The sequence below is a fragment of the Tabrizicola sp. TH137 genome (assembly GCF_002855575.1).
In the GTDB taxonomy this organism is placed as follows: Bacteria; Pseudomonadota; Alphaproteobacteria; order Rhodobacterales; family Rhodobacteraceae; genus Paragemmobacter.
Window position 1 is genome coordinate 1 of record NZ_PKRQ01000001.1, and the last position, 109,995, is coordinate 109,995.

The 109,995-nt window shown below is 63.9% G+C and carries 116 protein-coding genes, 1 tRNA gene and 2 pseudogenes (1 of these 119 only partly in view); 34 read left to right on the forward strand and 85 right to left on the reverse strand.

Annotation, left to right across the window (positions count from 1 at the left end; all coding sequences use genetic code 11):
• Together C0V75_RS00005 and C0V75_RS00010 are read right to left on the reverse strand one after the other, a co-directional pair.
• Positions 1-337 (reverse strand): hypothetical protein (locus C0V75_RS00005; RefSeq protein WP_101918862.1); only part of this gene is annotated, 337 nt, incomplete at its 3' end.
• Between the two features lie 2 nt (positions 338-339).
• Positions 340-1,284, reverse strand: coding sequence for a phage tail tube protein (locus tag C0V75_RS00010; RefSeq protein ID WP_101918863.1), 945 nt, complete (start codon positions 1,282-1,284; stop codon positions 340-342).
• 74 nt (positions 1,285-1,358) lie between these two features.
• Here C0V75_RS00010 and C0V75_RS00015 point away from each other — a divergent pair, with 74 nt between their 5' ends.
• Together C0V75_RS00015 and C0V75_RS00020 are read left to right on the forward strand one after the other, a co-directional pair.
• Positions 1,359-1,799: a thermonuclease family protein gene (locus C0V75_RS00015; protein ID WP_101918864.1), complete on the forward strand. Its 441-nt coding sequence runs from the start codon at positions 1,359-1,361 to the stop codon at positions 1,797-1,799.
• A gap of 44 nt (positions 1,800-1,843) precedes the next feature.
• Positions 1,844-2,047 carry a hypothetical protein gene (locus tag C0V75_RS00020; RefSeq protein WP_101918865.1) on the forward strand — a complete coding sequence of 68 codons (204 nt, stop codon included), beginning with the start codon at positions 1,844-1,846 and terminating at the stop codon, positions 2,045-2,047.
• A gap of 58 nt (positions 2,048-2,105) precedes the next feature.
• Here the strand turns inward: C0V75_RS00020 and C0V75_RS00025 are convergent, their stop codons facing one another.
• From C0V75_RS00025 to C0V75_RS00040, 4 genes are all read right to left on the reverse strand, one after another.
• Entirely contained in the window at positions 2,106-2,525 is a 420-nt protein-coding gene (locus C0V75_RS00025; protein WP_101918866.1) for an acyl-CoA transferase, read from the reverse strand.
• Between the two features lie 13 nt (positions 2,526-2,538).
• Positions 2,539-3,630, reverse strand: a complete 1,092-nt coding sequence (locus tag C0V75_RS00030) for a GTP pyrophosphokinase family protein (protein WP_101918867.1) — start codon at positions 3,628-3,630, stop codon at positions 2,539-2,541.
• Between the two features lie 174 nt (positions 3,631-3,804).
• Complete coding sequence (locus tag C0V75_RS00035; RefSeq protein ID WP_101918868.1) at positions 3,805-4,425, reverse strand: DUF6441 family protein; 621 nt, start codon at positions 4,423-4,425, stop codon at positions 3,805-3,807.
• 5 nt (positions 4,426-4,430) lie between these two features.
• Positions 4,431-4,745 carry a hypothetical protein gene (locus C0V75_RS00040; RefSeq protein ID WP_101918869.1) on the reverse strand — a complete coding sequence of 105 codons (315 nt, stop codon included), beginning with the start codon at positions 4,743-4,745 and terminating at the stop codon, positions 4,431-4,433.
• Between the two features lie 58 nt (positions 4,746-4,803).
• Here C0V75_RS00040 and C0V75_RS00045 point away from each other — a divergent pair, with 58 nt between their 5' ends.
• Both C0V75_RS00045 and C0V75_RS00050 read left to right on the forward strand, forming a co-directional pair.
• Positions 4,804-5,184, forward strand: a complete 381-nt coding sequence (locus tag C0V75_RS00045; protein WP_101918870.1) for an antitoxin Xre/MbcA/ParS toxin-binding domain-containing protein — start codon at positions 4,804-4,806, stop codon at positions 5,182-5,184.
• A complete protein-coding gene (locus tag C0V75_RS00050) occupies positions 5,144-5,920 on the forward strand; it encodes an RES family NAD+ phosphorylase (protein WP_101918871.1) in 777 nt (258 codons plus the stop codon). The genes C0V75_RS00045 and C0V75_RS00050 overlap by 41 nt, the downstream gene beginning before the upstream one ends.
• A gap of 7 nt (positions 5,921-5,927) precedes the next feature.
• On the opposite strand, the gene C0V75_RS00055 is transcribed toward C0V75_RS00050, so the two are convergent.
• From C0V75_RS00055 to C0V75_RS00075, 5 genes are read right to left on the reverse strand one after another with little or no spacing between them, the layout of a single operon-like run.
• A complete protein-coding gene (locus tag C0V75_RS00055) occupies positions 5,928-6,941 on the reverse strand; it encodes a major capsid protein (RefSeq protein ID WP_101918872.1) in 1,014 nt (337 codons plus the stop codon).
• 24 nt (positions 6,942-6,965) lie between these two features.
• Entirely contained in the window at positions 6,966-7,337 is a 372-nt protein-coding gene (locus tag C0V75_RS00060; RefSeq protein WP_101918873.1) for a head decoration protein, read from the reverse strand.
• A 6-nt stretch (positions 7,338-7,343) separates the two neighbouring features.
• Positions 7,344-8,348 (reverse strand): head maturation protease, ClpP-related, encoded by a 1,005-nt coding sequence (locus tag C0V75_RS00065; protein WP_158241750.1) that lies wholly within the window; start codon positions 8,346-8,348, stop codon positions 7,344-7,346.
• Between the two features lie 4 nt (positions 8,349-8,352).
• The gene (locus tag C0V75_RS00070; RefSeq protein WP_101918875.1) at positions 8,353-9,879 is read right to left on the reverse strand and encodes a phage portal protein; all 1,527 of its coding nucleotides are present in this window, start codon (positions 9,877-9,879) and stop codon (positions 8,353-8,355) included.
• A gap of 2 nt (positions 9,880-9,881) precedes the next feature.
• A complete protein-coding gene (locus tag C0V75_RS00075) occupies positions 9,882-10,097 on the reverse strand; it encodes a phage head-tail joining protein (RefSeq protein ID WP_101918876.1) in 216 nt (71 codons plus the stop codon).
• Between the two features lie 48 nt (positions 10,098-10,145).
• On the opposite strand from C0V75_RS00075, the gene C0V75_RS00080 reads away from it, so the two are divergent.
• On the forward strand, positions 10,146-10,760 hold the full coding sequence (locus C0V75_RS00080; RefSeq protein ID WP_101918877.1) for a plasmid pRiA4b ORF-3 family protein: 615 nt from the start codon (positions 10,146-10,148) through the stop codon (positions 10,758-10,760).
• A gap of 9 nt (positions 10,761-10,769) precedes the next feature.
• Here C0V75_RS00080 and C0V75_RS00085 read toward each other — a convergent pair whose 3' ends face one another.
• Positions 10,770-12,770 (reverse strand): phage terminase large subunit family protein, encoded by a 2,001-nt coding sequence (locus C0V75_RS00085; RefSeq protein WP_101918878.1) that lies wholly within the window; start codon positions 12,768-12,770, stop codon positions 10,770-10,772.
• Positions 12,718-13,278, reverse strand: a complete 561-nt coding sequence (locus tag C0V75_RS00090; protein ID WP_101918879.1) for a hypothetical protein — start codon at positions 13,276-13,278, stop codon at positions 12,718-12,720. Before C0V75_RS00090 ends, C0V75_RS00085 begins: the two co-directional genes overlap by 53 nt.
• 111 nt (positions 13,279-13,389) lie before the next feature.
• Here C0V75_RS00090 and C0V75_RS00095 point away from each other — a divergent pair, with 111 nt between their 5' ends.
• The 3 genes from C0V75_RS00095 to C0V75_RS00105 all read left to right on the forward strand — a co-directional run bounded on the left by C0V75_RS00095 (position 13,390) and on the right by C0V75_RS00105 (position 15,059).
• Positions 13,390-13,614 (forward strand): hypothetical protein, encoded by a 225-nt coding sequence (locus C0V75_RS00095; protein ID WP_101918880.1) that lies wholly within the window; start codon positions 13,390-13,392, stop codon positions 13,612-13,614.
• 90 nt (positions 13,615-13,704) lie between these two features.
• Positions 13,705-14,277 (forward strand): DUF3489 domain-containing protein, encoded by a 573-nt coding sequence (locus tag C0V75_RS00100; protein ID WP_101918881.1) that lies wholly within the window; start codon positions 13,705-13,707, stop codon positions 14,275-14,277.
• A 179-nt stretch (positions 14,278-14,456) separates the two neighbouring features.
• Positions 14,457-15,059, forward strand: coding sequence for a hypothetical protein (locus C0V75_RS00105; RefSeq protein WP_101918882.1), 603 nt, complete (start codon positions 14,457-14,459; stop codon positions 15,057-15,059).
• 6 nt (positions 15,060-15,065) lie between these two features.
• Here the strand turns inward: C0V75_RS00105 and C0V75_RS00110 are convergent, their stop codons facing one another.
• From C0V75_RS00110 to C0V75_RS00145, 9 genes and pseudogenes are all read right to left on the reverse strand, one after another.
• Complete coding sequence (locus tag C0V75_RS00110) at positions 15,066-15,287, reverse strand: hypothetical protein (RefSeq protein WP_101918883.1); 222 nt, start codon at positions 15,285-15,287, stop codon at positions 15,066-15,068.
• A complete protein-coding gene (locus tag C0V75_RS23405; protein ID WP_254216389.1) occupies positions 15,284-15,856 on the reverse strand; it encodes a hypothetical protein in 573 nt (190 codons plus the stop codon). Before C0V75_RS23405 ends, C0V75_RS00110 begins: the two co-directional genes overlap by 4 nt.
• 112 nt (positions 15,857-15,968) lie before the next feature.
• Positions 15,969-16,544, reverse strand: a pseudogene (locus C0V75_RS23410) (DNA cytosine methyltransferase); the annotation flags it as partial.
• A complete protein-coding gene (locus C0V75_RS00120) occupies positions 16,480-17,844 on the reverse strand; it encodes a site-specific DNA-methyltransferase (protein ID WP_101918885.1) in 1,365 nt (454 codons plus the stop codon). The pseudogene C0V75_RS23410 and the gene C0V75_RS00120, both read right to left, overlap by 65 nt.
• Before the next feature lie 462 nt (positions 17,845-18,306).
• On the reverse strand, positions 18,307-19,386 hold the full coding sequence (locus C0V75_RS00125) for a macro domain-containing protein (RefSeq protein ID WP_101918886.1): 1,080 nt from the start codon (positions 19,384-19,386) through the stop codon (positions 18,307-18,309).
• Entirely contained in the window at positions 19,386-20,027 is a 642-nt protein-coding gene (locus C0V75_RS00130) for a DUF4433 domain-containing protein (RefSeq protein ID WP_101918887.1), read from the reverse strand. Before C0V75_RS00130 ends, C0V75_RS00125 begins: the two co-directional genes overlap by 1 nt.
• Positions 20,028-20,061: 34 nt before the next feature.
• Entirely contained in the window at positions 20,062-20,499 is a 438-nt protein-coding gene (locus C0V75_RS00135) for a DUF6362 family protein (RefSeq protein ID WP_101918888.1), read from the reverse strand.
• Positions 20,492-20,692, reverse strand: a complete 201-nt coding sequence (locus C0V75_RS00140; RefSeq protein ID WP_101918889.1) for a hypothetical protein — start codon at positions 20,690-20,692, stop codon at positions 20,492-20,494. The genes C0V75_RS00135 and C0V75_RS00140 overlap by 8 nt, the downstream gene beginning before the upstream one ends.
• On the reverse strand, positions 20,689-21,210 hold the full coding sequence (locus tag C0V75_RS00145; protein ID WP_101918890.1) for a crossover junction endodeoxyribonuclease RuvC: 522 nt from the start codon (positions 21,208-21,210) through the stop codon (positions 20,689-20,691). The genes C0V75_RS00140 and C0V75_RS00145 overlap by 4 nt, the downstream gene beginning before the upstream one ends.
• A gap of 515 nt (positions 21,211-21,725) precedes the next feature.
• Between C0V75_RS00145 and C0V75_RS00150 the strand changes: the two genes are divergently transcribed.
• Positions 21,726-22,712, forward strand: a complete 987-nt coding sequence (locus C0V75_RS00150) for a glyoxalase superfamily protein (RefSeq protein WP_143710357.1) — start codon at positions 21,726-21,728, stop codon at positions 22,710-22,712.
• Positions 22,713-22,781: 69 nt separating this feature from the next.
• Here C0V75_RS00150 and C0V75_RS00155 read toward each other — a convergent pair whose 3' ends face one another.
• The 14 genes from C0V75_RS00155 to C0V75_RS00220 all read right to left on the reverse strand — a co-directional run bounded on the left by C0V75_RS00155 (position 22,782) and on the right by C0V75_RS00220 (position 34,239).
• Complete coding sequence (locus C0V75_RS00155) at positions 22,782-25,334, reverse strand: VapE domain-containing protein (protein ID WP_101918892.1); 2,553 nt, start codon at positions 25,332-25,334, stop codon at positions 22,782-22,784.
• Between the two features lie 9 nt (positions 25,335-25,343).
• Positions 25,344-26,663 carry an ATP-dependent RecD-like DNA helicase gene (locus tag C0V75_RS00160; RefSeq protein ID WP_101918893.1) on the reverse strand — a complete coding sequence of 440 codons (1,320 nt, stop codon included), beginning with the start codon at positions 26,661-26,663 and terminating at the stop codon, positions 25,344-25,346.
• A complete protein-coding gene (locus C0V75_RS00165; RefSeq protein ID WP_101918894.1) occupies positions 26,656-27,456 on the reverse strand; it encodes a hypothetical protein in 801 nt (266 codons plus the stop codon). Before C0V75_RS00165 ends, C0V75_RS00160 begins: the two co-directional genes overlap by 8 nt.
• Positions 27,453-27,662 carry a hypothetical protein gene (locus C0V75_RS00170; protein ID WP_101918895.1) on the reverse strand — a complete coding sequence of 70 codons (210 nt, stop codon included), beginning with the start codon at positions 27,660-27,662 and terminating at the stop codon, positions 27,453-27,455. The genes C0V75_RS00165 and C0V75_RS00170 overlap by 4 nt, the downstream gene beginning before the upstream one ends.
• Before the next feature lie 10 nt (positions 27,663-27,672).
• A complete protein-coding gene (locus tag C0V75_RS23215) occupies positions 27,673-27,900 on the reverse strand; it encodes a DUF6511 domain-containing protein (protein ID WP_062563528.1) in 228 nt (75 codons plus the stop codon).
• A gap of 140 nt (positions 27,901-28,040) precedes the next feature.
• Positions 28,041-28,361, reverse strand: coding sequence for a hypothetical protein (locus C0V75_RS00180; RefSeq protein WP_254216329.1), 321 nt, complete (start codon positions 28,359-28,361; stop codon positions 28,041-28,043).
• On the reverse strand, positions 28,354-29,139 hold the full coding sequence (locus C0V75_RS00185) for a hypothetical protein (RefSeq protein WP_101918897.1): 786 nt from the start codon (positions 29,137-29,139) through the stop codon (positions 28,354-28,356). Before C0V75_RS00185 ends, C0V75_RS00180 begins: the two co-directional genes overlap by 8 nt.
• A gap of 19 nt (positions 29,140-29,158) precedes the next feature.
• Positions 29,159-30,016 (reverse strand): ATP-binding protein, encoded by an 858-nt coding sequence (locus C0V75_RS00190; protein ID WP_101918898.1) that lies wholly within the window; start codon positions 30,014-30,016, stop codon positions 29,159-29,161.
• Between the two features lie 100 nt (positions 30,017-30,116).
• Positions 30,117-30,623, reverse strand: a complete 507-nt coding sequence (locus C0V75_RS00195; RefSeq protein ID WP_101918899.1) for a hypothetical protein — start codon at positions 30,621-30,623, stop codon at positions 30,117-30,119.
• Positions 30,623-31,015 carry a hypothetical protein gene (locus C0V75_RS00200; protein ID WP_101918900.1) on the reverse strand — a complete coding sequence of 131 codons (393 nt, stop codon included), beginning with the start codon at positions 31,013-31,015 and terminating at the stop codon, positions 30,623-30,625. The genes C0V75_RS00195 and C0V75_RS00200 overlap by 1 nt, the downstream gene beginning before the upstream one ends.
• Positions 31,015-31,371 (reverse strand): hypothetical protein, encoded by a 357-nt coding sequence (locus tag C0V75_RS00205; RefSeq protein WP_101918901.1) that lies wholly within the window; start codon positions 31,369-31,371, stop codon positions 31,015-31,017. Before C0V75_RS00205 ends, C0V75_RS00200 begins: the two co-directional genes overlap by 1 nt.
• Positions 31,372-31,384: 13 nt before the next feature.
• Entirely contained in the window at positions 31,385-31,978 is a 594-nt protein-coding gene (locus tag C0V75_RS00210) for a sigma factor (RefSeq protein ID WP_101918902.1), read from the reverse strand.
• A gap of 106 nt (positions 31,979-32,084) precedes the next feature.
• Positions 32,085-33,038, reverse strand: a complete 954-nt coding sequence (locus C0V75_RS00215; protein ID WP_143710358.1) for a hypothetical protein — start codon at positions 33,036-33,038, stop codon at positions 32,085-32,087.
• Positions 32,998-34,239: a hypothetical protein gene (locus C0V75_RS00220; protein WP_101918904.1), complete on the reverse strand. Its 1,242-nt coding sequence runs from the start codon at positions 34,237-34,239 to the stop codon at positions 32,998-33,000. The genes C0V75_RS00215 and C0V75_RS00220 overlap by 41 nt, the downstream gene beginning before the upstream one ends.
• 337 nt (positions 34,240-34,576) lie before the next feature.
• Between C0V75_RS00220 and C0V75_RS00230 the strand changes: the two genes are divergently transcribed.
• From C0V75_RS00230 to C0V75_RS00255, 7 genes are all read left to right on the forward strand, one after another.
• Positions 34,577-35,032, forward strand: coding sequence for a DUF2924 domain-containing protein (locus C0V75_RS00230; protein WP_101918906.1), 456 nt, complete (start codon positions 34,577-34,579; stop codon positions 35,030-35,032).
• Positions 35,029-36,339, forward strand: coding sequence for a recombinase family protein (locus C0V75_RS00235; RefSeq protein ID WP_101918907.1), 1,311 nt, complete (start codon positions 35,029-35,031; stop codon positions 36,337-36,339). Before C0V75_RS00230 ends, C0V75_RS00235 begins: the two co-directional genes overlap by 4 nt.
• Complete coding sequence (locus C0V75_RS00240; protein WP_101918908.1) at positions 36,336-36,731, forward strand: hypothetical protein; 396 nt, start codon at positions 36,336-36,338, stop codon at positions 36,729-36,731. The genes C0V75_RS00235 and C0V75_RS00240 overlap by 4 nt, the downstream gene beginning before the upstream one ends.
• A 141-nt stretch (positions 36,732-36,872) precedes the next feature.
• Entirely contained in the window at positions 36,873-38,507 is a 1,635-nt protein-coding gene (locus C0V75_RS00245; protein WP_101918909.1) for a DUF262 domain-containing protein, read from the forward strand.
• 96 nt (positions 38,508-38,603) lie between these two features.
• The gene (locus C0V75_RS00250) at positions 38,604-41,015 is read left to right on the forward strand and encodes a DEAD/DEAH box helicase family protein (protein WP_101919831.1); all 2,412 of its coding nucleotides are present in this window, start codon (positions 38,604-38,606) and stop codon (positions 41,013-41,015) included.
• A complete protein-coding gene (locus tag C0V75_RS22670) occupies positions 41,012-41,575 on the forward strand; it encodes a hypothetical protein (RefSeq protein WP_143710359.1) in 564 nt (187 codons plus the stop codon). The genes C0V75_RS00250 and C0V75_RS22670 overlap by 4 nt, the downstream gene beginning before the upstream one ends.
• The gene (locus tag C0V75_RS00255; RefSeq protein ID WP_101918910.1) at positions 41,572-43,524 is read left to right on the forward strand and encodes an N-6 DNA methylase; all 1,953 of its coding nucleotides are present in this window, start codon (positions 41,572-41,574) and stop codon (positions 43,522-43,524) included. Before C0V75_RS22670 ends, C0V75_RS00255 begins: the two co-directional genes overlap by 4 nt.
• A gap of 39 nt (positions 43,525-43,563) precedes the next feature.
• On the opposite strand, the gene tcmP is transcribed toward C0V75_RS00255, so the two are convergent.
• The 4 genes from tcmP to C0V75_RS00270 all read right to left on the reverse strand — a co-directional run bounded on the left by tcmP (position 43,564) and on the right by C0V75_RS00270 (position 48,154).
• A complete protein-coding gene (gene tcmP, locus C0V75_RS00260; protein WP_101918911.1) occupies positions 43,564-44,715 on the reverse strand; it encodes a three-Cys-motif partner protein TcmP in 1,152 nt (383 codons plus the stop codon).
• Positions 44,715-45,473 (reverse strand): DUF5131 family protein, encoded by a 759-nt coding sequence (locus C0V75_RS00265; protein WP_254216330.1) that lies wholly within the window; start codon positions 45,471-45,473, stop codon positions 44,715-44,717. Before C0V75_RS00265 ends, tcmP begins: the two co-directional genes overlap by 1 nt.
• A gap of 489 nt (positions 45,474-45,962) precedes the next feature.
• Entirely contained in the window at positions 45,963-46,502 is a 540-nt protein-coding gene (locus C0V75_RS22675; RefSeq protein ID WP_143710360.1) for a hypothetical protein, read from the reverse strand.
• A gap of 2 nt (positions 46,503-46,504) precedes the next feature.
• Positions 46,505-48,154 carry an anti-phage dCTP deaminase gene (locus C0V75_RS00270; RefSeq protein ID WP_216821381.1) on the reverse strand — a complete coding sequence of 550 codons (1,650 nt, stop codon included), beginning with the start codon at positions 48,152-48,154 and terminating at the stop codon, positions 46,505-46,507.
• 359 nt (positions 48,155-48,513) lie between these two features.
• Here C0V75_RS00270 and C0V75_RS00275 point away from each other — a divergent pair, with 359 nt between their 5' ends.
• Genes C0V75_RS00275 through C0V75_RS00300 form a run of 6 tightly spaced genes read left to right on the forward strand, consistent with a single transcriptional unit; the run spans position 48,514 to position 63,245 of the window.
• Positions 48,514-49,389 (forward strand): WYL domain-containing protein, encoded by an 876-nt coding sequence (locus C0V75_RS00275; protein ID WP_101918914.1) that lies wholly within the window; start codon positions 48,514-48,516, stop codon positions 49,387-49,389.
• A gap of 8 nt (positions 49,390-49,397) precedes the next feature.
• The gene (locus tag C0V75_RS00280; protein ID WP_101918915.1) at positions 49,398-54,569 is read left to right on the forward strand and encodes a DEAD/DEAH box helicase; all 5,172 of its coding nucleotides are present in this window, start codon (positions 49,398-49,400) and stop codon (positions 54,567-54,569) included.
• A gap of 4 nt (positions 54,570-54,573) precedes the next feature.
• The gene (locus C0V75_RS00285; RefSeq protein ID WP_101918916.1) at positions 54,574-57,339 is read left to right on the forward strand and encodes a DEAD/DEAH box helicase; all 2,766 of its coding nucleotides are present in this window, start codon (positions 54,574-54,576) and stop codon (positions 57,337-57,339) included.
• Between the two features lie 2 nt (positions 57,340-57,341).
• On the forward strand, positions 57,342-61,238 hold the full coding sequence (locus C0V75_RS00290) for an Eco57I restriction-modification methylase domain-containing protein (protein ID WP_101918917.1): 3,897 nt from the start codon (positions 57,342-57,344) through the stop codon (positions 61,236-61,238).
• On the forward strand, positions 61,238-62,473 hold the full coding sequence (locus tag C0V75_RS00295) for an ImmA/IrrE family metallo-endopeptidase (protein ID WP_101918918.1): 1,236 nt from the start codon (positions 61,238-61,240) through the stop codon (positions 62,471-62,473). Before C0V75_RS00290 ends, C0V75_RS00295 begins: the two co-directional genes overlap by 1 nt.
• Before the next feature lie 10 nt (positions 62,474-62,483).
• Positions 62,484-63,245 carry an HNH endonuclease gene (locus tag C0V75_RS00300; protein ID WP_101918919.1) on the forward strand — a complete coding sequence of 254 codons (762 nt, stop codon included), beginning with the start codon at positions 62,484-62,486 and terminating at the stop codon, positions 63,243-63,245.
• A 150-nt stretch (positions 63,246-63,395) separates the two neighbouring features.
• Here C0V75_RS00300 and C0V75_RS23895 read toward each other — a convergent pair whose 3' ends face one another.
• The 14 genes from C0V75_RS23895 to C0V75_RS00365 form a co-directional block, all read right to left on the reverse strand.
• Positions 63,396-63,530, reverse strand: coding sequence for a hypothetical protein (locus C0V75_RS23895; RefSeq protein WP_256377147.1), 135 nt, complete (start codon positions 63,528-63,530; stop codon positions 63,396-63,398).
• Between the two features lie 22 nt (positions 63,531-63,552).
• The gene (locus C0V75_RS00310) at positions 63,553-63,798 is read right to left on the reverse strand and encodes a hypothetical protein (RefSeq protein WP_101918921.1); all 246 of its coding nucleotides are present in this window, start codon (positions 63,796-63,798) and stop codon (positions 63,553-63,555) included.
• Positions 63,795-64,469 (reverse strand): D-Ala-D-Ala carboxypeptidase family metallohydrolase, encoded by a 675-nt coding sequence (locus tag C0V75_RS00315; RefSeq protein WP_101918922.1) that lies wholly within the window; start codon positions 64,467-64,469, stop codon positions 63,795-63,797. Before C0V75_RS00315 ends, C0V75_RS00310 begins: the two co-directional genes overlap by 4 nt.
• 72 nt (positions 64,470-64,541) lie before the next feature.
• The gene (locus tag C0V75_RS00320; protein ID WP_101918923.1) at positions 64,542-64,850 is read right to left on the reverse strand and encodes a hypothetical protein; all 309 of its coding nucleotides are present in this window, start codon (positions 64,848-64,850) and stop codon (positions 64,542-64,544) included.
• A 39-nt stretch (positions 64,851-64,889) separates the two neighbouring features.
• Entirely contained in the window at positions 64,890-65,351 is a 462-nt protein-coding gene (locus C0V75_RS00325) for a hypothetical protein (protein WP_101918924.1), read from the reverse strand.
• A 3-nt stretch (positions 65,352-65,354) separates the two neighbouring features.
• Complete coding sequence (locus C0V75_RS23220; RefSeq protein ID WP_216821382.1) at positions 65,355-66,230, reverse strand: hypothetical protein; 876 nt, start codon at positions 66,228-66,230, stop codon at positions 65,355-65,357.
• Entirely contained in the window at positions 66,230-68,770 is a 2,541-nt protein-coding gene (locus tag C0V75_RS00335; protein ID WP_101918925.1) for a phage tail protein, read from the reverse strand. Before C0V75_RS00335 ends, C0V75_RS23220 begins: the two co-directional genes overlap by 1 nt.
• A gap of 57 nt (positions 68,771-68,827) precedes the next feature.
• Positions 68,828-69,289 (reverse strand): hypothetical protein, encoded by a 462-nt coding sequence (locus C0V75_RS00340; protein WP_254216333.1) that lies wholly within the window; start codon positions 69,287-69,289, stop codon positions 68,828-68,830.
• Positions 69,286-69,846 carry a hypothetical protein gene (locus C0V75_RS00345; RefSeq protein WP_101918926.1) on the reverse strand — a complete coding sequence of 187 codons (561 nt, stop codon included), beginning with the start codon at positions 69,844-69,846 and terminating at the stop codon, positions 69,286-69,288. The genes C0V75_RS00340 and C0V75_RS00345 overlap by 4 nt, the downstream gene beginning before the upstream one ends.
• Positions 69,843-70,445, reverse strand: a complete 603-nt coding sequence (locus C0V75_RS00350) for a hypothetical protein (RefSeq protein ID WP_254216334.1) — start codon at positions 70,443-70,445, stop codon at positions 69,843-69,845. Before C0V75_RS00350 ends, C0V75_RS00345 begins: the two co-directional genes overlap by 4 nt.
• A gap of 15 nt (positions 70,446-70,460) precedes the next feature.
• Positions 70,461-72,911 (reverse strand): phage tail tape measure C-terminal domain-containing protein, encoded by a 2,451-nt coding sequence (locus tag C0V75_RS00355; RefSeq protein ID WP_101918927.1) that lies wholly within the window; start codon positions 72,909-72,911, stop codon positions 70,461-70,463.
• Between the two features lie 27 nt (positions 72,912-72,938).
• Positions 72,939-73,115 (reverse strand): hypothetical protein, encoded by a 177-nt coding sequence (locus C0V75_RS23120; RefSeq protein WP_173861022.1) that lies wholly within the window; start codon positions 73,113-73,115, stop codon positions 72,939-72,941.
• Positions 73,116-73,165: 50 nt separating this feature from the next.
• Positions 73,166-73,603, reverse strand: a complete 438-nt coding sequence (locus tag C0V75_RS00360; RefSeq protein ID WP_101918928.1) for a hypothetical protein — start codon at positions 73,601-73,603, stop codon at positions 73,166-73,168.
• A gap of 2 nt (positions 73,604-73,605) precedes the next feature.
• Entirely contained in the window at positions 73,606-74,550 is a 945-nt protein-coding gene (locus tag C0V75_RS00365; protein WP_101918929.1) for a phage tail tube protein, read from the reverse strand.
• 97 nt (positions 74,551-74,647) lie between these two features.
• On the opposite strand from C0V75_RS00365, the gene C0V75_RS00370 reads away from it, so the two are divergent.
• Entirely contained in the window at positions 74,648-75,535 is an 888-nt protein-coding gene (locus tag C0V75_RS00370) for a GIY-YIG nuclease family protein (RefSeq protein ID WP_158241751.1), read from the forward strand.
• On the opposite strand, the gene C0V75_RS00375 is transcribed toward C0V75_RS00370, so the two are convergent.
• Complete coding sequence (locus C0V75_RS00375; protein WP_101918931.1) at positions 75,536-75,955, reverse strand: acyl-CoA transferase; 420 nt, start codon at positions 75,953-75,955, stop codon at positions 75,536-75,538.
• 138 nt (positions 75,956-76,093) lie between these two features.
• On the opposite strand from C0V75_RS00375, the gene C0V75_RS00380 reads away from it, so the two are divergent.
• Positions 76,094-76,711: a DUF2971 domain-containing protein gene (locus C0V75_RS00380; RefSeq protein WP_143710362.1), complete on the forward strand. Its 618-nt coding sequence runs from the start codon at positions 76,094-76,096 to the stop codon at positions 76,709-76,711.
• Positions 76,712-76,723: 12 nt separating this feature from the next.
• On the opposite strand, the gene C0V75_RS00385 is transcribed toward C0V75_RS00380, so the two are convergent.
• From C0V75_RS00385 to C0V75_RS00420, 8 genes are all read right to left on the reverse strand, one after another.
• Complete coding sequence (locus C0V75_RS00385; RefSeq protein ID WP_101918933.1) at positions 76,724-77,359, reverse strand: DUF6441 family protein; 636 nt, start codon at positions 77,357-77,359, stop codon at positions 76,724-76,726.
• Positions 77,360-77,364: 5 nt separating this feature from the next.
• Complete coding sequence (locus tag C0V75_RS00390) at positions 77,365-77,676, reverse strand: hypothetical protein (RefSeq protein ID WP_101918934.1); 312 nt, start codon at positions 77,674-77,676, stop codon at positions 77,365-77,367.
• Positions 77,676-78,011 carry a DUF2190 family protein gene (locus C0V75_RS00395; protein WP_101918935.1) on the reverse strand — a complete coding sequence of 112 codons (336 nt, stop codon included), beginning with the start codon at positions 78,009-78,011 and terminating at the stop codon, positions 77,676-77,678. Before C0V75_RS00395 ends, C0V75_RS00390 begins: the two co-directional genes overlap by 1 nt.
• An 80-nt stretch (positions 78,012-78,091) precedes the next feature.
• Entirely contained in the window at positions 78,092-80,125 is a 2,034-nt protein-coding gene (locus C0V75_RS00400) for a prohead protease/major capsid protein fusion protein (protein WP_254216335.1), read from the reverse strand.
• A gap of 4 nt (positions 80,126-80,129) precedes the next feature.
• Positions 80,130-81,641 (reverse strand): phage portal protein, encoded by a 1,512-nt coding sequence (locus C0V75_RS00405; protein WP_101918936.1) that lies wholly within the window; start codon positions 81,639-81,641, stop codon positions 80,130-80,132.
• Positions 81,641-81,850, reverse strand: coding sequence for a phage head-tail joining protein (locus C0V75_RS00410; RefSeq protein ID WP_071167294.1), 210 nt, complete (start codon positions 81,848-81,850; stop codon positions 81,641-81,643). The genes C0V75_RS00405 and C0V75_RS00410 overlap by 1 nt, the downstream gene beginning before the upstream one ends.
• Position 81,851: 1 nt before the next feature.
• Positions 81,852-83,855, reverse strand: a complete 2,004-nt coding sequence (locus C0V75_RS00415) for a phage terminase large subunit family protein (protein ID WP_101918937.1) — start codon at positions 83,853-83,855, stop codon at positions 81,852-81,854.
• Entirely contained in the window at positions 83,803-84,363 is a 561-nt protein-coding gene (locus C0V75_RS00420; RefSeq protein ID WP_101918938.1) for a hypothetical protein, read from the reverse strand. The genes C0V75_RS00415 and C0V75_RS00420 overlap by 53 nt, the downstream gene beginning before the upstream one ends.
• 111 nt (positions 84,364-84,474) lie before the next feature.
• On the opposite strand from C0V75_RS00420, the gene C0V75_RS00425 reads away from it, so the two are divergent.
• Positions 84,475-84,699, forward strand: a complete 225-nt coding sequence (locus C0V75_RS00425) for a hypothetical protein (protein ID WP_101918939.1) — start codon at positions 84,475-84,477, stop codon at positions 84,697-84,699.
• A gap of 89 nt (positions 84,700-84,788) precedes the next feature.
• Positions 84,789-85,361 (forward strand): DUF3489 domain-containing protein, encoded by a 573-nt coding sequence (locus C0V75_RS00430; protein WP_101918940.1) that lies wholly within the window; start codon positions 84,789-84,791, stop codon positions 85,359-85,361.
• Positions 85,362-85,419: 58 nt separating this feature from the next.
• Here the strand turns inward: C0V75_RS00430 and C0V75_RS00435 are convergent, their stop codons facing one another.
• The 20 genes and pseudogenes from C0V75_RS00435 to C0V75_RS00515 form a co-directional block, all read right to left on the reverse strand.
• A complete protein-coding gene (locus C0V75_RS00435; protein WP_232489238.1) occupies positions 85,420-86,196 on the reverse strand; it encodes a hypothetical protein in 777 nt (258 codons plus the stop codon).
• Positions 86,197-86,315: 119 nt separating this feature from the next.
• Positions 86,316-86,552, reverse strand: a complete 237-nt coding sequence (locus C0V75_RS00440) for a hypothetical protein (RefSeq protein WP_101918941.1) — start codon at positions 86,550-86,552, stop codon at positions 86,316-86,318.
• Positions 86,549-87,034: a hypothetical protein gene (locus C0V75_RS23415; protein WP_254216390.1), complete on the reverse strand. Its 486-nt coding sequence runs from the start codon at positions 87,032-87,034 to the stop codon at positions 86,549-86,551. The genes C0V75_RS00440 and C0V75_RS23415 overlap by 4 nt, the downstream gene beginning before the upstream one ends.
• A 205-nt stretch (positions 87,035-87,239) precedes the next feature.
• A pseudogene (locus C0V75_RS23420) lies at positions 87,240-87,746 on the reverse strand (DNA cytosine methyltransferase); the annotation flags it as partial.
• 1 nt (position 87,747) lies between these two features.
• Positions 87,748-89,091 (reverse strand): site-specific DNA-methyltransferase, encoded by a 1,344-nt coding sequence (locus C0V75_RS00450; RefSeq protein ID WP_101918943.1) that lies wholly within the window; start codon positions 89,089-89,091, stop codon positions 87,748-87,750.
• A gap of 414 nt (positions 89,092-89,505) precedes the next feature.
• Positions 89,506-89,886 (reverse strand): DUF6362 family protein, encoded by a 381-nt coding sequence (locus tag C0V75_RS00455; protein ID WP_101918944.1) that lies wholly within the window; start codon positions 89,884-89,886, stop codon positions 89,506-89,508.
• Entirely contained in the window at positions 89,879-90,079 is a 201-nt protein-coding gene (locus tag C0V75_RS00460; RefSeq protein ID WP_101918945.1) for a hypothetical protein, read from the reverse strand. Before C0V75_RS00460 ends, C0V75_RS00455 begins: the two co-directional genes overlap by 8 nt.
• Positions 90,076-90,564: a crossover junction endodeoxyribonuclease RuvC gene (locus C0V75_RS00465; protein ID WP_101918946.1), complete on the reverse strand. Its 489-nt coding sequence runs from the start codon at positions 90,562-90,564 to the stop codon at positions 90,076-90,078. The genes C0V75_RS00460 and C0V75_RS00465 overlap by 4 nt, the downstream gene beginning before the upstream one ends.
• Before the next feature lie 390 nt (positions 90,565-90,954).
• The gene (locus C0V75_RS00470; protein ID WP_158241752.1) at positions 90,955-93,234 is read right to left on the reverse strand and encodes a PriCT-2 domain-containing protein; all 2,280 of its coding nucleotides are present in this window, start codon (positions 93,232-93,234) and stop codon (positions 90,955-90,957) included.
• Positions 93,234-93,458 (reverse strand): DUF6511 domain-containing protein, encoded by a 225-nt coding sequence (locus C0V75_RS22680; RefSeq protein WP_143710363.1) that lies wholly within the window; start codon positions 93,456-93,458, stop codon positions 93,234-93,236. Before C0V75_RS22680 ends, C0V75_RS00470 begins: the two co-directional genes overlap by 1 nt.
• Positions 93,455-95,191 (reverse strand): DEAD/DEAH box helicase, encoded by a 1,737-nt coding sequence (locus C0V75_RS00475; RefSeq protein ID WP_101918948.1) that lies wholly within the window; start codon positions 95,189-95,191, stop codon positions 93,455-93,457. The genes C0V75_RS22680 and C0V75_RS00475 overlap by 4 nt, the downstream gene beginning before the upstream one ends.
• The gene (locus C0V75_RS00480) at positions 95,185-96,129 is read right to left on the reverse strand and encodes an oxidoreductase (RefSeq protein WP_101918949.1); all 945 of its coding nucleotides are present in this window, start codon (positions 96,127-96,129) and stop codon (positions 95,185-95,187) included. Before C0V75_RS00480 ends, C0V75_RS00475 begins: the two co-directional genes overlap by 7 nt.
• Complete coding sequence (locus C0V75_RS00485) at positions 96,129-96,491, reverse strand: hypothetical protein (RefSeq protein ID WP_216821383.1); 363 nt, start codon at positions 96,489-96,491, stop codon at positions 96,129-96,131. Before C0V75_RS00485 ends, C0V75_RS00480 begins: the two co-directional genes overlap by 1 nt.
• A gap of 65 nt (positions 96,492-96,556) precedes the next feature.
• Positions 96,557-97,054 (reverse strand): DUF669 domain-containing protein, encoded by a 498-nt coding sequence (locus C0V75_RS00490; protein ID WP_101918950.1) that lies wholly within the window; start codon positions 97,052-97,054, stop codon positions 96,557-96,559.
• 21 nt (positions 97,055-97,075) lie between these two features.
• Positions 97,076-97,822 (reverse strand): ATP-binding protein, encoded by a 747-nt coding sequence (locus C0V75_RS00495; RefSeq protein WP_101918951.1) that lies wholly within the window; start codon positions 97,820-97,822, stop codon positions 97,076-97,078.
• Positions 97,822-98,307 carry a hypothetical protein gene (locus tag C0V75_RS00500; protein WP_101918952.1) on the reverse strand — a complete coding sequence of 162 codons (486 nt, stop codon included), beginning with the start codon at positions 98,305-98,307 and terminating at the stop codon, positions 97,822-97,824. Before C0V75_RS00500 ends, C0V75_RS00495 begins: the two co-directional genes overlap by 1 nt.
• A 9-nt stretch (positions 98,308-98,316) precedes the next feature.
• Positions 98,317-98,526, reverse strand: coding sequence for an AlpA family transcriptional regulator (locus C0V75_RS00505; RefSeq protein WP_101918953.1), 210 nt, complete (start codon positions 98,524-98,526; stop codon positions 98,317-98,319).
• Between the two features lie 216 nt (positions 98,527-98,742).
• A complete protein-coding gene (locus C0V75_RS22685; RefSeq protein ID WP_143710364.1) occupies positions 98,743-99,645 on the reverse strand; it encodes a YkgJ family cysteine cluster protein in 903 nt (300 codons plus the stop codon).
• Between the two features lie 92 nt (positions 99,646-99,737).
• Positions 99,738-100,715, reverse strand: coding sequence for a hypothetical protein (locus C0V75_RS00510; RefSeq protein WP_101918954.1), 978 nt, complete (start codon positions 100,713-100,715; stop codon positions 99,738-99,740).
• Complete coding sequence (locus C0V75_RS00515) at positions 100,690-101,916, reverse strand: hypothetical protein (protein WP_101918955.1); 1,227 nt, start codon at positions 101,914-101,916, stop codon at positions 100,690-100,692. Before C0V75_RS00515 ends, C0V75_RS00510 begins: the two co-directional genes overlap by 26 nt.
• A gap of 161 nt (positions 101,917-102,077) precedes the next feature.
• Here C0V75_RS00515 and C0V75_RS00520 point away from each other — a divergent pair, with 161 nt between their 5' ends.
• The 8 genes from C0V75_RS00520 (at position 102,078) to C0V75_RS22690 (ending at position 108,657) form a co-directional block, all read left to right on the forward strand.
• Positions 102,078-102,398: a helix-turn-helix domain-containing protein gene (locus C0V75_RS00520; protein ID WP_101919837.1), complete on the forward strand. Its 321-nt coding sequence runs from the start codon at positions 102,078-102,080 to the stop codon at positions 102,396-102,398.
• Positions 102,395-103,312 (forward strand): ImmA/IrrE family metallo-endopeptidase, encoded by a 918-nt coding sequence (locus C0V75_RS00525; protein ID WP_101918956.1) that lies wholly within the window; start codon positions 102,395-102,397, stop codon positions 103,310-103,312. Before C0V75_RS00520 ends, C0V75_RS00525 begins: the two co-directional genes overlap by 4 nt.
• Before the next feature lie 397 nt (positions 103,313-103,709).
• A complete protein-coding gene (locus C0V75_RS00530; protein ID WP_101919838.1) occupies positions 103,710-104,210 on the forward strand; it encodes a DUF2924 domain-containing protein in 501 nt (166 codons plus the stop codon).
• Positions 104,207-105,535 carry a recombinase family protein gene (locus C0V75_RS00535; protein ID WP_371410646.1) on the forward strand — a complete coding sequence of 443 codons (1,329 nt, stop codon included), beginning with the start codon at positions 104,207-104,209 and terminating at the stop codon, positions 105,533-105,535. Before C0V75_RS00530 ends, C0V75_RS00535 begins: the two co-directional genes overlap by 4 nt.
• The gene (locus C0V75_RS23425; protein ID WP_254216336.1) at positions 105,532-106,050 is read left to right on the forward strand and encodes a hypothetical protein; all 519 of its coding nucleotides are present in this window, start codon (positions 105,532-105,534) and stop codon (positions 106,048-106,050) included. The genes C0V75_RS00535 and C0V75_RS23425 overlap by 4 nt, the downstream gene beginning before the upstream one ends.
• 23 nt (positions 106,051-106,073) lie before the next feature.
• Positions 106,074-106,601 (forward strand): TIR domain-containing protein, encoded by a 528-nt coding sequence (locus C0V75_RS00545; protein WP_101918958.1) that lies wholly within the window; start codon positions 106,074-106,076, stop codon positions 106,599-106,601.
• Positions 106,598-107,779, forward strand: coding sequence for a toll/interleukin-1 receptor domain-containing protein (locus C0V75_RS00550; RefSeq protein ID WP_101918959.1), 1,182 nt, complete (start codon positions 106,598-106,600; stop codon positions 107,777-107,779). The genes C0V75_RS00545 and C0V75_RS00550 overlap by 4 nt, the downstream gene beginning before the upstream one ends.
• A complete protein-coding gene (locus tag C0V75_RS22690) occupies positions 107,776-108,657 on the forward strand; it encodes a hypothetical protein (RefSeq protein ID WP_143710365.1) in 882 nt (293 codons plus the stop codon). The genes C0V75_RS00550 and C0V75_RS22690 overlap by 4 nt, the downstream gene beginning before the upstream one ends.
• A 493-nt stretch (positions 108,658-109,150) precedes the next feature.
• Here the strand turns inward: C0V75_RS22690 and C0V75_RS00560 are convergent.
• A tRNA-Ser gene (locus C0V75_RS00560) sits at positions 109,151-109,240 on the reverse strand.
• 76 nt (positions 109,241-109,316) lie between these two features.
• Positions 109,317-109,995, reverse strand: the 3' portion of a protein-coding gene (gene ychF, locus C0V75_RS00565; protein WP_101918961.1) for a redox-regulated ATPase YchF. It continues 419 nt past the right edge of the window; 679 of the gene's 1,098 nt are visible here — the last part of the coding sequence; the start codon falls outside the window, past its right edge; it ends in the stop codon at positions 109,317-109,319.

Sequence of the window (109,995 nt, forward strand, 5' to 3'; positions counted from 1 at the left end):
CCACCTCGAGCTCCAAACCCTTGGCGACATAGGCGGTCTGGAACTTCTCGAAGATCGGCCAGAGGTCGAGAAGCGCGTCGATGGCCTCGGGGCTGACCGGTATCGGGGCGCCGTCCTCATCACCAACACCCTCCCAATCGACGATGGCACGCGAGGCAATCGCCTTGGCGAAGAAGACCGCGATGCTGTCGTCGGGCGTGCCAGGCGCGATGGCGCGCACGGCCGGATCGGTGCGGGCTGCGACCATGATGGCCGTGGTCAGGGGCTCGACCTTCACGCGCACGCCCAGCGCAAGGTCGAGCCATTCAGCTTCACGGGCAAGGTTCAGACGCAACAAAATCAATACTCCTCGATGTCGTTGACGAGCGTGGCAGTGCACATCCGACCCAAGGTGGCATCGCGTGCGGCCTGCCAGTCGAAGGTGGCCTGGATGCCCTGCGGGCCCGGGATCTCGATCCGGGGGCGCGGCAGATAGACGGCATGCGCGGTGAAGGTGAAACTCTCCCCCGAGGGCAGGACATAGGCAAAAGTCAGCGCGCAGGGATCGCCTGCGATGGCCTGGTTCACCAGAACCTGATCGGCGAAGCGCACCTCGATCTTGCCGGTCAGCGCCGCGATGGACGGGTCTGCCCCGTCGATGCGCCCGTCCGACCGGATCGTCTCCACCCGGTCGAGGTTGTTGGCATAGGTAATCTCGGCCGAGATGATGTTGCCCAGCGGCTGGCCGTTGCGCGTGATCGCCCCGTTGAAATGCCCGAAGCGCTGGAGCTCAAGGTCCGCCAGTGAGCCTGCGGCAGAGGTGCTGGCGATGGCCTCGCCCTGCGCCACGAGGCTGGCCGTCGCGGTAAGCAGCCCTGAGCGCTGCATCTGCCAGCTCAGGCTGTCGAGGACGCAGCCTGAGTACATCGCATAGCGCGGCACCTCGGGCATGCCGGTCTCAATGGACATGGATGGCAAGGACCAGGCGCCGGAGCGGAACTCGTGTGTGAACGGCCCCGGTGCAGCGCCGGTGGTCACCGGCGCCCCGAAGGCGGCCTTCAGCCAGAAGCCAAAGGCCGCAGCATCGATCGGGACGACCACGTTGCCGTCCGCAGTCACCGCATCCTTGATCGGCGCCAGCGGATCGCGGCCGTAGCCGAGCAGCTCGCTGTTCAGGAGCGGTTGTTCCGATCCCAGCGTGGTGCTGGCGAACGGCATCTTCGTGAACCCGCCCGTGGGCGGGGTGCCGTAACTGGTCTCGAACGCAAGCGCCATCTGCGCCCGCGCGCCTTGCGCACGTGACATGGAGGGGTTCCTTACTTCTTTGAATACTTGGTGGATGTCTTGCGGCGGGGTCGCTGATCGGGTCATCTGTCCAGATGATTGGTCGATTTCTCATTCACCGCTTCACGCGTCTGTTGCGTCGCGCGGCAATTCTCTTGATGGCGCTCGCGATTGCAGCGGCATTCATGACCAAGACTGAGGCACAAGCGCAGCAGTCAAGCGCACTGGAGGCGCGGGTCAGCAAGATCCTCGACGGCGACACCTTCACACTGAGTGGCGAGTCGCGTCGGATTCGTGTCTGGGGGCTCGATGCGCCGGAATGGGACCAGCAAGGTGGTTCCAACGCAACTGCCACGCTGCGCAGCCTGATCTCCGGCCAGACGCTGCGGTGCAACGTTCTGGACATTGATCGGTACGGACGTCTCGTCGGGCAGTGTTTCCTGCCGGATGGGCGCGACATCGCGGCCGAGATGATCCGCTCCGGCGCTGCCACCGAGTACTGCCGCTATTCGCGCGGGTTCTACGGCACCTGTTGAGCGGGCATGGCAGAGAACCTACCATCGCGAGGAGCTGCCGGAGCATGATCGAAGGGATCTTCTTTCTGATCTTCGGGCTGGCGGCTTTCTACATCACCCTTTGGCTTTTCATCCTGCTGCCCGCCAGGATGGCGGAAGCGAGAGGGCGCAGTGCCATCGGCTGGGTTCTTGTGAGCCTTTTCTTCTCGCCCATTCTGGCCGTCTTTCTGCTGTGGGTGCTGGGCGACGCTCCCGATCGCAATGCCTGACTGTTTTGGTGGTTCACGCTCCTGTCCTAACGACGCATGGTTTTCCGCTAAATGGGCATCAAGCCAACTGGTCGGCCATCGAGTAGTGCAGGACAACGGGGATCACCGCTGCCTTCAGGCTGGCAGCACCCTCGACCGGCAGATCGACCGGCCGTGGCGCTTCCGCCTCGACCCAGTCGCAGAGGCCGCCCAGCGTGTGGTCGGCGGCAATCGCGGCTCCGACGCTGGCGCAAAGGGTGTCGAAGGCGGCGTCACGAGCGGCACCTTGAACGACCGCCTCAATCTCGGCCCGGTGCTGGTAGTGGTATCGCAGGGGCGAAAGAGTGACCTCCGGCTCCCCCGGCTCTCCATCGCGCAGGATCAGGAGACCAGCGGCAGGCACACGTTCGGGAAGCACGTGACCGCGCAGGGTGGTGGCGGGCAGCGCCGAGAGCCGCGTGTGCAGCGCGGTGAGGATGGTTTCGCGAGTGGTGGGCATATCTCGGTCAGCTTCACTTCTTCTGATCGTTTAGCCATTTGTCGAACCGGTCTCGCGCTGTATCGGTCAAGATTGCGGAGAATACTTCCTTGTCACCGGCATAAAGACAGTGTCGCATCATGGTGAACGGGTTCATTCGCTCCCCAGATTTCTCAAACTCCTCTTGATACTGCTTTATCGTTGAAAATTTCTCTCGCAGATAGAAGTTGAACTTTCCTCGACTTATGTTCGGTTTCAAAGAAATAATCTCTTGAGTGAACCCATCTACCTTGTGTGATTCAAATTCAAATTTTGGGAAGAAATGCTGCGCGATCCTCAGGAAGAAGAAGGCGTTAAGTGGAGCATAGCGGCCTGGCTGCACCGCTTGCTCAGGGTCGCCTCCGTCTGACGCGCTCACCTCAGCATCTTTCGTTTCGGCTTCGATCTGAGGATAAATCTCTTCGGTTTGCTCAAGCTCAATGCGAGTCGCATCACGGATCGCACGAAATTCCCTGTCGGCCAACTCAAAAAGCGCTGCCAAAGTATTGATGCGCCTTTTCAAGCTATTCGGTATGGATTTCTTATACTTAATCTTATGATCCAGAATGCTCCAAGAATCTTGTATTACGGTGCGGATCTGAAGCTCAAAAGGGTATTCCGCATAGAGTCGGTATTCCGCCATCCCTTTTCGAGTTTCATTTAGCTTCAAGTCAATGTGTAATCCCTTGTATCCGAAGGAGCCTTCAGTGCCTTCAACTTGAGATATCTTATCAGTGATCTCGATCACCTCAAATTCCTCAAGTATTGCAGCCTTTATTCTCTCGACCTCATCTTCATAGAGGCAGACGATCCTAATCCCAATAAGATCAGTAATCTTGTCCCGGATAGTGTAAGGTGTTTTTGATGCTTCAAGGGCTGTCCGATATTTCCGTGTGAACTTACTTATACATTCCTCTCGATCCTTTATTCGACCCTCCACACTTGAGACGGCGACATCGGATTTTGCTTGAACCAAAGACTCGATCAACGTTCTGAATGAACTCAAGGCTGCCTGAAGGCTTTCAAAATTTTCGTTGTAAAACTCTCGAAAGGAGCTCTTTTCCGCATCGAAATCCAACGAACCCATGTCTCATGCCCCTTGAGCAAGTAAACCTACAATCATCAAGCCTGCATGCCTGCACTGATGCTCTGTCATGTTTAAATCAACTGCTGGGTTCGATGTAAACGGGGATGCTTCATACTTGCTCATCTGTGGGAGATGGTTTCGGCTGCCGTTGTGAGACGATTCACTCGGGCCTGGCTAACTCACCCAGTTCGCCACGATCAGCCCCACGATCGAGTCATGCGCCCGCTCAGCATCCCGCGCCAGGTCCAGCCTCTTCGGCAGCTTGACCTGCGGCACCAGCAGGAAGATGGGCGCGGTCACGAGGCCCCGGCCAGTCTTCGACCGTGACGCCACGGCCCGGCCTTTCGAGTTCAGCCGCCCCTCCGTCACCAGCAGGCTCGGGCCCCGGCGGCGATAGATGAACCGCAGGCTCAGACCAGTCCGGCGTTCCCATTCACCGGGGGTGATCCGGCCCCCACGCAGCGACTTACCTGCGGCGGGCGTGGGGATTGACAGCCAGAAGCCCTTCTTCGAGCGGATCAGCGGGCCGGTGTCATGCGCGCCAACAATGACCGGGGCGTTGGACCAGACCACGGCGGCCGCGTTGAGGCTCGGCGTGGCCTTGGGGAACTGCTCCGATCGGATGGTGCGAGCGAGCCGAGGTCCGAGCCCCGCACCGGTGATCTGCAACCGCCACGCGGCCTTCAGCCCGGTCCCCGCCTCGCGGATCGCGGCCGACACCGCCCGCTCCCCTGCCGCGACCTCGGCCGTCATCATCGCGACGATGTCGGGATCGATGTCGAGCTTCAGTTTCATTGCGGTCATGCCGGGCGCAGGTCGACGGTCCAGACCAGCCGCTCGCGGTCGCGGATGGGCTCGCCTTGGATGAGGAAGGCCTCGCCCTCGATCTCGATCCGGTCACCGGGGCGCGGCGCTGGCACCTCAGCCATGCGCACATCGATCCGGGTGGTCTCGGACCAGAGCCGTGCGTCGCCGAAGTCGGTGACCGCATCGGCACGTCGGGCGACGACACGCACCAGGGCCGGCGCACCGCCATCGGCGATGTAGACCGCATCCCGCCCGATGTTCGGATCGGCGAAGAGCGCGCCGACGGCAGCGGCGAAGGCGTCCGGCATGTTTCCTCTTTCCTCAGAAAGGAAGTGATACTATGCTTGCAGCAGACAGGAGAAAGCCATGCCCCTTTCCCAGCAGATCGCCCAAAACCCTGCGGCCGGTGCCGTGCTGACCAAGGCCGCGCTGCGGGCGGCAGACCGGCTCGGCCTTTCGGGCCGACAACTGGCCGACATCGTCGGCGTCTCCGAGGCGACCGTCTCGCGCTGGAAACGGGGCGAGAGCCTGCTCGAGCCTGGCTCGAAGCCCTTCGAGCTTGCGGCCCTTCTTGTGCGGACCTTCCGTTCGCTCGACGCGATCACCGGGGGCGACGAGGCGGTGGCGCGACGGTGGCTGGCCGCTCCCAACACGGCGCTGGCGGCACGACCCGTGGAGCTGATGACGCAGGTGCAGGGGCTTGTCGATGTCACGACCTATCTGGACGCAAGACGCGCTCCGCTCTGAGACGCGGCCCTACACGGGCCCGGCATGGCGGTTCGTAGAGGCCCAGCATCGGGTCTCGACCCTGAAGCTTGTCGACAGCCTCGCCGAACAGGCGGCCCTCGAGGAGATCCTCGAGGCCACGAAGCCGCCCCTGCCGGAGGACTGCCGCGCGCTCGATTATCTGCTGGCCACGCCTTTCCGCTATCGCCCCTATCCGGCGGGATCGCGGTTTCGCCGGGCGGGACTGACGCCGGGCGTCTGGTACGGGGCCGAGGCGCCCGAGACGGCGGCGGCAGAAATGGTCTTCTATCGCTTCCTGTTCTACACCGAGAGCCCGGAGACGCCCTTTCCCGACGATGCGGCCGAATACACCGCCTTCTCGGCGGAAGTCGCAACGCCCGTGGCGGTCGACCTGACGGCCGGGGCACTGGCCGCCGATCATGCTGTGTGGACCCACCTCACCGACTACGCGGCCTGCCAGGATCTGGCCGAGGTGGCCCGCGCGATCGGTGCCGAGGTGATCCGCTACGCCTCTGTCCGCGATCCTTCACGGGGCGCGAACCTTGCCGTGCTGACCTGCCGGGCCTTTGCCGCCCCGCAGCCGGTGGAACGTCAGACCTGGCGCATCCGGATCGGCCCCACCGGCGCGCAGGCGCTGCGCGAGCATCCGCGCCTCGGGATCGAGTTCCCGAAGGATAGCTTCGCCCCGGACCCACGCCTTGCCGGCATGCTCTGGGACCGCCCCCGCGCCCGATAGGCCGTCATCACGTCCGCCGCGCCGAACGCAGCACCTGCGGCCGGGTGCAGATCGGCAGCGGGTTGCTCTCGATCTCCAGCCGCACCCATTCGTCGCGGTCACGATCCGGGATCATGCGCGCATAGAGCGGCAGGCCCAGCGTGTTCACCGTCTCGAAGGTGTCGGCCGGGGCGAAGTAGATCTCGAAGAGGCCCTCGACCCCCTCTGGATAGAAGTAAGCCCTGTCCGTCGGCACGCCAAAGCCGAGGCCTCCCCGGTAGCGGCGGAAGGTGATGCCGCCGAAGCTGACCTCCTCGCCCACGCGGCCGCGAAGGTCGGCAGCGGCGGCGGTGTTGAGATAGGTCTCGCGCACCTCCTTGTGGGCGACCAGATCGGCGAAGAAGGCCGAGCCGCATTCGGCGCGCAGCTGGACCTGACCGGCCGCCAGCCCGCCAAGGCTGTCCTCGACGTTTTCGATCAGCGCCTGGCAACGCTTGCGCAGCGCACCCGAAGCTGGGCTCGCGTTATCAAGGTCGAAGTCGACCTCGGTGGCGGGCGTGATGCCGAACTCTGTGAAGTAGTTGACCACCGTCACCCCGTCCTTCGGATCCTTCACCACGCCCTGGATGCCGTTGAAGAGGTGGAACTCGAAGGTGGCCTCGGCGTCGTTCCGGAGCCGCCCGAGCTTGCGGGCCACCTCGGTTTGCACCTGCTGGGTCGCGGTTTCCGACCCGTGGTCGCGGATGCCCTGGATTTCCGAGGCCCAGAGCACATCCTGTTTCTTGAACTGGCGCACGACGAAGGCGCGCATCTCGCGGCGCTCCGGCACCTGGCTCTCGTAGGCCGAGCCGCGTTCGGAGAACGGGATCAGCTGCAGCGTACCGTCTCGACTCTCGATCACGACGGTGCGCGCGCGGACACCGCGGGGCCCGAAGAGGTTCGCACCCGAGAGGATCGCGGGCTTGAAGGGGATGTTCTCCAGCGCGCGGGTCAGTTCGATGATCGAGAAGGCATCGCCTTCGAAGATGTCCATGGTCGCCATGGGGATGTCCTTTCGATGGAGGGATCAACGCAGCAGGATGCCGAGCGCGGCCAGCGCCGCGGTGGCGGCGGCGATCTGCGGTTCCGTCGCGCCCGTGGGCCAGATAAGGTCATTGCGGTTGACGATGGCCGGGCCGCGCAGGACCACGACGGCAGCGGCATCGGCGGCCGTCGCGTCAGCGGGCCCCCAGAGGATCCCGGCGGCGTTCTGGCTGCCGTTCGATGCGGCGGGTGCAAGCTGGGTGAACTTCCCGCCCGTGGTGATCTTGCCCAGCACCGTGCCGGGCTCGAGCTTGCCAGCGCCGGAGGCGAGGGTGACGGTGTCACGGGTGTAGTCGCGCGAGGCTTCCCAGACGAGGAAGCCACCCGCATGTCTGCCTTCGGTCAGCGTGGTCATTGAGGATCATCCTTTCAGCTTGAAGGTGCGGGCGATCACGTCGCCCCATGGACGGGCGGTGGGTGTGGGCCCTGGTTGCGGGTGATGGGGGCTGATCTGCGCCTCCGCCTCGGCCCTCGCGGCAAGAAGGCTGCTGCGCACCGCATCCAGGCTGGCGTCCTCTTCGAGGAAACGCCCGGCCCTCTGCGGCTGTCCTGCGAGGCGACAGAGGTCGATCACGGCACGGGCATGGGCGATGACGTCACGCCGGATGGCGGTTGGATCGATGCCTGTCACCACAGGGTCGGGACTTGGCTGTGTGCCCGGCTCAGGCTCGGGTTCACCTTGGATCGCGAGAGCCTCGTCGCGGATCTCGTCACCTGTGACGTCTCCGGCGGCTTCATTGACGTCCTGATCGCTCTCGGAAGCCGGATCGGCGATGGCTTCCGCCAGTGCGGGTGGCGCGTTGCGGAACCGCGCGATGTCAAAGCTGGCTGCAATCCGCACCGGCTCGATCATGCGGGTGGCAAGCCCCGCCTCGAGGGCCGCTTCCGCATCGAACCAGGTCTCGGCCGCCATCAGCGCCGCGATCTCCTCTTCGGTGCGTCCGGACCGGGTCGCATAGCCGCGGATCATGCCGCCCGCGATCTTGTCCATGGTGTCTGCCATCTCGCGCATGTCGGTGGCGGTGCCCATGACCAGCCCCGAAGGGTCGTGGATCATCAGAAAGGCATTCTCGGGCATGACGATCTCGTCTCCCGCCATGGCCACATAGGAGGCGGCCGAGGCGGCCACGCCGTCGATCCAGGCAGTGATCGTGCCGTCATGCCGCTGGAGGGCATTGTAGATCGCCACCGCGTCGAAGACCGAGCCGCCCGGACTGTTGAGGCGCAGATCGATGGGCACCCCGTCCGGCAGTGCGCCGAGTTCCGCGAGAAACCCCTTGGCGCTGACGCCATAGGCGCCGATCTCGTCATAGATCAGCACTTCCGCTCCCGTGCCCCGGGCGCGGATCGTGTACCAGTTCTTCATCCTGTCACTCCTGTTCGGATTGCGCGCTCGCGTCGGATCCATCGGTTTCCGGGTCGGGCAGCCTTGTGGGCGTTGCCCGCGCGCCTTGCGTCTCGCCGGGGCTGGTCCGGTATCGGAGGCCCAGATCGGCCGACCGCTTGGCGTCAGCCGCGTTCTCGCGGTCGACCTCCTCGACGTCGTAGCCGGTGGCCTCGACCACCTTGCGCCGCGAGGTGATGCCCGCCTCCATGGCGAGGACCTGTGCCTGGATATCCTTCAGCGGATCGACCCAGTCCCAGCGCGGTGGGATCCATTGTGCTGCACGGAATCGGCCGGGTTCGGCACCGAACCCGGGCAGATCGAATGCCCCCGCAAGCATTGCGGTTTCCATCCAGCGCGCCCAGATCGGACGGCAGAACTGGTGGACAATCACGCCATGCTGCAATTGGCCGATGCGGCGCCGAAACTCGACCAGTTCGGCCCGAAGGCTCGAGTAGTTCGCTTGCCGCACATCGCCGGTGACGAGGTGATAGGGCAGACCGAGCGAGGCTGAGACCGCCAGCAACGTGCGATACTGGAACGCCTCGTAGCCCCCGCCCACATCGGCCGGGCTCGAGAACTTCACGTCCTCTCCCGGCAGCAGGACCTGCATGGTGCCGGGCTCGAGGCTGGTGATCGCGGCACCTTCGGTATCGGCCGCGCCTTCACCCATCATCGGCTCTTCCGGCGCGGTCTTGGTGATGAAGCCCGCGAACATCGCCGCAGTCTTCTTCCGGTCGAGTTCAGCGTCATCGTACTGGTCGAGCAGGAACAGCCGCACCATGGCGGGTGCTACATGCGGCAGGCCCCGGATCTGGCCCGCATCGATGGGCCGGTAGATGTGCAGAACGTCCCCGGCGAGGACCCGGACAGTATCCGGCACCGCCACCCGCTGGTCCGTGCTGTCGCCCGGATGGCGGCGGCGGAAGTGATAGGCCACCCGCCGCCCGATCCCGTCGAACTCGATCCCGCAGCGGATGCGGTTGCCGTTGGCGGCTGTCTCGGTCTTCTCGAAGGGCAGCATCTCGGACTGCAGGAGCTGCAATTGCAGCGGCACCATCAGACCGTCTTCGGCGCGTCGGGGACGCAGCCGGACAAAACACTCGCCTGCCACGAACATTTCGCGCGCGACCATGGCCTGCAGCCCGTAGAAGTCGGCCAGCCCGTCCGCGTCGGCCTCGTCCGTCCATGCCAACCAGAGCTTTTGGACCCGATCGCGAATGCCCGCATCCTCGATCAACGAAGACGGCTTGATCCCGTCGCCGACCAGGTTTGCTGCAAAGGCCTCGCAGGCGTTTGCCGCATAACCGTTGGTGACAACCAGTTCGCGAGCACGGGCCAGAAGGCGCGGACCGCCGGAGGCCACCAGCGCGTTGATGTTCTCGAGCGGTGGATTCCAACCCTTGAGCCGTCGCCGCGCCATGGCCCCTTCGAGCCGAGCGCGCACGGCTGCAGGGCTGCCGCTCGCCCGGCCGGGAATGGACCCGCCGCGGAACCTGTCGAACAGCCCCATGCTCAGAGCCCCTTTTCCGTGATGACGCGCACTTGCCGCACGATCCGCCGCCCTTCGGCCGCCGCGATCTCGCGATCCAGCGCCTCGAGGGCTCGGTCGATCTCAGCCACAGTGCGGTAATCCACCGTCTTTCCGTCATAGCTTACCCGGGCCACGCCCGAGGCACGCTGTGCGGCCAACGCCTCGCGGCGGGCGCGGAGGTCCGTGATTGTCGCCATCTCGGCCCGCCTCTATCCTGCCCGTGACCCATCCCGACCAGGCCTGCCATGACCGACCGGATTGCCCGCCTTCGCATCGAACTGCTGCATCTCGAGCCCTGCATCTGGCGTGAGCTCGAGGTTAGCCTGACCACCAACCTCCGCGCCCTGCATGAGGTCATCCAGGCGGTGATGCCGTGGGAAAACACCCACCTTTTTGATTTCCGCGTCGGCGACCGGATCTATGGCGAACCCGATCCCGAGGACGCGGTCTGGGGCCGCAAGATCTATCAGGCCAAGGGCATGCGCCTCGGCACGCTGATCGATCGCGGCGCCACCGAGTTCCTCTACACTTACGACTTCGGGGACGACTGGCAGCACCGTGTGTTGATCGAACATGTCGGCGCGGCCGATCCTGACACCGATTATCCGCTGTTCATCGCGGGCGAGCGCACAGCGCCGCCCGAGGACATGGGTGGTCCACCCGGCTTCATGGAGTTCGTCGAGGCCATCGCAAACCGCCGCCATCCGCAGCACAAGGACATGGTCCGCTGGTATGGCGGCCCCTTCAACCCGGTGGACTTTGGCGAACCCGAGATCGCGGCGCGCGTGCGCGATCTTGCCACCCGGCGCAAGGTTTCCCTGGAGGCCTTCGCCCGCAGCCGCGCGCTGCGACAGCAGTAGTTCCAAAGGTCAGCCCATATAGGTCGAGCGCACCGTCCGGCGCCGAGGCCCCTGTGGAGTGCCTGGACTACGCGCGGGCGTTGGTCCGCTCTCGGCCCGAATTGCGTCCCAGTCCGGGAACTGCCGTTCCAGATCCTGCCACCGGGCCTCCGGCCAGCGATCCGCGCCCGCGATCCAGGCGGCGGCGCGGGCGTAGACCCGGCAGTCCAGCGCCTCGTTGCGCTCGCGCAGCTTCTGCCATTCCAGCCGGGCAAAGCCGCGCTTCGTGCGCACCGTCACCAGCTGTTCGGCCACAACCTGCTTCAGCCACTCGCTTTCCACCCATGTCGGCAGGTGGATCGTGCCGGGCGGGCAGGCCGCGCCCGCGGCGCGTTCCTCGGTCGTCGGTCGCTCCAGTCGCAGGAAGCGGTAGGTTTCGGCCTTGAAGGTCGACACCGCCACGGTCCAAAGCCGCGCGCCGCGCCGCAGACGTTTGCCGCCCTCGGTCGCGTCGACGAAGGTCGGGCCCGAGACGGGGCTCGAACGATTGAACCCCTCGACGCCCTTCACCGGCGACACCTGCGCAAACCCGGCGTTGCGCGACCATGCATAGACCGCCGGGGCCTCGTAGCCGGTGTCGATGGCAAGCCGCGCGATCCTGAGATGCGCGCCGCGTTCGTGGAGCCAGCTTCGGTCCAGCAGTGCCGTCAGCTCCGACCACGCGTCGTGCCGGTCGGGTCCGCCCTCGATGACGACGTGATCGACGAGCCAGCTTTCCAACCCTCGGCCCCAGGCCCAGACGTCGACCTCGATCCGGTCCTTCTGGACGTCAGCCCCGGCGGTCAGGAACAACCCGCCCGCAGGAACGGTGCCCGGCTTCCATGCCTCGCGCCGGTCGTAGAGCCGCTGCCAGTCCGGGGCTTCGCCGCTTTCGACCCAGGTCTCTCCGAGGATGGTGTTGCGGAACGCCTTGATCGCCTCATCCGACCCTTGGGCCGTCTCCCAGCCGCGGGCGATGCGGGACCAGCTGAGCCAGCCCACCGGCGAATAGAGCGCCGAGAGGTGGTAGCCGGCCGTGGTCGGATCGGCAGCCGTGGCGGTCGCCCGCCATTCGCCGCCCTCCAGCATCGCCGTCTTGTGGTGTTCCGCAATTTCCGCGTCGCAGCCCTCGCAGTGATACTCTGCCGTCTCCGGGCGGCCCTTTTGCCAGCGCAGCCGGTCGAACTTCAGCCATTGCGCGTGGCCGCAATGCGGACACGGCACGAAGAACCGGCGCTGGTCACTCGCCTCATATTCCCGTTCGATGCGGCTCAGCCCCCGGATGGTGGGCGTCGAGACCAGGAACACCTTGCGCCGGTGGGCGAAGGTCAGCGACCGGGCTTCGGCCAGCGTCACCGGGTCGCCTTCCTCGTCGGCCGAGGCCGGATAGGCATCGACCTCGTCGAGGAAGATGTAGCGCGCCGGGGTCGAGCGCAGCCCGACCGCCGAGTTCGCCCCGGTCATGATCAGGATGCCGCCCGCGAATTCCTTCGACAGCATCGTGTTGCCCGCGTCGCGCGAACGCGCGGGCTTCACCCGCTCCCGCAGCTCGGGGCTTTCATCGATCAGCGGATCGATTCGCTGGCGCGAGTTGCGCTTGGCCAGTTCCACGGTCGGCTGGACCGCCAGCATCGGACCCGGCGCCTGGTGGATGGCAAAGCCGATCCAGTTGTTGCCCGCCTCGGTCGCGCCGACCTGTGCCGCCTTCATGAACACGATCCGCTGCGTGGGATCGCCCGGCGACAGCCGGTCCATGATCTCGCGCATGTAGGGCGTGCGCGCGGTGCGATAGCGCCCCGGTTCGGCGGAAGCCCGGCCCGACAGCATCCGGTGCTTGTCCGCCCATTGCGACACGGTCAGATCCGGGTCCGGCGTCAGCCCCGCGCCCCAGGTGCGCAGGATTTCTGCTGCGCCGTCGAAATCCGTCAGGCCATCATCGTCACCGGAAGTCGGGCCGGACCTCGGCAAGCTCGTCGAGGTGGGCGCGTACATGTTTCTCAAGGACCTTCTGCATCGCGGCTGGCTCGACGCCCAGATCGGCCGCCATCAGCGCCGCCGCACGCGCGGGCCAGTTCACCCATGCGTCCCGTTCCTCGCGTGCCAGGCGGAACACCAGCGCCAGCGCGCGGGCCCGCTCGATCAACTCTCCCTTCAGCTTCTGGAGCCGGATGCGCCGCTCCTGCGCCTTGAGCACCTCGTTCGCGGTCTTGGCCTGCAGGAAGGTCGTGCCGCCGCCGACCGCCGGTACCGCCAGACCCTGCTCCCGCAGCGTGTCGCCGACAGCGGCCACCGCCGCCTCGGGGACGGGCTTCAGCTTCCGTTCGGGCGGCTTGCGGGTCTTCGCGGGGTCAGTGGTTTCCGCCCGGCGTGCGTCGCTGGCGGCCGCGTTGATGCTGCCGTCGGGATAGAGGACCAGCCGCTCGGCGGCCTTCGCCTTCTGGATCGCGCCCCGCGACAGCCCGACATGGGCGGCGTACTGGCGCTCACTCATGCCCTGCATCGATAGCTCCGATTATCATTCAAGATCATGCGCTTATCTCGTTGATAAGCGTCGCGGACAGAGGGAACGTGTCGTCAGAAGGACGATGCAACTCACCACGGAGCCACCAGAATGACCCGCCGCGCCACCACCAACGAGAAAGCCCTCGACGCCTTCATCGCCGCCAAGACCGAGATCGACGCGATGCTCGCCCGCCTGCAGGCGCTCAGCGACGACCATTTCGAGACCAGCCCCGACGAGATCAACTGGGGCCATGTCGGCACCCTGAACCACTACCGCGCCAAGCTGCGCGAGATCACCGACATGGCCTTCAGCGAAGGCGAACACGACGAGTGAGACGACCCGCTCCCGGTCCCGCCCGCCGACTGGCGGGCTCGACCTTCTAGAAGGGCCCGCATTCCGCGCGCCCCGATACGGGAGACGACGATGACCAAGCTTTCCGACACTCAAGCAATCATTCTCAGTGCCGCCGCACAGCGCGAGGACCGCATCGCCCTGCCGCTACCCGACAGCTTGCGCGGCGGGGCCGCCACCAAGGTGGTCGGCGCGATGCTCGCCAAGGGCCTGCTGCAGGAAGTCGATGCCGACCTGCGCAAGGGTGAGCCCATGTGGCGCGAAACCGGCGATGGCCACGGCACCACGCTCGTCGCCACCGACGCAGGCCTCGCTGCCATCGGCATCGAGCCCGAAGACGCGAACAGCGCGCCCACGGGCGCGACGGACGCGCCGAGCGACGCGCCCGCAACGGACACCCCCACCGAGACCGAAACCGCGCCCAAGGCGCGCACGCCGCGCGAGGGGACGAAGCAGGCCACGCTGATTGCCATGCTGCGCGCGCCGGAGGGCGCGACCATCGAGGAGATCATGGCCGCGACCGGCTGGCAGTCGCACACCGTGCGCGGCGCGATGGCCGGGGCGCTGAAGAAGAAGCTCGGACTCGAGGTGACCTCGGAGAAGGTCGAAGGACGCGGACGGGTCTACAGGCTTGCCGCCGCCTGACGCAGCAATGAAATCGCTACGCCGCCGCCCCGAGCGGGCGGCGGTTTTTATTGCCACGACAGCAGATCGCGGGCGGCGGCCTGTGGAGTGTCGTGTGCCTTTCCCATGCGAAGTGAGGCTCGTGACGAGCATCATATGCCGTGACATGTTGCGGGAGAAACTGTGAATGGCGGCACAACATGATCGAAGACGAAGATGTCAATCGAGCGATTATTGATCGCGACAACCTGCCTCCAAAGTGGCCCACCCACCGCCATTCGCCCGAATTCTGGGAACAGCTGGGTAGAACTGTCGCAACCTACGGCTTTCTAGAGGAAGTTTTGGGTAAAGCGATCTTCGCATTTACCGCGACTCGTCCGTTTGAAACGTCCGCAGAGGCGCAGGAGGCTTACGCTTCATGGCTTCCAACCCTTGAGCGAGCCTTGACCGACACATTGAAGCCGCTTGCTGAAGCCTATGGTAAGGCGGTTCGCGACAATGCCAAAAGCACCACCGAGAACGTTGACGAACTCGTCGCCGCGATCAAGGAGGCGTCTGAGATCAGGAACGTGATCTGTCATGGTTCGTGGCGGATGCCGGACCGTGGAGGGCGCTCGCTACCGCTATTCGTCAACAAACGAAAAGAGATCTTCGGCACACCGATTGATGTTGCTTACCTCCATCAAGTTCAAAGCCACATTGCCGAACTCGCGGCCACGGTAATCGATACCGTTACCCATATGGGGTTTCAGTTCCCGGGCGGTGCTGGACCAGGCAAACGAATTTGGCCAGATAATCTATAAGTGCGATCAAGGCTGTCCCTTTTTCGATCGCTCGAACAGCCGCCGCAGGACGTAGGACCGCGCGATGCTCACGACGGTGAACACCGCACCCATCTTGAGGTTCTGCGCCAGCGTCGTGTGCAGCCCGAAGACCGGGAAGATCAGGATCTGCGTCACGACCGCGACGCTGTAGCCGACGATCACGTTGGCGACGGACTCGACGAGCGACATGAGGCGGGATTGCTTCATGCCGCCACCTCATCCATCGGCCAGCAATTCAGCCGCGAGAGTTCGCAGCGCATGCGCCGCAACCAAGGGGACCACGCCGTTGCCACAGAGGCGAAGCCGGTCCACCCGGTGGGCCAGCCCATCAGCGCCTCGACGAACAGCGGGTTCAAGGTCCGGCGCGCATCGGAGGTATCGCGCCCAGCCATCGGCATCACCAGGACCTGGCGGCCAAGCAGGCCGTTCACCGGTGTGTTCGCAAGTGTTGTGGCCCCGTCCTTGTGATCCCGGGCCGTCGGCGTCATCCACATCCCCGCCGCATGGGTCAGATCGGCCGTACGCCGGTTGCCCGCGCTCGGCTTGCAGCCGTCGTTCGCCATCGGCGCCGGCCAGTCCCGCGCCATGCGGTCCAGACCCTTCTCGTCGCGCCTGTCGCCACCCCGGCTGCGGAAACTGTCGATCTGCGGCGTCGGCCACATCGCGGCCGTGGTCGCGAGGTTCGTTCCATGCTGGCCCGCTGCCTGCGATGGCGTCGGTTTGGTCTGCCGGTTTTCGTTGGCGCTGGCCCGGGGCGTCGGCCACAGCCGCAGCATTTCCGTCCGGTTCCCGCCACTCGACCGGGTGCCAGAGCAGGCGCGCGGGGTCGGCCAGCTCGTCCCCCTCGCGGATCGCAAGGATGAACAGTCGCTCTCGCCTGTGGGGCGCGCCGACTTCCGCCGCCGTGAAGAGGCCTGCCGCAAGCTTGTAGCCCATGCCGACCAGTCCGCTGGCGACTTCGGGGAAGCCGAGGCGGAGATGATGGGCGACATTCTCGAGGAAGACGAAAGGGGGCTCGACCTCACCGATGATGCGCGCGACATGCGGCCAGAGGTGGCGTGGGTCGTCCGCGCCCCGGCGCTTGCCCGCGACGGAGAACGGCTGGCACGGATAGCCCGCAGTGACGATGTCCACCGCGCCGCGCCACGGTTGGCCGTCGAAGGTGGCAACATCGTCCCAGATAGGCGCGCGATCCAGGGACGCGTCTTCCATCCGCGCCACGAGAGTGGCTGCGGCGAAGGTTTCCCGTTCGACATGGCCCACAGCACGATATCCGGGGATGGCGATGGCGAGCCCGAGATCGAGCCCGCCCGCGCCGGAGCAGAGGGAGAGGCCGAAGAGGCATGCGTCTCCGGACCCGGAAGCGCGTCCGGAGGAAGGTAAAGCCAGGTCATGCATGTCACGCAGCGGACTTGCGCTTTCGCGCGGGTTCGGGTTCGGCGTCCGTGTCCAGCGTCTCGGCATCGTTGCCCACCCGCTCGGTTCTTACCTGCGCGAAAGTCCGGCCATCACCGTCGAGGATCGCGTCGCGCCCTGTGTCCGACTGCCAGCGTTCGACAGCCACGTCGACATAGGCGGGGCTGATTTCCATCGCGAAGACGCGGCGACCGTTGGCCTCGCCTGCCATGATCTGCGACCCAGACCCCGAGAACGGCTCGTAGCAGAGGCCACCCCGCGCCACATGCTGGCGCATCGGGATGCCGAAGGCGTCGAGCGGTTTCGGCGTCGGATGGTCGGGCCGCTCGTCCTTGGCGAAGGACGGCATCTCCCACGTCGAGGGCAGCGTCTGCTCGGCCACCTTCGGCGGCCGGTTAGGTCGGCGCCAGCCCATGAAGCAGGGCTCGTGCTTCCAGAGGTAATGCGACCGGGTCAGGACACCGCGGTCCTTTATCCAGATGATCTGCTGGTGGACGAAGGCGCCCGCCTTTTCCCAGCAGGCTTCCAGCATCGCCTGGCGGCGCGACGCGTGCCAGCAATACCACGCGGCATCCTCGGTGATTGCCTCGGCTACGGCCGCCGCGATGAACCCGTCGTAAAGTTCCGCCCCTTGGCTGCTGTCATCCCAGGTCACGCCGTAAGACTGGGACCAGTCCTTGTTTCGCGTCGGGTGGTTCGAGCCGTCGTAGTCGACGAGATACGGCGGGTCGGTCGCGAACAGGATCGCGCGCTCACCATTCATCAAGCGGCGCACATCGGCCGCGCTGGTGCTGTCACCGCAGAGCAGCCGGTGATCACCGAGGATCCAGAGATCGCCGGTCCGTGATGCCGGATTGCGCGGGGGTTCGGGGATGGTCACCGGCGGCACTGAGCCCCCGGCGCCACCGTCTTCACCGTCCCCCTCCGGCACGAAGGCCAGAAGCTTGTCCAACTCGCCGTCCGAGAAGCCGACCAGCGACAGGTCGAAATCTTCTGCCAACAGGTCGTTCAGTTCCGCCGACAGCAGGGCCTCGTCCCAGGTGCCGAGTTCGGTCAGCTTGTTGTCCGCGATCCGGTAGGCCCGCCGCTGCGCCTCGGTCAGATGCCCGAGCACGATGACCGGCGCATCGGTCAGCCCCAGTTGCGTAGCGGCCAGCACACGGCCATGGCCCGCGATCAATTCGCCGTCTTCGCCGACGAGGCAGGGTACGGTCCAGCCGAACTCGGCCATGCTGGCGGCGATCTTCGCAACTTGGTCCGGTCCATGCGCCTTGGCATTGCGGGCATAGGGCTGAAGCTTGGCCAGCGGCCACATCTCGATCCGCTCTGGGGCGAAGCTCAGCTTCATGGTCGGGACATTCCTCGGATCAGGATGGATACCCCCTGGCTTCCGGACGCCGGGGTCCGGACTGGACTCCACGCAGGGTCCAGTGGCCACCAAGGGTGTCCAGCTTCAAGGGTTTGATTTTGCGGTGTTTCAGGTTGGTTCAGGCGGCGCTGGCTTCCGGGTGGCTTCCCAAGAATCCGGCCCTGTCGCTGGCGATGTGCCGCGCTTCGCCCGCCAGCATACGAATATCGCCAGGAAGGAACCGGAAACTGGCCGGGGCTGGACGCTGGCTGGACCCCGGAAACCAGCCGCGGTGTCCACCTCGGGATCAGCCCCGCTTCGCTCGAGCGCACGACCCCGAGCATATCGCCATGGATACCGTCAGAAGGGCGCTTCGTCTCGCCGTCCGGTGTCTCGCCGGAAATTGTCTCGCGAGACTGATCAGGCTTGACAGCCGTGGTTAGCCTTGCTCTGCGACGTCCCTCATGCGGGCAACTGGTTCGATACCCGAAGTTGCTCCAACGCAATGGCAACCAGCCGTTGATCGAAGATCTTCAGCTTGCGCAGCCCTGCCGCTTCTCCGCCCGCCCAGCCCTTGAGACCTTGCATGACACCTTCCACGGTCGGATCGATATCGTCGTGCTGCATCATCCAATCAACGGTCGCCAGAAGTTCCATGCCGAGGGGCGACTCGAAGCCATCAATGGTCGCCGAAGCCCACTCCAATACGCGCGAGAACTGCTTACCTTCCCCGGAGTTCAGGTATGCTTGCACTCGGTCGTACTTGGCGTCGTCAAACCAAATGAGGTCCAGCGGATCGGCGTCCGAGAGCCGCTTGTCGCAGCGAAGATAACTGCCATCGAGGCTATCGAGCAGCTTCGTCAGGTTGTGCGAATAGGGCCCGTACTTGTGGGCTTGGAACCTGAAATTGAGTGCCTCCGTCAATCCAAACCGCGTTACACCACGCTCGAGGAACCACCCCAACTTCTGCACTTCGAGAATCGAGCACTCGATCCCCAATAGAGCATAACGACGTACCATCTCCGCCACCAAAGCACGGGCCGGGGTCAGCTTCTCGACTCCGGTACGTTTGGCGACGTTCTGGTACTTCACAGTCGGCTCGTAGACTATGACGTTGACACCATCGAGTTTGCCCAATGCCGCCTCGATCAGTGGACGAACGTCCTGCCAAATGAGTCCACCATTCCCACAGCCAAGTGGAGGGATCGCAATTGAACGAATGTTCTTGTCGCGAATTACGCGGACAAGATCTCTCAATCCTTCCTCAACCCATTCTATTTGGGTCTTCACACGCCAATGGGTCTTCGTCGGAAAATTGATGATCCAGTGCGGCCCGAAGAGTTCTTTGTTCTCGGTAACGAACATCTTGCCAATTTTAACTTCGCCGGCGTCGCAAGCGCGCGCATAGGCTTCGAAGTTGCGGGGGAACTGCTCCTTGAACATCAGAGCAATCCCCTTGCCCATGATTCCGACTGTGTTGACAGTGTTCACCACTGCGTCAACGTCGGCCTCCAGCAGATTTCCTTGCGTGTAAGTTACCATCAAAAATACCAGCCAGGTTGTGCTACGACCTTGAGTTCGAGCCCAACCTCCTCCCGTTGACGTTCGAGTGTTCTTTTTTCGTTCTCACCCAGGCAGACTATGCCTGCAAGGTGCTCCACTGGCAAGTGCCTGTGTACGAGCGCCTCAGCCTGGTAGCGATCGGTCTTCTCAGGATCATCGACGTCACGCTTGAAGTCCCTGCGTTGAAGGATTCCCCAGTCGATCTTGTCCAGATCGTCGAGCGAGGTGAAGAACTGCGCGGTCTGAAGATAAGCGTGCCGATCCGAGAACACGGTTGCAAGGCCGCGGTCTGCCAACCCTCGGAGCGACGACACCATGATCACAATCTCAGCATTCGGGAACTGCCGTATCCCCCCGTAACCCGTCTTGATATTGTACATCATCATTGAAAAGGGCGTGAAGTAGAACGGGATATAATCCGCTAGCGTCCCGCCCGGCTGCACGGGCACATTCCTTGCCGTCCGGCGCTGAATCAGTTCTAGGTTCCCAATTCGCACAAAACCGGGATCCTGAACGTCGGAATTCTTGCAATGCAGCCCATGTCTAAGGATCCACGGCACATTGTTGATGTGCGTGATCCTGAAGATCAGGGCTTTCTCGGCGGTCAGGTTGTTGGCCATGTCATGTTGTCAATACAGTTCGAGCAGTGTCCCCTCAAGATGGTCTATGACGCCCAGCTGCGTCCATCACGAATTCCATCGACCGCTTCGTCGGCACGCGTTTGCCGTTCAACCGCCAGACGATGACCGCGATGCCATACTGCCAGCGCCGGTTGGCGGTGGCGCGGCTGATGCCCAATTCCCAGCATATCGGCTTCCAAGGCTTGCGGTTTGCGCGCAGCCACACAAGGCGCGCGTCGGCCGGGTCCAGCCAGCGCAACCACAGCAGCGCGTCGTCCGCTTGTGTGATGTCGCGCGGGCCCGGCTTCGGGCGTCGCATCCGAGACTCCTGGCCGACCTGATCAGCGAAGCTGTGGAAATACTCGGGCCAGGCGTTGAAATAGCCCTGAGGCTTCACCTCGGGCAGCGACCGGAACACGTCGGCCGCACTCTCGAGCCGGTCCTCGACCATGGTGGGCGTCCAGTCAGCCATTCGCGGCCTCCCGTTCGGCCACGCGCGGCCCATAGAGCTTTTCGCCCAGCTGACGCACCAGTTCGCGCTCAGGCCAGGTGAGACGCGGGTCGTCGATGGACACGGCCAGTAGCCCATGGTCATGCCAGCCGTCCTGCTTGACGCGATCTGGATCACGGCGGGTGCCACCGTAGCCTCGGGGATACCACCTCACGCGACACCCCCGTTCGTTTCGATCGCCCAATGCAGGATGGCGATGGCATCCGCCTCGTTGTCATCGGCGGGGCTGAACCCGCGCGCCCGCGCGGCTGCGATCATCGCCACCTTGTCGGCGTTTCCCTTCCCGGTGGCATGGCGCTTAATCGTGCCGACCGGAACGCCCTGATAAGGAATGCCGCGCAGTTCGGCCCATGCAGTGAGGGTGGCCATCAGACCGCCATACACATGGGCAGCGTCTGTACCGACATGGCGGCGAACTTCCTCGAACCAGATCGCGGCGATTGGTCCGGACAGTCGGTCGATCTCGGTCAGCCAGTTGGTAAAGCGCAGGTATCTCATGCCACCGCCGTCGAAGCGGCCCGGACGCAGCGAGACGGTGCCGCTGGTGATCAGGGCGTCATGACCGCGGATCGTCCATCCGGTCGATGTGCCGAGATCGAGAGCGAGGATGCATGATACGGGAAGGCGCCCTTGTTCAAGGCGCGGGTCCGGCACTTCGGAGTTCAGGGTCATAATGAAGGCTCACCTCGATCGTGGGCCTTCGGCTTTGGTCATGGGCAGGAAATCATGTCAGGTGTGCCGGGTCAAGGAAAACGCGCTCTGCAGACGGGCGACCCAACCTGGTCCTACTTCTGGTCAAGGTAGGGCCACAAATCATCGTTTGAAATCAAAGCTGTCCCTACCGGTCCTACTCGTCCCAACCTTTTTTCCTACGACGCATAAGGAGGGATGAAGCCGGTTAGGGACATACATGTCTATGGGAAGGGAAAGGAAGTTAGTGCACCAAGTAGGGCCAGTAGGGACACGATTGAAATCTTTGTGTTTTCCCTGACCCTACCTAGCCGTCAGGTAGGGTCAGGGAAAGAGGTAGGGCCAACCCGAAACGTGAACACGGCCGCCAGGGGCGGTTGTTGCGACGCTCTTCGACAACTCCGCACGATCACCCCCTTGTGTGCGGCATCGCCAACGCCCATGTTACTTGGGGTGCTGCGCATGGCCGTTCCGGTCCGGGTTTCCCCATGAAGAACATGCGTATCGAATATCGCAACAAGGCAACCTTTCCCAAGGGTCTTCGTGGCGGCAATGGACCGAGCCCTCGACTTCGACGACCCTCAGGCAGAGGTTTTGCCATGAATGAACAGCTCACCGGCCTTCCGGCCACCTCCGACATTGCCAAGGCCCAGGCGAAGCGCCTGAGGTCGGCTCTCGCTCCCGATCTCACGATCGGACACAGCCAAGCCCTCGAACTGATCGCCCGCGTCCATGGCGAACAGAGTTGGGGGCGGCTGAACTCGCTGATCGGCGCGCCAACCAGCGATACTTCTCTCACGGGCAACCCCAATGGGAATGCTCCTGCGATGCCAATCCCGTCTGGCACACCTGCAGAGGCCAGAAAGTCGGCTGCCCCGCCGAAGAACCAGGTGGAGCAACGTGTCCTTCAGGCACTCTGGCACGGGCTTGAGCGAGCGCGGGACACACAAGTCTCGTCGAAGACCCGTGCCCAAACCAGCGCACTTCTGAAGGACGAGGTTATTGCAACCGTTTCGGTCGAAGGATGGCTTGACACGCTCGATACCAGTCTCGGTGGGATGGTCTTCGACATGGGAACAGAGAACCTGCTGAAGATCTCAGGGGTTGCGGCGGTCTCGCGGTTCAGGCGCCCGAAAGTACGGGATACCTCCGTTTACGGATTCACGGGCCTGAGACCGGCATCATTTGCCGCAATCCTGATCTGGCTCGAGCGTATTGGTTTCGATACTCATCCTGAAGCGTTCTACGAGCCCTTCATCGAGGACATCAAGCAGGCCAAGTATGTCGATGAGGATGAGCTGACTTGTCTTTGGCATTCCAAGGAAAAGAAGAAATTCCAGACACGGGAATACTTCGTGGATGCCGAATCCAAGATCGCGAACGTCAAACGCGATGTCATGAAGGGACGTAGCGGGCTGACGATCGAGATTGCTCGCAGCACCGATCCGCTTGGCCTGATCGAGAGCCTTCGCATCTATCGATGAGGTCTTCGGCGCGATGTCACGAGAAAAGTGGGTGGCCGAAACCGGCCGCCCTACATCATTCTTGTTTCGTCATTCGGTCGACGGTTTTCTATAGCGCCATTCACGCGCGCTGTCTGACCGACGCCGGTATTTCTCCCAGTCCCGCGACTTCAGCCAGGCCCCCACGCGCATCTGATCGCCCTTCGTCCATTTCGCGGGCTCGATGCCGAGCGCGCCTTCGAGGATTTCACCCACCGACACATCGCGGATCGGCTCAGGGCGCTCGAACTCTTCATCCTGCCAATCCTCATAGCCCGCGTGGCCGCGATTGACGCTGCGGGTGTCGTGGGTAAGCCACCGGTCGATGCGGGCATCCCAAGCATCCGCCTGGTAGCGACGGTCCTGTTCCTCGCGGGCTTCGGCCAGCAGCGCCGGATCGTCGATCCACCAGATTGCGCCGGCGCGGAAGCGATGGACGGCTTCGGCCCAGAGCTGGTCCCGGTCGCGAGCCAGCGCCGGGATGTCGATGGTCCCGCAGTGCAGCGGCCAGAAGCGGCGGTTGCCGGTCTCGTCGCGCAGATAGGTGTCGGGGTTCACGGTGCCCGCGAAGACGCATTGGCGCGGCACCTCGACGGTGTACCGGCCGTAGGGAGGACGGAAGCGGTCTGTGGTGCGGGTGAGGAATGCCTTGATGCGCGAGACCTCGGCCCGGCCGATGGCGTCGAGTTCGGCGATCTCCACGATCCAGACGCCCTGCATGTGGATGGCGGCATCCTTGGACCCAAGCTCGGGCAGTTCGTCGGTGAACCATGCTTCGCCCGCCAGCACCTTGATGGCTGTCGATTTGCGCGCGCCTTGCGGGCCTTCGAGGATCAGCATGTGATCGGCCTTCACACCGGGGCGGAAGATGCGTGCCACGGCCGAGATGAGCCAGAGCGCGCCGACGGTATGGTGGAACGCGGTCGGGGCAGCGCCGAGATAGGTGCTGGTCCAAGTCTCGATCCGGGGCGTGCCGTCCCAGCGGAGGTGTTCCAGCCAGTCGCGGACGGGATGGATGCGGTGTTCGCGGGCGACTGCGCCGACGGCACGACCGACCACAAGCGGCGCGACATTGACCCCGCGCAGCTGCAGCCATTCCGCGGTCCGGACATCGTCGGCATCCTCCCAGGGGCGGGGAAACGGGCAGGTCGCGGCATCCCACGGCAGCGGTTGGCACACTACGATCTCCCGGGAGAAGTCATCGAAGGCCAGCACGCCCGCGAAAGCGATATCGGACGTCAGTGCGATGATGACATTGGCCTCGTTGCGCTCGGGCGTCCCGACCAGATCCTGTCGCAGGCGGTTGAACCAGGCCGGTTTGGCGATCCGCGCATGCGGATCGCCGGAGACGTTCACACGCTTCACCAGTTCGATCAGCTGCTTGTCGAGGATCGACATGGCGATGCCGGTCGTGGTCTTGATGCGGGCAAGGATCTGGCGCGCGGGCAGCGGGTCAAGCTGCGCGAGGGCAATGCGTCCTAGAAGCTCTCCGAGGGCGGAGATATCGGGCGGGTTGGTGAGTGCATCTGCTGCGGCCACCAGGTCAGCGATGGTGTCGCCAGCAGATGGCAAGCGATCCATCGCGGCGGGCAGGTCTTCGGCCGGAAGCTCCTGACGCGGGCCATAGTCCTCGGCGCGCGCGCCACGCAGGAGGTCATCGTTGAAATCGTCGCCATGCAGCGGGACCACGATCTCGTTCGGAAGATCGGCCCGGTTCAGCCTGTCCGAGAGCGAGGCGGCCGCCTGACGACCGGCATCGCCAGCATCAGCATAGATCGTGACACGTGTCGTGCCCTCGGGCCAGCGAAAGCGCGCGAGGCCATCCGCGGACAGCGCCGCCCAGACGGCGGTGCCGAACAGGGCATGCGCTGCGAGGGCGGTCTCGATACCCTCGGCAATACCAAGGTGCCCGTCCGCAGGCATGGCGAACAGGCGCACGGCCGCATCGGCCACCGAACCCAACATCTTCTTGCCGCTGGGGCCTTTGGCGCTGCCATCATCGAGCAGGAAAGTCCGGTGGATGCCAGGGGCGCGTTCACCGGTCACGACGCGCGGCAGCGCGATCAGCCCCGGCCACCCGCGCCGCGTGTCGAAATCTGGCAGGTCGGGATGGAACAGCAGATCCGGGCATCCTGGATCGCCAAGGCCCCGCGCGCGAAGGTAGGCTTCACCCACGGTTCCGGCGAGCGGCTGGGCGCCATCGACCAGACGCGCAACCTCGGTTGAATGGTCGGGCTTCGGGCGCGGTGCGGATCGGGGCATGGGGCGATCCATGCCTGCAATCCGCGCCGCTTCGTCGAAGAGCGCGCTGTCGCTCAGCCCCGTCGCCTGTGCGATCAGATCGATGGGCCCGGCGCTTTCGCCGGTCGCATAGTCGAAGCCCCAGCCGGCATACGGCCCGTCGAGGTGGATGGTGCACGACCCTTCCTTGCGCGGCGGGCGGCCGGACAGGTCGGCACAGCGCAAGGAGCGACAGTCGCGCGCCAGCCGCGCCTCCGGAAATATGCCGGGGAGCCAGTCGCCTGCGGTGGCGGCAAGCCGATCCTTCACGGCGGCCAGATCGTGGCGTGCCTTCGGCGTGGCGACTTCGTTTAGATCGATCATCCCGTCCCCTCACGCCAGCAGAACGAGACCGCGCTCGGCGCGGGTGATGGCGGTATAGAGCCAGCGACGGCGGTCGATCTCGCTGCGGCCCAGCCCATCGTCCCAGACGATCACGTTCTCCCACTGCGACCCTTGCGCCTTGTGTGCGGTAATCGCCCAGCCGAAGGTCGCCTCGGTCAGCTTGCGCTTTTCTCGCCAGTCACGGTCATGGCGCTTGGCATCGTAGGCGACGTGATCCTCGAAATGCCCCTTGTAGATGCGCAACCGGCCCGGGCGGCCGTCGCTGTTGAATGGCGTCACGCGTCGCCCGTCCTCGTCATGCACCACGGCTGAGAAGTAGAGGCTTCCCTCGTCGACGATATCCTCGAGGGTCAGGAACATGCCGTTGATCAAGCCAAGCGAGTTGTCGTTCTTCAAACAGATGATCTTTTCCGCCCCGCCGGTGGGAAGATATGTCCCGCCCAGCCCGGCCGCCGCCCGCATCGCATTGTTCAGCTGGAAGCGCGTCGCGTTCAGGCCGCAGATCAACTGCCCGCCGCGCAGCGCCTGATCCGGCGTGACGTCGCCCTTGCGCAGTTTGGCGACATGGGCGTCGTAAACCCCGAAGCCGATGGGTTCGCCCATCCGCGCCATGGTGGCGAGGCGGATGATCGCGCTCTCGGCCGCCTGGCGGTGAATCTCGGTCAGCATTACGTCGGGCGCATCACGGGTGAAGGCCCCTTCGCCCTTGATCGGCGGCAACTGACCGGGATCGCCCAGCACGAGGATCGGCTTGCCGAAACTCATCAGGTCGCGGGCCATCTCCTCGCCCACCATCGACACCTCGTCCAGCACGATCAGCTGCGCATCCGCGGCATCGCTTTGCGGGTTCAGGGCGAAGCGGGGATGCTTCATCGCGGACAGCACCTGGCGCATCGCCTCGATCCCGGCTTCGGCGGCGGTCCTGTCGAAACCGGTCAGCTTGCGCGCGGCGGTCTCGGCGTCCTGAACCTTGGCGGCAGCGGCGGCGATTTCCTCCTCGGTAGACTCGATCACCGAATAGATCAGGCTGTGGATGGTGCGGGCGGGCGTGCCCTTGCGGCTCAGGACCAGCGCTGCCTTGCCGGTGAAGGTTGCGGTGACGACGCCCGGCACGCAATGGCCGTCCTTCGCGCTACGGTGGGGTGACAGTGCAAGGTCGTCGAGGGCAAATTTCAGGACCGTGCTCTTGCCCGACCCGGCATAGCCGAAGAGCCGGAACACCTGGCTCGATCCGGTGCGGTTCTCGAACCAGTCGCGGACTTCGGCGATGGCGGCGGCCTGCGCGGCCGAGGGGACGAAGTCAGACACCGACGCCCCTCCAGCACCGCTCTGCCCATGCGCAGGGCGCGTGCCACTTGCCGCCAGCCATGCCACCCCGACAGACGACCGCCGACGGCTCGTTGACCATCCGGGGCAGCCATTCGCCTGCCGCCGAGGCCTGCACAACCGTGACGGCCCGATCCGACATCTCCTGTCCAAGGCGAGCATCGAACGGGACGAGTTCCGCATGCAACTCCATTGTGTCGCGATTCAGCGCGGTGAAGAGTGCCGGGTTGGGCAGGTCCATGTAGGCCTGATAGAGCGCGATCTGGGCGGCGTAGACGGGGCGCGCGATGCTGACGCCTCGCTTGACCACATCCTTCCAGCTGGAGGCCCCGAGCGCCTTGTTCTCCCAGAGGGCGGGGTAATCCATCGCGATGGGGCCCGAGACGAAGCAGCCGTCGATATGGCCTTTGAACCGGCCCGCCATGGCCTCGAAGCCGAACTGGCGACCATCGGGGCGTTCGGTGCGCAGGTCGAACCCGGCGATCCTGAACCAGCCCGCGACGATGTCCTCGGCCCGGTGGCCAGCCTCGAAGATCCGCAGGATGCGCGGTTCAAACTCCTGGCCCTCGTCCTTGGGCACCGCGAGAAAGTCGTACTGGATCTGGCGCAGGCAGTCGCGCCCCAGCCCCGAGGAGCTGACATAGGTGCGGGGGCGTTCCGCGCGATTGCGCGCTGAGAGGGCGGTGTCGATGGCGGCGGAGACGGCGGTGGCGATCGGCGGACGCGGCGTAGCCTGGCCATAGTTGCAGCCGGAGCCGTGGTTCAGGTCGATCATTGGTCGCGCTCCCAGAAGCCGCCTGCCTGCGCGATGCAGGTCAGCTTGTGGTGCTGGGCTTCGGTCAGCCGGGCACGCGCGCCGAGTTTCTCGAGCTTCTGGCGCAGGCTCTCGCAGAACTCGACCTCGAAGTCGGTGATGGCATTAGCTGTCGCGGCGGCAAGAAGTCCGGTCCAGGGGGCCGCCTCATTTTTCAGATCGATCATGACGGCCCACTCAGAACGGAATCGGATCGTCATGGGCCGTGCCGGTCCGTTCCTTGCGAGCGCCTTGCGCCAGCATGCTGTCCACGTAGCCGGTGACGGCCGCCTCGATCAGCCGGTCGATGTCGGCGGCGGTGCGGTTAAAGAAGGGCGCCATCAGGCCGAGGTCGGTCAGCGCTTCGGCGAACAGCACCCGGGCGTCGCGGATGGCCTGTGCCTCGCGGGCGGTCTTGTCGATCATGCCATTGTTCCTTTGGGCGATTGCGCTGCCCACGTCCTGACAGCGGAGCGAGCAGAAGAGATGATAGGGATAGCGGTCGTGCTGGAGCCGGTGGACGTAGCCGAAGCCGCGGGCCTCCCGGGCGCAGACGGCGCAGATCGTCACCCGAGCAAGAGCGTCGCGATCGGGTCGTCCCGTGGCCAGTCCTGCCGGTGAAGACGTTCCGACTGCATCACGATCCAGCGCGAGATGGCGTTCACCGCCATGGCGTCGAGGTCGCCGAGGGTAAGGCTTGCGATGGGTTGGTGCAGTCTTCCTCGGGCCTCGAGCCATCTTCCGATCTCCAGCGCGGCGGCGCGCGTCACTTGCGCCTGCCATTCGTCGGGGGTCATGGGCCGGTCGCCCGGCCCAGCCCCATCGGGCTCGGCGGTGGTGGATCGCACCGACCCACCCGACCGCCGCTTCCGCCGCGCTTCAGCCATTGAGCCACGCGGGCATGGCGGGGGTGCCCGGCGCGGCGGGTGCGGGGGCCTGCGGTGTGGGCGGAGCGGCCGGGGCGTTCTGCGACCCCCACGCGGGCGCCGGTGCCGACGCGGGCTGCGGTGTCGCGCCCCAGTTCGGCGCTGCGGGCGACGGTTGCGCCGCGCCCCAGGCCGGTGCCGGGGCCTGCCAGCCCGGCGCCGCGACGCTCGCGGCCTTGCGCGGCGGGGCGTTGACCGGATCGGGCGGGACGGTTTCGCCACGCATGATGGCAGCATGCTGCGGCTCGTCGGGCAGAACGACGTTGGCGATGCGGTTCTGGTCGCGGTACTGCGGGTTGGACGCGGGCTCCACCATGATGCGCGCGGCAAAGACAATGCCCTCCAGATGCCGCAGGCCGGGCAGAACCCGCTTGGCCTTGGCGGCGGGGCTTTCGTCCCTGGGATCAAGGCCAAGGGCGCTGTCCACGATGGCGCGAAAGGTGGACTTCGAGATCTTCCAGCCGATGGACTGGCCCTTCTCGTCCAGCTTGCCGCCCGCCACGGTGAAGCTCTGCCAGAACTTGCGGCGGGCGTGGGGGCCGTCGACCACGGTGAATTCGCAGTCGAGCATGCGGGCATCGCTGGACTGCGACGCCTTCAGAAGCCCCGCATCCGCCGGGGTCGCGCCGTTCACGCCACCGGGGCGAATGGTCAGCCGCACCTTGGCGAAGGTGCCATCCGGGATCAGTTCGCCAATGGGGGCCATCTGCGGCTGGGCATCGTTCAGATCGTAGCTCATGGTCATGTCCTTTCAGGGATCAGGAGGCGAAAGCGGATTGATGGGGGGCGCGGCCGTCGATCCGCGCGAGCAGTGCGCCGAGGTCGGGCGGTTCGGTCAGGTCGAGGCGGCCGGACCGGTCCTTGGCGGGAAGGCCCCAGGGGTTGCCCGACTTGCAGACAAGGCGGCGGTCAGTGGCGGTCTCGTCCAGCACCCAGCCACCCTCGGCATCGCGGGCGAAGAGGTGCATCGAGACGACCTGGTCCACGATGCCCGGCAACTCCCGCCCGGCCTTGCTGCCTTCCATCTGCGGTTGCCAGGTGACGGTGCCGAAGTCGTCGGTCACCTTTTCCAGAACGCCGACGAAGATCACGGTCTTGCCGCGCGCATGCTGGAGGTGCTTCAGCGCCTGAATCACCTCGCGCCCCAGAAGACCGTAAGCACCTCGGACATCAGGCTTGCCGGTCCGATCCGAGAAGGCTTCGGGCTGCTGTCGGGCATAGGCCATCGCCTGTCGGGTCAGATCGGTGATCGAGTCGACGAAGACGATGCGGCGCGCGGCGAGGAAGGCTTCGATGCCGCTGTCGCGGAGCTGGGCCTGCAGCCACGCGTGCCGTTCGGTCCCGTACCAGGACTGCGGATGCTGCGCCGGATCCGGCCCGCCGATCAGCACCGCAAGGTCGCGGAAATCGGTGAAGCTGCGCACCGGGATCGACGCGCCGCGCCAGTCTTGCACCGATTTCATCCCGGCCTCGAGGTCGAGGCAGACGGTTTCCTCGGCAGGCAGGGACTTCAGAAGCGTGGTCTTGCCCACGCCCGGCGGGCCAAAGATGGCGAGCGAGGTCTTGTTCTCGGCGGCCGAGAGGCGTTCGTCGGCGGTGATGATACGGAAGGCCATGGGGTTCTCCGAAGGATGGAAAGGGCGCGGCGGCGGGGGTGACCGGGTGCCGAAGGGGAACCTGCCCGGCGTTGCCGCTTGGGCGTCCCGCCGCCGCGCGTCACCGGTCTCGGGTCTCGAGCCGGAACACGGGTTTGCCGGTGGTCTCGGACCGGGCGGCGGCGAAGCCCTCGCGCATGGCGTCGGGCCAGGCCCCAAACCGGCGTTCCGGCACGCGATAGGCGATCTCGAGGTACTGGGTCGGGTCGTCGCCCGCCTCGCGGATCCGGGTCGTCATCGCGGCCAGCCGGTCCTGATCCCAGGTGACCTTCTTCGGCAGATCGGCGATGACCACCACGCCCGCATCCTCGATCCGGACCGTGCCCGAGGTCTTGCCTTGGGCGGAACGCGCGGCCTCGGTCGCCGCGCCATAGCGCTGCGCCAGTGCCGCCTCGAAACGGTCCCTCAGGCACTTGACCCGGGCGGTCTCGGCCACTGCTTCGTCCTGCAGCGCGAGAAGCAGCGCAGGCGGCATGTCAGCGATCTCGCCGATGGACAGCCGGTCAAGGTCGTCGAACTTCGGCACGTTGTCGAAGCGTGCCTCGGTGCTGGGGAACGGCATGGCCATCAGCGCCCCTCCCGCTTCAGGGCCGCGTCAACGGCGCGGTCCGTTCCGAGTGCCCCGGCCTCGCGGGCCAGGCGGTGGAGCCGTTCGAGCGCCGAGGAGCGGCGGATTGCGGCCGACACGTCGGCATTCGCCGCCACGACGGCGAAGGCGATGTCGTCGATGGTCGCCATCTCGATCAGCAGCGGCTCGGTCTCGTTCCCCTCGCGCCAGGGCGCAGGGATCGCATCCGGCAGGTCGTCCAGGCTGTGGAAGGCACGGCGCAACCGGGTCATCAGATTCGGCAGCCGGGCGGGCTGCGCCTCTGTTGTCGCGGTCGCGTCCGGCTTTCCGGCGATGTCGAAGTAGAGGGACGGCGGGAGCCAATCCCCAATCCAGGCAAGCACGGCGCGCATCAGGCGGCCTCCTCTGTCGCGATGAGTTGGGAAAGCGGGATTGGCGCATGGCGCGGTTTGGTGCGCGCGATGGCCAGATAGGCGAAGCGGTCGGGGCCGACCCGCACCTGCACCAGATGCACCAGCGCAGCCTCGAAGGCGCGGTGGGCGGCACTGGCCAGCGCGCCCAGCCTGCGGCGATCCGGTTCCGGAAGGGTCGAGATCACCGCCGTGGCATCAATGCCGAGGAACCCGCGATGATACTCGAGGCGGTCGCCCGGCATGGCCTGACCGATCCACGCGCAGAACTCGATGTCGGTGAGCGGCCGGGGCTTGGCCGGGATGAAGGAGGTGGGGTGCATGACGAACATCTCCATGTCGGTCCTCTACTCACGCCGCCTTGGAACCGTCCCACTCCGCCCCGAACCCGCGCATCGCGAGGTCGAGCCGAAGGCGGGCGATGTGGCGGTAGAGGGCGGAACGGGAGATGCCGGTGCGGCTGACGATCTCGGGAACAGCGCAGGTGCCAAGTGCCGCGCAGAGGCCACGCATGTCATCAGGCAGACCGCCCATTGCCCGTGCGAGATCGTGGTGGGTCTCGGCGTCGTCCTCGGCAGAGCGGTCCTGACCATGCCAGGCGGCCAGACCGTCTGCCTCCGCCAGCATGCAGCCCAGCGGCTCGGTGCCGTCGGCGATGGGAGCGTCCAGCGAAATCACGGTGCCACCCTGTGCTCGGCGCTGGCGGCGATGACGGATGGCGATGCGCGAGGACTGGTTGCGCAAGACGATGTTGGCGAAAGCGCCGATGGTGCCACGCGCGGGATCATGGGCGGGCAAGCGGCGCAGGAGATCGACCAGAAGGTCCTGGCCCAGATCCTCACGGTCGCAGTGGGGCAGGTTTAGCTTGCGCCGCAACCGGCGCGCCGCAGCGTCTGCCTCGTGGATGATGGTTTCAATGTCGTCGGGGGAAAGTTCGATCCGCATCGCTGCATGCCTCGGTCATCGTTTCTGATGAGCCCAAGGTGCCGGATGCGGTCGCCGCGCAGGTGGGAACGTGGTGGGAATTTGGTGGGGGTTTGGTGGGCGGCGGTCAGCCGTCGATCTGGATGCCCGATGCAGGAACGCCGAGCCGGTAGCCCCGACCGCGCGCTGTCGCGATCAGGGTCTCCGCTTCGGCCTTCGTAAAGCCTGCCGCCACAAGGGCGGCACGAAGCTCCCGGATCAGATCCTTTGCCTCACGCCCCGTTGTGCCCTCGACTTCGGGACCCGAAGCGACCTGGTCGCGCGTTTTCGCCTTCGCCAGCAGCCGCTGGAACACCGGGAACAGCTGATGCGACAGGACGACCGACCGGCCCAGCCATTCCACTTCGGCCGATGCGCTCCGAACCCGAAGCGAACCGGGACCGGGAGGCGGCTTCAAGGTTGCAGGATCGATGGCTACGCCGAGGCCGCCTGCGACGGGCACCATGACGGACACGGTTTCGACCATATGGAGTCCGGCATTGCGCAGTCGCTTCGCCGCGGCGGGAGGGATCGCAGGCACGAGGATGGTGACATCTTGGCCCTGTGCGGCCTGACGCAGCGTCGCGACTATGGCCTCGCTGGTAAGAGCCGCAGCCTCGAATGAAAGGAAAACGACACTGCCCGATGGGAATGCCCCAAGCTGCCAGAGTCCCTCGACCAGCTGCGAAGGGGCATCCTTGAACCCCGCCGCCGCGCCGATCACTGACGCCAGACCGGCGGCTTCAACGCGATAGACGAGCAGATCATCCTCGGTCAGGTTGACATCCTGGGCCTGGTCCAGGGGGCATTCGGCCCTGAACTGTTCACCACCCACGGACCGGATGGGCCGCGAAGCAAGCCCGCAGTCGCATCGATCGCAGACATCCCACTCCGTCAGTCGTGCATCCTCGACGAGGACACGCCGCGACAGCAGTCGTTCGAAGAGAGGCCCCTGAAAGGGCCTTGCCACCGCACCCGTCAGGATCGCGTCGTCGCCAGCTTCACTCAGCCGCGTCAACAACCTCAAAATCGTCTCGGTCATTCATCAGCCCGTTGCGCCGGATCAGGGTCAGCACGCGCGCCTCATGCTGCGTGCGCCGGAACTGCAGGACGCCGGGCGGGCGCAGCTTCACCGTCACCTGTGGTTGCCGCTTGCCTTCGCCCATGAAGAGCACCCGAAACACCAGTTCCCCAAGCCGCCAGGAGCCGCCGAACGCCACCGGCGTCCCGCCGAAGTGACGCAGCGCCTCGCCGCTGAGGTCTCGCGACCGCAAGCTGCGCGCAACACGCGCATAGCCATTCTTGCCGGGCACCATCAGGTCGGCGGCAGCATCGATGATCTGCACCTTGTCGATCCCCGGATCGTGGCGATGATCGAAGGCGAAGCCCGGTCCGGCCAGTTCCACCGGGCGCAAGGTGTAGAGATCCTGTGCATCGTCGCCGTCGAAGAAACCCGGACGCTCGAGGATGATCGATGCGAACAGCTTCGCGATCTCAGGTTGGTGCGCCTTCCTGATCCGCGCCAGTCTCAGCATGCCGGTGTTCTCAGAATAGCGCAGCACCGCGTGGGAGATCTGCCGAACGCTGATCACCCGTTCCTGCTGCCCTTCAACCACCGGCATCGTCGACACCGTCGATCCGTGGCTGACCACGAGGTTGATCTCGTCGGCATCGGCGTAGTCACCGACCCGGCAATAGTCGCCGAGGAATGCCTTCTTGAAAAGATCGGCGACAGCGAGCCGGAACGCCTCGACCTTCTCTTCCGTCAGGTCGATAGTGACGCCCCGTTCCCGACCTGCGAACTCATGCAGGCGATCCGGTGCCAGCAAAGCCATGTGATCGGCAGCAGCTTCGAATAGGTCAGGGTGTTCGAGGAAGACCCGCAAGGCGATATGCTTGGGGTCATGCGCCTTGTTCGGCGCTTCCTGATCGCCAGTCTTCATTTCAGGAAAGAGATCGATCCCGTCTCGGTCCGCCTGGACCTGGATGATTTCCAAACCGCGTGCGTCGCCGAGTTCCGCGATCCGATGCAGATCGCCGCGCAAACCCTCGGGGTAATTCTCTTCGGCGCCAGCAAGGAATTCCTGCAGCGCCTTGCGGACCTCCGCCTCTTCGCCCTCCAGCTGATCCAGGGAGAAACCCTTGAACTTGCCGTCATGCCGGGCAAGCAGAGACTTCATCAAGGGCAAGTCGACGGTCTTGATGAACCTCGGGTTCACGAACTTCTTGAGGTTGCCCGCCATACTGATTCCCCTTTCCCATTAACTGAAAGTTCATCATATGTTCTCTTGCGTTGTCGCGCAACTTGAGCGGGAGCACGTGGGACGGTTTTCGGGTCGGATGAGTAGAGGCCGAGGGAGACGAACGCCCCGAGGCCCGCATGAAACGCCCCAATCCCCTGCCACCCGACCAGATGACTGCTGCCGAGCGTCGCACCGAACTGTGCGCCTTGCTTGCTCTCGGGCTGGTCAGGCTGATGCAGCGCGAGCGGGGTGAACCTCCTGACGAAACTGGAGAAATTCGCCTACACTATCCGGCTGACCGATGCCGTTATGCAACCCCGAACCCATCGGAGACCGCATGACGACGCACGACCCCATCCCCGCGCGCCTCGCCGCGCTCAACACCACGCCGACGCCTGACCTGAAGAAGCAGTGGCGCGAGTTGTTCGACAGCGAGCCGCCGCCGTTCAAACGGCGCTACCTTGAATCCCGCCTGGCCTATCGCATCCAGGAACTCGCCTATGGCGGGCTGAAACCGGAGACAATCCGGCGCCTGGAGAGGTTGGGCGAGGACCTGGATGGCGGCGACAAGAAGAAGCGCGGAATTCGCCTCGACCGCGACCGTCCCATCACCGGCACCCGGCTACTGCGCGAATGGCAGGGCGTCGAGTACATCGTGACCGTCACCGCCGAAGGCTTCGAGTGGCAGGGGCGGCCATACAAGTCGCTGTCTGCCATCGCGCGCGCCATCACCGGCACCCGCTGGAACGGTTGGGTGTTCTTCGGCCTCAAGAACCACAGGGGGAGGACATGACGAAGTCCGTCGTCCGCAAGCTCCGCTGCGCGGTCTACACCCGGAAATCCTCCGAGGAAGGGCTGGAACAGGAGTTCAACAGCCTCCACGCCCAACGCGAGGCCTGCGAGGCTTACATCGCCAGCCAACGGTCCGAGGGCTGGGTGCTGGTCCGGGATCAGTATGACGACGGCGGCATATCGGGCGGCACGCTGGAACGGCCCGGACTGAAGAGGCTGATCGCCGACATAGAGGATGGGCTGGTCGATGTGGTGGTGGTCTACAAGATCGACCGCCTCAGCCGCTCGCTGGCCGACTTCGCCAAGCTGGTCGAGGTGTTCGACCGCAACGGCGTGACCTTCGTGTCGGTCACACAGAGCTTCAACACGACCACCTCCATGGGGCGGCTGACGCTGAACATCCTGCTGTCCTTCGCCCAGTTCGAGCGGGAGGTGACGGCTGAGCGCATCCGCGACAAGGTCGCCGCCAGTCGGAAGAAGGGCATGTGGATGGGCGGCGTGCCGCCCTACGGCTACCGCGTCGAGAACCGGAAGCTGGTCATCGACGACGAGAGCGCCGCGCATGTGCGCTGGATCTTCACGCGCTTCCTCAAGATCGGGTCCTGCACGGAACTGGCGCGGGAGGTCGGCGCGCGCGGCATCCGGACGCCGCGCGGCAACCGGATCGACAAGAAATACATATACCGCATGCTCAGCAACCGCGCCTACATCGGCGAGGCGGTCCACAAGGGCGACAGCTATCCAGGCGAGCACGACGCCATCCTCGATCCCGAGATTTGGGACCGCGTCCACGCCATCCTGCAGGAGAGTCCGCGCAAGCGCGCCGCGCGCACCCGCGCCGACACGCCCGCGCTGCTGAAGGGGCTGCTGTTCGGGCCGGATGGCGCGGCCTTCTCGCCGACCCACACCCGCAAGGGCGACAGGCTCTACCGCTACTATGTCAGCCAGACCGTGTTGAAGCACGGCGCCGGGGCTTGCTCCGTGGGACGCGTGCCCGCGGGCGAGATTGAGGCCGCCGTGCTCGACCAGTTGCGCGCCGTGTTCCGCCAGCCCGAGATCGTTGCGGGGACGTGGAAGGCGGCGCGGGCCCACGCCGACGACATCTCCGAGGCAGACGCCCGCGCGGCCCTGCAGCAGCTCGACGCGCTATGGGAGGAACTCTTCCCCGCCGAGCAGACGCGCATCGTCACGTTGCTTGTCGAGCGTGTCGATATCGGCACAGACGGCCTGAAGGTGCGGCTCCGGGTCGACGGCCTCGGGAGCCTCTCTCGCGAAATGCGGGCTGCCAGCATCGAAGAGGCAGCATGACCCGCAGCACGCCGATCCCCGACACTGTGACGTTGCACCTCCCGTTTCGTATCGTGAGGCGCGGCGGACGAAAGGAGATGCAACTGCCGGAGGGCGCCGCACAATCGCGGCGGATCGACAACACGCTGGTCAAGGCGCTGGCGCGCGCCTTCCGCTGGAAGCGCATGCTGGAGACGGGCGAGTTCGCCACCATCGCCGATCTGGCCGAGCGCGAGGGGATCGCCGCACCATACCTGACGAGAACCATGCGCCTCACTCAACTGGCGCCTGACTTGGTGGAGAGTATCCTTGACGGCCGTCAGCCGTCCGGTCTCAAGCTGGAGGCGCTGCGCAGCACCCTGCCAATGGCATGGTCCGAGCAGCGAACTGTCCTGAGCGCTCCTCTAGATTGAAGATGCCATCGGCGAGCAGCTGGCTTCATGCTTGCGTCGCTCTGGCGCGACAGCTTAGTCTGGCGCTGTAAACGGCGGTAATGTCAGCTCAAAATCGGGGCGCCCGGCAATCCCGTCGCCGTCCGATAGTTGAGAGCGACCATGGAAGCGGCCGAGCGCACGATAAGTCAGATTCTGACGGAACAGATTAGATACGAAATACCCGCGTATCAGCGCCCATATTCTTGGGAGAAGGGTAACGTTGAGCAATTACTCGATGATGTTTGGGAGGCGTTTGCGGCTAACGATGAGGAGTATTTCATCGGCTCGCTGATCACGATCGAGCGTGAGAAGGGTCGTCTTTACGATGTCGTGGACGGTCAGCAGCGTCTCACAACGCTTAACTTGATCTTTTCGCGCCTGCGCGATGGCGTCGATGAACCAGCGAAATCCGAGCTCGGTCGGCGCGTTTTGCCACGCAATGCCCTGACCGGTGAAGAGGAGACGCCACGCCTGACCCTGCGCCAGCGAGATCAGAACTTCTTCCGCCGATATGTGCTGGCTGGGGAAATGGTGCCCGAGGCGGTACGAAAAGAAGTCGCCAAGGAGCAGGACGCCCCGAAGCAGCGCATCATCGAGAACCTGGAGGCCATCGACACCTTCATCGCGCAGCATGACCAGAAGACGCTGAAGCTGTTCGCGAACTACCTGCTCAGCAGGGTCTATGTAGTGTTTGTCACCACTGCTTCATGGCAGTCGGCATATCGGTTGTTTAATGTTCTGAATGCCCGCGGCATGGCGCTGTCAAATGCTGACCTGATCAAGAACATGCTGTTCGCGCGGCTTGGCGGCAACACAGCTCGTAGCAGTGATCTGGACGAGGCCTGGCTCGAACTGGAGGAGCAGATCGGTATCGAACGGCTTGACCAGTTCATGGCGCATCATCGCAGCTCAATTGTCGCGACAAAAGCTCGGAAGGCACTGCACGAGGAGTTTGAACCCCTTATCGAGACTGCAGCGTCGCCGTTCACTTTCCTCGACGAGTTGAATACCTCCGCTCGCAATTATCTGCGCGTTCTCAGGAATGAGTTCGAGGCGCCTGCAGCTCGTCGCGCGATCAGATCGCTCAAGCGGGTAGCGTTCGAGGAGTGGATCCCGCCGCTGCTTGCCTTCTTGAACAGGCCGGTTGCTGACATGCCAGAGGGGGAGTTCATCGATCTACTCGAACGGATCACCTATCAGAACTGGATCCGGCGGCTCGCGTTCACTGCGCGGTTAACAGCGTACTTTCAGCTCATCACCGCGATCCGTGCCGGGAAACACGCGGATGACATCCGCGCGATCTTCCGAGCCAATGCCAACGACGATGAGTTCCGTTCTCTGCTTGACGGCGAGGTTTATGGGCGGCCCTTTGCGCAGGCCGTCCTGCTGCGGCTTGAAGAGGCCGATCAGGACGAGTCGGTCACCAAGGACTTCGGCGGAAAAATCACCATCGAGCATGTTCTGCCTCAGGCGCTCAAGGAGGCCTACTGGCGTGAGCGTTTCACCGATGACGAACACCGCCTCTGGCTACACCGCCTTGGCAATCTTGCGCTGCTTGCTGGCATCAAGAATTACAAGGCGCAGTACTTCCCATTCGACCGCAAGAAGAAGATCTACGCAGAGCGGAACAACCGGGTTTCCTTCGACACCACAAAGCCGATCCTGTCGGCCGATCATTGGACGAAGGACCTGCTGACTGCACGTCAGGCTGATCTGGTCGGCAGAGCGCAACTGATATGGTCAGTCAATGCATAGTGGTTTGTCGCCTCGGGGCATTATCGGCGCTGGATGCCGACCCGATTCATGCTTCCGTTCTCCGATAATGTTTTCCAGCTGGGCGGGAGGGTGACGATGAGCATGAATGAAGCCGACACGCGGTATCACCTCATCGACCCAGTCCTCCGGGCAAAAGGCTATGTAAGCCGGGACCAGGTTACGCTCGAAACCGTTCTGACGCCGCCGCCGGTAGAGCCCACAGGGCCAAAGGGGCGCAGGCGGAAAGGTCCGGGGCGCACGGACTATCTCCTGTGCGTCCAGATCGCGGAAATGCCAAAGTCGATGCCCATCGCTGTGCTGGAAGCAAAGAAAGAGGGGGACGATCCGCTCAAGGGCATGCAGCAAGCCAAGGCGTACGCCGATTGCGAACGATACGAGGTCAAGTATGTCTTCTCGACCAATGGCCACCGCTATGGGGAGTACGACTGCTTCACTAGCCTGCAGGCTGGGCCATTTCAGTTTCCCGATTTCCCCACGCACCCAGACCTGACGGCACGGTATGCCAAGGACAGCGGGATCAACCTCCACGCCCCCGACACAGCCATGCTGTTCCAGGCGGACAGCCCGGCATGGGCTCAAAGCCGCTACTATCAGGATGCGGCGATCCGCGCCGCCTTCGAGAAGATCATTCTGGACCGCAAGGCAGGCACGGCACCCCGGGTGTTGCTGACGCTCGCCACAGGCGCAGGCAAGACGATTATCGCCACGAACCTGCTCTGGCGGCTGTCGCAGGCCGGCCAGCTCCCCAAACCGGCGCTCTTCCTGTGTGACCGGGATGAACTCCGCGAGCAGGCCTACAACAAGCTCAAGGCGGCCTTCGGTGACAACGCCCGCATCGTGAAGACGGAGCGGGGCGGCAACGCCGCGCAAAACGCACGGATCCATATCGCCACCTACCAGACGCTCGGTCTGGACGACGACGACGGGTTCGCCAGCTTCCTGTCCGAGCACTATAGTGAGGACGCGTTCAGTGTCATCATCATCGACGAGTGCCACCGCTCCGCCTGGGGTCGTTGGTCCGAGGTGCTTCGCCGCAACCCGAACGCTATCCACATCGGCCTGACCGCGACGCCGCGGAAGCTCGAGGAATCGAAGCAGGCCAGCGCCGAGGACCAGGAGATCACTGCCAACAACAGAAAGTACTTCGGCGAACCGGTCTACGAGTACACCCTTATCGAGGCGCAGGAGGACGGCTATCTGGCCGCCTGCGAGATCGTGAAGCGCAAGGCCAGCATCGACAACATGGTCTTCACCCAAGAGGAAATCCTCGAGGCGGGTGTTCGAGACATCAAGACGGGCTTGCCGCTGACCGAGGACGACCTGCCCAAGGCGCAGTACACCGGCAAGGACTTCGACGACGAGCTGTTCGTCGAATTGCGCACGCCGAAGATGTGCGAGGACCTGTTCCAGCTCCTTTGCGCGAATGGCGGGCCGGAGCAGAAGGTCATCATCTTCTGCACGCGCGAGATCCATGCCGACCGGGTCGCGCAGCACATGAACAACCTCTACGTCCGCTGGTGCCGTGAGAACGGTCAGACGCCGAAGGACCACTACGCCTTCAAATGCATGGGAGGGGCGAACAACGGCGCCGACATGATCGAGCCGATGCGCGGGTCCGGCGAACGCGCCTTCATCGCCTGCACGGTCGATCTGCTGGAAGCGGGCGTCGACATCGAACGCCTGAACGCCGTCGTATTCTTCCGCTACCTCCAGTCGCCGATCAAGTTCTACCAGATGGTTGGCCGGGGCACACGCATCCACGAAGAGACGGCCAAGTACAAGTTCTGGCTCTACGACTACACCGGCGTCACCGATCTCTTCGGCACCGAGTTCATCACCAAGCCCCCACGTCCGCGAGGCGATGGAGGCACGGGCAGCGGTGGCGAGGGCGGCGAAGACGAGGGAGGAGGCGACGGCCCGCCTGTCGCTGAGATCGGCGGAAAGCAGGTCCTCATCAATCCGCAGGGCCGGTTCATACTGGTCAGCCGTGACGGGCGCGACACCCCGATCCCGGTTGACGAGTACCGCAAGGAGGTGATGGCCCGCGTCCTGGCGGAAGCGCACACACTCGACGAGTTCCGTGCGCTGTGGATAGAGACGACCAAGCGGCGCGACCTGATCGATCACCTTCTCGGCGACAACTTCAGCCCGGAAGTGATCCGTGAAATCGACAGGATGGGCGATTTCGACCTCTACGATTTCTTCGGTCACCACGGCTACCACGCGCGTGCGCTCAAACGCGCCGAGCGGAGCGAGCAGTATATCGACTTGAACACGGTCTGGTTTGACGGCATGGACCCTAAGGCCGCGACCGTGCTGAAGAGCTTCGGGCACCAGTTTGCGCAGGGCGGCACGGATGCGCTGGAGACACCGGCGCTGTGGGATGTCCCGGAAATCCGGATGGCAGGAGGGCTCGCCGCGCTTCGCGGGCTCGGGAAACCGTCCGATGTGGTACGGGAGGCGAAGGGAAGGTTGTTCGGGACGTGACAGCAAGGACCAAACTCGGAGATGTCCTCACCGAAATCAAAGGGGGTATCGGAAGCGATTGGGCACGCTTCCCCGTCTATGGCGCGACCGTCGATGGGCTTGCTCCGGCGAAAGAACCGCCCGGGAAAAACCCGCAGAAATACAAGCCGGTAACGCCAGGCACTATCTTCTACAACCCGATGCGTATTCTTATCGGATCAGTCGCGTTTGTAGATGTTGGCGATACCGCTGGCATTACGAGTCCCGACTACGTCGTATTCCGAGGAAACGAAGGCAGCGTGGATTCATATTACTTCTATCATTGGTTGCGTTCGCCGCTCGGTCATGGATGCATTTTGTCGCTTGCCCGAGGGGCAGTCCGGGAGCGAATGCTATTCAACAGGCTCGCTGAAGCCACAGTAATTCTTCCAAGCTATGATGTTCAGGTCGATTTTGCAGATAGACTCAGATTGGCAAGAAACGAAATTGTTCGGATCAGATCCGCAATAGATGTTCAGCTTGCAGATATCAAAAGTCTTCCGCATCGGATAGTCGCAGCATCTTTTGAGGACAAAACATGAAGCGCAGAAAAAGTAAGGCGCCTGCGCAAAAGGCCATCAACAATACCGGGTCGCTTTCAAAATTCGTCAAGGGCATCTGTGACATCATGCGCCGGTCGAACTGCGCCAGCGCCCTGCAGTACGTCCCCGAGCTGACTTGGATCCTGTTCCTGCGCCTTCTGGACGCGCAGGAAACGCGGGACCGTGAAGAAGCGGAGGCGTTGGGGCGAACGGACTTCGTTCCCGCCTTGCGCTCGCCCTACAGGTGGCAGGACTGGGCCGCGCCATATTCGGACAAGCCGAGCCATCCGAAAACACCGGAAGGCAAGCCTGTTGGCTGGAAACGTCAGGAGCTGTTCGCAGCGGGCGATGGCAAACTTTTCGACTTCATCAACAAGGAACTGCTTCCTGCCCTTCATGGGCTGGACCTCGATGCAGCGACGGGATTGCCGCGCGCTGGCGCGACACCCAAACAGCGCATCATCGGCAGGATCATGACAGCGGTGGAGCGTGTACGTGTAGATTCCGAAGCGAACCTGCGGGATATCTTTGATCGGGTCGACGAAATCAGCGTCGACAACATCGACGATACCCACTTTTTCACGCTTAGTCAGGTCTACGAGGATCTGCTGCTGAAGATGGGAGAGAAGAACTCCGACGGCGGTCAGTTCTTCACGCCGCGCGAAGTGATCCGGGCCATGGTTCACACGGTTGAACCGAAGCTTGGCCAGACGATCTACGACCCTTGCTGCGGGACCGGTGGTTTCCTCGCGGTTGCTTACGAACACATCGCGCAGAAGCTTGGCGCGGCTCCCCTCAGCACGGATCTCGACGCACTGAAGCATGACACCTTCTTCGGTCGCGAAAAGGAAAACCTCGTCATTCCGATCACGCTGGCCAACCTGGTTCTGCACGGGATCGACCAGCCGAATCTCTGGCATGGCAACTCCCTAACGCGCCGGGCAACCTATGGCGCGCTGTTCGACAAGGCGCCGAAGCAGTTCGATGTCATCCTGACCAACCCGCCGTTCGGCGGAAAGGAAGGCAAGGACGCGCAGAAGAACTTTGCCTTCGAGACCAGCTCGACGCAGGTGTTGTTCGTCCAGGACATCCTTGCCGAGCTTGCTCCGAAGGGGACCTGCGCCATCGTTCTCGACGAAGGCATGCTGTTCCGGACCAACGAAAGCTCCTTCGTTGAGACGAAGCGCAAGCTGGTCGACGAATGCGACCTTTGGGCAATTGTGAGCCTGCCGGGAGGGGTCTTCTCGACCGCTGGCGCGGGCGTGAAGACCAATTTGCTGTTTTTCACCAAAGGCAAGAAAACCGAGCGAATCTGGTACTACGACCTGAGCCATGTGAAGGTCGGCAAGAAGACCCCGCTCACGCTGGCGCATTTCGGTTTCGACAAGGATGGGAAGCCGCTTGCCGATAGCGCGCTGCCCCCCAACCTGACCGCCGATTGGCTTGAGCAGGAAGAGAACGCCGGGAAGCCGTTCCCATCTTATGCCCGGCTGCTGCCGCTCCGCGGCAAGACGGAGGCCGACAGCCGTTATTCCTGGACCATCGACTTTGCTGCCCGCCGCGCGAAGGCCCGCGAGGAAATGCAGCCCATCCTGGCGCAGGCAGCCGAAACCAAGGCCGAGGTGATCGACCTCAAGGAGAAGCTCAAGCGCCTGAAGAAGCTGAAGACCTCAGATGCCGAGGTGGCTGCGCTGATCGGAGAAATCAGCGAAAAGGAAAAGGCGGCGCGAGAACTGGAGGCTCAGGCAGCTGCCATTGACGCTGCTGTCTTCGACCTAAAGGCGGTCAATCCAAGCACAGTTGCAAAGTTTGACGACCGGTCGCCCGCTGAGATCATCCAGAGCATCCACGATCAGGGCCGCATCGTGGCCGAAGCGCTCGCTCGGCTCGCGGCCTTGGTCGAAAACGACGACGCCAGCATGCCAATGGTGGGTGTTGCGCCTCCCTGACGTGCACGCCACTGCTCGCGGCCTTCGCGGCGGGTGCGCCTACTTTGCCTGCACCTCGCCGGCCCAGAGCTTTGTCTCGGGGCTCGGGGTTCTCTTGCCATTCGCAAGGTCGAACCGTAGCAACCCGGCCTTTCTGTTTGCCGCCGCGATCTTGTTCAGATGCGTGGTCCGAACGGGAACCTGCTCCATAACCTCGCCGGCAAGCGTGCTGAACGCAATCCCGGGTCTGTCGGCAACAATACGAAGCACCAGTTCGGTGGCCCAGCCCATGTGGGCAGAACAGCCGACCCCATCACGATCAGTCTCGAAAGCGATGATCTGATCATCCGGAAAGAGCTGCGACTGGCCGCTCTCCTCTGTCTGGATAGCGTGGCGGGTGCGAACCGCCTCCTTTTCTACCTTTTCCTGAACGCTGCGGAACACCTCTACACCGAAACTACTGTGCGTGCCGAGGATCAAGCGCATCTTGATCCGGTCCTCACGAGGCTTCCGGATGGCCATGTCCGTCAGATACGTCGCGACCCGTGCCTCCTTCATCCTGGCTTTCAAGAGATGCAGGATTTTCGTTTCGTTGGCCCCCTCGGGCAGCGCCTCGAACGCAGCCTTCCAGGCGGGGTCCGCTAGGAAGCGACCGACCGATTGCGCCACACCATCCCAGCCTACGTGTCGGTTCACTTCTTCGGCCATGAAATTGAACAGGAACTCGCCGTTGAGATTCCGGAGAAAATCGAAGATCTTGCCGGACTCGACATTCCAGCCGGTTGGGTCGATGAAAGTGAAAGTGAAGCCATCGCGGCAGGCGGAGCGGATGCCATCGAGATTGTCCTCGAAAGCACCAGAGAACACCTGGATATCGAATTCGGGCTTCTGGGCTGCAAACTGTTGGAGCTTGGCGACCGAAGCCGGGTTTCGCTCGCAGAACCGGAAACGAACCTTCAGCCCCGGGCGCCCCATATCCAGTAGCGACCGGCGGACGGCATCCAGCGTTTCTATCGCCTGAGAAAATGAAGCGTCTGAGTACTTGTCCGTGTCCGAGACCCGCCAAGGGCCCGCAAATGCATCCACGAAATTGAAGACCGGCGATCTGCCCTGGAACAGCTTGTACGCCGCTGACTCAAGGTACTTGTTGAGAAACAGGTGCTTGATGTACGACTGTTCGCGCCCCTGATAGTTTTCGATCCGCGGTGGCATCAAGCATCCGCGGGCTGCAATGCACGGATGATGGGTTCGGGAACGATCTGCCACGGAAAGCCATTCCACTCTTCACCATCAAGAAGGCGCCCGCCTGACTTCGGCCGGGCACCGCCCCATTGTTTGAAAAAGAACGCCACATCATCACGGTCGCAGATGTCACGAAGCTGGCGGGCCCAGCTTTCGTCCATGGGTCGTGCTCGGGGGCCGCTCTCCCCCCCGACGATGGCCCACGCGACGCCCTGCAGATTAACATCCCCGATCGGTCCAAGCAGCGGCTCGAACGAGATGAAGCGTGCGTCGGAATTGATCTGCTTGAGGTGCTCGATCCGGCTCGTGTGCGCGGCGTCCTCGACAGAAACGCCGAGCCAGATATGGCGAGGGACCGACCCACCATCGTACCGCCGCCGGACGTAGTTGCGCATGAGCGAGCTGCGCTTGGTCAGCACCTGGTAGACGTGCCAGTCCGCCTGCTCCATTGCATCGAACACCGCGTCGATGAATGTTCGGTCGATGTCCTTGTGGAAGAGGTCGCTCATCGAGTTGACGAAGATCATGCGCGGCTTCCGCCAGAGAGCTGGCTGCTTCAGCCTAGAAGGCCAAAGCGTCAGATCGAAGCCTTGCTCGTACGGGTGTTCCGCGACGCCACGCCAGCGCTCAGCAAAGCGCTCAGCGTAGCAGTTGTCACATCCCGGACCGACCTTGGTACACCCGGTCACCGGGTTCCAAGTCGCGTCCGTCCATTCGATTTCAGACATCTGGGCCACCTGCTCGCCTCATCTTTTTTCAGATAGACTAACATGTGCTGGACTCAGCACAAAGTACGAACGTCCATCGGGACGAGAGTGGTCTCCAACTGCAGCTGACCTGCGGCACAGCATACAGCGTTCGATCCATGTTCCTGCCGCCGTCCAGATGATCTTTCCAACTCGCGTGCGTTTCGGATTTCAAAAAGTCATTTAAAATCCGAGGCTTGGGTCTGATAACCGAAACCGGGGCGGTTAACAGGTCCGGAGAATATCGGCCCGGAGAGAACGCCCGTGCGCCTTTCCGGGCGTATGCCGGTTAAGAGCCCCACCCGCACAACCCCCGAAAACAACGGAAAAATCCGGCCGCAGCCGGATCGGGAGAACGCTTTCGTGGGGGCAAGTGGCGGAGGGAGCCAACCTCGCGCCCAACTCTCTCTCGTGTCAGAGGCCGCCATTGCGCGCTTGAGCGAATTGCTGCGAAACGTTGGAAACGTCGAGTCAATGGGCGGCGACGATTTCCCAGAAACCATCACCACGATTTGAAAAAACTCGATTCAAATACGCAGTGAGAAAACCTACATGCTCTTCCTTAGGAACAAATAACATTATCGGCGACTGCTTTCTTTCGACAGTTTCATGCTCAAGTCTTTGAGATATGACCCTATCACCCGCAATGAAATCTCTTCGCTGCAATGCGTGCCAAGGAAGAGGATCACGCACGTAGAGCGTATTCGTCGCGCGAAAATAGCTCAGTACTTGCTCACGACTGGTTCCGGGCAAATCGAAACGGATGACATGACGCAAGTCTAATGCGACCTTCGGCTTCTTCGACATGATGAGTTCGCACAGTCGTTTACCGTGCAATCCATCCATAGCAACGATTTCGACCTTGTGACTCTCTTGCGTACCCACATCCTCGAATGAAAAAGAAAGCTGTTCGCTCGAACGCCCGCGAAAGCGGCGTGCCTCGGAAACCACTTCTGGCGCCGGGAGGTCGTAGCTTTCCTTGGTAATGAGACGTAGGATCGGATGTGTCATAGCTACTTGGTCAAGGCTGCTTCGAGTTCTGGGTAACCCACGGTGAACGGGGACCACTCGTCCCCCCACTCTGGCGCTTCCATCTCGAAATTTCCAGTCACCTTGTCCTTCAACCGCCAGGTTTTCTCGAACGCCCTAGTGTACATACGCGGGGAAACGCCGACGAACGGCCTAAAGAGCACCTTCCCGGGTTGGCTGGGCGGCGGAGCCGTCTCAGGGCGAAGCTGCTGCTCATCCTCTTTCTTCTGCGTTGCCATAGACTTGCGCTCTGGTGGATGCCAGCTGAAGGGGTTTGTTTCAATGGCATCGTCGTGCAGCTCAAGCGCGAGGCTCTTAGGGTAAGGCTCGATGTACTGAACCTCGTACACTCCTGCGCCCACAATGTGCCGCGCGCAATAGTGACATGGGAAAGTCGTCACGAACAGCCTCGTGCCCACCGTCGACACCCCTTCGCGACCGGCCGAGAGCAAGGCATCCATCTCTGCATGTACTGCCCGGCTGAACTCGATGAGCCCGCCCAAGCGAGTCTTTCTGATCCGCGCAGCGAGCTCAAGTTTGTCGCCAATGGCGTCGAGCTCTGGCAGTGCCGCGATCAACTCATCAATAATCTTGTTCTGCTGCCGGTTACTGCTGCAGTACTTCGTTTCGCGAAAAGCGCATCTATGGTCCTCATGCTCATGAGGCCTTCCAAACCCCTCGCCGTATACCCCACCCCCCGCAGCTGGCACTTCGTTGACGCCTGTGGCAACAACCGTGCCATCGCTGTCGACCAGCGCTGCCCCCACCTGGCGCGATAGGCAAGCACTTCTCACTCTGGCGGAGTGAGCGTGATGCATCGCAGTTTCTTCCATAGTTGGTCGCACGATTTGATCGTGCGCCACAATGTTGACCAGTCTACCAAGTGGCTCATCGAGGGCAAATTTTGTGGCTGCGGGATCATCTTCGGAGTTATCGACAAAGTAATCTGCCTCGAAAAATGCCTCAGCAACATGTTGCCCACGCTTATTTCCCGCGTCATCAGAATCGCGCTGCATAAAGCGCTTCACTTGGTCCTTTACTTCCTGTTCTCCATGTCGCGGTTTGCGAAAATACTTCTCGAGTATCCGCTGCTCCCTCCTGCTTTCCTCACAAACAACACCAACAAGAGCGAAAGCATTTCCGTAAGTGCGCCGAAGCAAGCTGACTTCGGCAGGATGCCTTATCGAGTCTATAAGATAAGCGCGCCGTTCATTGTTTGGCCGAACTGGCTCACCTCGCACGTAGGCAACCTCAGTTGCCTGAGCCCGGCGTCGAGCAATTTCACGCATCACCGCTCGTGCCACTTCGGCTGCATCTCGCTCGCGCATCTTGTCTCCAGCATCCTGATATGCCTCGACAAGCTCTAATGTTTTTTCAGTCGACGCCGGGACGGAATTCCCATTCTCCTCGTGCCACTGCTTTATCAGGGCGCTGGCTTTGATCCATTCAGTTTTATAGCCTGAAGCCTCGCAGGCACGCTTCAAAGATTCAATAACTCTTGAGCCACCTGCGCCAACCGGTCCAACAACCGCAAAAAACATCTCACTGGATCGGTTCTGTGAAATTACATCCTTAGATTCTTTTGCGCTCGAGATTTCAGCCTTGCCAGAGATTTTTTCTACAACTTTCGACAAGACATTCCCCGCAATGTTCGTTTATGGGCCGGCGTCACGTGTCCGACGATCACCTTGATCGCCGCGCCAGTCAATCAGGATCGTACCAACCCTAGCTGGCACATAAGGCGCTGGCTGTGACTGGACCAGACCCATCGAGGTCATTGAGTAACATCATGGTCTCCTCGATCACTAACCCTGCGATGGCGGGCGTCGTGGCCGCCATTATGTCATGATGTAAGGCCAGCGCTCCGCGCAGCTACTTGGTTCTGCGATCATTTTCGATTGATCAGTAGCATATACGTGGCTACGGTCGAGGAAAGCCCAGAAATTGGGCGCGCATAATTTCCATGCGCATCGACCGATGACGGGAGAGCGTGGTGAGCAACGACAGGTCGGAGCTTCGTTGGGGGGTCGAGCAGAGGCTCGAGTTCATCGAGTTCCGCCTGTTCTGGGAGGGGCATGTGAACCGCAGCGATGTGATGACGCAGTTCGGGCTGTCGGTGAACCAGGCGTCATCCGACCTGAGCCGCTACATCGGCCTCGCCCCTCATAACATGGACTACGACCGCAGCCTGCGGACCTATGTGCGCCAGCCGGGCTTCAGTCCGGTGTTCGACAAGCTTGATGCCGGTCGCTACCTCGCCCAACTGCGGTCGGTCGCCGACGGCATCCTCGATCAGGACGATTGCTGGATCGCAGGACTGCCCGCCTACGATTCCGCCCCCACGCCGGCGCGCGGTGTCGATCCCGCAACCCTCCGGTCCGTGGTCGACGCGATCCGCCGATCCGAGGCGATCGAGGTGCAGTATCAGTCCCTGTCCAACCCGGAGCCCCGGTGGCGCTGGATCGCACCGCACGCCATCGCCTTCGACGGCTTCCGCTGGCACACCCGCGCATTCTGCGTCACCGACGAGGTGTTCAAGGATTTCCTGCTGTCCCGGATCCTCGACATCCGCGCATCGCGCGGGTCCGACGTTCTGGCCGAGCACGATCAGGACTGGCACACCTTTGCAACGCTGGAAATTGGCCCCCATCCAGCCCTATCCGATACGCAGGCCAAGGTTATCGCGCTCGACTACGGCATGAGTGGCGGCAAGGCTGAGATCAGCGTTCGACGGGCGCTGCTTTACTATGCGCTCCGTCGGCTTGGGCTCGATACCGATCCTGCTGCCAGGAAGCCCCAAGACCAGCAGATCGTGCTTTTGAACCGTGACGCGATCCTCGGCCGCCAAGGTCAGGCAGGGGAGCAGTAGGATTTTCCATGAAAGCTTTCGAATTCGATCACAATCTCATCGACTCCTATGCGCGTTTTTCGCGGTCGTTCAGCACCATCCGGGCACAGGACATCGCCGCCGAGGTCACGCGCCAATATGACGACGGCCGCTTCTGGCCCGACGCCCTGCTTTCGCTGAACCCCAGGTTCCTGTCAGGCCCCACGGTGGATGACCTTGTCGCATCGGGGGATCTGGACGAGGCAACGGCCCGGATTTTCCGGATCGGTGCCACGCCCATCCGGTTTCACCGGCACCAGGCGCAATCCATCGCCAAGGCGCGGGCGGGTCAAAGCTTTGTTGTAACGACGGGCACTGGCTCGGGGAAATCCCTGTGCTTCTTTGTCCCTGTCGTCGATGCCATCGTGCGTTCGCGCAAGGCCGGGCAGCCGCGCAAGACGCGCGCCATCATCGTCTACCCGATGAACGCCCTGGCAAACAGCCAGATCAAGGAAATCGAGAAGTTCATTTCCCAATCCGGGTTGCCGGACGAGCTGAAGCCGGTGGTGCGGCGCTACACGGGCCAGGAGAGCCAGGAAGAGCGCCAGCGGATCGCTGACAATCCGCCCGATATCTTGCTCACGAACTTCATGATGGCCGAGCTGCTTCTGACACGGCAGGACGCCCTTGATACCAAAGTCATCGACAATGCCAGCGGGCTCGAGTTCATCGTACTCGACGAGTTGCATACCTATCGCGGGCGCCAAGGCGCCGATGTCGCGATCCTGGTGCGCCGCCTTCGGAACCGCTGCGCACCGGCCAAAGCGCCGATCTGCATCGGCACATCGGCCACCATGGCAAGCGAGGGATCAGAGGCCGGTCGCGCGAAAGCAGTGGCCGATGTCGCCTCGCGCCTGTTCGGGGCGTCTATCGGCCCCGATGCCGTCATCGATGAATCCCTTCAGCGCGCGACTGATGACGGCCTGAAGCTGGAAGATGTTCGGCCGCAGCTCGCGACTGTGCTTGGCAGCGACCTGCCGGAAACCCTCACGGATGAGGCGCTGCGACGCCATCCCCTCGCTGTCTGGGCCGAGCTGGCGATCGGCCTTGATGACGGCCAGGAACTGAAGCGCAAGAAGCCTGTCCCGTTCGACGATGCTGTAGAACAGCTTGCGCAGGACAGCGGCCTCGACAAGGAAACATGCCGGAGAGGTTTCGAGCAATTCCTGACGCGCGTCAGCCTGCCAGAAACCGAGCGCGGCGGCGAAGGGTCCGGCGCCTTCCTCGCATTCAAGCTGCATCGCTTCATTTCCGGTGCCGGAGAGATCTTCACGACGCTGACGGGGCGCCCGAGGCGTGTCCTGTTCGAGGGCCAGTTGGAGGATCCCGATGCCCCCGGCCATCGCCTCTATCCGACGCGGTTTTGCAGGGAATGCGGTCATGAAGTTCATGTCGTCACCAAATCCGAGGATGCCGACGGGCTTCGCTTCCTGCCCAGAAACATCGATGACACACCGATCCCAGACCCGGATGGCGATGTCGCCGGCTATCTGACGCCCGTTGGCGGAAATGACCCGGACTACGCCTTCACTGGCGAGGTGGAGACCTACCCGGAAGATTGGCGCGAAGAGCGCAATGGCATCGAACGCCTGCGCGCCAACCGCAAAGGCCGACTGCCCGAGCAGGTCACGGTGCGACCCGATGGACGCTACAGCCCGGACGGCGTCAGTTTCTGGTTTATTCCGGGCAAGTTCGGGTTCTGTCCCTGCTGCCTTTATCAACCCCATCCGAGCATGCGGGAGCGCAGCAAACTTGCGGGCCTTTCGGGTGAAGGCCGAAGCTCGGCGACCACTCACCTTGTGTCGACCGCCCTAGAATGGATGAATGGCGATGCCAGCGGCGTTCCCGCCGAGAAGCGAAAGCTGCTCGGGTTCACGGACAACCGCCAGGACGCCGCCCTTCAGGCAGGACATTTCAACGACTACCTGTTCGTAAGCTTGCTTCGCGGCGCCATCCTGCGTGCTATCATCGACGCAGGGTCGGACGGCATGGCAGAGGATGAGTTCGGCCTGCGGGTGGTGAAAGCGCTCGGCTTCACGGCATCGAACAAGGACTCGCGCATCCATTGGATGTTGGATCCCGAAGCTGGCGCCGTGGTGCGTGAGGATGCCCAGCGTTCACTGGCCAAGGTACTGGCCCATCGGGTCTGGACGGATCTGCGGCGGGGCTGGCGCTATACGAATCCCAGCCTGTCGGTCCTGAAGCTGGTCGACGTCGAATTCATCGGGCTCGACGACATCGCGCAGGATCGGGAGGCCCTGATGGCGGTACATCCGGCGCTCGGGGACTTGGATGCAGGAGCCTGCAAGAAGCTGCTCAAGGAAATTCTCGGGGCACTGCTTGAAGGGCTCGCGGTCAGCACCGAGGCCCTTGATCTGACCGTTCTCGACACGGTCGGCCAAAAGTCGCGGAACCTGTTGCGGGCCCCCTGGGCAATCGATCAGAAGGAAACGCCCCGAAGCAGGTCGACCCTGTTCCTGCAGGCGCCCGGAAAGGATCGTGTCGGGCTGCGGGAAGAGCAGACCATCATACGCGCCGGGCACAACTCCCGGATCGGCCGGTCGATCAACCGCAGGAGCATGATCGGAACGAAGCTGAACAAGGACGAATACCTGGTCGTGATGACCGGCCTTCTCGAACTGATGGCACGCGAAGGTCTGGTCTCGCTTGTCGAGATCGAGGCTGATCTGCTCGGGTGGCGGTTGTCGCCTTCAGCAGTTCGACTGGTCCCCGGAGAAGCTGTCCGCACCGGACAGTCGCAGGGGAACCGGTATTTTCACGATCTCTACAACGCCATCGCGACCGACCTGAAACGGGGCCGGAGCACATACTGGGGTCTGGAAGGTCGTGAACATACCGCTCAGGTTTCGCAGAGGCAGCGCGAGTGGCGGGAGTGGCGGTTCCGCTTCGAGGATGACGATCGCGCGAAGCTCAAGGAGAACGTAGCCGAGATCAAGGCGTCCGGAGAATCCGATCAGTTCCTGCCTGCGCTCTTCTGCTCGCCAACGATGGAACTCGGCGTCGATATTTCCGCGCTGAATGCCGTCTATCTGCGCAACGTGCCGCCGACGCCTGCCAACTATGCACAGCGTGCTGGTCGGGCCGGTCGATCCGGACAGGCGGCGGTCATTGTGACCTATTGCGCGGCGCAATCCCCGCACGATCAGTATTTCTTCGAGCGCCGGAATGAAATGGTGGCGGGCGTCGTCCGGCCGCCTGCGCTCGACATCACCAATGAAGAACTGGTCCGCTCGCACCTGCACGCCGTTTGGCTGGCAGAGGCCAAGCTGGCGCTGTCGCCGGATATCCCCGAGATCCTTGACTTGAAGGAGGCGAAATACCCGCTGAAGCAGGAGGTGATCGAGGTCATCAACCGGCCAAGCCTCGTGACGGCTGCGCGCGCACCGATGAAGCGGGTGCTGGATCAGATACTTGCCTCAATGGACGGCAAGAAACCGGCCTGGATGGGCGACGAGGATGATTTCATCCTCGAGGTCGCGATGTGCGCGCCGCAAGAATTCGACCGCGCGTTTGATCGCTGGCGCGAACTCTACAACTCGGCGCGGACCCAGTTGATGGAGGCGAACAGCCGGTCAGAGATCACGGGCCTCTCCGGCGCAGACCGGCGCAAGATCAAGGCCGCCCAGATGCAGGCGAGCGACCAGATCGCCATTCTCGAACAGGGGAAGGCCACCAACGGGTCCGATTTCTATTCCTACAGATACCTTGCGACCGAAGGTTTCTTGCCGGGATACAACTTCCCGCGGCTACCGCTCTACGCCTTCGTCCCGGGTGAGGGCAAAGCCGGTTCCTTCCTGCAACGCGCAAGGTTCCTGGCGATTTCAGAATTCGGGCCGCGCAGCCTGATCTACCATGAGGGCCGGGCTTACCGCGTGATGAAGGCCAAGCTGCCGCCCGAGGTCCGCACCGGGGACGGCTCGGAACTGGCCACCAAGGACATCTTCATCTGCTCCAACTGCGGCGCCTGCCACGAAGGTGAAGTCGAACGCTGCCACGCCTGCAACTCAACGATGGCGGGCGAAGTTCCGGTGCAGCGGACGCTCCGGATCGACAACGTCGAGGCGGCCCCTGCGGACCGGATCACAGCGAATGACGAGGAACGCGTTCGCCAGGGCTTCGATATCCAGACCGTGTTCTCCTGGCCCCGAAAAGATGGGCGGCTCCAGGTGACTGAGGCTGATTTCCGTTGCGGCGATACATCCATTCTTGCCCTTCAGTACGCCAACAGCGCCGAGATCAGCAGGATCAACAAGGGCCTGAAACGGCGCAAGAACCAGACGGTATTCGGTTTCAACATCGATCCGCGCAGTGGCTATTGGGCAAAGTCGGAAGACGAGGAACCGGACGTCGATGTGCCGCCCGATGTCGTGCGACCGGTCCGCATCGTGCCGATCGTGCGCGATCGCAAGAACGCGCTGCTGCTGCGCTTCCGCGAACCAGACGCCTACGCCCCTGAAACGATCGCGACCGTGCAACATGCGCTCTTGCGCGGAATTGCGGTCACCTATCAGCTTGAAGAGGGTGAGATCCTCGGCGAGCCATTGCCCGCCCGAGACAACCGGCGCTCGATCCTCGCTTATGAAGCGACCGAGGGCGGTGCCGGTGTCCTGAATCGCCTCGTCGAAGATCCGCAGGCCTTGGGCAAGGTCGCGCAGGAAGCGCTTTCCCTGATGCATTTCGACAAGGTCGATGACGCCATCGCTGCGGGGGATGCGTCGCTCCTTGTGGATCGGGACAGCGGTGCCTGTGTCCGGGGCTGCTATCGCTGCTTGCTGTCCTATTTCAACCAGCCAGATCACGAGCTGATCGACCGCGCCAGCGCCGAGGCAAAACAGATGCTGATCGATCTCGCTCGGGGTGAGATCGTACTGGCTGCCGGTTCGTCACGTCGTGCCGACGTCGACGGCTGGGAGGTCGCCTTCAAGGCTGCGGGCATCCCGGCCCCGGATGGCGCTTCCGTCAGCTTTGCCGACCAGGAGATGCGTTTTGCCTGGCGCAAGAATTACGTTGCCGTCTGCACCAGTGGCCTGTCCGAGTCGGTGCGAGAAATCGCCGACACCAAGGGCTGGACCCTTTTCGAATTGCCCGAGACTTGCGCCGACGGCGTGCCCGACGCGTTGATTTCGATGTTCAAGGATTGATCTGATGACCGTGAATTTTGCTCCCGGAGACCTCGTGCGCGCCCGTGGGCGGGAATGGGTGGCATTGCCGTCCCCGCGCGAGGGCATTCTGGCGCTCCGCCCTCTTTCCGGCAGCGAGAATGACACGGTCATCCTTGATCCGTCGCTTGAAACCCAACCGGTTGCCGCCGCACGTTTCGACTTGCCCTCCGATGCCCTGCCGACTGTCCAGGCGAAGGCAGCGCTCCTCGCGGATGCGATGCGGCTAACCCTTCGGCGGGGAGCGGGCCCTTTCCGTTCGGCCGCGCAACTGGCTTTCGAGCCCAGAACCTATCAGCTCGTCCCCTTGCTGATGGCGCTTCGCCTGCAGGTGCCCCGGCTCCTGATCGCCGATGATGTCGGGATCGGGAAGACGATCGAGGCGGGCCTGATCCTTCGGGAACTGATGGACCGCGGCGAGGTCGATGGCTTCTCGGTGCTTTGTCCGCCGCACCTCGTCGAGCAGTGGGTCGGGGAATTGAAGCATCGGTTCGGGATCGAGGCGGTCGCCGTGACATCAGGCAGTGCCGCGCGGCTGGAACGCGGTCTTCCGCTGGCCCAGACGCTGTTCGATGCCTACCCCTATACCGTCGTCAGCCTTGACTACATCAAGGCCGAGAAGCGCCGTGAAGGGTTCGCGCGCGCTTGCCCCGATTTCGTGATCGTGGACGAAGCCCATGCCTCCGTGGGAACGCACAAGGGCAAGCAGCAGCGCTTCGAACTTCTCGCTGGCCTTGCCCGCGATCCGGAGCGCCGGATGATCTTTCTGACCGCAACGCCCCATTCGGGCGATGAAGATGCATTCGGCCGCCTGCTTTCGCTGATCGACCCGTCCTTCGGCACGATGAACTTCGAGGACGCCCGCTATCGCGAACGTCTGGCGCGACATTTCGTGCAGCGCCAAAGGATCGATCTCGTTTCCGGGGATTGGGACGAGAACCGTGCGTTTCCCAAGCATGAAACCACCGAGTCCCCTTACCGGTTGTCGCAGCCACATCTCGATTTTCAGGACGCTGTGCTCGATTACTGCTTCGGCGTCGTCTCGCGCGCAGGATCCGGGCTTCGGGAACGGCGTCTGGCCTTCTGGGGCACACTCGCCCTGATGCGCTGCGTGGGTTCGTCGCCGGCTGCGGCCCTCAGTGCGCTGCGCAACCGGATGTCCAATGAGAGCGACCGGCTTGAGCCGCAGATCTACGATGAGGACTCCGACGACGAAGACGCGGTGGATATTGAACCTGCGACCGGCTTTGACACGGATCCGGCCCTTCAGGCTTTGGTCGCCCACGCCGAAGAGTTGATCCACAAGCCTGATCCGAAGCTTGTAGCCCTCATCGATGCACTCACTCCGTTGATCAAAAAGGGCGCGAATCCCGTCGTGTTCTGCCGCTTCCTGGCCACGGCCGAGCACGTTCGGGATGGCCTGCGGAAGGCATTTCCCAAGCTGGTCGTCGAAGCGGTGACAGGCGTTCTGACGCCCGACGAGCGCCGTGACCGCGTGGCCGAAATGGCCTCAGCCGACGACGAGAAGGAAGTCCAGCGCATCCTGGTGGCCACCGACTGCTTGTCCGAGGGGATCAACCTCCAGCAGTTGTTCGACACCGTCATTCACTACGATCTCTCCTGGAACCCCACCCGGCATCAGCAGCGCGAGGGGCGTGTTGATCGCTTCGGCCAGCCAGCCGAACTCGTCCGCTCGATCATGATGTTCTCACCGGACAGCGCCATCGACGGGGCCGTCCTGGATGTCGTCCTGCGCAAGGCAGAAGAAATCCGCAAGGCGACTGGGATCACCGTTCCTTTGCCGGACGAGCGTGGGCCGGTGACGGACGCCCTGATGGCTGCCGTGATGCTGCGGCAGGGAAAATCCCAGCAGCTGGCCTTCGACTTGCGCCTTGAAGACGGCACCCGGGCGATGGAAGCGCGTTGGCGTGATGCCTCCGAGAACGAAAAGAAATCCCGCGCGCGCTTCGCCCAGAATGCGATGAAGCCGCAAGAAGTTGCTCCGGAATGGGAGAAGGTCCGCACCCTGCTTGGATCGCCAGAGGATGCCAAGGTCTTCATCGAGCGAGCGATGTCGCGTTTCGGCGTGCCGCTGGAGCCGCGCAAGACGCTTCTGATCGCCCATGTCCATGCGTTGGAGGCGGGCCTGAAAGAACGTCTGGCCCAACGCAACCTGACCGGCTCGGTCCGTCTTGCGATGACTGAACCCGCGCCATCGGGGACTGCGCTGCTCACCAGGACACATCCCCTGACCGCAACCCTCGCAGAGGCGCTGGTCGAGGCTTCGCTCGATCCGGAGGCACTGTCCGGTCTCGGGATCGGCCGGGTTGGCGCCTGGCCCACCTCAGCCGTTCAGCAGATGACCCGGCTGGCACTCCTTCGGATCCGGTTCAAGCTGACCGTCCACGCCCGAAAAGAACGCCTACTCCTAGCCGAGGAGGCCGCCCTTGTCGCGATACAGGGTGGCCGGATCGTCGCAGCCGGCGAAGCGGCCCGCGAACTTCTGAACACCCCAGCGGACGCTGACCTCGCTCCATCCGCCCGCGACCGCTTCATCGCCAAGGCCAAGGAGGATCTGCCCGGCCTACTCGACGGCCCCTTGGCCGAATTCGTCAATTCGCGCGCCGAGGAACTGATGCAGGATCATGCCCGCCTGCGCGCTGCCGCGGGGTCGGCCTCTCGCGTCACAGTCGAAGCTGTTCTGCCGCCAGACGTCATCGGTCTCTTCGTCCTGATGCCGAGCGAGGTCTGATCATGGCGCGCAAACCCGTCGTCGACATGTCCGCCTGGCCGTCGCTCAGCCTCGAAGGCAATCTGATCGCGCCTGCAATGGTCGCCAGCGTAGACCGCCGCGAGGCGTCCGAGCAGACTGAGGCCGACTATCGCATCCGGAAGGGCCTGACGATCCGCGAGGAAATCTCGACCGCCTTCCGCGTCGGCCAGTCGCATTTCGACACCTTTTCCCGGATCGCAAACCCCTCGGTCGATGCGACGCGACGCTTCATCAAAGCGTTCCTGCAGGAAACCTTCGGCTTCGACGACCTCGCACCGGCCGACGGCGCTCTGTCCTTCATCGCGGGCGGCAGGGTGCCGATCGTGGTCGTGCCGCCAACAGACGAAAAACTCGACCGGCGTAGCGCGACCCTTTCGACCGACCGCACACGCTCGCCCGCATTCGCCCTTCAGGACCACCTGAACGAGCATGACGAAACCCTCTGGGGCCTTGTCACCAACGGCACGCTGATCCGCCTGATGCGCGACAACGCATCGCTGACCCGCCCGGCCTATATCGAGGCTGATCTCTCCCAGATCTTCACCAACGAGGACGCGGCTTCCTTCGCCGTCCTCTGGCTTCTGATCCACCGCACCCGCTTTGGCGTCGCTGGCGCCCCGGCCGCCGATTGCGCGCTGGAGCGCTGGCGCGACGCCGGGTCCAAGGAAGGCGAAGTCGCCCGCGACCGGCTGGCCGTCCAGGTCCAGATCGCGCTCAAGGTTCTCGGCTCCGGCTTTCTCGAGGCCAACCCCGACCTGCGCGACAAGCTGAAATCGGGCGAGGTCAACCTGACGGAATGGTTCAACGAACTCCTCCGCCTCGTCTATCGCCTGATCTTCCTGATGGTGGCCGAGGATCGCAACCTCCTGCACCCCGAAAAGGCCAAGCCCGACGCCCGCAAGCTTTATGCCGAAGGCTACAGCCTTGGCCAGCTCCGCGCCCAATGCTACCGCGCCGCCTCGTGGGACAAGCATCACGACCGCTACGAGGGCATCAAAATCGTCTTCCACGCGCTGGCCAGCGGGCAAGACGCACTGGCGCTCCCGGCCCTCGGCGGCCTCTTCGCGGGCGACAAGCTGCCCCACCTCGAAACCGCCCGCCTGCGCAACCGCGCCTTCATGGAGGCGCTCTACCGCCTCTCCTGGCTTGACCAGAAAACCGGCATGGTCCCCGTCAACTGGCGCGCGATGGAGACCGAGGAACTGGGCTCGGTCTACGAATCCCTCCTCGAACTGCAGCCGCAGCTGGGCGATGACGGCAAGACCCTGCTTTTCGCCTCGGAAGCCGCTGAGCAGAAGGGCAACCAGCGCAAGACCACCGGCTCCTACTACACGCCCGACAGCCTGGTTCAGGCGCTGCTCGATACCGCACTCGACCCCGTGCTCGACAAGACCGAGGCCGAGGCGGACGATCCCGCCAAGGCACTGCTGAAACTGTCGGTCATCGACCCCGCCTGCGGCTCGGGCCATTTCCTGCTGGCCGCCGCCCGCCGCATCGCCACACGGCTGGCCCGCATCCGCGCCGATGGCACGCCCTCGCTGGCCGATTTCCGCCATGCCCTGCGCGATGTCGCGCGGTCCTGCCTGCACGGGGTGGACCGCAATCCGATGGCGGTGGAGCTGACCAAGGTCGCGCTCTGGATCGAGACGGTGGACCCCGGCCTTCCCCTCGGCTTTTTCGACGCGCAGATCCGCTGTGGTGATGCGCTGATGGGGGTGTTCGACCTGAAGGTGCTGCAGGGTGGCATCCCCGATGCCGCCTACAAGCCGCTGACGGGAGACGACAAGGATACGGCGAAATACTACCTGCAGGCCAACCGCGCTGCGACCTCGGGTCAGGGCGGGTTCGATTTCGGCACGGGGCAAGTTGCCATGCCCGAGATGAAACCTCTGGCGCTGGATTTCTCGGGCTTCCGCGACCTACCCGAGGATACGGTGGAGCAGATCGGGGCCAAGGCCGCGCGGTTCAAGGAACTGCGCAAGGGGCAGGCATTTGTGCGGGCGACGGCGGCGGCGAACCTGTATGTCGCGGCCTTCCTGCTGCCCAAGGTGGGCGGCGCACCGGCGGGGGCATCCGCCCGCACCGTGCCGACGACCGAGGAGCTGTGGCTGGCTCTCAATCAGGGCAAGATCCGGCAGGCAATGATGGACGCGCCCAAGGCCGCCCGCCGCGCCCGCGCCTTTCACTGGCCGCTGGAGTTCCCCGATGTGATGCAGCGCGGCGGGTTCGACGTGGTGCTGGGGAACCCACCGTGGGAGGTGATGCAGCTTTCAGAAGAAGAATACTTCGCAACCATAAGGCCAGAGATTGCGTCGCTGTCAGGTGCGGCACGAAAGCGCGCGATTGCCGATCTGGAACGTGATGACCCGTCCGCGTTTCTGAGTTTCGAGCGAGAGAAACGTCAGTTCGTAGCGATAAATGAGTTCGCCCGAGAATCTGGACGATTTAAATTGTCTGCCCGTGGAAAGTTAAACACATACGCTCTCTTCGCTGAGGTATTTCGGACTCTGAGGCGACCAACTGGCCGCGCAGGCGGAATATTTCCCCTTGGTATCGCCACCAGTGAGACTCTTTCAGAATTTTTTTCGTCAATCCTCAGGAACCAAGAACTCGTCAGCTTGATTTCCATGGCTGAAATCAAGGATTGGTTTAGTGGAACTAAAGACAATCAATCATTCTGTCTATTTACGATGGGGCAGTCGCATCGTGCGAAATTCATGTTTAAGCTGCAAACACCCCAGGATCTTTCCGATGCGAGGAGGCTCTTCTTTTTGTCGCCGGGCGACGTCGAGAAGATGAATCCCAATACACTTACTGCGCCAGTCTTAAGGACAGAGATGGACGCGGTATTGGTCAGCAATATCTATTCTCGAGTTCCAATCTTATTTGCTGACGGTCCGCCTCAGCTTAATCCATGGAATCTACAGTTCCGGCAAGGCATGTTCAACATGACCACCGACAGCAATCTTTTTTATACCTCCAAGGAGCTTGTGGAAAGGGGGCACCAGCTTGTTGGAAGCTGTTTCATAAGTACGGATCGATCTCAGAAATATCTTCCCCTCTATGAGGCGAAAATGATGTCATATTTCGATCACCGATGGGGATTTTATCCAGAGGGGGCCGTTGACGACACGCGCGCATTGCCGCGTCCTGCTCTGGAGCAAAAGCAGGATCCGGCTTATGAGGTCTTGCCCAGATATTGGGTTGACGAACGGCATGCGCGGGAAATCGCTCAAAGGTTGTCATGGAGTCGCGATTGGCTGTTGGGTTGGCGCGATGTAACAAATACTACCAATGAGCGGACGCTTATTGCCAGTGTCACTCCGTTCTTTGCGGCATCAGGCAAAATGCCGTTAATCTTGCCGGAACAGTCTGCAAAGCTGGCTGCGTGTCTTCTTGCCAATCTGTCTTCATTGGTGCTGGACTTCGTTGTGCGGCTAAAACTGGGTGGCACTTCCGTGTCACAGTTCTATCTCAAGCAGTTCCCGGTTCTTGCACCTGAATACTACACCGAACCCCGCCTCGCCTTCCTCACCCCGAAAGTGCTGGAACTCACCTACACCTCGCACAGCCTCGCTCCCTTCGCCCGCGATCTGGGCCATGACGGCCCGCCCTTCGCCTGGGACGAGGACCGCCGCGCCCTCCTCCGCGCCGATCTCGACGCCTTCTACGCCCGCGCCTACGGCCTGACCCGCGACGAGCTGCGCTACATCCTCGACCCCGCCGACGTGAAGGGCCCCGACTACCCCTCGGAAACCTTCCGTGTCCTGAAGGAAAAGGAAATCCGCCACCACGGCGAATACCGCACCCGCCGCCTAGTCCTCGCCGCCTGGGACCGGATGGAAGCGAACGGCGAATTCGCGGCGATGGGGATGTGATGAAGATCGACCCGCAGCGCATGGCCCAGTTGTGGCATCTGCTTGAAGCCGCAGAGGACCGGTTCTGCGGGCGAGACGAATTTTCCCATCAAGACGCGCTCCACTCCTTCAGCGTCGGCCTGCGTGGTGTGATGCAGCGCGCAGGGGAAGGCGTCGATATCATCGAGGCCAAGCGATACTTCAGCGTGCTGTTGAAGGAAAAGCTCTACGCGATCGAGATCACCGATCCCGAGTGGATCGGGATTCCGGTGGCTCGAATGATGCGGGATGACCGGGAGCGGGTTCCAGACAGCCTGATGCTGGCCTTGGGCCGAGCCTTTCCACCCAAACCTCGCGCGCCGAGGGGCGGTGGGGTGCGGGATCACTCGACCCAGTTTCCACCGCTGGTGGATGACGAGAAGACGCGCAGCCTGATCGACTCGCTGATCGCCGACACCAGGCTTTACGCCACCAGCAAGGCGGTCAAGGACCTGTTCAACTTCACCGCCCGCATGCGCCATGTCGCACCGTTCAATGCCATGCTGCTGAACGCACAGAAGCCGGGACTGAGCTATGCCGCGACCGTGCGGGACTGGGCCGAACGGTTCGGGCGTCGTCCCAAAGCCCGGGCCCGCCCGCTGATCGTGCTGCGCAACTTTGGCCCGGTGGATTTCGTCTACGACGTGCTCGACACCGAAGGGCGGCCGCTGCCCGAGGCGGCGTTCTCGTTCCCGACGACCGGGGATATCCCGCGCGCCTGGTTCCGCTCTGTCGAAACACACCTTGAGAAGGCTGCCATCCAGCTGATCTGGGCCGATGAAGGCGACAGGCGCGCGGGATGCGTCTGGAAGGAAAAGGACTACAACGACAAGACCAGACTGAACGACATATGTCTGGTGGTGAATGGCAACCACCCACCGGCAACCCAGTTTGTCACGTTGGTGCACGAACTGGCGCATCTCTACCTTGGCCACCTCGGAGTTGATCGCAAACGCGGGGTGGATGATCGGAGATGGGCTGACTTGGCCTTGCGCGAGGTGGAGGCCGAGTCGGTTGCCTATGTGGTTGCGAAGCGTTCCGGTATCAGCCCGAGAAGCGAGAGTTACCTGAGCCGCTACAGGGGGGCGTTCGACGCGTTCCAACCGCAGGTCGTTCTGCAGGCCGCAAATGCAATCGAGCGCCTGCTTCGGTTACCCTTTGCTTCTTGGCCGACGGGCGCAAGCGGCGGGCAAATGTCATTCAACTTGGGATCATGAGGTTCAGGTGATGATTCAGTCGCCCCAGAGCTTCGTCGTCTCTCAGGAATGCCAGAAGGTCGCCTGGCAGAACGGCTATCGCCGCGCCTTGGGCGAAGCGGACGGCTGGGTGCGCTACGGGTCCACCACCGCGAAGGGCACGGTGTGGTTAGCCGCGGCCGGGCACGATGGGCCGTGGTTTCTGGCCCTCGATCATCTTGGCATCGCCGAGGATCTGAACCTGCCCAAGGCCGACCTGCCCGGCCCGGGCCTCGTGCGATATGCCTTCCCGAACCTGACCGCGCTATATGCCGTGATGCCTCGGGTCTACCAGTTGGGCGTAACGCTGCCCGATGGCCCGCTCGAGGAATTCCGTGCGGCCGTAGCCGACCTGCCCAAGAGCACCGAGGCCGAGCGGCTGATCATCCAGCGCGTTGGCCAGAATATCTTCCGCGACCGGCTGATGACCTACTGGCAAGGCCGCTGCCCGCTGACCGGGATCACCGATCCGGCGCTCTTGCGCGCAAGCCACATCATCGCCTGGAAGGATTGCGCCAGCGACGCTGACCGGCTGGACGTGCATAACGGCCTGCTGCTTTCGGCCCTTTGGGATGCGGCCTTCGACCGGGGGCTGGTGACCTTCGATGATGACGGCCTTCCGCAATTCTCGCCAAAGCTGAGCGAGACGGCGCGCGCAGAGCTGCGCTGGCAATCTCCCATCCCGCTCACCGACAAACACCGCGCCCGCCTTGTCTGGCATCGGACAGAAGCCTTTGAGGAGATCGCGCCATGACACCCCGCGTGATCAATATTCTTCTCCTCGATGGTCAACTGTGCGGGATTTGAGTGACACAGATTTCGATGTCGACAATCGAGGTCCAGACAGAACCGCCCCTAGTTTAGTCAACTGATGAAGAGGGTCGGTGTGCGCAATCTCGCAAAATTATTGCCGGCACGCCCCCGCCTGATCGCGCAAGACAGAGTAGTCGCTGAGCATCCGGACGATGACGGCGCCTTCCGGCAGCACCGCGACCTCGTTGGCCGCGCGCGCCTGATCGGCTGTGTTGTAATCGACCACGGGTAGGCAAGGCGCCCGAACGTCAGAACCGCCCATTGCGCAGCCGGTCAGCCAGAGCATCGCGATCAGCAGGGCGGCGGGCGGCGGCGTCGAGCATCTGGCGGTGGATGACATCGTTTCTCTCTCGGGCATCAAGCCGTTCGGCAGCGCGCCCAGCGCGTTCGCCCGCGCGGCGCAGGTTCAGAAGGAACAGCAGGATTGCTGTGGCGGCGAGGATCAGGCCCAGCGCCTTGCGCGCCGGGCCGTGGGTGAGGAGCCCGCCGATCACCGCTGACCCCGTTTCCAGTCATCGAGCCGGGCGTGGATGGTGATGGCGATGCCGATCAGCGCGATGCCGATGAGCACCCAGCGCAGGGTGTCGAGATAGGGAACCAGCGGCTGGATCGTGGACTGGGTCTCGGCGAGGACGTCCTGCAACACTTCAACCCCGGCTGCACCGACCGTGGCCGCCCCGGCTGCCCCGCCGCCGCGCAGGGTGCGGCTCTCGGCCAGGACCTCGCGCGCAGGCGGCAGTTCCGGGGCGAAGGGCACGGGCCGCATTGGGAAGGGATCGCCCCAGCACCGGGCGGGCCCGAGGTCGATGTGCATGAAGCCGGAGCGGGGGTAGTATCCGAAACCCAGAAAGCCGACCGCCCGCGCCGCCGCCTCGAAGGCCGGGGGATCGTGGTTCGCCATGGCGATGTCGAAGGCGGTGGCCTGCATATGCTTCGAGGCCGGGGCTCCGCCTACAGCGCGATTGTGCTCGGGGCTGCGATACGCCGAGCGGACGATCAGCGGCTTGCCCAGCCGGTTGCGCAGGGCCTGCAGCTTGTCCATGGCTTCGGTGTTGATCTTGACAGCACCTGTGCCGCGGCAAGCGATTTCGGGGGGAGAGAAGCTCGGCCAACGCCAGGTCTTTTCGGGGACGTCGCGCCAGTGTGGGAAGCTCAGGGTCGGCATGGGGAATCCTCCAGATAGACAAAACCCGCCTCGGGGGCGGGGACTGGTCGTTGTTGTGTGGTCTTGGGTCTCTCAGTCCGGTCGCGGGCGCTGGAAGGCATCGAAGAGCATGTCGCGCATGGCGCGGATGTCGGTCTCGATGCGGTCCAGCCGGTCGGCATCAGCCTTGCGGTCCTCGGCGCGCTGGTGCTCGACACGATCCCGCTCCTGCGCAAGTTCGCGGTCGAGCCGATCGAGAAGGGCCTCGTTAGTGAAGGCCTTGCGGGTGACGGCGGCGGCGAGCGCCAGGGAGCCGCCGATCAGGGCGGTGAGGGCGGCGGTCAGGCCGTGATCACGGAAGGCTTGCGCCACGCCTTCGAGAAGGCCGGGTCTGTCGGTCATGTCAGTGATCCTGAGAGGGAGGTCGGGGAGTGAGTGGGGTCAGACCGAAGCGAAGCCGGTCCAGATCGCGTCGATCTGCTCTTCGGTCATCCCGGCGGATGCGGCGATCATTGCGGTCATCGGATCGAGACGGTAAGCCATCTGGAAGGCCGCGAAAGTAACGCGGGCGTCGGTCTGATCGGGTTCCGGCAGGGCCGCGAACATCGGCTCCAGCGCGGCAGGCACTTCGCCGGTTGCCGCGGCCGCCACGGCCTCCGTGGCGGTGATCAGCCCCAGCCGGTGCAGCGCGATGAAGACCTGGCGCCGGGTCAGTGGCGGGATCGCGGCCCGCGGATCCTCGGGCTCCGGCTCCGGGACCGGCTCGGGCGCGAAGGGCGCAATGTCGGGCCGGGCCGATGCGGAGGCCCAGAGGGCGTGGCCGGGTTCGGCGATGATGACGTGGCCGGTCTCGTCGATCAGGGCGAGGATGGTGCGGGCGGCGTTGCGCCATTGGGCTTGCATGGGTCAGATCCCGATCAAGGAGCGCTGGTCCGCGAGATAGCGGACGTTGCGGATGAGAGATTCGCTTGTGTAGGTGGTGCCTTCGCTGCCACCACCGGTGCGACCGGTCGCGCCAAGGCGGATGCAGAGGGTCTGTCCCGCGGCAAGGGTCACATCAAGACTGCGGGCCGTCCAGGTCGCAAGGCTTGTCGTCCATTCCTGCAAGACGACCCCGTCGCGAAGGACCGCGGCCCTCTGGGTATTTGCATCGCCGCTGCGGGCCTGGTCAAAAGCTACGCGGAGGGCACAAGTCCGTGTGGCCGTGAGAGCCGTCTCGCCAAACAGGGTCGTATAGACGGTCCCGTTGCCGTTTTTCGACAGACCCAAGGTGTCGCTGCCGCCGCCCGAGCAATGCTTCAGGACCACCGTGTCACCGGCGATAGTGGGTGCCATGGCGTCGGCAGAGAGGTTCGAGACCTCCGCCACCAGCGCCGCGATGGCCTGCGCCACCCGCAAGGGCGTCATCAGCGTGGCATTGTCGGCGCCCGCCTGCGCCTCGGCGAGGCTGGCGACGTTCAGCGTCGCCCCGTTGCCCAGCCCGAGGGCCGTGCGCTGCGCCGCGACCGTGGCGGCGGCGATGAGCGCGCGGCCTGCCTCGGACGTGCCCGCAAGTTCGAACCCGCCCGCGGCCAGAGTGCCGACGAGGATCCAGCCGCTGTTCAGGGCATTGCGGATCTTCAGGACTGGGCTTGCCCCAGAGGCATCGACCCAGAGTTGCCCCGCCGTGGTTGTCGTGGGTGCGGTCGCCCCGAAGGCGCAGGACTGAAGGGCGGCCAGGATCAGGTTCAGCTCGGCGCGGAACTGCGCCCCGGACTGGTTGGCAAGGTTGTAATCGACCATCAGGATACCTCTTCCGCATGGATGCGGAGCCTCAGGAGAAGGACGTTGTAATCAGGGCTCTCGGAGATCAGCCGGGCGCGCAGCTCGACCGCGCGCACCTCGTCTTCGGAACTGTCGAGCCGGGACCAGTCCGACCAGAGGGGCGTGCCAGCCGGATCATCATCGGTGCTGCGGGCCTCGACGATGACGTCGATCTCGGCGCCATCGGTGTCATCGACATCGAGCCAGCTGTCGATCAGCGCGGTCCGGTCATCGATCAGCCCGCCGAGCTTCAGCGCCGCCACGTCGATCTCCGAGCGCAGCCGCACGCGGCGAAGCGCCCCGAAGTCCATCCCCGCCGGGAAGGTGAACCGGCCCTCGCTGCCGATATCGACAAGCTTCATCGCCCCACCCTCGACCGCGACATTGACCTTCTCGCCGATCCAGCCCGGTTCGGCGGTGAGGCTCATCACCGGTGCGAAGGGCAGGACCTGCGCGCCCTTGGTCACGACACTGGCGACGGGGCCGAGATTGCCGGAGTTGTCGCGGGCCCGGACCAGATAGGTGCCGGGTTTCAAGGGCACGAGGGCCACGGCATCGGATCCCGCCACCTCGTCCATGCTGGTCGAGGTGGCCCAGGTCGCGGTCAGGGCGGCGGAATGCCGGATCACGATCCGCCCGCCGATCCGCACATCGAGATCGGCAGAGGGGAGCCACTTCAGGATGGCGAGCCCGCCTGCGGTCTGGATCGTCAGACTTTCCAGCGCGGCAGGCGGGGCGGTAAGCCCGAGGATCTCTATCTCGGCGCTGACGTAGGGCGATGACACCCCGATCACCGACAGCGACTTGACCGCCACCTCCCAGCGGCCGGGTTTGACGTCGCGGATTTCCCAGGAGGTCTGGTCTGTGCGGCCGAGCGTGATCCAGTCTTCGCCGGTGGCATTGCCGTCCTTGTCCAGAACCCGCCGGGCCCGGATCTGATAGTCCCGCACGAAGTCCGAGGGCGCCTCGACCCAAGTGACCCGGATCAGCGTCCTGACGCCGGTCCCGCCCCGGGTCTCGTACATCTCTTCCGCCAGATGCGGGGTGCCGGGCGCGGGCACATCGGCAGGCCCCGGCAGGGTCGTGCGTGGCGCCGCGGCATAGATCGCCTCTTCCGAGGCAGACCAGTCATAGACGAGGGGCGATGTCTCCCGCAGGACCAGTTCCGGCAGAAGCAGTGCGCCGTCGCCGGAGGCGGTCAGATCGAGGCTCACCCCCTGAACCTCGAAAGGCTTTGCCGCGAAGCCCCAGCGGGCATAGGAGAGCATCACCGTCTCGCCCACTCCGGCCCGCCAGGCGGCAAGCTTGCCCGAGAGCTTAACGGTCATCTGGCGCCGGGCGCGCTCAAGTTCGATCTTGGCCAGCCGCTGCGCCATCGCGGCGGAGATGGTGAAGGGCAAGGGCAGATCGCGCCATTTCCGCTCGCCGCCATCTTCGGCGAGATAGACCTCGCTCGCATAGGCCGGAAAGTCGTCCGGTTGCCAGTCGTTCTCCGGGCTGACGAACTGGCCGCGCACGCCGTTGAAGTTCGCCGACTGGCTGACGCGGGTGGCGAGCACCAGGCCGCCCGCGCGCACGTCGTCAGCCGTCAGCGTGACCTCGGGCAAACGATATGCCCCGGCATGGATGCGCCAGTTGCCGCCCTGCACGGCGACGCGACCGGCCATCGCGGACAACAGCCCCTCGATGATGGTCTTCGGGCTTTCCGCCAGCGACACGACGCCGTTGCAGCTGTAGCGCCGCTCCGATCCGCCGGATGCCAGGGGCACCATCTCGTCGCAGATGTTCGCGGCCTCGATCAGGCTCTCGACCTCGATCCCGTCGGCAGCGCCGATCCCGGCCCCGATGCCGAAGGCCGGATGGGCGAGATAGTCCGCAAGGCAGAGGGCGGGGTTCTCCGAATAGCCGCGCAATCCCGTCCGGGGATCGAGGATGTCGTTCTTGCCCTCGAGATCGACGGTGATGTTGGGAATGCCGCCCGGGAAGGCATCGGCATCATAGGTCAGTCGCAGATAGAGTGCGGCGCAGCCCGCGAGGCGATGCGCCGCGGTCCATTTGGTCGGCACATTGGCCATCAGGCTGGCAAAGGCCGCCTGGTCCTCGGCCCCGAGGCGCTTCTCGACCGTGATCTTGCCCGCCCAGCGCCCCTGCACGGTGCCGCCCGCGCCGACGGCCATCTCGCCATCGAACCAGATCGCCCCGATGGATTTGACGCGATGCGCGGCCAGAACGATCACCAGATGCAGATACTGGTCCTTCGCCCCCGAGGCATGCAGGAAGGTGATGACGCCGCCCTTCCGCGCCCTTCCATAGACCATGTCGCGTGGCACCACCGGCTCGCGCACGGTGACCGTGCGGGCCTGCAGTGCGACCTTGGGTTTCGGCATCAAGGCCTGGGAGGCGTAGGAGAGAAGGAGCGTGCCACCCAGCCGCACCAATGCCGCGCCGATGCCGCCCGCAGCCAGCACGCCAGAGATCGCCCCGGCAATCGCCGTGACGGCAGAGACGATGAAGGGCATCGGAGCGGGCTTTCGGTCGGAAGAGAGGGTGCCAGAGAGGCGCGTCCGGTGGTCGTTTCAGACGCGCCAGGCCAGCGCGCAGGCGGAGATCGGCACCAGGACAAGGCCGGAGGGTGCGATCCCCGCAGCGCGGGCGCCGAGGCAGACGCCGAAGCCGAGGCCGGTATCGGCCAGCACCAGATCGCCCCGCTGGGCGAGATGGACCGAAGCCAAGGGTTCGCCCAGAAGATCGCGGCCCGCGGCCTCGAGCGAGGTCCAGCCAAGGCGGCGCATCACGCGCACCGCCCCGCGCGCTGTCGTGTAGCGTCCGCGCCAGAGTGCGGTCACTTCATGACCGCCCGCAATCGCACGGCGCAGGTCGAAGGCGAAGGTCGCGCAATCGTGGCGGCCCCAGCGGAACGGACGGTCGTGCGCGGCCTCGATAGCCTCGGCGAGGATGCGTTCCCATCCGGGTCGGCGGGTGGTCTGGTTCACGACGGCGGCCGTGACGACCACCGCAGTTTCTTCCACCTCCGTCATCCGCGCCCCCAGGTCACTTCCCGGTCCTGGATGGCCGAGACATATTCGAAGCCAAGATCGCCGGGATGGAGCGCCTGCTGGCTTTCATGGGTGTAGCGCCAGCTGCGGGGCGTGTTGAGGTCGATCAGGCGGGACTCGTAGCTGATGGTGATCCGGCAGGTCTCCGCATCATCGGTGATCTCCGGCACATCGAGGCGCCCGGCGAAGGCCAAGACCGGATCGGCGATGATCGCCCCCTCCGGCGTCAGAAGCCCGAGCCAGACCCGCCCGGGCAGACCCTGCCGTGCTTCCGCGATGGCCATCTGCACGAGACTGGGCGGAATGCCGGAGAGCGAGACCGAGGTGCCGCCCGCGACCACCTCGGAGGTTTCCTCGATGGAGCCGAGGCCGAGAAGCGCACCCGCGCCCGACCAGCTCTCCCCGGCCCAGTCGATCTCGCCGAGGCCTGACCAGAGGCGGACAGGGCCGGAGGCGAAGGCGCCTTCGAAGAAGATCACCGGGCGGAGATCGCGCTCGGCCAGGGCCGCGGCGAAGTCGGGGGGCAGATCGCGACTCATAGCGCCTCCCGGGCGGCCAGGGTGAAGAGGAAGCTCTCGGCCCGGCCGATCCGGGTCGGAACAGGGGCGGCCAGACGCAGCACGACGGCCGGGGACGATACTTCCAACGGGGTGCCATCGATGGGTGCAGTTCTAAGCCGTGGGACGAAGGCAATCGTGGCCGCGCCTGCCTCATCCGTCTCCACATCAGCCGTCAGCTGATGCAGCCGCGTCTGGGCATCCGTCCCGAGCGAAAAGAAGTCCCCAGCGAAGAGCGGCGTCGAGAACGGTGGCCAGCCGGCAGTGACGAGCTGGCTGCCGGTCTGGAACCCACCCGCCACCTGGGGTGCGAGCAGGCTTCCCGGTTGCCGGATCGTCGGGTCGCGGAAGAGGAACCGCCCGCGCGGGCCGCCGAGGGCGGCAAGGAAGGCGGAGAGGCGACGACCATCGCGCCCGGTGGAGCGCGCCATCTCGATCCCGTAATCCCACCATTCCCCGCCCCAGTCCTGTACCTCCTCGCTCCCGGTGAAGGGCGAGGCTGCGACGGCCGTGGCCGTGACGAGGCGGCGCTCCAGCGATTGCACCAGCGTCAGCGGCAGTTCGAGGATCGCGTCAGGCATGAGGATCGGCTTTCATCAAAGGGCATGGCCGCGCCGCCGCCCGTCGGCAACGCTGGCCTTGGCAAGGCGCGCGATCTCCGGGATGGCCGCACGCAGCTTCGCGTCGATCTGTTCGGCCACGCCCGCCTGAGCGCCACGGGCATCGATGCTGATTGTGACGCCAGCCGCACCGCCCCCGCCCATCCCGGCCGCGACCTCGGCGCGCGACAGGACCCGCTCCCCCCGCTGCAGGATCGCCGGCACTTCGTCGGGACGAAGCCCAGCCCAGCCGCCGGAATGCATCCGGGGCGCACCCGCAAAGGCAAGGGCGGGCACCATGCGGCCGGGACTGGGGGCGCCGACCATACCACCCGCATGCTTCACGGGGGCGAAGATGCCGCCGAGCCCCTTGGAGAGCCAATTCGCGAGGGGGCCGAGCACCGAGTTCTTGAAGGCGAGTGTTGCGAGATCGGCAAGGATCGACGAGATCAGCCCCTTGAAGTCGAACTTGCCGGTGGTGACAAACTTGCGGAAGGCGCTCTCGGCCGAGGTGAAGGCCGAGACCAGCGTCTCGCCGAGACCCTTGCCCCAGTCCATCGCGCCCTTGGCATACTCGGCCAAGCTCTGCGTGACCTGAGCCCATCCTGCGGCCGCCTCTTCCGCGGCCTTCTTCGCTGCAGCCCCCGCGCCCCCGGCCGCCCGACCGGCTTCGTCAAAGCCCTCCGCCAGCGCATCGGCCGCGTCCGCGGCACGGCCCAGCGCGTCCTCGCCCTCGCTGCCCGCCCCGGTCACCGCATCCTTCAGCGCCTGCCAGCTGGCAAGCGGTCGGCCTGCGGCATCGGCCAGCATCCCCGCCGCCTCGCGGTAGCCCGCGGCCGCCGTGCGGGCCTCCTCGGCCATGGCACCAAGACCGAGATCGGGTGCGGTGAGATAGGTTCCGGCCAGCGCCGTCGAGAAGGCTTCCGCCGCTGCCGTGCCCGCCGCCGTTGCCGCCCCTTCGAAAGGATTGCCGATCCGGCCGAGTTCCAGAGCATCAAGCGTGCCGATCCGCACGCCGCCTTCGCCCACCGCCCAGTCCGGCAGGAGTGCCAGCGCCCCGTTCAGCCCTTCGATGAAGCGGTTGATGCGCGTCACCACTGCGTTCAGCATCGCCTCGACGCCGGAGATGAGCCCGTTCGCAGCCTGGAAGGCGAAGTCACCAATGGCCCCGGGCAGGCTGCCCCAGATCGCCACGGCCGCATCATAGGCGCCCTGGAAGATCGCCGCGGTCCGGTCGCCGAAGCTGATCACGCCTGCGATAGTGCCTTCCAGCGCCGAGAGACCCGCCGCCTTCAGCCCCTCCCATCCCGCCGTCATGCGGGCCAGCGCGGAATCGAGGGCCAGACCCATGCGTGACCAGACCTCGCGGGCAAGATCGCCGAGGAGGCGGAAGGCCTCGCCCACACCGCCGACCCGGGCGACGAGCTGCGAGAACTGGTAGACCAGTTCCCCGGCGCCGACGATCAGTGCCCCGATGCCAGTGCGGATCAGCGCCCCGCGCAGGAAGACCAGCGACGTCGCCAGCCCCCGTACCGACAGGGCGGCAACGGCCAGTCCCGCCACCCAGCGCCCGGCCATGGCGGCGGCGAAGGTGGCGGCATAGGTGGCCAACCGCCCGAGGTTGTCGAAAAGCGCCGTGATCGCCTGCCCGATGGGCCCCGTAGCCCGCGCCATGTCGGCAAGCCTGGTCGCGACAATCTCCAGCGCCGGGGCAACGGCCACGGTCAGGCGGTTCACGAGGCCGGTCCAGATCAGGCTGAGCCGCGCGATGGCGTCGCCCGTCCGTTCGATCTGCGCCGCATCCGCAGCACTTACCGCCACCCCGAAATCCTGCACGTCGCGCGCGGCATCACGCAAGGTGGCGCTGTCGATGCGCAGGAAGGCGAGCGCCGCCCGGTCACCGAAGAGGTCGGAGGCCACGGCCGCACGTTCCGCCTCGGGAACATAGCGGGCCAAGGCGTCCTGAATGGCGACGATACGCTGGTCGAGCGGCAGGGCCTGCAGTTCCGCCGCCGTAAGGTTCAGCCGCCGGAGCGCGCCCACGGCAGTGCCCGAGCCGCTGGCGGCCTCGGACAGGCGCGTGGTCAGCTTCTTGGTCGCCTGCTCGATCTCGCCCATCGAGACGCCCGCCAGTTCCCCGGCCCAGGTCAGGGTCTGGATGCTTTCGACCGTCGTGCGCATCGATTGTGCAAGCTTGGCCTGCGCGTCGATGTTGGCGAGCCCCGAGCGGACCATCGCCACCCCGGCCGCCGCAGCAGCAGCCGTGACGGCCGCCAGCGCGATCCCGGCACGTCGGGCGAAACTGGCGAGGCGGGTGTTCGCCAGTTCCATCTCGGAGGATAGCCGCCCGAAACCACGGGATCCGGCCTCGCCGATGCCTTCCAGTTCCGCGCGGACCTGGCGGCCGCCCACGGCGGCAAGCCGGACGGAGACGCGTTTCTCAGCCATGGGTTCGGGGCTCCAGTTGGAATTAGGTCAGTCGCGGTTCGCTGCGATCTGCTCGTTGACGCGGCGGACCATCACCGCCTCGATCACCGGCAGCAGCTCGACGACGGCGCGCGGGGAAATGCCCATGGCAGAGGCCATGGCCAGTGCGGCGGTCATGTCCCAGCCAAGGGCAGCACCCGGGACCGCGCGGATCTGGCCACCCATGCGCTGCGCCAGATCCCAGACCTGCCAGCCCTCATGGCTTAGGGGCGCGTTCAGGATTTGTGGGCAGTTCGGGCAGCGCCCTTCACAGGCTTGGCAGTATCCGTCGCCCCCACCGAAGACCCAGTCGGCGAGGGCGGCGAGACGTTTTTTTCTGCCTCGAGCTCCAGACCCTTGGCGACGTAAGCCGTCTGGAACTTCTCGAAGATAGGCCAAAGATCGAGAAGCGCGTCGATGGCCTCGGGGCTGACCGGGATCGGGGCGCCGTCCTCATCACCGACACCCTCCCAATCGACGATGGCGCGCGCAGCGATAGCTTTGGCAAAGATCACCGCGATGCTGTCATCGGGCGTGCCAAGAGCGATGGCGCGGACGGCCGGGTCGGTACGTGCCGCGACCATGATGGCGGTGGTCAGGGGTTCGACCTTCACGCGCACGCCCAGCGCAAGGTCGAGCCATTCAGCTTCACGGGCGAGGTTCAGGCGCAGCATGATCAGTATTCCTCAACGTCGTTGACGAGCGTGGCGGTGCACATCCTGCCCAAGGTGGCGTCGCGCGCGGCCTGCCAGTCGAAGGTGGCCTGGATGCCCTGCGGCCCGGGGATTTCGATCCGGGGGCGTGGGAGGTAGACGGCATGTGCCGTAAAGCTGACGCTCTCGCCCGAGGGCAGCACGTAGGCGAAGGTCAGCGCGCAGGGATCGCCCGCGATGGCCTGGTTCACCAGCACCTGATCGGCGAAGCGCACCTCGATCTTGCCGGTCAGCGCCGCAATGGAGGGATCCGCCCCGTCGATGCGGCCGTCGGAGCGAATGGTCTCCACCCGGTCAAGGTTGTTGGCATAGGTGATCTCGGCCGAGATGATGTTGCCGAGCGGCTGGCCGTTGCGCGTGATCGCCCCGTTGAAATGCCCGAAGCGCTGGAGGTGGAGATCGGCCAGTGCGCCCGCGGCGGAGGTGCTCGCGATGGCCTCGCCCTGCGCCACGAGGCTCGCGGTCGCGGTCAGCAGGCCGGATCGCTGCATCTGCCAACTCAGGCTGTCGAGGACGCAGCCCGAGTACATCGCATAACGCGGCACCTCCGGCATGCCGGTCTCGATGGACATCGACGGCAAGGACCAGGCACCGGAGCGGAACTCATGCGTGAAGGGGCCCGGCGCCGCGCCCGTCGTCACGGGCGACCCGAAGGCCGCCTTCAGCCAGAAGCCAAAGGCCGCGGCATCGATCGGGACGACCACGTTGCCGTCGGCTGTCACCGCATCCTTGATGGGTGCCAGCGGGTCGCGGCCATATCCCAGGAGTTCGCTGTTCAGGAGCGGCTGCTCCGATCCCAGCGTGGTGCTGGCGAACGGCATCTTCGTGAACCCGCTCGCGGGCGGAGTGCCATAGGTGGTCTCGAACGCAAGCGCCATCTGCGCCCGCGCGCCTTGCGCACGTGCCATGGAGGTCTCCCTAGATATGAGCGGTTGGAAAGCCGCGTTGTTTCAGCGAATTGGTCCCGTTAGGCTTGGGCGCGAGCCAGGATCGGAAAGCGGGGCCATGGATTTCAAAGACATTTTGCGGATTGCTGGCATCGATCCCGATTTGAGGGACAACGTCGTACTCATTCGACATCGCCCGTTTGAGCCGCAGCTCGCCAGAGTCATGCCGTGGCTCATCAGTGAACGCCCTGAGCTCTTCGAGACCTACCAGTCGGTTCCCGGGCGACCAGAGACGGCGCTCCGCCGCGCCCACTACATGGCCAGCTTCCTAGGCCTTCGCCCTGGCACGGCACATTTCGTGGGCCTGTACCGCATTGGCGAAAGCCGCGACGTCGACCTCAATGGTTTCTGGACCATTCCTGAAAACCAGTCCCTGCGCGGTTTTGGTTATGAAGGCTTCACTGAGCAATATGCAGCGGAGGTCGGGACCGTTCGGCAGTTCTCCTTTGAGCCTTTGGAGGCATATGCAAACTGGCGGGGAAAGCTGGTCATCGAATTCCCACCGCCGGAACGCTCCTGGTTCCGTCTCGTGGACCGCAACAACTTTCCGGTTCGCGCCATTCTTGAAGAAAGCGCCTTCTCCTCCCCCCCGCCGGATTGGCACGAGATCGATCTGAACGTCGCGCAGCTTGCAGTGCTACCTAAGAGCTGGCGTGCCCGTCTGTCGGAGTGGCGCGGCATCTATCTCATCTTCGACGAGCGGGATGGAAGATCCTATGTTGGCTCGGCCTACGGTCGGGACAACCTGCTCGGCCGCTGGTTGACCTACGCGCGCGACGGACACGGCGGCAACCGCGAACTTCGAGAGAGGGACGCGCGGAGCTTTCGGTTCACAATCCTTGAACGGCTCGCACCGGACCTGCCCGCGGAGGAGGTGATCGCCCGAGAGAACAGCTGGAAATCGCGCCTGCATACGCGGGCACCCTTCGGGCTGAATGCGAACTGATCAGGCGAGCGGATCGGCTGTGGAGTAATGCAATACGACCGGGATCACCGCCGCCTTCAGGCTGGCGGCACCTGCCACCGGCAGATCGACCGGGCGCGGCGCCATCGCCTCAATCCAGTCGCAGAGCCCGCCCAGTGTGCGGTCGGCGGCAATCACCGCACCGACATGAGCGCAAAGGGTGTCAAACGCGGCGTCACGGGTGGCCCCTTGCACGACCGCCTCGATCTCGGCCCGGTGCTGGTAGTGATAGCGCAGCGGCGAGAGTGTGACCTCGGGCTCCCCCGGCTCGCCGTCGCGCAGGATCAGCAGGCCCCCGGCTGGCACGCGCTCGGGCAGCACCTCACCGCGCAGGGCGGTGGCAGGCAGCGCCAAAAGCCGCGCGTGCAGCGCTGCGAGGATGATTTCGCGGGGGGTCGGCATTCGTCCTATCCACGAGCACAGCCACTGAGGATATGCTTTACCTTCACTGCGATGCTGCGCTTAATGCATCTGATTTGCGGGGTTTTGACGAGGGCGCCCGAGAAAATGACAAGCACGACATTTCGGCGCTACACGAACTTGGCCGCTGCCATCCATCTTCTGCAGCAACGAAAGATCACGCTTCTTGACCCGTCAACTTGGGATGACAGGAATGACGCGTTCTTCATGTCAGAGTACAAGCGGCGCACGAATGCTGCTTCTGTCTTGGCTCTCTGCTTCGCAGAAAGCCACGAAACCTACCACCACTGGCGGGTTTTTTCTCACGGCTCAGACGGCGTGTGCATCGAGTTCGACAAGGAAGGACTTCTGGAAGCATTCAACCAAGATCCAGGCACTCGGCATGGCACTATGAATTACACCCTTTTAAAGGAGGCGAAAAAGATGGCTGACATCGATGTCGAGCAGCTTCCCTTCCTGAAAAGGTGGCCCTATGGCGATGAAGCAGAGTACCGCGTCGTCCACGTAGACCCGCACAATTCAAAGCCATTTCATGACGTGCCAATCAGCTTGAGCCATGTAAGGCGTGTCACTTTGGGCCCTTGGTTGGCGAATGCGCTTTCCGAGTCTGTTAAGAAGACCCTGAAGTCGATCGACGGCTGTTCCAATTTGAAGATCTACAGGTCGACATTGATAGACAACCAGGAATGGAAGAAACTGGCTGGGCGGGCCGCACCCATCCTGCCTGATCACCGCTGATCGCTCTAGTATCTAACGAACTCCCAATTCGCCGACCCAGTTCGCCACGATCAGCCCCGGCAACGCGTCATGCGCCCGCTCTGCATCCCGCGCGAGGTCGAGGCGCTTAGGCAACTTGACCTGCGGCACCAGCAGGAAGATCGGCGCGGTCACGAGGCCCCGGCCGGTTTTCGACCGTGACGCTACGGCGCGGCCCTTCGTGTTCAGCCGCCCCTCGGCTACCATCAGGCTCGGGCCTCTGCGGCGATAGATGAACCGCAGGCGCAACCCCGTGCGGCGTTCCCACTCGCCAGGGCTGATCCGACCGCCACGGGCGGACTTTCCAGCGGCAGCGGTCGGGATCGCCAGCCAGAAGCCGTTCTTCGAGCGGATCAGCGGGCCGGTGTCGTGGGCGCCGACGATGACCGGGGCGTTGGACCAGATCACGGCCGCCGCGTTGAGGCTGGGCGTGGCCTTCGGGAACTGCTCCGACCGGATGGTGCGAGCAAGGCGTGGCCCGAGCCCCGCGCCGGTGATCTGCGTGCGCCACGCCGCCTTGAGCCCGGTCCCGGCCTCGCGGATTGCGGCCGACACGGCCCGCTCGCCAGCCGCCACCTCGGCCGCCATCATCGCGACGATGTCGGGATCAATGTCGAGCTTGAGCTTCATCGCAGTCACGTCGGGCGCAGATCTACGGTCCAGACCAGCCGCTCGCGGTCGCGGACCGGTTCGCCCTGGATGAGGAACGCCTCGCCCTCGATCTCGATGCGGTCGCCCGGGCGTGGGGCTGGCACCTCGGCGACGCACAGGTCGATCCGGGTGGTCTCGGACCAGAGCCGCGCATCGCCGTAGTCTGTGATGGCATCGGCACGCCGGGCGACGACGCGCACCAGCACGGGCGCGCCGCCGTCGGTGATGTAGACCGCGTCCCGGCCGATGTTGGGATCGGCAAAGAGCGCACCCAAGGCGGCGGCAAAGGCGCTCATCAGAAGGCGCCGTTCAGCCGCACCCGGCCGACGGTGTCGCCCGCGCCGCTCGCCACGGCATCGGTAGCCACGCCGATGAGGGTGTTGTCGGTCGCGACCGTAGTGCAGCGCTTGCTGGTGTTGTCCCAATAGACCTTAGCACCGACGGTCCAAGCCTGGGAGCCGACCTTGGTGAGATCGAATACGCCGGTGAGCGCGGTTTCGACGGGCTCGCTGATGGCGACGGTTCCGGTTGCAACGCCGAAGATGGCACCGACAAGCAGGCCATCGCCAGAGGCGACGGCATAGGGTGCGGTCAAGGTGATGGTATTGCCGGGCTGGACGTAGGTTTTCATGGGGAGGATCCTCGTGGAAAGACGAAGGGCGGCCCATCAGGACCGCCCGCATGTCGGGGTTCAGCATTTCGGCGCGCTGGTTACGCGCCGGGGTTCTTGTAGAGGCCGCGCCAGTCGATGGCCTTGGCGCCGAAGTCGAGGCGGCACTTGATCTCGACGCCGTCGACATCGAAGCCGTTGCGGGTCTCGATGTAGGCACCCTGCTGGCCCTCGAGATAGGCGTACTCGATGGTGTCGATCTGGTTGGGCGAGGCTGCCAGATACCAGGAGGTGGCGCTGGCGGCGTCGAGGCGCGGCTCGCTGATCGGCGAAAGCGTCCGGATCGACTGCGGCACCACCTTGGCGCTGTCGGTGGGGACAAGGTTCTGCGCGACCAGCTGTTCGGCCTTCAGTTCCAGGGCTGCCGGGACGATCAGGAAGGCGGGCCGGATGTTCAGCACCGTCTTCTTGTCGAGGCCCGTCTGCAACGCCATCGCAGCGCGGGCCGCGCCGACACTCGCCACATCCAGCGCCGCACCGGTGCCTGCCAGGTTCTTGTGCGTGGTGTGGAAGAGCGCGTTGCCATCGGCCATCGCCGGGTTCGAGGTGATGATGCCCCAGACCACGTCGCTTTCCAGCTGGGCGATGGAGTTGCCATACATCGCCGGGATGCGCGTGAAGGCATCGAGATCGTCGTTGATCAGCACCTGCCGGGTGATGGCGACGACCCGGCCATAGGTCTTGACCTTGTAGCTCTCCTTGCTCTCGCCCAGCGTCCCGCGCTTGAACTCGCCGCTTTCGCCTACCTCCAGCAGTTGCGGGGCTTCACCCAGTTGGACGCGGTGCATGGACTTGAAGTCAGTGGCCAGCACCTGACGGCAGAAGAGCGCGAAGGTCCGCGGATAGGCGTCATAGGCTTGGCGCAGGGTCTTGTTGGTGACGGCAGACAGAATCTCGGGGAAGTCCGAGGTGGAATGCAGGGCTCGCGTCGCCACTTCGTCGCGCGACAGACCACGCGTGTTCACCCCAGCATTGCCGAGGCTTTCGCGGGCCAGTTCCAGCAGGGTCATTCCGCGATACTGGCGCGCTACATCTTCCAGCGGAAACAGCGTCGGGCTGTAGCGGTGCAGCAGCGCGTTCGCGACCGCGTCGCGGCGGGTGATGCGCTCGTCCCTACCGCCGAGGGGGACCGAGACATGCGGGAAGGTCCGTATCTCGTCGGATTTCGTGGCAACCTGATCGAGGATCAGGCGGCGGGACTCGTCCACGCTGACACCGCGCTTGACTAGGTCCTCGGCGAAGCTGCGCTCGAGGTTCAGGCGGCCCGTCAGATCGTAGATCGTGGACACCCGATCACGCTCCGCTTCGCGGGCACGGGAGGCGATGGCCTCGCTGTCGGGCGTGGCTGGCCCATCCGGCATGCGCGAGCCGGTCGGTTCGGGGTTCGCCGGGGCCGCGACGGGCGGCTGGCGGGTCTCGGTGCTGACGGGGACATCCCCGGCCACGGTGGTCGTGCTCTCAGGCATGGATGCCTCCTTTTGCATGCGGGTGTCGACGATCTCGACGGGATAGCTGGCTTGGTCAGCCGCGCGGACCTGTGCGCGGGGATCGGCGGGAACGGTCACGAAGCTGACCTCCAGCGGGGTCCAGCGCTCTACGATGCGTTGCTCGACCTCGCCCTTCGCGACGGGCTCGACCACCTTCACCCTTTCGATGGAATAGCCGACCGAGACGTTCCGGATGATGCCGTCGCTGATCAGGCCGAACATCCGGTCGGCGGCCTGGTCGAGCCCCTCGCGGGGAAAGCGAATGGTGGCCTTGCCTTCCTTGCCCTCGATCCAGGCGCGTTCGACCACGCCCACCTGCGAATGCGAGGACCAGACCGAATGGCTGTCGAGTGCCGGGGCCCCGGCGTTGAGGCGCGTCAGGTCCACGGCTCTGTCGCTCACCTCGAGGATCTCGTCGAAGGGGACGGAGGTGTCCCAGCCGGTCCAGCGCCGCCGCCGGACGGCCGCGCCGGTGGTGAAGACCACGTCGACCGAGCGCGCCTCGGAATTGACGGTCGCGGGCAGGATGGGTGCGCGCCGAAGCTGCATTGGCAGGGCGACCGGGGCCGCGATGATCGTATCGGGCATGGCCCTATTCCTTCTCTGGTTCGGATGCGGGGGCGGCCGGGTCACTGGTCGGGCCGCCCGTCTGCGCGCTGCCGGTCTTGGTGACGCGGCGCGGGTCGCTGTCGAGCACGAGGCCGAGACCATCGAGCTTGGCGTTAGTCGCAGCGATTTCCGCGAGGACCGCGTCCGGGTTGTGGCCCTGCCGGGCAATGGCCTGCGCCAGCGTCATCGTGCCTGTCCGGATCGCCAGCAGGTCGGCCATCGCATCCTTGTAGGGATCGACCGCGTCGAACTTCGGCGGCGACCATTCCACCGGCACGTCCGGTGTCGGGATCTGCCCCGCCGCCCATGCGGCTTCCGTGAACCAGCGCCACACCGGCGCACAGAGCATCGGAATGAAGAGCTGCCACTGCACGGCGTCGATCATGCGCCGGAATTCCACGAGCCCCGCCCGGATCGAGGAATAGTTGACCTGGCTGAGGTCCCCGGTCAGCAACTCATAGGGCACGCGGAACCCGGCCGAGATCGTGTGGAGGCTGGCGCGCTTGTATTCGCTATAGCCGCCGGTGGCGGCGGGCTGGTTGAAGCGGATATCCTTGCCGCCGCGCGCATAGGCGATGAGCCCCGGCTCGAACTGCTCGACCCGGTTGCCGTCGGCATCGACCACGGCGGGCGCGATGCCCTGCTGGGCCTCGTCCTCGCCGAAGACGATGGCTGTGACGCAGGCTTCAGTCTTCTTGCGGACGAGTTCCGCCACCTCGTAATCGTCGAGGTCACGCAAGCTGCGGATCACCGGTGCGCCCCAGGGAACACCGCGCGCCTGTGTGCGCTGTTTTTCGTAGACATGGGCGATCTCGGTCGCGGGGACCGGTCGCGATCCAAGCCCGCCCTGCAGCGCACCCCAGGCATCGCCGGGATGCGCGGCATGCAGCCAGTAGGCCCGGCGTTTGCCGACCGGGTCGAACTCGATGCCCTGCACGATGCGGCCCGCGCCCGTGTAACTGGACTTGGTGGCGTCGAGGAAGTCGGCCTCCAGCACCTGCAATTGCAGCGGCACTGGCAAACCGTCGCTGGCCCTCCGGAGCCTGCGACGGATCAACACCTCGCCCGCTTCGATCATTTCGCGGCAGATCAGCGTCTGCAGCCCGTAGAAGTCGAGCTGGCCATCGGCATCGCACTCCGCCGTCCAGCGAGCGAACAACGCGTCCACCTTACGGTCGAGCTTGTCATCGCCGCTGGCTGCACGGGGCATGATGCCCGAACCGACGATGTTGTTCACCAGCACCGCCACGGCCTTGGCTGCATGCGGGTTGTTGCGGACGAGATCGCGCATCCGGTCGCGCAGCAGCGCCCCTGCCACGCCGATTTCGGTGTCCGCCGAGGATCCCGACGCGCGCCAACCGTCCGTGCGCCGCCCTTTTGACGCACCGTCATAGCCGCGCGTCAGGGTCTCGAATGCCTGTCGCGCCAGCACGCGACGGGCGGCAGCCCGAGGCGCGATCGTCGCGATAGCGTGATCGAACCAGTTGGCCGACATCAGCGATCCCCGCGCGAGAAGCCCGCCAGCCCGGCGACCGGCAGAGGTCGGGTCGTCCCCGCGATGGCCCGCTCGATGGTGCGGATGCGGCCCAGCAGATCCTCGGCTGAGCCATAGTCGACGGATTTTCCATCATAGCTGACCCGCGTCGTGCCGCTGGCATAGGCCCGGCGCAATGCAGCCAGCTCTGTCTCCGTCCAATCCGTCATGTCAGAACCATCCTCCGCGTCGGCCAAGCCAGTCCGACTGCCGTTTTCCCTGGGGTGCGGACTGCGGCCGGTTGACCCGCCCCGCACCATCCATTTCCGTGGGCGCGGCCCCGAGTTGATCCTCGAGATCGCGCCATTTCTCGTCGGTCCAGCGATCCGCACCCGCGATCCAGGCGGCTGCGCGGGCATAGACCCGGCAGTCCAGCGCCTCGTTGCGTTCGCGCAGCTTCTGCCATTCGAGCTTGGCGAAGCCGCGCTTCGTGCGCACCGTCACCAGCTGTTCCGCCACGAACTGCTTCAGCCATTCGTTCTCGACCCAGTGCGGCAGATGCACTGAGCCGGGCGGGAACGCCGCCCCCTCGGCCATCTCCTCCTCGGTCGGCCGCGCCAGCCGCAGGAAGCGGTAGGTCTCGGCCTTGAAGGTCGAGACCGCCACGGTCCAGAGCCGTGCCCCGCGCCGCAAGCGTTTGCCACCCTCGGTCGCGTCGACGAAGGTCGGGCCAGACACCGGACTGGAGCGGTTGAACCCCTCGACGCCCTTGACCGGCGAGACCTGCGCGAAGCCCTGCGCCCGCGACCAGGAATAGACCGCCGGAGCCTCGTAGCCCGTGTCGATGGCCAGCCGCGCAATCCGCAGATGCGCGCCGCGTTCATGCGGCCAAGACCGGTCCAGCAGCGTGGTCAGTTCCGACCACGCGTCGTGTCGGTCGGGGCCGCCCTCGATCACGATGTGATCGACCAGCCAGGACTCAAGTCCGCGGCCCCAGGCCCAGACATCGACCTCGATCCGGTCCTTCTGGACGTCGGCCCCGGCCGTCAGGAACAGCCCACCCGCGGGAACGGTGCCGGGTTTCCACGCCTCGCGCCGGTCGTAGAGCCGCTGCCAGTCCGGCGCTTCCCCAGTTTCGACCCAGGTCTCGCCAAGGATGGTGTTGCGGAAAGCCTTGATCGCCTCGTCCGACCCTTTGGCCGCCTCCCAGCCGCGGGCAATGCGCTGCCAGCTGAGCCAGCCCACCGGCGAATAGAGCGCCGAAAGGTGGTAGCCGACCGTTGTGGGATCTGCGGCCGTGGCGGTCGCCCGCCATTCACCACCCTCCAGCATCGCTGTCTTGTGGTGTTCCGCGATCGGCTGATCACAACCCTCGCAATTGTATTCCGCCGTTTCCGGCCGCCCCTTCTGCCAGCGCAACCTGTCGAATTTCAGCCACTGCATCGCGCCGCAAAGCGGGCACGGCACGAAGAACCGGCGCTGGTCGCTCGCCTCGTATTCCCGCTCGATGCGGGACAGCCCCCGGATCGTGGGCGTCGATACCAACAGCACTTTGCGCCGATGGGCGAAGGTCAGTGACCGGGCCTCGGCCAGCGTGACTGGGTCGCCCTCTTCGTCGGCCGAGGCCGGATAGGCGTCTACCTCGTCGAGGAAGATGTACCGTGCAGGGGTGGACCGCAGTCCGACCGCCGAGTTCGCCCCGGTCATGATCAGGATGCCGCCCGCGAACTCTTTGGACAGCATCGTGTTGCCTGCATCGCGCGACCGGGCCGGCTTCACCCGCTCCCGAAGCTCCGGGCTTTCCTCGATCAGCGGGTCGATCCGCTGGCGCGAGTTGCGCTTGGCAAGTTCCACCGTCGGCTGGACCGCAAGCATCGGACCCGGCGCCTGGTGGATGGCAAAGCCGATCCAGTTGTTGCCGGCTTCCGTCGCGCCGACCTGTGCAGCTTTCATGAACACGATCCGCTGCGTGGGATCGCCGGGGCTCAGCCGGTCCATGATCTCGCGCATGTAGGGCGTGCGCCCTGTGCGATACCGCCCCGGCTCGGCCGAGGCGCGACCAGAGAGCATCCGGTGCCGGTCTGCCCATTCCGAAACCGTCAGATCCGGATCGGGCGTTAGCCCCGCGCCCCAGATGCGGAGGATTTCTGCCGCGCCGTCGAAATCCGACAAGCCTTCATCATCACCGGAAGTCGGGCCGGACCTCGGCAAGCTCGTCGAGGTGGGCGCGTACATGTGTTTCCAGAACCTTCTGCATCACAGCGGGCTCCACGCCGAGATCGGCCGCCATCAGCGCCGCTGACCGCGCGGGCCAGTTCACCCATGCATCCCGGACCTCGCGGGCCAGGCGGAACACCAGCGCCAGCGCGCGCGCCCGCTCGATCAATTCCCCCTTCAGCTTTTGCAGCCGGATACGCCGTTCCTGCGCCTTCAGCACCTCGTTGGCGGTCTTCGCCTGCAGGAAGGTGGTCCCACCGGCCGCGACCGGGGCGGGCAGACCCTCCTCGCGCAGGGTTTCGCCGACTGAGGCGACCGCCGCCTCGGGGACGGGTTTCAGCTTCGGTTCGGGCGGCTTGCGGGTCTTGGACGGGTCCGTGGTGTCTGCCCGCCGTGCGTCGCTGGCGGCCGCGTTGATGCTGCCGTCGGGATAGAGGACCAGCCGTTCGGCAAGCTTTGCCTTCTGAACCGCGCCACGGGACAGCCCGACATGCGCGGCATACTGGCGCTCACTCATGCCCTGCATCGTTCGCTCCGATTATCAATCCAAATCATGCGCTTATCTCGTTGATAAGCATCGCGGACAGAGGGAACGTGTTTCCAGAAGGACGATGCAACTCACCTCGGAGCCACCAAGATGACCCACCGCGCGACCGACAACACGAAAGCCATCCACGCCTTCATCGCCGCCAAGGCCGAGATCGACGCGATGCTGGAACGCCTCGCCGCCCTCAGCGCGGACCATTTCGAGACCAGCCCCGACGAGATCAACTGGGGGCATGTCGGTACCCTGCGTCACTACCGCGACCGTCTGCGCGAGATCACCGACAGCGCGTTCAAGGAAGGCGAGCAAGCCGAATAACCAACGCATTCATCGCGCCAGCTCCGCCCTGCGGGGCTCGGCCTCGTAGAAGGGTCCGCATTCCGCGCGCCCCGATACGGGAGACGACAATGACACAGCTTTCCGACACCCAAGCCCTGATCCTGAGCGCTGCCTCTCAGCGACCTGAACATATCGCCCTGCCGCTGCCCGAGAGCCTGCGCGGCGGCGCCGCTGCAAAGGTGGTCGGCGCGATGATCGGCAAGGGATTGCTGCAGGAGGTCGACGCCGACCTTCGCAAGGGCGAACCCATGTGGCGCGAAACCGGCGACGGCCATGGCGTAACGCTGATTGCCACCGACGCAGGGCTTGCAGCCATCGGCATCGAGCCCGACGACACGCACAGCGCGCGCACGGGCACCGACGAGGCGCCGAGGGGTGTGTCCGCGACGGACACCACCACCGCGCCCGAAGCCACGCCCAAGGCGCGCACGCTGCGCGAGGGCACCAAACAGGCCACGCTGATCGCCATGCTGCGTGCGCCAGAGGGCGCGACCATCGAGGAGATCATCGCCGCCACGGGCTGGCAGTCGCACACGGTGCGCGGCGCGATGGCCGGGGCACTGAAGAAGAAGCTCGGACTCGAGGTGACCTCGGAGAAGGTCGAGGGGCGCGGACGGGTCTATAGCCTGCCGCGCGACTAGCGCCGCGCGCCATGCAAGTCGAAATGCCGCCGTCCCTCGGGGCGGCGGCCTCCTTGTCTCAAAGCGAGATGTTCCAGTAGTCGAGCACCTTGCGGACATCATCCCGAGGATAGTGCGGGCCTGCAGATGCTAGATCGTTGCGAATGGCGGCCTTCCTGCGGTCTGCCGCGTCCTTGATCCTCGCCGAGAACCTGGCCATGCCGAGAGGGCGCGAGGGCCGATCAGGCTTCGGCCAGCTTTCCGGGTAAGCCTCCCAATCCAACCATTCCGCCACCTGCCGCGCGTTGTCTGCGACCTCCTCATGGTCACAAGACCAACCGTAGAGTTGCAACGCGCATACGCGCAGCATCATCTTTACTTCGGTCATGACGTCCGTGAATGCCTTTAGCGGCGTGGGGAGAAGGACCATGTTCGCCACGCAGGAAAAGAAGCGCCGATCCTGCACCACGGCGTTGCTGATCTGATAAGCGGCATCATCCACACCCCATATGTGGCAACATGACCAGTTCGGCCTTTCCTCGGCACGAAGGCCCAGTGCAAGCGTTAGAGCCTTGTTCGCGTGGATGTTTCCTTCGAATTTGTGGATGATCGCGCCCGTCTGCCGATTACGGTTCATCTGCGGCTCAGACCAGTTCGCCTTATAGAAAAGGGCGCGTCGCGCGTGTTCTGGATACCAGACGGGAAGATACTCGAATGTTCGCGGATCGACCCATCGCGCAGTCCTCTCGATCAACCCCATCACATCCCTGAGGCCGAGCTCTCGCCGTAACGCCTCTAGGCCGTCTGGAAGCAAGTCGGCGGAGTCGCTTTTTCCTTCTTCTTGGTTCTGCAGCACTACAATCTCGATCCAAATCTCTGGGCAGCAAATTAGATTAGCCGCCGCCTCCAACTCGGAGAAACCATAGGATCTGAGTGTTATAGCGGCAACTTCGAAACCGCTTGATGGTGATCAGCCTAACGCTGGTGTTCCTTGTTCATCGCGCAACGGATCGCTTCGAACACCCGCCGCAAGGCGAAGGAACGCGCAATGCTGACAACGGTGAACACTGCGCCCATCTTGAGGTTCTGCGCCAGCGTCGTGTGAAGCCCGAACATCGGGAAGATCAGGATCTGCGTGCCGACCGCGACGCAATAGCCGACGATCACATTGGCGACGGCCTCGACCAGTGACATGAAACAGGACTGCTTCATGCTGGCACCGCGTCATCCATCGGCCAGCAGTTCAGCTGCCAGAGTTCGTAGCGCATGTGCCGCAACCAGCGGTACCACTCCATTTCCACAGAGGCGAAGCCGGTCCACCCGGTGGGCCAGCCCATCAGCGCCTCGACGAACAGCGGGTTCAAGGTTCGGCGCGGCTCGGAGGTATCGCGCCCAGCCATCGGCGTCACCAGGACCTGGCGGCCAAGGAGGCCGTTCACCGGCGTGTTGGCAAGGCTCGTCGCCCCGTCCTTGTGATCGCGTGCCGTCGGCGTCATCCACATCCCCGCCGCATGGGTAAGATCGGCCGACCGGCGATTGCCCGCACTCGGCTTGCAGCCATCGTTCGCCATCGGCGTCGGCCAGTCCCGCGCCATGCGGTCCAGGCCCTTCTCGTCCTTCCGCTCGCCGCCCCGGCTGCGGAAACTGTCGATCTGCGGCGTCGGCCAAAGTGCTGCTGTCGTCGCCAGGTTCATGCCGTGCTGCCCCGCCTCCTGCGATGGCGTGGGTTTCGTCTGCCGGTTCTCGTTGGCGCTGGCCCTCGGTGTCGGCCAGAGCCGCAGCAGTTCCGTCCGGTTCCCGCCACTCGACCGGGTGCCAGAGCAGGCGCGCGGGGTCGGCCAGCTCGTCCGCCTCGCGGATGGCGAGGATGAACAGCCGCTCACGTCTGTGGGGCGCGCCGACTTCCGCCGCCGTGAAGAGTCCTGCCGCAAGGCGGTAGCCCATGCCGACCAGTCCGCTGGCGACTTCGGGGAAGCCGAGGCGGAGATGATGGGCGACATTCTCGAGGAAAACGAAGGGCGGCGCGACCTCGCCGATGATGCGGGCGACATGCGGCCAGAGGTGGCGCGGGTCGTCGGCACCCCGGCGCTTTCCCGCGACCGAGAACGGCTGGCACGGATAGCCCGCAGTGATGATATCCACCGCGCCGCGCCAAGGGCGGCCGTCGAAGGTGGCAACGTCGTCCCAGACAGGCGCTGGATCCAGGGCCGCGTCCTCCATCCGCGCCACGAGAGTGGCTGCGGCGAAGGTTTCCCGTTCGACATGGCCCACAGAACGATATCCGGGGATGGCGATGGTGAGGCCGAGGTCGAGCCCGCCAGCGCCGGAGCAGAGGGAGAGGCCGAACAGGCATGCGTCTCCGGCCCCGGAAACGCGTCCGGAGGAAGGTAAAGCCAGGTCATGCATGTCACGCGGCGGGTTCGGGAAGGGTTTCGGGTGCGGCCGGGGTTTCGCCCAGCCTCTCAGTTCTTACTTGCGCGAAGGTTCGACCATCGCCGTCGAGGATCGCGTCCTTGCCGGTCTCAGCCTGCCAACGCTCCACGGCGACATCGACATAGGCCGGGCTGATTTCCATCGCAAAGACGCGGCGGCCGTTGGCCTCGCCCGCCATGATCTGCGAACCCGAGCCGGAGAACGGCTCGTAGCAGAGGCCGCCCCGCGCCACATGCTGGCGCATCGGGATCCCGAAGGCGTCAAGCGGTTTCGGCGTCGGGTGGTCCGGGCGTTCGTCCTTCGTGAAGGACGGCATCTCCCATGTCGAGGGAAGCGTCTGTTCGGCCACCTTTGGCGGGCGGTTCGGGCGGCGCCAGCCCATGAAGCAGGGTTCGTGCTTCCACAGATAATGCGACCGAGTCAGAACCCCGCGGTCCTTGACCCAGATGATCTGCTGATGGACGAAGGCCCCCGCTTTTTCCCAGCAGGCTTCCAGCATCGCCTGGCGGCGCGAGGCGTGCCAGCAGTACCAGGCGGCGTCATCGGTGATCGCCTCCGCCACGGCGGCGGCGATGAAGCCATCGTAGAGTTCGGCCCCCTGGCTGCTGTCATCCCAAGTTACGCCATAGGACTGCGACCAGTCCTTGTTCCGCGTTGGATGGTTCGAGCCATCGTAATCCACCAGATACGGCGGGTCGGTTGCGAACAGGATTGCCCGCTCCCCGTTCATCAGGCGGCGGACATCGTCATGACTGGTACTGTCGCCGCAAAGCAGGCGGTGGTCGCCGAGAATCCAGAGATCGCCAGTCCGAGAGGCCGGATTGCGGGGTGGTTCGGGGATGGTCACCGGCGGCACGGAGCCCCCGGCGCCACCTTCTTCTTCCCCGCCCCCCTCCGGCACGAAGGCCAAGAGCTTGTCCAACTCGCCGTCAGAGAAGCCGACAAGCGACAGGTCAAAATCCTCGGCCAGCAGATCGTTCAGTTCGGCCGACAACAGCGCCTCGTCCCAAGTACCGAGCTCGGTCAGCTTGTTGTCCGCGATGCGATAAGCCCGCCGCTGCGCTTCGGTTAGATGCCCGAGCACGATGACCGGCGCCTCAGTCAGTCCAAGCTGCGTGGCGGCAAGCACCCGGCCGTGCCCCGCGATCAGCTCCCCGTCCTCGCCGACGAGGCAGGGCACCGTCCAACCGAATTCGGCCATGCTGGCGGCGATCTTCGCCACCTGGTCCGCGCCATGCATCTTCGCGTTCTTCGCGTAGGGCTGCAGGCGCGCAAGCGGCCACATCTCGATCCGCTCGGGGGCGAAGGCAAGGGTCATGGGCAGGTGGCTTCCGATGTGATGGTGGATGCTGGCCGGATTCTGGACACTGGATGCCGCGCTGGACTCCGCGAGGGGTCCAGTGGCGTCCGGGGTGTCCAGCCCAAGGGCCAGCCTTTATTGGGGTTTGCGCGGGGTCAGGTGGATCCGGCTTCCAGGTGGCTTCCCAAAAATCCGGCCCTGTCGCTAGCGATGCGCCGCGCTTCGCCCGCCAGCATACGAATATCGCTAGGAAGGAACCGGAAACTGTCTCGGGGTGGACCCTAGCCGGACTCTCGCTGGATACCGGGGTCCAGCGGACTCCGACAACGAAATGGGGAGAGCCGTCTCCCGACGCACTCTCCCCATCATGCCCTTCGGATAGCACGGACATGTTGCATGTGTCGAACACAAAAGTGTTGCAACACATTGGAGTCACATAGCATTCAGCCTTGCTGCGATCTTCGTCAGCGTAAGCTGCCACCTCCGCCACGCAGTAGTACGATCCACCCCCAACTCGCCACTGATCTGCTTCCACGGCACGCGGGCGGCGCGGGACCAAACCAGCTTGCGCTCGGCCTCCTCGATCCACAGCACCCAGTCGAAGGTTTGTTCGAGCCGGGTGATCGCGGCGGCCGAGGGCCAAACGCGCATCGGTTGCGGTTCCATCGCCGCGATCTCGCGGCTGGTGCGCACGATGTCGGGCCAAGTGTTGAAATAGCCCTTCGCCTTCACCGGCGGCAGCCTGCGCAGGGTACGGAACGCCTCCTCGAAATGATCGGCGACGTCGTCCGCGGTCCAGACACGATCAGCCATGGCCCACCTCCCTCACCGCAGGAAGCTTGCCATATAGCTTGTCCCCCAACTGGCGGACGAGTTCGCGCTCGGGCCAGGTGAGACGCGGGTCATCGAGCGACACGGCCAGCATGCGCTGCTCGTGCCAGCCGTCCCGTTTGACCTGCTCGGGATCCCGGCGCTGGCCACCGTAACCCTTGGGGTACAGCCTCATGCCACACCCCCATTCGTCTCGATTGCCCAGACCAGCAGCGCAATGGCATCGGCCTCGTTGTCGTCGACGGGGCTGAACCCGCGGGCGCGGGCCGCTGCGATCATTGCCTCCTTGGGCGCATTGCCCTTGCCGGTCGCATGGCGCTTGATCGTACCGACCGGGACGCCCTGATAAGGGATGCCGCGAAGTTCGCACCACGCGGTCAAGGTTGCCATTAGGCCGCCATAGACATGAGCCGCATCAGTTCCTGCGTGGCGGCGGACTTCCTCGAACCAGATGGACGCAATTGGCCCGGACAGACGGTCGAGTTCTGTCAGCCAGTTGGTAAAGCGCAGATAGCGCATGCCGCCACCATCGTAGCGGCCATGCTTGAAGCTGGCCGTGCCGCTGGTGATCAGACCGTCATGGCCACGCAAAGCCCAGCCTGTCATGGTGCCGAGATCGAGCGCCAGCACGCAGCGCGGGGTGTTTTCGGATTGGGTCATCAAGACCTCCTCTTCGCTTGGACGAGCGTGGCGGGAGGGCTGGCCGGTGAAGGCTGCGGTCTCGCCAGGCCCCGAAGGGTGGTCTGGTTATGTCAGGCGCGGGGCGAGCGGGCCGCCCGGCAGATCCTTCAAAACCTTCAAAGGGGTCTCTTGAAAGATTTCCGCCCCTAAGTGGTTGTCTTGTATATATAATATGTAATCTTTCAATTATTCAATATTTCAATGGGTACCTCTCTCCTAATATTTAACCGCGCGCGTGCGCGTATAGGGATAAGGGGTCCTCTTGAAAGATTGAAAGATTTGAAGGATCTGGCTTTTCCTATCTATTGTAGGGACTTGACCCACTTCAATGCTTCAAGGACTGCTTCAGCGGGTTTGAAGGATCTTCGGTCACTCATCCCACCTAGCCATCCTGTAGACCATGGCCTGCTTGGTCGATGAGCCGCGCATGCCGGTGGTGATGTCCCCGCTCTCGATCAGGGTCAAAAGGATCTCGTCCCGATCACGGGATTTAAGCCACTGTGAGGCCCGGGTGATCTCGGACTTGGTGATCCCCTTGGCCCCGGACGCGCGGATGATCTCCTTCAGACGCTTCAGGTGCGCCTCGGTCTCGGTGTCCGCGACATGGCGCTCGACCGCCTCCATCGTGCGCTGAGCATAGTGCCGCACGAAACTGATCGCCCAGTCAGCCGCCGTGATCTCGATCTCGGGTTGAACCGGGTCGCGCCCGACCGCCACGATCAGCGCAAGCTTCAGAGCGTTTTCCCCGATGCGGGCGAGGATGGCCGTGAAGGCCGTGCCCGCCGCCGCCCGCAATTCTTCGGTCAGCTCGATGCTGAGCTGGCGGAACCGGGCCCGGGCCTCCTCGGTCATGGGCACGATCATCGGGTTCACGGCAGTGTTCTGATCGGCGGTCTTGCCCGTCAGGTTGCCCTTCTTTCCGCCTCCGCCCGCCGCGATCATCTGCAGCCCCCGGATCAACGCAGGCGGGGCCTGCCGGATGCCCACGGCGATATTTTCGTCGGGGTAATCCTCGTCGCTGGGCAGGATCAGGAAACGGGCCAGTGATCCATCGACCACGTTCGCCCCTTGCAGTGCCCCCCAGAAGTGCAGCGGCGTCGTCGTGCCGTAGACGCACAGGCAGGGCTGGTTGATGTCGCGCCGCTCGTTCGTGCCGTCCCGGTTGGCATATTCCGCGCCGAGGAAGATCCCGCCAGCCGAGGTGTAAAGCTCGGTCATGTTGTCGAGGATTTCCGTGATGTGGCGCGGGCTGCGCTTGCGGTCTGCGGCAGCCGACAGGAACATGCCGAACTCGTCGATCTGGAAGAGGATCGCGGGCTGGCGATGCAGCGCGGTCAAAAGCCCCGCGCCAGAGGCGATCTTGTTGCCGCCGAGGTGATGCGCGAGCCCCGCCTCGAAGAAGGTCTCGTTGATGATTTCGCGGGCGTGGTTCTTGCCCGATCCGCTGTCGGCGATGCCCACGACATAGAGGTTCGAGCGCAGGTTGCTCTCGGTGCGGTAATTCCGCCCCATCAAGGCACCGATGGCGCAAAGGCTGGCCCCCAGTGACAGAAGCGGCTGCGGGCGCCGGGCCGTGGTCAGCATGTAATCCGTCAGATCACCCACCAACCCGTCAGGGATGGCCAACAGAAACGGCGGCGCGGACGGTGGCGAACTTGGAAGGGTTGGGGTGACATGCAGCCTTGCCAGAAGACCCGCCGCGGGATGATCCGCGTCATCGGGCAGACTGCCATCCAGGCGGATGTCGGGGTCAGGCTGCCAGCCGCGCTCCATGGCGAGATGGTAGATCGTGCCCGCCCCGATGCGGTCGGGCTTGAAGCTGGCCCAGGCCTTCAGCGTGGTGGAGGGCACATCCTTGGCCGCCTGCGCTGACCAGTCAGCAAAGAGATCAGCCCCGGCCTCTCCAAGCGCCCCTTTCAGCGCCATGCCGACGCGCATCCAGCTGTCATAGTCGAGTTCTGCGTTGGGCAGCCAGGCGAGCGCCGCCTCGATTGCTGGCAAGGTACCGATTTGACCGTGGCTGCGCGCGATATCACTGGCTGGTGCACTGGAAGCCAGTCCGCGCTGCCGCAGGGTTTCTGGCAGCAAGGCATAGGCCTCGTCGAGAAACGCCAGCGCCACTTCGGCCGAGATTTCCGGAAGGTTGGTGATGTCGATGTCCGCCAACCCCTCCTCGGGCCAGGCGTAGGGCGCGCCAGTGTCAGGGTGGATGGCATAGGCCAGGAACTGCTGCCCGAGGCAGAGCACCTCCAGCGGATGGCGTTTGATGCCGCGGAAGGGCTCGGTGGTGCGATAGACCAGCATGCGCTTCGGAGCTCGGCCGATGCGCAGCGCTGGCGTGTCACCGAGGCGTTCACGTGCAAAGCGCTCGATCCGCAGAGCCAGTTCCGCGTCATCGGCAATGTCGATATCGACCGCCGCCACGGCACCGCCCACGATCCCGATGCCGCAATCCGGCCAGGACGACCATGTGGACACCTCGACCTCGGTGGTGCCGCGTTCGGCATGGCGGTTCCATTCCGGGTAGTCCGCCCAAGCCCCACGCTGGAAGCGGCCGGGCTTTTTCGTGCCCGGGCCGATGGGCAGGATGGCATAACCATTGGTGACGAGCCGCGCGCCGAAGCGCGCCATGAAGGATGTGTCAGCCATCAGAAAGGCACCTCGGGGGTCATGGCGTCGAGGCGTTTGCGGTCCTTGGCCGCAAGCTCGCGCAGGTGGTCGCAATATCCGGTGACGACCACATCGATGAAGCGGTCCCATTCGGTCTCGGTCAGGGTGGCGAGATCGGATTTGCCGATGCTCTCGAGATACTCGCCGCCCATCTGGCCGCCGACGGTCATCGCCTCGGCTTCGTTAGGGGTGAGATCGATCATACCCTTCCTCCCATGGCAGATGTCCTGGCAGGTGCGGCTGCAGAGGTGCTTGCGGCTGGCATCGCGCCGCGGGTCGAAGAGACGGAAGTCCCGGTCGAACCAGCCAAACCCACGAGGTTGCCGGTGGCAGACGGCGCAGAGGCCGGTGTGGATTGGGAGCATGAGGCAAACCTGTGGCCGAAGACTTCGAGATAGCGGCCTGAGGGACGGACCGAGATTTCGCTGGGGCGGGCAAGACGCGCGGATTCCGCGATGGCCTGATCGACGGTGAGCGGCATCGGGCAATCCGGGGCGCGCTTGCGCCACCATTCAGCCGCCTTCTGCCGGGCATAGCCCTGATGCTCGATGCAGACCCATTCGCTGTAGGATTTCAGCCCGCAGCTATAGGTTACTTTCAGCGAGGGCAGCCCGCCCCGCTTGTCATGCCGGCTGTAGGAGACCCCCTGCACGGGCAGCCATTGGACCTTCGGCGACAGGACGGGAAGTGTAGCCGCCGTGGGGGCAATCTTCACCTTCCGGGCTGGAAAGACGTAGCCGCAGTCAGGGCATTCCGTCGCCGAAAGCGCGGTGATGCTGTCGCATTCCGGGCAGACCTTGGTCGGGGCCTCGCCACCACCGGCCTCGCCGGGCCGCCGGGGACGCACCAGATCGATCGGCCCATGGCGGCGGACATTGCCGGCGAAGTCGAGGACCAGGCAGTTTTTCTTGCCAGGGGCGAGGCGCGTGCCGCGGCCGACCATCTGCACGTAGAGGCCTGCGGACTTGGTGGGGCGCAGGAGCGCGATCAGATCGACGGCAGGGGCGTTGAAGCCGGTGGTCAGCACGCCCATCGAGGCCAGCGCGCGGATTTCGCCGCACTTGAATGCAGCGATGATCGCGTCCCGTTCCTCCTTCGGCGTGTCGCCAAAGATGGTGCGGCAGGTGATCCCCTGACGGGCGAACTCCTCGGCCACGTGGTGTGCGTGGTCCACGCCGGAACAGAAGGTCAGCCAGGACTTCCGGTCGCGGCCATGTGCGATGATCTCGGTGACCGCGGCCCGCGTAATGGCCTCCTGATCGACGGCAGCAGCCAGATCGCGCTGGATGAAATCGCCCGCACGGGTGCCGACCTTCGAGACATCGAGCCGCGTGGCGGGCTGTTTCGACACTAGCGGGCTCAGATATCCAGCATCGATCAGATCGCGCACCGGTGCCTCGTAGGCGATATCGGTGAAGAGCGCGTTCTTGCCCTCGTGCAACATGCCACTGTCGAGTCGGAAGGGCGTGGCGGTCAGCCCGATCACCTTGAGAGCGGGGTTGATCCGGGCCAGCCCGTCCAGAAACCGACGATACATGGTGCTGGAATTGCCCGGGATCAGATGGGCCTCGTCGATCAGCACCAGATCGGTATGGCCCACCTCCTCGGCGCGGCGGTGAATCGATTGAATGCCCGCGAAGAGAATGCGGGCCTGCGCCTCGCGCTTGCCCAAGCCCGCCGAATAGATCCCCGCGGGGGCCTCGGGCCAGAGCCCGATCATCTCGGCATGGTTCTGGGCGATCAGCTCGCGGACATGGGTCACGATCAGGATGCGCTGGTCGGGCCAAGCTTTCAGCACGCCCTCGATGAAGGCGGCCATGACGAGCGACTTGCCCCCGGCGGTCGGGATTACCACCAGCGGATTGCCATTGTGGGATTGGAAATAGCCGTAGATCGATGTGATCGCGGCCTGTTGATAGGGGCGCAGGGTCAGCATGGCGCGGCCTCCGTCGTGCGGGCGTCGTTTGCCCAGGTGGAGCCATCGGCCATGCGGTAGGTGACGATATCGTCGCCCGCATCGATGACCTCGCCCGGGACGAGATCGGGGATAAAGAGATGGCGGGTGCAGGCCGCACGCTGTTCCGCTGGTGCCAGCATCCGGTCGTGGCGGGCGCAGTGCCAGCCGCCGTCAACGGGCGTCGCATGCAGGCACGACCGACAGGTCACGACCGCACCGTCAGCCTCATGGCAGACTGCATGGTGATCGCAGAACCTGCATTCGAACCAGGCCGGGTCCTCGCTGATCCGCGCAGGCGGATGCTGGGCGAAGATGACGCGCCCGGCCTTGTCCAGCAGGCGCTCTGCCATGGCGCTGTCGGCCTCGATGCGCTCGATATGCAGCGCGTCAGTGTCCTTGCAGACCGCCACATAAAGCGCGCGGGTGATCCCCGTCAGGTGCATGTAGATCTGCATCTGCGCGGCGTGCTGGGGCTTGGCCAGCACCACGCCTTTGGCGGTCAGCTCAGTGAAGCTCTTGACCCCGTGGGTCTTGAACTCCAGCACATGCCAGGTCTTCGGGGCCTCGAGGATGCCGATGGCAACGCCGTCCAGCGAGCCGCCGAAATGGCCGCCATGGGCTTCGACGCGGAACTGGCGGCCCGTCTCCGGGTCGACCTCGAGCACCGTCGAGCCGGTGGCGCGCAGATTGCACACGAGGCGGTCCTCTTCCAATTGACCAGTCTCGAAGAGACGCAACAGGCGGCCGGAATGGCGCGAGGGCGTGACCCAGCGGAAATCGTACCAGAGCGCGCGGGCGCAGGACTTGCCGATGATCGAGGCGCCGAGGTGATCGCGGAAACCATCGCCCTGGCGGGCCTCATAAGCGGCATAGATCGCCGTCAGGGTGGGCGTGGGGGCTTCGGGAAGCTCTGCCATCACAGACCCTCCCGTTCACTGCGCGCAAGCGCCTCGGCCAGAATGCCGGTCCAGGTTTCCGGATCATGGCGCTCCCGCAGAACGCCGATCAGCGCGTCCTTCAGCTTTTCCCGGCGGCGACGTCCGGTGCTTTTGGCCAGCAGTTCTGCACGTTCACGGCTGAGATGCCGGAGCGCTGTGCGGGCCCGGTGAAACCAGTTCGGGTCGATGGGTTTGTGACCCCGCTGGCGCGCCAGATCGGCTGTCGCGATCTGAGTGCGGATCTTGGCAATGGCGTCGTCGAGTTCGATCAACCGGCGCTGATCATCAGGCAAGCCGGGGCTGATCACGGCCACGGGGGCCGCGTTGTTCAGGTCAGTCATGGAATTATCCTCAGATGGGGTTAGGCACCGCCCCGGCCGTCAACAGGTCAGGGCGGTACAGCGCATCAGCCCTTCTTGTTCCAGGGCGCAGTCGCCATCTTGGGCGGGGCCACAGGTGTGGCGGGCGCAGCGGGTGTCGGCTTGGCCGCCCGAGCCGCCGCGCCGCGTTCGGGCGGCAGGTAGGCAATGGCATTGCTCTCGCCATAGCCGTTCTTCGGCGGCTTGATCTTCACCTGGATCGTCATCGGGATCAGGTGCAGTTCCTCGCTGTCGCTGACATGCATCTTGCCTGTCGCGTGGCAGATGGCCGACAGCGTGCGCTGCGCGATTTCCACCGTGGTCGGGTTCGGGTTCACGAGGTTCAGCTGATCGAAGATCTTCCGGCCCTTGTGCTCGCCCTCGAGGATGTCGAGCATCAGCCAGAGAAACTGGCCCATGCCGTTCTTGGTGACGCGCATCTCGCTTTCGACGATCTGGGCGCGGTATTTGCCAGCGGGCAGCAGCTCGTAGGCGGTGGTGGGTTCGACGCTGGTGGCGTCAAAGGACGTGTCGAAACGTGCCATGGTCTTGTCCTTTCAAGGCGATCATTCGGATTGGGGCATGGCCGCCATGAACTCGGCCCAGCTGAGGGGCAGCGTGTCCGGCAGGCCGTAACGGTTCTTGGCGAGGAAAGCGGGGCGCTCCTCGGTGTGCATGACGCGCGCACCGGACCCGAGCGCCCGGGTTACCTTCTTGTTGAAGCCGACATCGGATTTCGCGACCGAGATCTGATAGTTGGCGAAGAGCACGACGTCCGAATGCTCCTGCAAGAGCGCCGAGGCGCGGGCCTGCAGCTTGATCACATAGCGGTCGTAGGGCTCGTGCTCGGGACTGTCGAAACGCTTGATGTCGGTATGGGCAATCTGGATAACCGCCATGCCCTTCTGGTCCCGGAGCGCATTCAGCTTGTCGAGATATTCGCGCCAGACATTCAGCGCCTCGCCGTAGCCCTTGCCGAAGCCGGGAGTTTCGATGGAGGCCCAGCCGTTGCGCAGGCAGGCCTCGGCCCAGATCAGCGGTTCCAGCCAGTCGACGCTGTCGATGACCACCGTGCCGAACTCGTGGTACTCGGTCAGCAGTGCATCAAGGGCCCCGGCCACGTCAGCATAGCTGGTCGCCAGCGGAAAATGCGGCACCTGCAGCTTGCCGAGCCCGTCCTCGGTCATGATGAATACCGGCCGGTCGGCATCGGCCGCAAAAGTGGATTTGCCAACCCCGGCCACACCATGGATCAGGATGCGCGGCGGCGTCAGCGCCGAGGTCATGCGCAGGGATGCGAGAGAAATGGCCATCAGATCGCCCCCTCGTTCAACACCAGACTGAACTTGGGCTTGCCGGTCCGAACCGTGCGCGCGGGCTCAAACCCCTTGCGCCAGCTTTCCGGCAGGGCACCGTACTTGCGCTCCGAGACCGACAGCTTGGTGTCGATGAACTCGGCCGGGTTTTCGCCAGCGGATGCGATGTTTGCAGCGATCTGGGCGAGCTTGGTCTGGTCCCAATCGATACGCTTGGGCAGTTCGGCGATGACGGTGACGCCGCCATCCTCGAACCGGATCGTGCCGGTATCCTTGCCAGCCTCATGGCGAAAATCATCGGCGCGGTCGGCGTATTTCAGGGAAAGGGCGCCATCGAGCCAGTCCGAGATGGACTTCGCCTGCGCCAGCTGCTCGTCCGCCATGCCTTTCAGCAGGGCGAGCTGGTCGGCGGCAAGCGCCGCGATCTGGCCCACCGGCATGCGGTGGATATCGGCGAGGGTGATGTGATTGGAGATCGTCATCTCACCCCCTCACGCCGACATCGGCCGATGGGGTTCATGATCCGCGCCGCGGATCTGCTCGACCTCGAAGGCTTCGACATCCTCCAGCCGGTAGATCACCCGGCCACCGAGCTTGATGAATTTCGGGCCTTCACCCATCCACCGCCAACGCTCCAGCGTGCGGTGTGAAATGTTCCAGCGAGCCGCCAGCTCGATCTGGGAAAGGTGCCTTGTCGCCATGTGAACCTCCTTGGGATTTCTTCGAACACTTGCGGGTTCAACATGGCGGAGGCGGTGGTAGGGTTGAGGGAGGTAGCCGGGAGGCAAACTGGGAGTTGGCTGAGAAGCTCGACCACAAATGAAAAAGGCCGCCCTAAAAGGACGGCCATTCACTTATCTCGGTGAGGCGGTATCAAACTGCAACTCTGTAGTTCATTCCCTGGTAATGCGCTCCAGTTAACCCGCCGAATCCGGCAGCTTGAGATCGACTGGTTGAACTATGCGGCCCTTTGGCTGCGAGCTCGGATCAAAATGCTTAAAGGATCTACGACCTTTGCTAATGGCATCGGACATCGAGGCACCGCTCCGCAAGGAGCGCAGCGTCGTTAGCAAGTTTACAAATGGCTCTTTGGCTCCAACGCACACTGCTAGCAGCGCAGCAAGTTGGTTGGCATCGAATGGCGAGCCCAAGTGGATCACATGCTCTTCACTAGAACCGATCCCCTGCTCAAGGTCGGCGCGACATGCTTCCTTGGACGTTGACAGTCGCTGCCGGCAAGTGTGCGGTCGCACGCTGTACGCCCGGCACCTGCCGTCAATTCCGAGGGCGGGGCAAGCGTTCGGGTGCTTATGACCTGGCACATTGCTAGCGAGCATAGCCTCCCATATCCGTTCCGCGTCGGCAGGAGTTGCGTCGATCATTCGATGGGTCGCACAGCAGAACCAGCACCCGTCCCCGCAAGGCACCCTTTCGAGGCTTTCGTCCCTCTGATCGCGCTGAGCACGCATTTGGTCGGCGATTTCTACGGAGACATTTGAGAAATAGTGTTCGCTGATAGCGCTTTCAATTTCTGACGTACCCAGAATGCCCGCGATATCTCCACGGGCGGCGTACCTTCGAAAAGTTCCGTAGGGCATTTTATTCTTCACGGCTATTTTCAAAAATAAGCGTAAAGCGAAGACCTGTAGAGACAGCGTGAATATTCTGGCTGGGTCAGCACCAATGCTTGATGTCACCTCGACTCGGTTGATTTTTGAAGCAAGCGCCCCATAGAGTTTGACGTCTGCGTTCTGCAAACCTGACTCAGTCAGAGCGGTGTCTAAATCCCTTGAGGCGTCAGTGCCTCGTTTAATGTTCATGCTTTCATCCCTACGACTGTCACCGCACAGTGTTGGCCTTTGGTATCCACCCACTACATGGCCAAGTTTTTCGTGTCGCCTGCAAGTCAACGCTAATAGCCAGATGGCACAGACATGATCTGATCTGGATCAATCCAGCAATTGCCGTCGTCATAGTGTACGAACTGACGCCAATCGTCGCGTTTGCCAAATGCCTTAGCAAGACTGTTGGTTTGATCCCCATACCCTGCCTCGAACAAGACGGCGGAAGTCCGACGCTCCGGCAGACCTGACCAATAAGCATCAAAGAGCTGCTTGAGCAACAGCCGCTGCTTATCACCACGAAACGTAATCGTCTGACCTTTGAGCCAGACAATCCCACAGTCTTCCGAATGATCGATCGGGAAACGACGCTGCACTTGCCCAGGGAACACCCGAGCCCCGAGGACCTGCGGCGAGATCGCGAGCTTGGCCGGATCGCCAGCAACATCCACCACGTTGATGATGTGGTTGCGCTTCTGGGCGGTCTCGGGAATGCGCTCGCCGGGTGTGGATGTCAGGATGATACGGATTTCCTGCGGCGGCTTGCGCGCAGTCAGCGCCTCGAGTTGCGTCCAGTCTCCCGGATCCCCAAGCCGCCGGGCAAACCAGACGGGCACAGGGGCCTTCGCTCCGGCGAGCTTGATGGTTCCCACCTCCCAGACCAGATCCGTGACCAAGGGCGTCGGGCGTGAAGGTCCGGCACGCTCGAACGCCACCAGCATCTTGGCAAGAGCCAGACCGTAGTCGACCCTGCACGCCGCGATCTCCTGATGGGCGACCTTGACCCAGCGGCCGGTGCTGTCGTGATAGCCGAATGATTTCAGCTCGGCCGACCAGGTGGCCTCGACCGGTTCATCCTCGTAATCGTCCATCCCCGCAACGACCGGGACATGCCCGCTCGGCACCAGAAGCTTCGCTGCGAGCAATGCGTCGGTCGCACCGCGCGAGACCTGATGCAGCGCCGATGCCTGGAGAGACGTGCTGCGGGCTTCCATGGCCCGCAGCAGGAGGTCGATCGCCCGCTTACTCAAGGACGTCGCCTTCGTCATTGTCGTCTTTCAGGATGCCCCAGAGGCGCAGATACTTCTCGCCGATCAGGCGCTCTTGCGCCGTCATGTCCTTCAGAGTGCAGCCGTGCGGCATCGTGACGTTGAGGGCCAGCGACTTGCCACGACCGCCCGAGGGGCCCGGATGGAATTTGATGGTGAAGCGTGCGCGGGTAATCACCCATTCCGGCACGTCACCTGCGTGACCGAACACATGGGCACCGCCCCCGATGTCCAGTCCGATACGGTGTTCCGCCATCTGCCAGATCGTACGGTCGGCGCCCGACATGGTTTCAAGCGTGATGCGCTCCTTTGCATCGCCGAGATCCATCAGACGCAATTCCTTGACGGTCACGCTGGCGATCCCGTCGGCCGGGTCGGTCGGGAAGTCGAACGGCCGCAGCAGCATGCTGAGATCGTATTCGCGCAGCGGCAGCGACTGGTCCTCACCAAGGGTGATCCCGAGAAGATCGCGCGCCATGTACCGGGTCAGATCGATCCGGTCCTCGCGCGTCTTGGCCACGACCTCGATCACGCCGGTCGCGGCCTCATAGGTCAGCGCAGCCTCGAAGACCGGCTTCACGATCCGACGCGACAGGGTGCTGTTGGCGTCGAAGCCCAGCATGTCCTCGGGGCGCCCCTCCCGGTAGACCGCAACCTGAACAAGTTCGCATTCTTCACCGTCGAGAATCACCCGGTGACGGTCGAAGATGTCGACATGGACATTGGGCGTCTCAAACCGAGCCCGGATCGCGGCCGTGAACGCCGCGAGCGAGATCGGGTCCTTCTTTACCGTGAGATCGGGATCGACGCCAAAACCGCTCCACGACCGCGTCCGGCGACGCTCGTCGTTGTAGCGCACCTCTTCGGCGAGCCGGAACCGCTCAGGTTCCCTCAGAAAAACCCACAACGAGCGATTGTTGGCTCCCTCCAGGGTGTCGAACACAACGCGGTTCTGCACGACGTTCTGCAAAGCATTCTGCCCCGGTTCATCAGCGAGAGCGGCTACACGACCAGCATCAAGAACGACGCGCTGCTTCTCATCTTCAGACATGGCGTCGACGGCCTTGATCAGCGGCTCCACCACCTCGGGCTCGGGCTTGGTCCAGTCGACCGGCGCGAGCGAGGTGAACCCGCCAGCAGTGAAGTAATCCTGCAGACGGATCACGGGGGTCTTGCGGAGGAACGCAGCGATAGCGGTCATGAGAGCCCTTTCTTTGGCCGGGGAGGAGGACAGAATCGCGAAAATGCGATACGATGCTGTTCGATATATACCGAACAAATCGCCACGTCTACTTGCGCGGCATATTTTTGTTCGGCATATCGAACGAACGTCCTGAACCCAAGGAAACCAAGGATGAAACGATGACCACGTCCCTCGGCGCGAAGATCAAGCGCCACCGCCAGGAAAAGGGATACTCCCTCGACAAGCTCGCCGAGCTGACCGACTCGAGCAAAAGCTACATCTGGGAACTGGAGAACCGAGACACCCGCAAGCCGTCAGGTGAGAAGCTGACCCGCATCGCCCAAGCCCTCGAGGTCACGACCGATTACCTGCTCGACGAGAGCGAGGAGCCGAGTGACCAGGTGCTGAAGGAGGCCTTCTTCCGAAAGTTCAGCAAGCTTGCCCCCGAGGACCAGCAGAAGATCAACCAGATGATCGACATGTGGGGGAAGAAGGATTGAGTCTGCCTGCGACGCCTCAGAGTTGGGCCAACCGCCTGACGAAGATCCTGTCCGTGCATCAGGCTGTGCACGGGCTCCCGCGGTTCCCCATCGACGTGGCGGCACTGGCGCAGGACTTCTCGCTGCAGGTCTTTCCGGATGCACCGATCACGATGGTCGGGGGGCTGAATCTTTCCAAAGGCGTCGAGGGCATGTTGATGCCGCGTCCGGGCGGATCAGGCGAATGGGGCATCATCTACAATGAAACCATCCGGTCCACGGGGCGGCGCAATTTCACGCTGGCGCATGAGTTGGGGCACTATCTCTTGCATCGGCACATGCACCCGGCCGGTCTCCAATGCACCAATCGCAACATGGCGGACTGGGACGAGAGCGTGACAAGGATTGAGGGCGAGGCAAACACTTTTGCCTCGTACCTGCTGATGCCGCTGGATGATTTCCGCGCCCAGATCAAGGGCCGGTCCATCGACATCGACGTGATGACCGAGTTGTCGGACCGCTATGCCGTGTCCCTGACGGCGGCGATCCTGAAGTGGATGACCATCACCGACAAGCGCGCCATGATCGTGGTCGGCAAGGAAGGCTTCATCGATTGGGCCTGGTCCAGCCAACCGCTCTTGAAATCCGGCGTGTTCTATCGCGCACGACAGGTCGTGACCGAATTGCCGCCAGCATCACTGGCCGCGCAGGAAGTGGACTGGGATACGGGTCGTCACGGCCATCACCACCAGGCAGGTGTCTGGGCCGGTTCCGAGCCGGTGCGTGAAATGACCGTGTTCTCACCCGGGAACGAGATGTCGATTTCGCTGCTGCTCTATCCCGACCGCGGGCCATCGCGGTGGGAGATGGCCGAGCTCGAGGAAGAGCCCACACTCGACACGTTCGACAAGTTCATGGGCGACGAAGCGCGCTGATTCGCGCCCGGAACAGTCTACGTCAGCCATGGGGGCGACGGAGCGCGTGCGCAGAGTTGCGCGGCGCTTCGAATAGGTCGATGCTGTCCGCAAAATATTGAATTACTTGTGTTTTCCTAATTTCGCGATACCTTCCGGGCATCATCCCAATCGCGAAAAGTCGCCATGTCATCCACTCTCGAAGGCCCGGTTTCGGGGCCCAATCCCCTATGCCCTGAGCGCATGTCATCCGAGGCGCGCCTTGCCGAGATCGGCCGCGTCCTGGCCGCTGGGGTCGTGCGGCTGAAGGCTGCACAGTCCAGCGGTTTATCTGCCGAGAGCGGAGACAGTTTCGTGGACTCCTCGCCCCGAAAGAGCGGTTGTCGTCGTGCAAAACGCATCCGCATCGGAGGAATTCATGAAGCATCACGATAAGATAACCCCTGCGCAGCTGGGGCGTGATCCAAGCCTGGACCAGACGGTGCTGTCACGCCTGACCGCCCTGAAGGGGATGTCGGTCAAGGAACTGAAAGCAGAATGGGAAAAGCTCATCGGCACCTCGGCGCCGAACAACAGCCGGGTGTTTCTCGAACTGCGAATAGCTTATCGCCTGCAGGAACTGACCTACGGCGGCCCGGACCGTGACACGCGTCGCATGCTGGACTTGCTGGCCGACGAGGTCGAAGGCCATGCCCGGCGCAAGCATCAGATCGCCGATCCCCGCAATCCCGTGGTGGGGACAAAGCTGCTGCGCGAATGGGATGGCAAGGAGCACACCGTGACCGTGCTGAACGACGGCTTCGCCTGGCGCGGTCGCAAATTCAAATCCCTCTCCGCCGTCGCCCGCGAAATCACTGGCACGCGCTGGAACGGGTACCGCTTCTTTGGCCTCCGCGAGCGCAAGCGGGAGGAAGCATGATGCAGTTGGACAGTCGCCCGAACCGCCGCCTTCGCTGCGCCATCTACACCCGCAAGTCGAGCGAGGAAGGGCTCGACATGGAATTCAACAGCCTCGACGCCCAGCGAGAGGCTTGCGAGGCCTATATCGCCAGCCAGAAATCTGAGGGCTGGGTCGCCACGCGCGAACGCTATGACGATGGCGGGTTCTCGGGGGGCAATCTGGACCGGCCGGGTCTGAAGCAGTTGCTGACAGACATCGACGATGGGCTGATCGACGTCGTGGTGGTTTACAAGATCGACCGCCTGTCGCGCTCGCTGATGGATTTCTCCAAGCTGGTCGAGGTGTTCGACCGGAACGGCGTGACGTTCGTTTCGGTGACGCAGTCCTTCAACACGACCACCTCAATGGGGCGTCTGACACTGAACATCCTGCTGTCCTTCGCCCAGTTCGAGCGCGAGGTCATTGGCGAACGCATCCGCGACAAGGTGGCAGCCTCGCGCAAGCGGGGCATATGGATGGGGGGCTACGTGCCCCTTGGCTACGATGTCCAAGATCGCAAGCTGGTGGTGAACGAGGCCGAAGCTGCCAAAGTGCGGCGGATTTTCCAGCGGTTCATTGATCTGGGCTCGGCCACCGTGCTGGCACGCCAACTGCGTGGTGAGGGCTTCCACAACAAGCAGGGCACACTGATCGACAAGGGCTACCTTTACCGGCTGCTGAACAACCGGGTGTATCGCGGCGAGGCCCTTCATAAGGGCAAGGCCTATCCCGGAGAGCATGACGCCATCATCGATGCGGACCTATGGGATCGCGTGCATGCCATCCTGCAGGAAAGCCCCCGCAAGCGGGCCAACAACAGCCGCGCGCAGACGCCAGCGCTCTTGAAGGGGATGATCTTCAGCGAAAATGGCGCCGCCATGACGCCGACCAGCACGAAGAAGGGAACCAAGCTCTACCGCTACTACGTGTCCATGGACGTGATCCGGAACCGCGAGACTGGCGCGGAGACCGCGCCGATGCGGCTCGCTGCCGGAATGGTCGAGGACGCGGTCGTGACCGAAGTTCGGCGCATCCTCCAAACGCCGGAGGTCGTCACGCAGGTGTTGGCTGCTCTGAAACGCGACGGCGGCGGAGCATCTGAGGGGGATGCCATCGCTGCCCTGCACGAGTTCAATGCGCTCTGGTCGCAACTCTTCCCGGCCGAACAGTCCCGCATCATCCAGTTGCTGGTGCGGCGCGTTACGGTCACCACGGCCGGGCTCGAGGTCGACATTCGCCGCGAAGGCATTGCGGGCGTCGTCCGCGAGATGGTCGCGCCCCGCAGGATGGAGGCTGCTGAATGACCAAGCCGGACGATACGATCCGCGTGCTGATCCCGTTGAAAGTGCGCAAGAAGAACGGGCGGCCGAAGATCCTGCCGCCCGCCAACTACCGGCCCAGCGAGAATCAAGCGCAGGAACCGCACATCCTGCGTGCCATCGGCCGCGCATGGGGGTGGCGACGGCGCATGGATGCCGGTGAGTTCGCCACCATTCAGGAACTGGCCGAGGCCGTGGGGTTGGCCGAGCGGCATGTCAGCCGCCAACTGCGGTTGGCCTATCTGGCACCGGAGGTGCTGAAGCGGCTGACCTGCGGGCGAGAGGCGTCGGCGGTCAGCCTCTATGATTTGTGTTTTCTAACGGGGGAGGCTTGGGAGGAGCAGGTGGGACGAGCGGTCGGAGGAGAACCAGCAGCAGGCCAGAACGACGTGATCGCGCGAGAGCCGACAGTCAGTAGGTTCCCAGGATCAAAGCGCTGTAAACCTATCGAACTGGCTTGCCACGAGCCCAAATTTCCCCTTGGATTACGGTTAAGGTGATCTGAATTTTGCGCGGTGGGAAAATGATAGGCAGTTCTGTTAGTCCAGCACGACCTGTTCGACGCAACGTATTCGTCAGCTATCATCACGGCGGCGACCAAGCCTACTATGACAGCCTTTCGACAAACATGCATGACCGCTTGCAATTGCTCACCGACAACTCGCTCGAGCGGCGCATCGACAGCAGCAATCATCTCTACATCATGCGGCGAATACGGGAGCATAATCTTCACGGCAGTTCTTGCACCATAGTTCTCTGCGGCGCGAACACGTGGCGACGGAAATATGTTGACTGGGAGATTGATGCTTCCTTGACCCAGGAGATGGGACTGGTCGGAGTTTGGATTCCTACGCTGCCCTTATTGCCAAACAACGGCACCCAAAAGCCCGCTCGGTTGCAGGATAACATTGATAGCGGCTATGCCGTCTGGATCTCTTGGAACGATATCACAGCGAATGCAAATGTTCTAACTGACGCGATTGAGCGAGCGAACGGTGCGTCGAAACGGCTGATCAACAATTCACGCCCTCAACAAGGCCGCAATCTATGAGCTCGGCTTCAGATCCAACCCATCGCACCCAAACCCTCGACCTACTTCGGATCCACGTCATCTGGGCGCATGGATCGGCAGAAGGCGCGCGCAGCGCTGAATTGTTATCAAAGCATTTCGACGGAATTGGTATGGAGCGGGACGGCGTCGCCTACAGAGTGCCTGTACGATTTGCCAGCGCGCCTTGGGATTATGAATCGCCCCTTCCTGCCGAAATCGATCTCAGTCGCGCTGTCCACAACGCGATTATCCTGCTGCACGACGACGTCATGCAGGATGATGTTGATGCTTGGGATGATTTCATTCAACGAACAAGAAAGGCCATTTCCCAACGCGGCAATAGGGATTTCTTGATCCCGTTTGGTAGCCCATCCGGCGATCCGGCCCTGCCAACTGACGCAGCGGCGAACATTCAGTACACATACAGGAAGGCTTGGACGCGGGCAGGAATGTCAGCCAGTGCTCGAGACAGCCGATTGCTTTTGCACACGCTGTACCAGATTCGGCGCCAGCTGGCACTACTTGGTGGCGGGGATGGGCATGAGAAGATCTTTGTCAGTCATGCGAAGGCCGATGGAGACACAACGGCCTCAGCGATCGTAGCTTTTGTGAACGATAAAGGTCAGGACGTCTCGCTGCATACCTTCTACGATGCCAAGGAGCTCAATCCAGGCGAAGACTTCAGCGAGCGCTTCGCGGAGGAGATCGCGGCCGGAACTCTGCTCGCCATAGTCTCCGACGCCTATGACTCTCGACCGTGGTGTGTCTTCGAACTTACGACAGCAAAACGCAAGCGACGCCCAATTGTACTCGCGGACGTCGGTCAGCGACGAACCAGTCGCACATATCCTTATGGTGCAAATCTTCCGAAGGTCAGGATTTTTCCGAAGGCCGGAGAAACGAATTGGATTGAGCCGCTGCTGGTAGAGGCGCTGTCAGAAGGGCTGCGCTGCGATCTATTTGAACGCCAAGCGGCGCGCGTCGTTGGCAATCCGGCTGATGTGCTAATGCTGCCGAGGCCGCCGGAACTCTTCGACGTGATCGATGCCGAGAATTTGCCATCACTTATCGTTTATCCCGACCCTCCTCTCAGTGCGATCGAGGAAGGATTGTTGTGTAAGGCGCTCGCCGTAATATCGCCAACAACACGGTTGTCGACGCTTGGAGAGCTATCGTGACCGCACTCTTGGGTAAGTTAGTGGCTTTGTCAGTCAGCGACGCCCCCGATCGAGCCCGGCTCGGTTTGCCGGCGCGTGAGGTTGATCGGGCGCTTTTCTCGATATGCACGGTGATAGTCCGATCCGGCGCGAAGATTGTTTACGGCGGCAATCTGGATCCAAACGGGCTGACTTTCAGCATGTTCAGGCATCTTGCCGGCGCTTATGTGGCAGCCAAAGAAGTGCCCTTTGTACATATCATCCCTGAGCCGGTTTTTCGAAAGGCGCCGTTTGACGCGCTTGTTCACGCGTTGCGTGAAGGTGCGTCGGTTGTGAAAACGCATGCTCATATCGATCGTGACCTCGTTCCATTGCGAGCTGTAGAGGATGGTTTACGAATTGGAACGGGCGCTTCAGGCATAAGATTGCGAAGTGATGGCGAATTCAGAAGCTGGCTTGACGCCAAACCGGAGCTCAATACCGCTTCAGCATTTTCAGCAGCCAGAGAAGCGATAACGCGCCTTTCGGATGCCCGTGTTGTGCTCGGCGGAAAGATGGGACTACTTAATGATCCCCGAGACGCGTATGAGGGCGCTAAGCCGGGCATTGTGGAGGAGGCGCTCCTTTCGCTGGCGGCTCACCTGCCTTGTGTACCCTTGGGCGCGTTTGGCGGTGCGGCTCGGGATGTTGCCATTGCTCTGGGATTGCTCGACCCTGCAAAACGCGTACCGCGAGGTGAACAGGCGCCGACCTACGCATCGTCGCTTGCTTTGTTAGTTGCCTATCGCGACAAAATTCCCGTCGAGCTCCAGCCCGCATTGGCGTCGCTCGCGGATGATGATCGCGGTGAGCCCATGGCGTATGACATTGCTGTTCTATTGGAGCAATGGCTGGCTTAGAACCACAGTTCTTGTTCGGCGGCGGCGTGACCTTAGTTCAGACCGCTTCGTGCTTGCATCTGCAGAACGTTCGGGGGCGATGTGCTCAGTATTCTGTTCGGATATTCGCCTTGTCGCCGCTTGCGGGTCCGGCAGCTTTATTGAGCAGCTCAGCTGGATTCGACATCGGCAACGTCTGCATCAAGCTTACGGGATAGCTTCGCGGGGAACCTCACAACCACGCCGCTTTCGGTTGTCTCTGTTCTCACCGAGAGCAGACGAACCCGCTTCAACTGCGGCGCTGCTCAATTTCACCAACATGCTGAAAATGCGTGACTTTTTGAATGCGTCTCGATCCTGGTGAAGGGCGGATGGAAAGAGACGCGGGGCATTCAGAGACCGATTTCGGCGGAAACGTCAGTCTCCGAAAGTCGGATGGCCCCGCTAAACCCCTTTGAAACAAAAAGAAAAAAGGCCCCGTCAGGGACCTCATCTCGGGTTCGCGGTGTGCAAGTGGCGGAGTGGAAGGGATTCGAACCCTCGAGACGGTTTCCCGCCTGCACCCTTAGCAGGGGTGTGCCTTCGACCACTCGGCCACCACTCCGCCGACCCGTTTAGCGATGGCCGATGGGCGGGGCAAGCGGAAAGCAGGGGAAAACCTGCGACCGGGCGCGGCGGCCTCAGCCGTTGAACAGGAAATGCAGGACGTCGCCGTCCTTCACTTCATAAGTCTTGCCCTCGACACGGAACTTGCCCGCCTCCTTCGCCCCCGCCTCGCCGTTTCCGGCGATGTAATCGTCATAGGCGATGGTCTCGGCCCGGATGAACCCCTTCTCGAAATCGCCATGGATCACGCCTGCCGCCTGCGGGGCCAGCGTGCCCTTGGGGATCGTCCAGGCCCGCGCCTCCTTCGGTCCCACGGTGAAATAGGTCTGCAAGCCCAGCAATTCATAGCCCGCCCGGATCAGACGATCCAACCCCGCCTCCGCCAGCCCCATCTCCTCCAGGAACATCGCCGCCTCATCCTCGGGCAGTTGCGCCAGTTCCTCCTCGATCCGGGCCGAGATCACCACCGTCGCCGCCCCCTGCGCCCGCGCCATCGCGGCCACGCGGTCCGACTGGCTGTTCCCGGTCGCGGCCTTCGCCTCCTCCACATTGCAGACGTAAAGCACGGGCTTCGCCGTCAGCAATTGCAACAGACGCCAGGCCCGCCGGTCATCCTCGGCCACCGCGACGGTCCGCGCGGGTTTCCCCGCCTCCAGCGCCACCTGCGCCTGCGCCAGCAGACGGTCCTGATCCGCCGCCTCCTTGTCATTGCCCTTCAGCTTGCGCGCCAGGTTCGCCCGCCGCCGCTCGATC

Bases quoted from the DNA above. Each gene is read 5' to 3' on its own strand.
- C0V75_RS00010 (WP_101918863.1), bottom strand. From the start codon at position 1,284: ATGTCACGTGCGCAAGGCGCGCGGGCGCAGATGGCGCTTGCGTTCGAG.
- C0V75_RS00015 (WP_101918864.1), top strand. From the start codon at position 1,359: ATGATTGGTCGATTTCTCATTCACCGCTTCACGCGTCTGTTGCGTCGC.
- C0V75_RS00020 (WP_101918865.1), top strand. From the start codon at position 1,844: ATGATCGAAGGGATCTTCTTTCTGATCTTCGGGCTGGCGGCTTTCTAC.
- C0V75_RS00025 (WP_101918866.1), bottom strand. From the start codon at position 2,525: ATGCCCACCACTCGCGAAACCATCCTCACCGCGCTGCACACGCGGCTC.
- C0V75_RS00030 (WP_101918867.1), bottom strand. From the start codon at position 3,630: ATGGGTTCGTTGGATTTCGATGCGGAAAAGAGCTCCTTTCGAGAGTTT.
- C0V75_RS00035 (WP_101918868.1), bottom strand. From the start codon at position 4,425: ATGAAACTGAAGCTCGACATCGATCCCGACATCGTCGCGATGATGACG.
- C0V75_RS00040 (WP_101918869.1), bottom strand. From the start codon at position 4,745: ATGCCGGACGCCTTCGCCGCTGCCGTCGGCGCGCTCTTCGCCGATCCG.
- C0V75_RS00045 (WP_101918870.1), top strand. From the start codon at position 4,804: ATGCCCCTTTCCCAGCAGATCGCCCAAAACCCTGCGGCCGGTGCCGTG.
- C0V75_RS00050 (WP_101918871.1), top strand. From the start codon at position 5,144: ATGTCACGACCTATCTGGACGCAAGACGCGCTCCGCTCTGAGACGCGG.
- C0V75_RS00055 (WP_101918872.1), bottom strand. From the start codon at position 6,941: ATGGCGACCATGGACATCTTCGAAGGCGATGCCTTCTCGATCATCGAA.
- C0V75_RS00060 (WP_101918873.1), bottom strand. From the start codon at position 7,337: ATGACCACGCTGACCGAAGGCAGACATGCGGGTGGCTTCCTCGTCTGG.
- C0V75_RS00065 (WP_158241750.1), bottom strand. From the start codon at position 8,348: ATGAAGAACTGGTACACGATCCGCGCCCGGGGCACGGGAGCGGAAGTG.
- C0V75_RS00070 (WP_101918875.1), bottom strand. From the start codon at position 9,879: ATGGGGCTGTTCGACAGGTTCCGCGGCGGGTCCATTCCCGGCCGGGCG.
- C0V75_RS00075 (WP_101918876.1), bottom strand. From the start codon at position 10,097: ATGGCGACAATCACGGACCTCCGCGCCCGCCGCGAGGCGTTGGCCGCA.
- C0V75_RS00080 (WP_101918877.1), top strand. From the start codon at position 10,146: ATGACCGACCGGATTGCCCGCCTTCGCATCGAACTGCTGCATCTCGAG.
- C0V75_RS00085 (WP_101918878.1), bottom strand. From the start codon at position 12,770: ATGTACGCGCCCACCTCGACGAGCTTGCCGAGGTCCGGCCCGACTTCC.
- C0V75_RS00090 (WP_101918879.1), bottom strand. From the start codon at position 13,278: ATGCAGGGCATGAGTGAGCGCCAGTACGCCGCCCATGTCGGGCTGTCG.
- C0V75_RS00095 (WP_101918880.1), top strand. From the start codon at position 13,390: ATGACCCGCCGCGCCACCACCAACGAGAAAGCCCTCGACGCCTTCATC.
- C0V75_RS00100 (WP_101918881.1), top strand. From the start codon at position 13,705: ATGACCAAGCTTTCCGACACTCAAGCAATCATTCTCAGTGCCGCCGCA.
- C0V75_RS00105 (WP_101918882.1), top strand. From the start codon at position 14,457: ATGATCGAAGACGAAGATGTCAATCGAGCGATTATTGATCGCGACAAC.
- C0V75_RS00110 (WP_101918883.1), bottom strand. From the start codon at position 15,287: ATGAAGCAATCCCGCCTCATGTCGCTCGTCGAGTCCGTCGCCAACGTG.
- C0V75_RS23405 (WP_254216389.1), bottom strand. From the start codon at position 15,856: ATGCTGCGGCTGTGGCCGACGCCCCGGGCCAGCGCCAACGAAAACCGG.
- C0V75_RS00120 (WP_101918885.1), bottom strand. From the start codon at position 17,844: ATGAAGCTGAGCTTCGCCCCAGAGCGGATCGAGATGTGGCCGCTGGCC.
- C0V75_RS00125 (WP_101918886.1), bottom strand. From the start codon at position 19,386: ATGGTAACTTACACGCAAGGAAATCTGCTGGAGGCCGACGTTGACGCA.
- C0V75_RS00130 (WP_101918887.1), bottom strand. From the start codon at position 20,027: ATGGCCAACAACCTGACCGCCGAGAAAGCCCTGATCTTCAGGATCACG.
- C0V75_RS00135 (WP_101918888.1), bottom strand. From the start codon at position 20,499: ATGGCTGACTGGACGCCCACCATGGTCGAGGACCGGCTCGAGAGTGCG.
- C0V75_RS00145 (WP_101918890.1), bottom strand. From the start codon at position 21,210: ATGACCCTGAACTCCGAAGTGCCGGACCCGCGCCTTGAACAAGGGCGC.
- C0V75_RS00150 (WP_143710357.1), top strand. From the start codon at position 21,726: ATGCGTATCGAATATCGCAACAAGGCAACCTTTCCCAAGGGTCTTCGT.
- C0V75_RS00155 (WP_101918892.1), bottom strand. From the start codon at position 25,334: ATGATCGATCTAAACGAAGTCGCCACGCCGAAGGCACGCCACGATCTG.
- C0V75_RS00165 (WP_101918894.1), bottom strand. From the start codon at position 27,456: ATGATCGACCTGAACCACGGCTCCGGCTGCAACTATGGCCAGGCTACG.
- C0V75_RS00170 (WP_101918895.1), bottom strand. From the start codon at position 27,662: ATGATCGATCTGAAAAATGAGGCGGCCCCCTGGACCGGACTTCTTGCC.
- C0V75_RS23215 (WP_062563528.1), bottom strand. From the start codon at position 27,900: ATGATCGACAAGACCGCCCGCGAGGCACAGGCCATCCGCGACGCCCGG.
- C0V75_RS00180 (WP_254216329.1), bottom strand. From the start codon at position 28,361: ATGGCTGAAGCGCGGCGGAAGCGGCGGTCGGGTGGGTCGGTGCGATCC.
- C0V75_RS00185 (WP_101918897.1), bottom strand. From the start codon at position 29,139: ATGAGCTACGATCTGAACGATGCCCAGCCGCAGATGGCCCCCATTGGC.
- C0V75_RS00190 (WP_101918898.1), bottom strand. From the start codon at position 30,016: ATGGCCTTCCGTATCATCACCGCCGACGAACGCCTCTCGGCCGCCGAG.
- C0V75_RS00195 (WP_101918899.1), bottom strand. From the start codon at position 30,623: ATGGCCATGCCGTTCCCCAGCACCGAGGCACGCTTCGACAACGTGCCG.
- C0V75_RS00200 (WP_101918900.1), bottom strand. From the start codon at position 31,015: ATGCGCGCCGTGCTTGCCTGGATTGGGGATTGGCTCCCGCCGTCCCTC.
- C0V75_RS00205 (WP_101918901.1), bottom strand. From the start codon at position 31,371: ATGGAGATGTTCGTCATGCACCCCACCTCCTTCATCCCGGCCAAGCCC.
- C0V75_RS00210 (WP_101918902.1), bottom strand. From the start codon at position 31,978: ATGCGGATCGAACTTTCCCCCGACGACATTGAAACCATCATCCACGAG.
- C0V75_RS00215 (WP_143710358.1), bottom strand. From the start codon at position 33,038: ATGACCGAGACGATTTTGAGGTTGTTGACGCGGCTGAGTGAAGCTGGC.
- C0V75_RS00220 (WP_101918904.1), bottom strand. From the start codon at position 34,239: ATGGCGGGCAACCTCAAGAAGTTCGTGAACCCGAGGTTCATCAAGACC.
- C0V75_RS00230 (WP_101918906.1), top strand. From the start codon at position 34,577: ATGACGACGCACGACCCCATCCCCGCGCGCCTCGCCGCGCTCAACACC.
- C0V75_RS00235 (WP_101918907.1), top strand. From the start codon at position 35,029: ATGACGAAGTCCGTCGTCCGCAAGCTCCGCTGCGCGGTCTACACCCGG.
- C0V75_RS00240 (WP_101918908.1), top strand. From the start codon at position 36,336: ATGACCCGCAGCACGCCGATCCCCGACACTGTGACGTTGCACCTCCCG.
- C0V75_RS00245 (WP_101918909.1), top strand. From the start codon at position 36,873: ATGGAAGCGGCCGAGCGCACGATAAGTCAGATTCTGACGGAACAGATT.
- C0V75_RS00250 (WP_101919831.1), top strand. From the start codon at position 38,604: ATGAGCATGAATGAAGCCGACACGCGGTATCACCTCATCGACCCAGTC.
- C0V75_RS00255 (WP_101918910.1), top strand. From the start codon at position 41,572: ATGAAGCGCAGAAAAAGTAAGGCGCCTGCGCAAAAGGCCATCAACAAT.
- tcmP (WP_101918911.1), bottom strand. From the start codon at position 44,715: ATGCCACCGCGGATCGAAAACTATCAGGGGCGCGAACAGTCGTACATC.
- C0V75_RS00265 (WP_254216330.1), bottom strand. From the start codon at position 45,473: ATGTCTGAAATCGAATGGACGGACGCGACTTGGAACCCGGTGACCGGG.
- C0V75_RS22675 (WP_143710360.1), bottom strand. From the start codon at position 46,502: ATGACACATCCGATCCTACGTCTCATTACCAAGGAAAGCTACGACCTC.
- C0V75_RS00280 (WP_101918915.1), top strand. From the start codon at position 49,398: ATGAAAGCTTTCGAATTCGATCACAATCTCATCGACTCCTATGCGCGT.
- C0V75_RS00285 (WP_101918916.1), top strand. From the start codon at position 54,574: ATGACCGTGAATTTTGCTCCCGGAGACCTCGTGCGCGCCCGTGGGCGG.
- C0V75_RS00290 (WP_101918917.1), top strand. From the start codon at position 57,342: ATGGCGCGCAAACCCGTCGTCGACATGTCCGCCTGGCCGTCGCTCAGC.
- C0V75_RS00295 (WP_101918918.1), top strand. From the start codon at position 61,238: ATGAAGATCGACCCGCAGCGCATGGCCCAGTTGTGGCATCTGCTTGAA.
- C0V75_RS00300 (WP_101918919.1), top strand. From the start codon at position 62,484: ATGATTCAGTCGCCCCAGAGCTTCGTCGTCTCTCAGGAATGCCAGAAG.
- C0V75_RS00315 (WP_101918922.1), bottom strand. From the start codon at position 64,469: ATGCCGACCCTGAGCTTCCCACACTGGCGCGACGTCCCCGAAAAGACC.
- C0V75_RS00320 (WP_101918923.1), bottom strand. From the start codon at position 64,850: ATGACCGACAGACCCGGCCTTCTCGAAGGCGTGGCGCAAGCCTTCCGT.
- C0V75_RS00325 (WP_101918924.1), bottom strand. From the start codon at position 65,351: ATGCAAGCCCAATGGCGCAACGCCGCCCGCACCATCCTCGCCCTGATC.
- C0V75_RS23220 (WP_216821382.1), bottom strand. From the start codon at position 66,230: ATGGTCGATTACAACCTTGCCAACCAGTCCGGGGCGCAGTTCCGCGCC.
- C0V75_RS00335 (WP_101918925.1), bottom strand. From the start codon at position 68,770: ATGCCCTTCATCGTCTCTGCCGTCACGGCGATTGCCGGGGCGATCTCT.
- C0V75_RS00340 (WP_254216333.1), bottom strand. From the start codon at position 69,289: ATGACGGAGGTGGAAGAAACTGCGGTGGTCGTCACGGCCGCCGTCGTG.
- C0V75_RS00345 (WP_101918926.1), bottom strand. From the start codon at position 69,846: ATGAGTCGCGATCTGCCCCCCGACTTCGCCGCGGCCCTGGCCGAGCGC.
- C0V75_RS00350 (WP_254216334.1), bottom strand. From the start codon at position 70,445: ATGCCTGACGCGATCCTCGAACTGCCGCTGACGCTGGTGCAATCGCTG.
- C0V75_RS00355 (WP_101918927.1), bottom strand. From the start codon at position 72,911: ATGGCTGAGAAACGCGTCTCCGTCCGGCTTGCCGCCGTGGGCGGCCGC.
- C0V75_RS23120 (WP_173861022.1), bottom strand. From the start codon at position 73,115: ATGGGTGGCCAGATCCGCGCGGTCCCGGGTGCTGCCCTTGGCTGGGAC.
- C0V75_RS00360 (WP_101918928.1), bottom strand. From the start codon at position 73,603: ATGCTGCGCCTGAACCTCGCCCGTGAAGCTGAATGGCTCGACCTTGCG.
- C0V75_RS00365 (WP_101918929.1), bottom strand. From the start codon at position 74,550: ATGGCACGTGCGCAAGGCGCGCGGGCGCAGATGGCGCTTGCGTTCGAG.
- C0V75_RS00370 (WP_158241751.1), top strand. From the start codon at position 74,648: ATGGATTTCAAAGACATTTTGCGGATTGCTGGCATCGATCCCGATTTG.
- C0V75_RS00375 (WP_101918931.1), bottom strand. From the start codon at position 75,955: ATGCCGACCCCCCGCGAAATCATCCTCGCAGCGCTGCACGCGCGGCTT.
- C0V75_RS00385 (WP_101918933.1), bottom strand. From the start codon at position 77,359: ATGAAGCTCAAGCTCGACATTGATCCCGACATCGTCGCGATGATGGCG.
- C0V75_RS00390 (WP_101918934.1), bottom strand. From the start codon at position 77,676: ATGAGCGCCTTTGCCGCCGCCTTGGGTGCGCTCTTTGCCGATCCCAAC.
- C0V75_RS00395 (WP_101918935.1), bottom strand. From the start codon at position 78,011: ATGAAAACCTACGTCCAGCCCGGCAATACCATCACCTTGACCGCACCC.
- C0V75_RS00400 (WP_254216335.1), bottom strand. From the start codon at position 80,125: ATGCCCGATACGATCATCGCGGCCCCGGTCGCCCTGCCAATGCAGCTT.
- C0V75_RS00405 (WP_101918936.1), bottom strand. From the start codon at position 81,641: ATGTCGGCCAACTGGTTCGATCACGCTATCGCGACGATCGCGCCTCGG.
- C0V75_RS00410 (WP_071167294.1), bottom strand. From the start codon at position 81,850: ATGACGGATTGGACGGAGACAGAGCTGGCTGCATTGCGCCGGGCCTAT.
- C0V75_RS00415 (WP_101918937.1), bottom strand. From the start codon at position 83,855: ATGTACGCGCCCACCTCGACGAGCTTGCCGAGGTCCGGCCCGACTTCC.
- C0V75_RS00420 (WP_101918938.1), bottom strand. From the start codon at position 84,363: ATGCAGGGCATGAGTGAGCGCCAGTATGCCGCGCATGTCGGGCTGTCC.
- C0V75_RS00425 (WP_101918939.1), top strand. From the start codon at position 84,475: ATGACCCACCGCGCGACCGACAACACGAAAGCCATCCACGCCTTCATC.
- C0V75_RS00430 (WP_101918940.1), top strand. From the start codon at position 84,789: ATGACACAGCTTTCCGACACCCAAGCCCTGATCCTGAGCGCTGCCTCT.
- C0V75_RS00440 (WP_101918941.1), bottom strand. From the start codon at position 86,552: ATGAAGCAGTCCTGTTTCATGTCACTGGTCGAGGCCGTCGCCAATGTG.
- C0V75_RS23415 (WP_254216390.1), bottom strand. From the start codon at position 87,034: ATGAACCTGGCGACGACAGCAGCACTTTGGCCGACGCCGCAGATCGAC.
- C0V75_RS00450 (WP_101918943.1), bottom strand. From the start codon at position 89,091: ATGACCCTTGCCTTCGCCCCCGAGCGGATCGAGATGTGGCCGCTTGCG.
- C0V75_RS00455 (WP_101918944.1), bottom strand. From the start codon at position 89,886: ATGGCTGATCGTGTCTGGACCGCGGACGACGTCGCCGATCATTTCGAG.
- C0V75_RS00460 (WP_101918945.1), bottom strand. From the start codon at position 90,079: ATGAGGCTGTACCCCAAGGGTTACGGTGGCCAGCGCCGGGATCCCGAG.
- C0V75_RS00465 (WP_101918946.1), bottom strand. From the start codon at position 90,564: ATGACCCAATCCGAAAACACCCCGCGCTGCGTGCTGGCGCTCGATCTC.
- C0V75_RS00470 (WP_158241752.1), bottom strand. From the start codon at position 93,234: ATGGCTGACACATCCTTCATGGCGCGCTTCGGCGCGCGGCTCGTCACC.
- C0V75_RS22680 (WP_143710363.1), bottom strand. From the start codon at position 93,458: ATGATCGATCTCACCCCTAACGAAGCCGAGGCGATGACCGTCGGCGGC.
- C0V75_RS00475 (WP_101918948.1), bottom strand. From the start codon at position 95,191: ATGCTGACCCTGCGCCCCTATCAACAGGCCGCGATCACATCGATCTAC.
- C0V75_RS00480 (WP_101918949.1), bottom strand. From the start codon at position 96,129: ATGGCAGAGCTTCCCGAAGCCCCCACGCCCACCCTGACGGCGATCTAT.
- C0V75_RS00485 (WP_216821383.1), bottom strand. From the start codon at position 96,491: ATGACTGACCTGAACAACGCGGCCCCCGTGGCCGTGATCAGCCCCGGC.
- C0V75_RS00490 (WP_101918950.1), bottom strand. From the start codon at position 97,054: ATGGCACGTTTCGACACGTCCTTTGACGCCACCAGCGTCGAACCCACC.
- C0V75_RS00495 (WP_101918951.1), bottom strand. From the start codon at position 97,822: ATGGCCATTTCTCTCGCATCCCTGCGCATGACCTCGGCGCTGACGCCG.
- C0V75_RS00500 (WP_101918952.1), bottom strand. From the start codon at position 98,307: ATGACGATCTCCAATCACATCACCCTCGCCGATATCCACCGCATGCCG.
- C0V75_RS00505 (WP_101918953.1), bottom strand. From the start codon at position 98,526: ATGGCGACAAGGCACCTTTCCCAGATCGAGCTGGCGGCTCGCTGGAAC.
- C0V75_RS22685 (WP_143710364.1), bottom strand. From the start codon at position 99,645: ATGAACATTAAACGAGGCACTGACGCCTCAAGGGATTTAGACACCGCT.
- C0V75_RS00510 (WP_101918954.1), bottom strand. From the start codon at position 100,715: ATGACGAAGGCGACGTCCTTGAGTAAGCGGGCGATCGACCTCCTGCTG.
- C0V75_RS00515 (WP_101918955.1), bottom strand. From the start codon at position 101,916: ATGACCGCTATCGCTGCGTTCCTCCGCAAGACCCCCGTGATCCGTCTG.
- C0V75_RS00520 (WP_101919837.1), top strand. From the start codon at position 102,078: ATGACCACGTCCCTCGGCGCGAAGATCAAGCGCCACCGCCAGGAAAAG.
- C0V75_RS00530 (WP_101919838.1), top strand. From the start codon at position 103,710: ATGAAGCATCACGATAAGATAACCCCTGCGCAGCTGGGGCGTGATCCA.
- C0V75_RS00535 (WP_371410646.1), top strand. From the start codon at position 104,207: ATGATGCAGTTGGACAGTCGCCCGAACCGCCGCCTTCGCTGCGCCATC.
- C0V75_RS23425 (WP_254216336.1), top strand. From the start codon at position 105,532: ATGACCAAGCCGGACGATACGATCCGCGTGCTGATCCCGTTGAAAGTG.
- C0V75_RS00545 (WP_101918958.1), top strand. From the start codon at position 106,074: ATGATAGGCAGTTCTGTTAGTCCAGCACGACCTGTTCGACGCAACGTA.
- C0V75_RS00550 (WP_101918959.1), top strand. From the start codon at position 106,598: ATGAGCTCGGCTTCAGATCCAACCCATCGCACCCAAACCCTCGACCTA.